The 110,905-nt window shown below is 75.0% G+C and carries 117 protein-coding genes (2 of these 117 cut by a window edge); 52 read left to right on the forward strand and 65 right to left on the reverse strand.

Annotated elements, in window-relative coordinates:
- The 6 genes from PH189_RS01095 to PH189_RS01120 form a co-directional block, all read left to right on the forward strand.
- Positions 1 to 213, forward strand: partial view of an STAS domain-containing protein gene (locus tag PH189_RS01095; RefSeq protein ID WP_274186881.1) — the 3' portion only. It extends 594 nt beyond the left edge of the window; 213 of the gene's 807 nt are visible here — the last part of the coding sequence; its start codon lies off the left edge, out of view; the stop codon is at positions 211 to 213.
- Positions 214 to 514: 301 nt separating this feature from the next.
- Positions 515 to 3,118, forward strand: coding sequence for a response regulator (locus tag PH189_RS01100; RefSeq protein ID WP_274186882.1), 2,604 nt, complete (start codon positions 515 to 517; stop codon positions 3,116 to 3,118).
- A gap of 35 nt (positions 3,119 to 3,153) precedes the next feature.
- Positions 3,154 to 5,367, forward strand: coding sequence for a SpoIIE family protein phosphatase (locus PH189_RS01105; RefSeq protein ID WP_274186883.1), 2,214 nt, complete (start codon positions 3,154 to 3,156; stop codon positions 5,365 to 5,367).
- Between the two features lie 393 nt (positions 5,368 to 5,760).
- Entirely contained in the window at positions 5,761 to 6,162 is a 402-nt protein-coding gene (locus PH189_RS01110) for an ANTAR domain-containing protein (RefSeq protein WP_274186884.1), read from the forward strand.
- Complete coding sequence (locus PH189_RS01115) at positions 6,159 to 6,368, forward strand: hypothetical protein (protein WP_274186885.1); 210 nt, start codon at positions 6,159 to 6,161, stop codon at positions 6,366 to 6,368. Before PH189_RS01110 ends, PH189_RS01115 begins: the two co-directional genes overlap by 4 nt.
- A gap of 155 nt (positions 6,369 to 6,523) precedes the next feature.
- Positions 6,524 to 6,883: a pyridoxamine 5'-phosphate oxidase family protein gene (locus tag PH189_RS01120; RefSeq protein ID WP_274186886.1), complete on the forward strand. Its 360-nt coding sequence runs from the start codon at positions 6,524 to 6,526 to the stop codon at positions 6,881 to 6,883.
- Between the two features lie 678 nt (positions 6,884 to 7,561).
- Here the strand turns inward: PH189_RS01120 and PH189_RS01125 are convergent.
- Positions 7,562 to 8,221 (reverse strand): SOUL family heme-binding protein, encoded by a 660-nt coding sequence (locus PH189_RS01125; RefSeq protein ID WP_274186887.1) that lies wholly within the window; start codon positions 8,219 to 8,221, stop codon positions 7,562 to 7,564.
- 445 nt (positions 8,222 to 8,666) lie between these two features.
- On the opposite strand from PH189_RS01125, the gene PH189_RS01130 reads away from it, so the two are divergent.
- Both PH189_RS01130 and PH189_RS01135 read left to right on the forward strand, forming a co-directional pair.
- Positions 8,667 to 9,383, forward strand: a complete 717-nt coding sequence (locus PH189_RS01130) for a DUF1326 domain-containing protein (protein WP_274186888.1) — start codon at positions 8,667 to 8,669, stop codon at positions 9,381 to 9,383.
- 4 nt (positions 9,384 to 9,387) lie between these two features.
- Entirely contained in the window at positions 9,388 to 10,203 is an 816-nt protein-coding gene (locus PH189_RS01135; protein ID WP_274186889.1) for a DUF2182 domain-containing protein, read from the forward strand.
- Positions 10,204 to 10,595: 392 nt separating this feature from the next.
- Here the strand turns inward: PH189_RS01135 and PH189_RS30275 are convergent, their stop codons facing one another.
- On the reverse strand, positions 10,596 to 11,111 hold the full coding sequence (locus tag PH189_RS30275; RefSeq protein ID WP_337994118.1) for an HTH domain-containing protein: 516 nt from the start codon (positions 11,109 to 11,111) through the stop codon (positions 10,596 to 10,598).
- A 109-nt stretch (positions 11,112 to 11,220) separates the two neighbouring features.
- On the opposite strand from PH189_RS30275, the gene PH189_RS01150 reads away from it, so the two are divergent.
- Positions 11,221 to 11,640, forward strand: coding sequence for a DUF6855 family protein (locus PH189_RS01150; RefSeq protein ID WP_274186890.1), 420 nt, complete (start codon positions 11,221 to 11,223; stop codon positions 11,638 to 11,640).
- 55 nt (positions 11,641 to 11,695) lie between these two features.
- On the opposite strand, the gene PH189_RS01155 is transcribed toward PH189_RS01150, so the two are convergent.
- From PH189_RS01155 to PH189_RS01170, 4 genes are all read right to left on the reverse strand, one after another.
- Entirely contained in the window at positions 11,696 to 12,358 is a 663-nt protein-coding gene (locus PH189_RS01155) for a potassium channel family protein (RefSeq protein WP_274186891.1), read from the reverse strand.
- Positions 12,351 to 13,628, reverse strand: coding sequence for a TrkH family potassium uptake protein (locus PH189_RS01160; RefSeq protein WP_274186892.1), 1,278 nt, complete (start codon positions 13,626 to 13,628; stop codon positions 12,351 to 12,353). The genes PH189_RS01155 and PH189_RS01160 overlap by 8 nt, the downstream gene beginning before the upstream one ends.
- A 137-nt stretch (positions 13,629 to 13,765) precedes the next feature.
- On the reverse strand, positions 13,766 to 14,038 hold the full coding sequence (gene gvpO, locus PH189_RS01165; RefSeq protein ID WP_274186893.1) for a gas vesicle protein GvpO: 273 nt from the start codon (positions 14,036 to 14,038) through the stop codon (positions 13,766 to 13,768).
- A 55-nt stretch (positions 14,039 to 14,093) separates the two neighbouring features.
- The gene (locus tag PH189_RS01170; RefSeq protein WP_274186894.1) at positions 14,094 to 14,879 is read right to left on the reverse strand and encodes a DUF6544 family protein; all 786 of its coding nucleotides are present in this window, start codon (positions 14,877 to 14,879) and stop codon (positions 14,094 to 14,096) included.
- A 187-nt stretch (positions 14,880 to 15,066) separates the two neighbouring features.
- Between PH189_RS01170 and PH189_RS01175 the strand changes: the two genes are divergently transcribed.
- Together PH189_RS01175 and PH189_RS01180 are read left to right on the forward strand one after the other, a co-directional pair.
- Entirely contained in the window at positions 15,067 to 15,534 is a 468-nt protein-coding gene (locus PH189_RS01175) for a CBS domain-containing protein (protein ID WP_274186895.1), read from the forward strand.
- 48 nt (positions 15,535 to 15,582) lie between these two features.
- Positions 15,583 to 16,341, forward strand: coding sequence for a SpoIIAA family protein (locus tag PH189_RS01180; protein WP_274186896.1), 759 nt, complete (start codon positions 15,583 to 15,585; stop codon positions 16,339 to 16,341).
- A gap of 2 nt (positions 16,342 to 16,343) precedes the next feature.
- Here the strand turns inward: PH189_RS01180 and PH189_RS01185 are convergent, their stop codons facing one another.
- On the reverse strand, positions 16,344 to 17,372 hold the full coding sequence (locus PH189_RS01185; RefSeq protein WP_274186897.1) for a zinc-binding dehydrogenase: 1,029 nt from the start codon (positions 17,370 to 17,372) through the stop codon (positions 16,344 to 16,346).
- Positions 17,373 to 17,388: 16 nt separating this feature from the next.
- Complete coding sequence (locus tag PH189_RS01190; protein ID WP_274186898.1) at positions 17,389 to 18,048, reverse strand: hypothetical protein; 660 nt, start codon at positions 18,046 to 18,048, stop codon at positions 17,389 to 17,391.
- Between the two features lie 244 nt (positions 18,049 to 18,292).
- On the opposite strand from PH189_RS01190, the gene PH189_RS01195 reads away from it, so the two are divergent.
- Entirely contained in the window at positions 18,293 to 19,198 is a 906-nt protein-coding gene (locus tag PH189_RS01195) for a CBS domain-containing protein (protein WP_274186899.1), read from the forward strand.
- Between the two features lie 70 nt (positions 19,199 to 19,268).
- Here the strand turns inward: PH189_RS01195 and PH189_RS01200 are convergent, their stop codons facing one another.
- Complete coding sequence (locus PH189_RS01200; protein ID WP_274186900.1) at positions 19,269 to 19,802, reverse strand: universal stress protein; 534 nt, start codon at positions 19,800 to 19,802, stop codon at positions 19,269 to 19,271.
- Between the two features lie 164 nt (positions 19,803 to 19,966).
- On the opposite strand from PH189_RS01200, the gene PH189_RS01205 reads away from it, so the two are divergent.
- Entirely contained in the window at positions 19,967 to 20,968 is a 1,002-nt protein-coding gene (locus PH189_RS01205; RefSeq protein ID WP_274186901.1) for an Acg family FMN-binding oxidoreductase, read from the forward strand.
- Here the strand turns inward: PH189_RS01205 and PH189_RS01210 are convergent.
- Entirely contained in the window at positions 20,953 to 22,674 is a 1,722-nt protein-coding gene (locus tag PH189_RS01210; protein ID WP_274186902.1) for a GAF domain-containing sensor histidine kinase, read from the reverse strand. The genes PH189_RS01205 and PH189_RS01210 overlap by 16 nt on opposite strands.
- A gap of 87 nt (positions 22,675 to 22,761) precedes the next feature.
- Entirely contained in the window at positions 22,762 to 23,352 is a 591-nt protein-coding gene (locus PH189_RS01215) for a CBS domain-containing protein (protein ID WP_274186903.1), read from the reverse strand.
- 206 nt (positions 23,353 to 23,558) lie between these two features.
- Between PH189_RS01215 and PH189_RS01220 the strand changes: the two genes are divergently transcribed.
- The 3 genes from PH189_RS01220 to PH189_RS01230 all read left to right on the forward strand — a co-directional run bounded on the left by PH189_RS01220 (position 23,559) and on the right by PH189_RS01230 (position 28,097).
- A complete protein-coding gene (locus tag PH189_RS01220; RefSeq protein WP_274186904.1) occupies positions 23,559 to 26,273 on the forward strand; it encodes a bifunctional acetate--CoA ligase family protein/GNAT family N-acetyltransferase in 2,715 nt (904 codons plus the stop codon).
- Entirely contained in the window at positions 26,270 to 26,668 is a 399-nt protein-coding gene (locus PH189_RS01225) for a CBS domain-containing protein (protein WP_274186905.1), read from the forward strand. The genes PH189_RS01220 and PH189_RS01225 overlap by 4 nt, the downstream gene beginning before the upstream one ends.
- Positions 26,669 to 26,816: 148 nt before the next feature.
- Entirely contained in the window at positions 26,817 to 28,097 is a 1,281-nt protein-coding gene (locus PH189_RS01230) for a GAF domain-containing protein (protein ID WP_274186906.1), read from the forward strand.
- A 14-nt stretch (positions 28,098 to 28,111) separates the two neighbouring features.
- On the opposite strand, the gene PH189_RS01235 is transcribed toward PH189_RS01230, so the two are convergent.
- Positions 28,112 to 28,711: an Rv1733c family protein gene (locus PH189_RS01235; protein WP_274186907.1), complete on the reverse strand. Its 600-nt coding sequence runs from the start codon at positions 28,709 to 28,711 to the stop codon at positions 28,112 to 28,114.
- 216 nt (positions 28,712 to 28,927) lie between these two features.
- Between PH189_RS01235 and PH189_RS01240 the strand changes: the two genes are divergently transcribed.
- Genes PH189_RS01240 through cydD form a run of 3 tightly spaced genes read left to right on the forward strand, consistent with a single transcriptional unit; the run spans position 28,928 to position 34,915 of the window.
- Positions 28,928 to 30,328, forward strand: a complete 1,401-nt coding sequence (locus tag PH189_RS01240) for a cytochrome ubiquinol oxidase subunit I (RefSeq protein WP_274186908.1) — start codon at positions 28,928 to 28,930, stop codon at positions 30,326 to 30,328.
- Between the two features lie 31 nt (positions 30,329 to 30,359).
- Entirely contained in the window at positions 30,360 to 31,481 is a 1,122-nt protein-coding gene (gene cydB, locus PH189_RS01245) for a cytochrome d ubiquinol oxidase subunit II (protein ID WP_274186909.1), read from the forward strand.
- A complete protein-coding gene (gene cydD / locus PH189_RS01250; protein WP_274186910.1) occupies positions 31,478 to 34,915 on the forward strand; it encodes a thiol reductant ABC exporter subunit CydD in 3,438 nt (1,145 codons plus the stop codon). The genes cydB and cydD overlap by 4 nt, the downstream gene beginning before the upstream one ends.
- 177 nt (positions 34,916 to 35,092) lie before the next feature.
- Here cydD and PH189_RS01255 read toward each other — a convergent pair whose 3' ends face one another.
- Both PH189_RS01255 and PH189_RS01260 read right to left on the reverse strand, forming a co-directional pair.
- Positions 35,093 to 35,866: a universal stress protein gene (locus PH189_RS01255; RefSeq protein WP_274186911.1), complete on the reverse strand. Its 774-nt coding sequence runs from the start codon at positions 35,864 to 35,866 to the stop codon at positions 35,093 to 35,095.
- Positions 35,863 to 36,390, reverse strand: a complete 528-nt coding sequence (locus tag PH189_RS01260) for a flavodoxin family protein (protein ID WP_274186912.1) — start codon at positions 36,388 to 36,390, stop codon at positions 35,863 to 35,865. Before PH189_RS01260 ends, PH189_RS01255 begins: the two co-directional genes overlap by 4 nt.
- A 207-nt stretch (positions 36,391 to 36,597) precedes the next feature.
- Between PH189_RS01260 and PH189_RS01265 the strand changes: the two genes are divergently transcribed.
- The 4 genes from PH189_RS01265 to PH189_RS01280 all read left to right on the forward strand — a co-directional run bounded on the left by PH189_RS01265 (position 36,598) and on the right by PH189_RS01280 (position 41,174).
- Positions 36,598 to 36,888, forward strand: coding sequence for a hypothetical protein (locus PH189_RS01265; RefSeq protein ID WP_274186913.1), 291 nt, complete (start codon positions 36,598 to 36,600; stop codon positions 36,886 to 36,888).
- Entirely contained in the window at positions 36,885 to 37,898 is a 1,014-nt protein-coding gene (locus PH189_RS01270; protein WP_274186914.1) for an Acg family FMN-binding oxidoreductase, read from the forward strand. The genes PH189_RS01265 and PH189_RS01270 overlap by 4 nt, the downstream gene beginning before the upstream one ends.
- Positions 37,899 to 37,968: 70 nt before the next feature.
- A complete protein-coding gene (locus tag PH189_RS01275; protein ID WP_274186915.1) occupies positions 37,969 to 40,737 on the forward strand; it encodes a cation-translocating P-type ATPase in 2,769 nt (922 codons plus the stop codon).
- Positions 40,734 to 41,174, forward strand: coding sequence for a pyridoxamine 5'-phosphate oxidase family protein (locus PH189_RS01280; RefSeq protein ID WP_274186916.1), 441 nt, complete (start codon positions 40,734 to 40,736; stop codon positions 41,172 to 41,174). Before PH189_RS01275 ends, PH189_RS01280 begins: the two co-directional genes overlap by 4 nt.
- A 25-nt stretch (positions 41,175 to 41,199) precedes the next feature.
- On the opposite strand, the gene PH189_RS01285 is transcribed toward PH189_RS01280, so the two are convergent.
- The 5 genes from PH189_RS01285 to PH189_RS01305 all read right to left on the reverse strand — a co-directional run bounded on the left by PH189_RS01285 (position 41,200) and on the right by PH189_RS01305 (position 44,496).
- Complete coding sequence (locus PH189_RS01285) at positions 41,200 to 42,141, reverse strand: universal stress protein (RefSeq protein WP_274186917.1); 942 nt, start codon at positions 42,139 to 42,141, stop codon at positions 41,200 to 41,202.
- Positions 42,138 to 42,584: an acetate and sugar kinases/Hsc70/actin family protein gene (locus tag PH189_RS01290; protein ID WP_274186918.1), complete on the reverse strand. Its 447-nt coding sequence runs from the start codon at positions 42,582 to 42,584 to the stop codon at positions 42,138 to 42,140. Before PH189_RS01290 ends, PH189_RS01285 begins: the two co-directional genes overlap by 4 nt.
- A gap of 10 nt (positions 42,585 to 42,594) precedes the next feature.
- On the reverse strand, positions 42,595 to 43,077 hold the full coding sequence (locus PH189_RS01295) for a universal stress protein (protein ID WP_274186919.1): 483 nt from the start codon (positions 43,075 to 43,077) through the stop codon (positions 42,595 to 42,597).
- A gap of 130 nt (positions 43,078 to 43,207) precedes the next feature.
- Entirely contained in the window at positions 43,208 to 44,023 is an 816-nt protein-coding gene (locus PH189_RS01300; RefSeq protein WP_274186920.1) for a universal stress protein, read from the reverse strand.
- Between the two features lie 50 nt (positions 44,024 to 44,073).
- Positions 44,074 to 44,496 carry a CBS domain-containing protein gene (locus PH189_RS01305; RefSeq protein WP_274186921.1) on the reverse strand — a complete coding sequence of 141 codons (423 nt, stop codon included), beginning with the start codon at positions 44,494 to 44,496 and terminating at the stop codon, positions 44,074 to 44,076.
- Between the two features lie 158 nt (positions 44,497 to 44,654).
- Between PH189_RS01305 and PH189_RS01310 the strand changes: the two genes are divergently transcribed.
- Positions 44,655 to 44,945 carry a hypothetical protein gene (locus PH189_RS01310; protein WP_274186922.1) on the forward strand — a complete coding sequence of 97 codons (291 nt, stop codon included), beginning with the start codon at positions 44,655 to 44,657 and terminating at the stop codon, positions 44,943 to 44,945.
- A gap of 51 nt (positions 44,946 to 44,996) precedes the next feature.
- Here the strand turns inward: PH189_RS01310 and PH189_RS01315 are convergent, their stop codons facing one another.
- The 3 genes from PH189_RS01315 to PH189_RS01325 form a co-directional block, all read right to left on the reverse strand.
- Positions 44,997 to 45,878, reverse strand: a complete 882-nt coding sequence (locus PH189_RS01315; RefSeq protein WP_274186923.1) for an alpha/beta fold hydrolase — start codon at positions 45,876 to 45,878, stop codon at positions 44,997 to 44,999.
- Positions 45,875 to 46,432, reverse strand: a complete 558-nt coding sequence (locus PH189_RS01320; RefSeq protein ID WP_274186924.1) for a universal stress protein — start codon at positions 46,430 to 46,432, stop codon at positions 45,875 to 45,877. The genes PH189_RS01315 and PH189_RS01320 overlap by 4 nt, the downstream gene beginning before the upstream one ends.
- A 131-nt stretch (positions 46,433 to 46,563) precedes the next feature.
- Entirely contained in the window at positions 46,564 to 47,562 is a 999-nt protein-coding gene (locus tag PH189_RS01325; protein WP_274186925.1) for a zinc-binding alcohol dehydrogenase family protein, read from the reverse strand.
- Positions 47,563 to 47,659: 97 nt separating this feature from the next.
- On the opposite strand from PH189_RS01325, the gene PH189_RS01330 reads away from it, so the two are divergent.
- A complete protein-coding gene (locus PH189_RS01330) occupies positions 47,660 to 48,016 on the forward strand; it encodes an SHOCT domain-containing protein (RefSeq protein WP_274186926.1) in 357 nt (118 codons plus the stop codon).
- A gap of 57 nt (positions 48,017 to 48,073) precedes the next feature.
- On the opposite strand, the gene PH189_RS01335 is transcribed toward PH189_RS01330, so the two are convergent.
- From PH189_RS01335 to PH189_RS01345, 3 genes are read right to left on the reverse strand one after another with little or no spacing between them, the layout of a single operon-like run.
- Positions 48,074 to 49,600 carry a bifunctional aminoglycoside phosphotransferase/ATP-binding protein gene (locus tag PH189_RS01335; protein ID WP_274186927.1) on the reverse strand — a complete coding sequence of 509 codons (1,527 nt, stop codon included), beginning with the start codon at positions 49,598 to 49,600 and terminating at the stop codon, positions 48,074 to 48,076.
- A complete protein-coding gene (locus tag PH189_RS01340; RefSeq protein ID WP_274186928.1) occupies positions 49,597 to 50,517 on the reverse strand; it encodes a universal stress protein in 921 nt (306 codons plus the stop codon). Before PH189_RS01340 ends, PH189_RS01335 begins: the two co-directional genes overlap by 4 nt.
- Complete coding sequence (locus PH189_RS01345; protein WP_274186929.1) at positions 50,517 to 51,404, reverse strand: universal stress protein; 888 nt, start codon at positions 51,402 to 51,404, stop codon at positions 50,517 to 50,519. Before PH189_RS01345 ends, PH189_RS01340 begins: the two co-directional genes overlap by 1 nt.
- A 263-nt stretch (positions 51,405 to 51,667) precedes the next feature.
- On the opposite strand from PH189_RS01345, the gene PH189_RS01350 reads away from it, so the two are divergent.
- The 3 genes from PH189_RS01350 to PH189_RS01360 all read left to right on the forward strand — a co-directional run bounded on the left by PH189_RS01350 (position 51,668) and on the right by PH189_RS01360 (position 52,761).
- Entirely contained in the window at positions 51,668 to 52,117 is a 450-nt protein-coding gene (locus PH189_RS01350; protein ID WP_274186930.1) for a CBS domain-containing protein, read from the forward strand.
- A 181-nt stretch (positions 52,118 to 52,298) separates the two neighbouring features.
- Positions 52,299 to 52,430: a hypothetical protein gene (locus PH189_RS01355; RefSeq protein WP_274186931.1), complete on the forward strand. Its 132-nt coding sequence runs from the start codon at positions 52,299 to 52,301 to the stop codon at positions 52,428 to 52,430.
- A gap of 121 nt (positions 52,431 to 52,551) precedes the next feature.
- Positions 52,552 to 52,761, forward strand: coding sequence for a hypothetical protein (locus tag PH189_RS01360; RefSeq protein WP_274186932.1), 210 nt, complete (start codon positions 52,552 to 52,554; stop codon positions 52,759 to 52,761).
- 67 nt (positions 52,762 to 52,828) lie between these two features.
- Here PH189_RS01360 and PH189_RS01365 read toward each other — a convergent pair whose 3' ends face one another.
- The 4 genes from PH189_RS01365 to PH189_RS01380 form a co-directional block, all read right to left on the reverse strand.
- Positions 52,829 to 53,797: a universal stress protein gene (locus PH189_RS01365; RefSeq protein ID WP_274186933.1), complete on the reverse strand. Its 969-nt coding sequence runs from the start codon at positions 53,795 to 53,797 to the stop codon at positions 52,829 to 52,831.
- 112 nt (positions 53,798 to 53,909) lie between these two features.
- The gene (locus PH189_RS01370) at positions 53,910 to 54,512 is read right to left on the reverse strand and encodes an Rv1733c family protein (RefSeq protein ID WP_274186934.1); all 603 of its coding nucleotides are present in this window, start codon (positions 54,510 to 54,512) and stop codon (positions 53,910 to 53,912) included.
- Positions 54,513 to 54,931: 419 nt separating this feature from the next.
- Complete coding sequence (locus PH189_RS01375; protein WP_274186935.1) at positions 54,932 to 55,270, reverse strand: hypothetical protein; 339 nt, start codon at positions 55,268 to 55,270, stop codon at positions 54,932 to 54,934.
- Positions 55,267 to 56,100 carry an HPF/RaiA family ribosome-associated protein gene (locus PH189_RS01380; RefSeq protein ID WP_274186936.1) on the reverse strand — a complete coding sequence of 278 codons (834 nt, stop codon included), beginning with the start codon at positions 56,098 to 56,100 and terminating at the stop codon, positions 55,267 to 55,269. Before PH189_RS01380 ends, PH189_RS01375 begins: the two co-directional genes overlap by 4 nt.
- A gap of 206 nt (positions 56,101 to 56,306) precedes the next feature.
- Between PH189_RS01380 and PH189_RS01385 the strand changes: the two genes are divergently transcribed.
- Positions 56,307 to 56,612 carry a 2TM domain-containing protein gene (locus PH189_RS01385; protein WP_274186937.1) on the forward strand — a complete coding sequence of 102 codons (306 nt, stop codon included), beginning with the start codon at positions 56,307 to 56,309 and terminating at the stop codon, positions 56,610 to 56,612.
- Between the two features lie 6 nt (positions 56,613 to 56,618).
- On the opposite strand, the gene PH189_RS01390 is transcribed toward PH189_RS01385, so the two are convergent.
- Positions 56,619 to 56,813 (reverse strand): hypothetical protein, encoded by a 195-nt coding sequence (locus tag PH189_RS01390; RefSeq protein WP_274186938.1) that lies wholly within the window; start codon positions 56,811 to 56,813, stop codon positions 56,619 to 56,621.
- 498 nt (positions 56,814 to 57,311) lie between these two features.
- On the opposite strand from PH189_RS01390, the gene PH189_RS01395 reads away from it, so the two are divergent.
- Positions 57,312 to 57,830, forward strand: a complete 519-nt coding sequence (locus PH189_RS01395) for a MarR family transcriptional regulator (protein WP_274186939.1) — start codon at positions 57,312 to 57,314, stop codon at positions 57,828 to 57,830.
- A gap of 14 nt (positions 57,831 to 57,844) precedes the next feature.
- Here PH189_RS01395 and PH189_RS01400 read toward each other — a convergent pair whose 3' ends face one another.
- Both PH189_RS01400 and PH189_RS01405 read right to left on the reverse strand, forming a co-directional pair.
- A complete protein-coding gene (locus PH189_RS01400; RefSeq protein ID WP_274186940.1) occupies positions 57,845 to 58,492 on the reverse strand; it encodes a phosphoribosyltransferase in 648 nt (215 codons plus the stop codon).
- On the reverse strand, positions 58,479 to 58,883 hold the full coding sequence (locus PH189_RS01405) for an avidin/streptavidin family protein (RefSeq protein WP_274186941.1): 405 nt from the start codon (positions 58,881 to 58,883) through the stop codon (positions 58,479 to 58,481). Before PH189_RS01405 ends, PH189_RS01400 begins: the two co-directional genes overlap by 14 nt.
- Before the next feature lie 232 nt (positions 58,884 to 59,115).
- Between PH189_RS01405 and PH189_RS01410 the strand changes: the two genes are divergently transcribed.
- Positions 59,116 to 59,889, forward strand: a complete 774-nt coding sequence (locus tag PH189_RS01410) for a slipin family protein (RefSeq protein WP_274186942.1) — start codon at positions 59,116 to 59,118, stop codon at positions 59,887 to 59,889.
- 9 nt (positions 59,890 to 59,898) lie between these two features.
- On the opposite strand, the gene PH189_RS01415 is transcribed toward PH189_RS01410, so the two are convergent.
- Entirely contained in the window at positions 59,899 to 60,780 is an 882-nt protein-coding gene (locus PH189_RS01415) for an esterase/lipase family protein (RefSeq protein ID WP_274186943.1), read from the reverse strand.
- Between the two features lie 121 nt (positions 60,781 to 60,901).
- Here PH189_RS01415 and PH189_RS01420 point away from each other — a divergent pair, with 121 nt between their 5' ends.
- The 3 genes from PH189_RS01420 to PH189_RS01430 are packed head-to-tail and all read left to right on the forward strand — an operon-like array spanning position 60,902 to position 65,171.
- The gene (locus PH189_RS01420; protein ID WP_274186944.1) at positions 60,902 to 62,290 is read left to right on the forward strand and encodes a wax ester/triacylglycerol synthase domain-containing protein; all 1,389 of its coding nucleotides are present in this window, start codon (positions 60,902 to 60,904) and stop codon (positions 62,288 to 62,290) included.
- The gene (locus PH189_RS01425) at positions 62,287 to 63,789 is read left to right on the forward strand and encodes a long-chain-fatty-acid--CoA ligase (RefSeq protein ID WP_274186945.1); all 1,503 of its coding nucleotides are present in this window, start codon (positions 62,287 to 62,289) and stop codon (positions 63,787 to 63,789) included. The genes PH189_RS01420 and PH189_RS01425 overlap by 4 nt, the downstream gene beginning before the upstream one ends.
- 11 nt (positions 63,790 to 63,800) lie before the next feature.
- Positions 63,801 to 65,171, forward strand: a complete 1,371-nt coding sequence (locus PH189_RS01430) for a wax ester/triacylglycerol synthase family O-acyltransferase (protein WP_274186946.1) — start codon at positions 63,801 to 63,803, stop codon at positions 65,169 to 65,171.
- A 33-nt stretch (positions 65,172 to 65,204) separates the two neighbouring features.
- Here PH189_RS01430 and PH189_RS01435 read toward each other — a convergent pair whose 3' ends face one another.
- Genes PH189_RS01435 through PH189_RS01450 form a run of 4 tightly spaced genes read right to left on the reverse strand, consistent with a single transcriptional unit; the run spans position 65,205 to position 67,139 of the window.
- Complete coding sequence (locus PH189_RS01435; protein WP_274186947.1) at positions 65,205 to 65,732, reverse strand: flavodoxin domain-containing protein; 528 nt, start codon at positions 65,730 to 65,732, stop codon at positions 65,205 to 65,207.
- Complete coding sequence (locus PH189_RS01440; RefSeq protein WP_274186948.1) at positions 65,729 to 66,154, reverse strand: DUF302 domain-containing protein; 426 nt, start codon at positions 66,152 to 66,154, stop codon at positions 65,729 to 65,731. The genes PH189_RS01435 and PH189_RS01440 overlap by 4 nt, the downstream gene beginning before the upstream one ends.
- Positions 66,155 to 66,168: 14 nt before the next feature.
- On the reverse strand, positions 66,169 to 67,005 hold the full coding sequence (locus PH189_RS01445) for a universal stress protein (protein ID WP_274186949.1): 837 nt from the start codon (positions 67,003 to 67,005) through the stop codon (positions 66,169 to 66,171).
- Positions 67,002 to 67,139 (reverse strand): hypothetical protein, encoded by a 138-nt coding sequence (locus PH189_RS01450; RefSeq protein ID WP_274186950.1) that lies wholly within the window; start codon positions 67,137 to 67,139, stop codon positions 67,002 to 67,004. The genes PH189_RS01445 and PH189_RS01450 overlap by 4 nt, the downstream gene beginning before the upstream one ends.
- A 168-nt stretch (positions 67,140 to 67,307) precedes the next feature.
- Between PH189_RS01450 and PH189_RS01455 the strand changes: the two genes are divergently transcribed.
- From PH189_RS01455 to PH189_RS01470, 4 genes are all read left to right on the forward strand, one after another.
- Positions 67,308 to 67,835: a hypothetical protein gene (locus PH189_RS01455; RefSeq protein ID WP_274186951.1), complete on the forward strand. Its 528-nt coding sequence runs from the start codon at positions 67,308 to 67,310 to the stop codon at positions 67,833 to 67,835.
- A gap of 1 nt (position 67,836) precedes the next feature.
- Complete coding sequence (locus tag PH189_RS01460; protein ID WP_274186952.1) at positions 67,837 to 69,402, forward strand: FAD-dependent monooxygenase; 1,566 nt, start codon at positions 67,837 to 67,839, stop codon at positions 69,400 to 69,402.
- Positions 69,356 to 70,282, forward strand: a complete 927-nt coding sequence (locus tag PH189_RS01465) for a nitroreductase family deazaflavin-dependent oxidoreductase (RefSeq protein ID WP_274186953.1) — start codon at positions 69,356 to 69,358, stop codon at positions 70,280 to 70,282. Before PH189_RS01460 ends, PH189_RS01465 begins: the two co-directional genes overlap by 47 nt.
- Positions 70,283 to 70,423: 141 nt before the next feature.
- On the forward strand, positions 70,424 to 70,873 hold the full coding sequence (locus PH189_RS01470) for a CBS domain-containing protein (RefSeq protein WP_274186930.1): 450 nt from the start codon (positions 70,424 to 70,426) through the stop codon (positions 70,871 to 70,873).
- 40 nt (positions 70,874 to 70,913) lie between these two features.
- Here the strand turns inward: PH189_RS01470 and PH189_RS01475 are convergent, their stop codons facing one another.
- A complete protein-coding gene (locus tag PH189_RS01475; protein WP_274186954.1) occupies positions 70,914 to 71,162 on the reverse strand; it encodes a DUF1918 domain-containing protein in 249 nt (82 codons plus the stop codon).
- Positions 71,163 to 71,355: 193 nt separating this feature from the next.
- On the opposite strand from PH189_RS01475, the gene PH189_RS01480 reads away from it, so the two are divergent.
- The 4 genes from PH189_RS01480 to PH189_RS01495 all read left to right on the forward strand — a co-directional run bounded on the left by PH189_RS01480 (position 71,356) and on the right by PH189_RS01495 (position 74,863).
- Positions 71,356 to 71,721 (forward strand): VOC family protein, encoded by a 366-nt coding sequence (locus PH189_RS01480; protein WP_274186955.1) that lies wholly within the window; start codon positions 71,356 to 71,358, stop codon positions 71,719 to 71,721.
- On the forward strand, positions 71,718 to 72,728 hold the full coding sequence (locus PH189_RS01485) for a carbohydrate kinase family protein (protein ID WP_274186956.1): 1,011 nt from the start codon (positions 71,718 to 71,720) through the stop codon (positions 72,726 to 72,728). Before PH189_RS01480 ends, PH189_RS01485 begins: the two co-directional genes overlap by 4 nt.
- Positions 72,729 to 72,837: 109 nt before the next feature.
- Entirely contained in the window at positions 72,838 to 74,133 is a 1,296-nt protein-coding gene (locus tag PH189_RS01490; RefSeq protein WP_274186957.1) for a site-2 protease family protein, read from the forward strand.
- 142 nt (positions 74,134 to 74,275) lie between these two features.
- Positions 74,276 to 74,863 carry a proteasome activator gene (locus PH189_RS01495; RefSeq protein ID WP_274186958.1) on the forward strand — a complete coding sequence of 196 codons (588 nt, stop codon included), beginning with the start codon at positions 74,276 to 74,278 and terminating at the stop codon, positions 74,861 to 74,863.
- Positions 74,864 to 74,897: 34 nt separating this feature from the next.
- Here PH189_RS01495 and PH189_RS01500 read toward each other — a convergent pair whose 3' ends face one another.
- The 11 genes from PH189_RS01500 to PH189_RS01550 form a co-directional block, all read right to left on the reverse strand.
- A complete protein-coding gene (locus PH189_RS01500) occupies positions 74,898 to 75,158 on the reverse strand; it encodes a phosphopantetheine-binding protein (protein ID WP_274186959.1) in 261 nt (86 codons plus the stop codon).
- On the reverse strand, positions 75,155 to 76,537 hold the full coding sequence (locus tag PH189_RS01505) for a dihydrolipoamide acetyltransferase family protein (protein ID WP_274186960.1): 1,383 nt from the start codon (positions 76,535 to 76,537) through the stop codon (positions 75,155 to 75,157). The genes PH189_RS01500 and PH189_RS01505 overlap by 4 nt, the downstream gene beginning before the upstream one ends.
- Positions 76,538 to 76,555: 18 nt before the next feature.
- Entirely contained in the window at positions 76,556 to 77,530 is a 975-nt protein-coding gene (locus tag PH189_RS01510) for an alpha-ketoacid dehydrogenase subunit beta (RefSeq protein ID WP_274186961.1), read from the reverse strand.
- Positions 77,527 to 78,453 (reverse strand): pyruvate dehydrogenase (acetyl-transferring) E1 component subunit alpha, encoded by a 927-nt coding sequence (pdhA, locus tag PH189_RS01515; RefSeq protein WP_378015018.1) that lies wholly within the window; start codon positions 78,451 to 78,453, stop codon positions 77,527 to 77,529. The genes PH189_RS01510 and pdhA overlap by 4 nt, the downstream gene beginning before the upstream one ends.
- Before the next feature lie 83 nt (positions 78,454 to 78,536).
- On the reverse strand, positions 78,537 to 80,327 hold the full coding sequence (gene acsA, locus PH189_RS01520; protein ID WP_274186963.1) for an acetate--CoA ligase: 1,791 nt from the start codon (positions 80,325 to 80,327) through the stop codon (positions 78,537 to 78,539).
- Complete coding sequence (locus PH189_RS01525) at positions 80,324 to 81,109, reverse strand: phosphoribosyltransferase (RefSeq protein WP_274186964.1); 786 nt, start codon at positions 81,107 to 81,109, stop codon at positions 80,324 to 80,326. The genes acsA and PH189_RS01525 overlap by 4 nt, the downstream gene beginning before the upstream one ends.
- A gap of 153 nt (positions 81,110 to 81,262) precedes the next feature.
- Positions 81,263 to 81,670 carry a DUF7144 family membrane protein gene (locus tag PH189_RS01530; protein WP_274186965.1) on the reverse strand — a complete coding sequence of 136 codons (408 nt, stop codon included), beginning with the start codon at positions 81,668 to 81,670 and terminating at the stop codon, positions 81,263 to 81,265.
- 305 nt (positions 81,671 to 81,975) lie between these two features.
- Positions 81,976 to 82,356 carry a hypothetical protein gene (locus PH189_RS01535; protein ID WP_274186966.1) on the reverse strand — a complete coding sequence of 127 codons (381 nt, stop codon included), beginning with the start codon at positions 82,354 to 82,356 and terminating at the stop codon, positions 81,976 to 81,978.
- A gap of 214 nt (positions 82,357 to 82,570) precedes the next feature.
- Positions 82,571 to 83,509, reverse strand: a complete 939-nt coding sequence (locus tag PH189_RS01540; RefSeq protein WP_274186967.1) for a universal stress protein — start codon at positions 83,507 to 83,509, stop codon at positions 82,571 to 82,573.
- A complete protein-coding gene (locus PH189_RS01545; protein ID WP_274186968.1) occupies positions 83,509 to 83,703 on the reverse strand; it encodes a hypothetical protein in 195 nt (64 codons plus the stop codon). The genes PH189_RS01540 and PH189_RS01545 overlap by 1 nt, the downstream gene beginning before the upstream one ends.
- A gap of 175 nt (positions 83,704 to 83,878) precedes the next feature.
- The gene (locus PH189_RS01550) at positions 83,879 to 84,349 is read right to left on the reverse strand and encodes an Hsp20/alpha crystallin family protein (RefSeq protein WP_274186969.1); all 471 of its coding nucleotides are present in this window, start codon (positions 84,347 to 84,349) and stop codon (positions 83,879 to 83,881) included.
- A gap of 1,213 nt (positions 84,350 to 85,562) precedes the next feature.
- Here PH189_RS01550 and PH189_RS30395 point away from each other — a divergent pair.
- Together PH189_RS30395 and PH189_RS01560 are read left to right on the forward strand one after the other, a co-directional pair.
- Positions 85,563 to 86,006: a pentapeptide repeat-containing protein gene (locus PH189_RS30395; protein WP_378015016.1), complete on the forward strand. Its 444-nt coding sequence runs from the start codon at positions 85,563 to 85,565 to the stop codon at positions 86,004 to 86,006.
- Positions 85,925 to 86,467 (forward strand): universal stress protein, encoded by a 543-nt coding sequence (locus PH189_RS01560; protein WP_274186971.1) that lies wholly within the window; start codon positions 85,925 to 85,927, stop codon positions 86,465 to 86,467. The genes PH189_RS30395 and PH189_RS01560 overlap by 82 nt, the downstream gene beginning before the upstream one ends.
- On the opposite strand, the gene PH189_RS01565 is transcribed toward PH189_RS01560, so the two are convergent.
- Entirely contained in the window at positions 86,448 to 87,125 is a 678-nt protein-coding gene (locus PH189_RS01565) for a universal stress protein (RefSeq protein ID WP_274186972.1), read from the reverse strand. The two genes, PH189_RS01560 and PH189_RS01565, sit on opposite strands and share 20 nt — an antisense overlap.
- A gap of 197 nt (positions 87,126 to 87,322) precedes the next feature.
- Between PH189_RS01565 and PH189_RS01570 the strand changes: the two genes are divergently transcribed.
- The gene (locus tag PH189_RS01570) at positions 87,323 to 87,889 is read left to right on the forward strand and encodes a universal stress protein (RefSeq protein ID WP_274186973.1); all 567 of its coding nucleotides are present in this window, start codon (positions 87,323 to 87,325) and stop codon (positions 87,887 to 87,889) included.
- A gap of 22 nt (positions 87,890 to 87,911) precedes the next feature.
- On the opposite strand, the gene PH189_RS01575 is transcribed toward PH189_RS01570, so the two are convergent.
- The 4 genes from PH189_RS01575 to PH189_RS01590 all read right to left on the reverse strand — a co-directional run bounded on the left by PH189_RS01575 (position 87,912) and on the right by PH189_RS01590 (position 92,307).
- Complete coding sequence (locus tag PH189_RS01575) at positions 87,912 to 88,232, reverse strand: dsRBD fold-containing protein (protein WP_274186974.1); 321 nt, start codon at positions 88,230 to 88,232, stop codon at positions 87,912 to 87,914.
- 79 nt (positions 88,233 to 88,311) lie between these two features.
- The gene (gene ppsA / locus PH189_RS01580; protein WP_274186975.1) at positions 88,312 to 90,639 is read right to left on the reverse strand and encodes a phosphoenolpyruvate synthase; all 2,328 of its coding nucleotides are present in this window, start codon (positions 90,637 to 90,639) and stop codon (positions 88,312 to 88,314) included.
- Between the two features lie 172 nt (positions 90,640 to 90,811).
- Positions 90,812 to 91,330 carry a MarR family winged helix-turn-helix transcriptional regulator gene (locus PH189_RS01585; protein ID WP_274186976.1) on the reverse strand — a complete coding sequence of 173 codons (519 nt, stop codon included), beginning with the start codon at positions 91,328 to 91,330 and terminating at the stop codon, positions 90,812 to 90,814.
- A gap of 71 nt (positions 91,331 to 91,401) precedes the next feature.
- Positions 91,402 to 92,307, reverse strand: coding sequence for a universal stress protein (locus tag PH189_RS01590; protein ID WP_274186977.1), 906 nt, complete (start codon positions 92,305 to 92,307; stop codon positions 91,402 to 91,404).
- Positions 92,308 to 92,502: 195 nt separating this feature from the next.
- On the opposite strand from PH189_RS01590, the gene PH189_RS01595 reads away from it, so the two are divergent.
- Positions 92,503 to 93,987, forward strand: coding sequence for a DUF4389 domain-containing protein (locus tag PH189_RS01595; RefSeq protein ID WP_274186978.1), 1,485 nt, complete (start codon positions 92,503 to 92,505; stop codon positions 93,985 to 93,987).
- Between the two features lie 12 nt (positions 93,988 to 93,999).
- On the opposite strand, the gene PH189_RS01600 is transcribed toward PH189_RS01595, so the two are convergent.
- From PH189_RS01600 to PH189_RS01625, 6 genes are all read right to left on the reverse strand, one after another.
- Positions 94,000 to 94,503, reverse strand: coding sequence for a universal stress protein (locus PH189_RS01600; protein ID WP_274186979.1), 504 nt, complete (start codon positions 94,501 to 94,503; stop codon positions 94,000 to 94,002).
- Between the two features lie 140 nt (positions 94,504 to 94,643).
- Complete coding sequence (locus tag PH189_RS01605) at positions 94,644 to 95,180, reverse strand: universal stress protein (protein ID WP_274186980.1); 537 nt, start codon at positions 95,178 to 95,180, stop codon at positions 94,644 to 94,646.
- Positions 95,177 to 95,527 (reverse strand): hypothetical protein, encoded by a 351-nt coding sequence (locus PH189_RS01610; protein WP_274186981.1) that lies wholly within the window; start codon positions 95,525 to 95,527, stop codon positions 95,177 to 95,179. The genes PH189_RS01605 and PH189_RS01610 overlap by 4 nt, the downstream gene beginning before the upstream one ends.
- A gap of 76 nt (positions 95,528 to 95,603) precedes the next feature.
- A complete protein-coding gene (locus PH189_RS01615) occupies positions 95,604 to 96,242 on the reverse strand; it encodes a response regulator transcription factor (protein ID WP_274186982.1) in 639 nt (212 codons plus the stop codon).
- A 130-nt stretch (positions 96,243 to 96,372) separates the two neighbouring features.
- Complete coding sequence (locus PH189_RS01620; protein ID WP_274186983.1) at positions 96,373 to 96,882, reverse strand: universal stress protein; 510 nt, start codon at positions 96,880 to 96,882, stop codon at positions 96,373 to 96,375.
- Positions 96,879 to 97,607, reverse strand: a complete 729-nt coding sequence (locus tag PH189_RS01625) for a hypothetical protein (RefSeq protein WP_274186984.1) — start codon at positions 97,605 to 97,607, stop codon at positions 96,879 to 96,881. Before PH189_RS01625 ends, PH189_RS01620 begins: the two co-directional genes overlap by 4 nt.
- 200 nt (positions 97,608 to 97,807) lie before the next feature.
- On the opposite strand from PH189_RS01625, the gene PH189_RS01630 reads away from it, so the two are divergent.
- The 4 genes from PH189_RS01630 (at position 97,808) to PH189_RS01645 (ending at position 103,534) form a co-directional block, all read left to right on the forward strand.
- On the forward strand, positions 97,808 to 100,297 hold the full coding sequence (locus PH189_RS01630) for a cation-translocating P-type ATPase (RefSeq protein ID WP_274186985.1): 2,490 nt from the start codon (positions 97,808 to 97,810) through the stop codon (positions 100,295 to 100,297).
- Positions 100,298 to 100,363: 66 nt separating this feature from the next.
- Positions 100,364 to 101,254, forward strand: coding sequence for a magnesium transporter MgtE N-terminal domain-containing protein (locus tag PH189_RS01635; protein WP_274186986.1), 891 nt, complete (start codon positions 100,364 to 100,366; stop codon positions 101,252 to 101,254).
- Entirely contained in the window at positions 101,238 to 102,503 is a 1,266-nt protein-coding gene (locus PH189_RS01640) for an NRAMP family divalent metal transporter (protein WP_274186987.1), read from the forward strand. Before PH189_RS01635 ends, PH189_RS01640 begins: the two co-directional genes overlap by 17 nt.
- A 362-nt stretch (positions 102,504 to 102,865) precedes the next feature.
- Positions 102,866 to 103,534, forward strand: coding sequence for a DUF305 domain-containing protein (locus PH189_RS01645; RefSeq protein WP_274186988.1), 669 nt, complete (start codon positions 102,866 to 102,868; stop codon positions 103,532 to 103,534).
- A gap of 18 nt (positions 103,535 to 103,552) precedes the next feature.
- On the opposite strand, the gene PH189_RS01650 is transcribed toward PH189_RS01645, so the two are convergent.
- The 3 genes from PH189_RS01650 to PH189_RS01660 form a co-directional block, all read right to left on the reverse strand.
- The gene (locus PH189_RS01650) at positions 103,553 to 105,994 is read right to left on the reverse strand and encodes a glycoside hydrolase family 65 protein (RefSeq protein ID WP_274186989.1); all 2,442 of its coding nucleotides are present in this window, start codon (positions 105,992 to 105,994) and stop codon (positions 103,553 to 103,555) included.
- Between the two features lie 39 nt (positions 105,995 to 106,033).
- Positions 106,034 to 106,759 (reverse strand): hypothetical protein, encoded by a 726-nt coding sequence (locus PH189_RS01655; RefSeq protein WP_274186990.1) that lies wholly within the window; start codon positions 106,757 to 106,759, stop codon positions 106,034 to 106,036.
- Positions 106,760 to 106,865: 106 nt separating this feature from the next.
- Entirely contained in the window at positions 106,866 to 107,876 is a 1,011-nt protein-coding gene (locus PH189_RS01660; RefSeq protein ID WP_274186991.1) for an NADP-dependent oxidoreductase, read from the reverse strand.
- 93 nt (positions 107,877 to 107,969) lie between these two features.
- Between PH189_RS01660 and PH189_RS01665 the strand changes: the two genes are divergently transcribed.
- Complete coding sequence (locus tag PH189_RS01665) at positions 107,970 to 108,515, forward strand: TetR/AcrR family transcriptional regulator (protein ID WP_274186992.1); 546 nt, start codon at positions 107,970 to 107,972, stop codon at positions 108,513 to 108,515.
- Positions 108,516 to 108,591: 76 nt separating this feature from the next.
- Here the strand turns inward: PH189_RS01665 and trxA are convergent, their stop codons facing one another.
- Positions 108,592 to 109,035 (reverse strand): thioredoxin, encoded by a 444-nt coding sequence (gene trxA, locus PH189_RS01670; protein WP_274186993.1) that lies wholly within the window; start codon positions 109,033 to 109,035, stop codon positions 108,592 to 108,594.
- 174 nt (positions 109,036 to 109,209) lie between these two features.
- Positions 109,210 to 110,574 (reverse strand): M23 family metallopeptidase, encoded by a 1,365-nt coding sequence (locus tag PH189_RS01675; protein WP_274186994.1) that lies wholly within the window; start codon positions 110,572 to 110,574, stop codon positions 109,210 to 109,212.
- A 286-nt stretch (positions 110,575 to 110,860) separates the two neighbouring features.
- Between PH189_RS01675 and PH189_RS01680 the strand changes: the two genes are divergently transcribed.
- Positions 110,861 to 110,905: the start of a hypothetical protein gene (locus tag PH189_RS01680; RefSeq protein ID WP_274186995.1), read on the forward strand. Its footprint extends 387 nt past the window's final position; 45 of the gene's 432 nt are visible here — the first part of the coding sequence; it begins with the start codon at positions 110,861 to 110,863; its stop codon lies beyond the right edge, outside the window.

Consider the following 110,905-nt stretch of genomic DNA (forward strand, 5'->3'; position numbering starts at 1 on the left):
CGGTTGCTCGTCGAGTTCCAGCACGGCCACCCCGGCGGCGGTGTCCGGCTGCACGCCCCACCGCAGAGCCCCGCCGGCCGGGCCTTGGCCCTTGCCGGGCTCCCCGCATCGGCACCCGGCGACCAGCACCGGATCACCGGTCGCGCAGAGGAACGCCCGCAGGAGGAGAGGCCACCTCAGGGACGGAGCCCGTACCCACCGTTCGGCGAGTGAGCCGATGTGAGCTCCACGCCGGGCAGCACGACCGGCGAGGGCGCCCACCCGGACGGCACCGGGGAGATCGGGTCGGCATTGACGCTGGGTCCCGGGCGGCGGAAGCTTCTCCGGCAGGTCGTGGGGGGGTGCCCCCGTGGTTCTCCGGAAGGTTCGATCGTGTGCGCGGCCGGTGCGACGGCCGCGCCGATAGGACGGGTCGCCGACCCGGCGGGACGGCGACCGCGCCGACGCTCCCGTGGGGCGATCAGGTCCGAGGCAGGGGGCGCGCGCCGTGCGACGGAGCCCATCGATCGACTTCGTGGCTCCGGGCACCCCGATCGATCGCAGCAATTGCGAGCGCGAGCCGATCCACACGCCCGGGGCGATCCAGCCCGGCGGCGCGCTGCTGGCGGCGGAGGCGCAGGACGGCACGATCGTTCAGGTGTCGGCCAATGCCGGCGCCCTGCTCGGACGTGAGACCGACCGGACGCTGGGCGCCTCGCTGAGCGAGGTGCTCGGCGAGGAGCTGGTCGGCGAGCTGCGACGTCGCTCCACCCTGCTCACCCCGAACCTACGGCCGGTGCGGGCGACGATCGCGGGTGGCGAGTTCGACGCTTTCGCCTACCGCCCCGACGAGCAGCTCCTCGTCGTGGAGCTGGAGCTGGCCGCGGAGGCCGGCCGGCCCGGGACGGCGGACCTCCAGGAGCGGTTGGCGCAGTCGGTGGCGGCGTTGCAGGACACCTCGTCGGTGGAGGAGCTGCTGGTCCGGGCGGCGCGGGTCGTGCGTGAGCTGACCGGCTTCGATCGGGTGTGGGCCGACCGGTTCGAGCCCGACGACCACGGCGTGATCGTCGCTGAGGACAAGCTCGAGCCGCTGCCCGCGTTCCTGGGGCTGCACTATCCGGCCAGCGACATCCCGGCCCAGGCACGCGCGCTCTACCTGCAGAACCGGCTGCGCCTCATCCCCGACGCGCAGGCCGAGCCGGTGCCGCTCGTGCCGCTCGTGAACCCCCTGACCGGCGCGTGGCTGGACGTCTCGGCGGGAGTGCTGCGGGCCGTGTCGCCGATGCACATCGAGTACCTGCGCAACATGGGCGCGACGGCGTCGATGTCGATCGCGCTGTCGGTCGGGAACCGGCTGTGGGGGCTGATCTCGGCGCATCACTACGCGGGTCCGCGGCAGGTGGGGCACGAGGTCCGCGCGACCTGTGAGCTGATCGGACTCGTCTGTTCGATGCAGCTCCAGGCGCTCGAAGCGCTCGAGACCAGCGAGCGGCGCGTCACACTCAGCGAGCACCGTACGGCCGTGCTCGAGCAGGTGGCCGCCGCGGAGACCATCCCCGAGGGCCTGGCGGACGCCGACGCGGCGCTCCTGGGCGTGTGCGACGCCGACGGCGCAGCCGTACGCCTCGGATCGGAGCTGCGGTTGGTCGGACGCACCCCGGACGAGGCGGCGGTGCGGTCCCTGCTGGACGAGTTGGCGGCGCGCGACACCGCTGACGTCTTCCAGGCCGCGTCGCTGGCGGCCGCCCTGCCCGGCCACGCGGGGCTGACCGACACGGCGAGCGGCCTCCTCGCCGTGCCGCTGGGGCACGCGCGCGGCAACTACCTGGTGTGGTTCCGTCCGGAGTGGGTGCACACGGTCACCTGGGGTGGCGCGCGCGCCGCGACCGATCGAGGTGCCGCGCAGGCGCCGCTGGGCCCGCACGGTTCGTTCGCGCAGTGGGCGGAGTCGGTACGGGCCACCAGCCGCCCGTGGCGTGAGGTCGAGGTGGAATCGGTGCTCGAGCTCCGCGGCGGGCTGGGGACCTTCCTCCTGACCCGCGCCGAACAGCTGGCTGCTCTCAACGCCGAGCTCGCCCGCTCGAACGCCGATCTCGACGCGTTCGCCTACATCGCCGCACACGACCTCAAGGAGCCCCTGCGCGGCATCAACAACTTCGCCACGTTCCTGGTCGAGGACTATCACGACACCCTCGGCGCCGAGGGCCGCGAGCAGCTGGCGACGATCATGCGGTTGGCCCGGGGCATGGGAGGCCTCCTGGACTCGCTGCTGGAGTACTCACGTATCGGCCGCGCCACGCTCGAGCCGGCGGACTTCGCCGTGTCCGAGCTGGTCGACGATGCGCGCGAACTGCTCGCCGGGCGCCTGACGGTCTCCCACGCCGCGCTGCTGGTGACCTCCGGCGAGCAGCGGCTGTACGGCGACCGCAGCCGGGTGCGGCAGGTGCTGGTCAACCTCGTCGCCAACGCGATCAAGTACAACGAGCACGCGCAGCCTCAGGTCGAGATCTCCGCCTGCCGGCTGTCCGAGACCCGCCGGGGTATCGAGCTGGCCGGACCGGACCGCCGGGTTGACGATCGCGCGACGCATCGTCGAGCGGCACGGCGGCATACTCTGGGTCGACGACTCGGCGCTCGGGCTCGGGTCCGTCCTGTGTTTCACGCTGGAGGCGCCATGAGCAGCGCTGAGCTCGAATCGCTGGCGGTCGTCGAGGACAACGACGAGGACTTCACCGCGCTCTGCCGCGCGCTGCGCGGGACCACGATCGGTGAGCACATCGTGCGCTTCCGCAGTGGTGAGGAGGCACTCGAGCGCCTGATCGGAGATCGCGCGACCCCCGACCCGTGGCCGATGCTGGTGCTGCTCGACCTGAACCTCCCCGGCCGACGCGGGCTGGACGTGCTCAGCGATCTCAAGGACGACCCGTTCGCCCGGGTGATGCCGGTCGTCGTCGTGTCGGGCTCCACGCGTCAGGAGGACATCGACGCCGCCTACCGACGAGGCGCCAACGCCTACCTGATCAAAGCGCTGGAGTTCGGCGAGCTGCAGAGGGGGCTGCGCGCGCTCCAGGAATTCTGGTTCCTCGTCGCCCACCCGACGCCGCCCCGCCGTGGCCGGACCGGAGCAGGGGTGCCATGACCTCCTCGGAAGCGAGCGGCACCACCCCAGCCGACGTGGGAACCGTCCTCGTCATCGACGACAGCCCCGAGAACCGCTACGCGGTGCGGCGCGCGTTCGTGCGCGAGGGCTTCACGGTGCAGGAGGCCGACACCGGCGCCCTCGCTCTCGTCCGTGCCGCCGAGGACCCCGACCTCGTCGTGCTCGACGTCAACCTGCCCGACATGAGCGGCTTCGAGGTGTGCCGCCGGCTCAAGGCCGCCCCGCGAACCGCGCACGTGCCCGTGCTGCACCTGTCCCAGACGCGCGTCGACGATGCCGCGCGCGTCCACGGGCTCGACGGCGGCGCCGACGCCTACCTCACCGAGCCGGTCGACCCGGCCGTCCTCGTGGCCACCGCCCGCGCGCTGCTGCGCATGCGCCGCGCCGAGGCCCGTCTGCGCCGCGAGCTCACCCAGGCGAAGATGTTGCAGGAACTGGCCGGAACGCTGGCCGCGGCCCACACCGCGGACGAGATGGCCGCGGAGATCGTCGCGAACGCCCACCGGGTGGTCAACGCCCATCACACCCAGCTGGGACTGCTCGACCGGGAGGCTGCGGTGGTGGCGCTCCGCCACGGTCCCGGGCCGGGCCCCCGCTCCGGCGACGGCTGGGAGCAGGTCCCGCTGGCCACGCCGACCCCGATGACGGCGGTGATCGAGTCGGGCCGTCCGCAGGTCTTCGGCAGCCGCGAGGCGCCGCTGGCGTCCTTCCCGCAGGCGGCGACGAACGGATCGGGCTGCCGGACGATGGCGGTGGTGCCGATCGCGCTCCCCAACGGTCAGGTGGTGGGCGCGTTGGCCGCGGCGTGGACAGAGGAGAACGCGGCGGACGAGCTCACGATGACGGTGCTCGCCGATCTCGCACTCCGCTGCGGAGCGGTCCTGCTCCGCGGGCAGCTGCAGAGCCGCCGTGCCCTCAAGCTGGAACGCTCGGAACTGACCGCTCGCGTGCTCGGCGAGCTGGAGACCGCCGGTTCGGCGGCCGCGCGCTGCCGACGGCTCATCGACCTGGTGGTGCCGGCCCTGGCCGACTATGCCGTCGTCGAGCAGCCGGGCCCGCCGCGTCGTGTCCTCGCGCTCGCTCATCGGGATCCGCACCTGCGCGAGACGCTGCGCATGCTGCGGGAGCATCACGCGCTGCCACCCCGGGCGGCCCACTCCACGCATCGGGCTGCCGCCGGGGAGTCTCACCTGATCGAGCGCATCACCCCGGAGCGGGTCGCCGAGTACGCCCTGGACCCGCCGACCGCAGCGCTGCTGGAGGAGCTCGGGCCACGCTCGCACATCTCCGTGCCGCTCATCGGCGGGGACACCGTCATGATGCTGGGCATCAGCCACCCGGACCGGCCGGACTACACCCCGGCTGATCTCGCCTACGTACAGGAACTCGCTGCGCGCGCCGGATCGAGCATCGCCACCGCCCGGTTGCTCGAGCACGACCACACGACCGCTGAGCGGCTGCAACATGCGCTGCTCCCCGCCACACCGCTCACCCATCCCCGCCTGCAGACGGCCTCCCGCTACCTGCCGGGGGACGGATCGCTGCACGTCGGCGGCGACTGGCACGAGAGCATCCTGCTGCCCGACGGGCGGGCGGTCGTCGCCGTGGGCGACATCGTCGGGCACGGGTTGGAGGCCGCCGCCACCATGGGCCAGGTGCGCACGGCATTCGCCGTGCTCGCGCCACGCAGCAGCGGCCCCGCCGATCTGATCAACGAGATCAGCGCCTTCGCCGCGACCCTGCCCTCGGCCCGCTACTCCACGATCGCCTGCGCGGTGATCGACCCCCACCGGGCCGACGTCACCTACGCCTGCGCGGGCCACCCCCCGCCCATCCTTGTCACTCCCGAGGGCCGGGCCGATCTCCTCACCGCCGGTCGCTCCCCGCTGCTGGCGTTCCCGGTAGCCGAGCACCGCGAGGAGGCAGCCGTCGCGCTACCGATCGGGTCGACCCTGCTGCTCTACTCCGACGGGCTCGTCGAACGCCGCGGAGAGATCATCGACATCGGGCTGGAACGGCTGCGCTCCACCGCGCAACGCACCGCCACCCTGCCCGTCGGCTCCCAGTGCGACGCCATCCTGACCACCCTCACCCGTCTCCAGCCCCGCTACGACGACATCGTCCTGCTCGCCGCGCGACTCACCCCCGCCGCCGACGAGCAGCCGCAGCCACAGCTCCAGCACTCGCCACGGTCGAGCCCGCCGGCCACACCTGCCCTCCGGAGCTGAACGGCCGCCGTTCTGCCCGGGCGGGACCTGCCCGTCGCACCTCCTCCTGCAGTCCGCCCGGCAGGTCGTTGTCGACACCGGTCCGAGCGTGGTCGACCGTCAACGGTGCCCGCCGGCCTCGTGAGGCGAGAGGATTCGACGAGCGAAACGTCCGCTCGGCGAAACTTCTCCCGGTCGGACTCCTCGGCGAAGATGCGCCCGACGGCGCCTGCCGCGGCACGGGGCAGGGTCCTAGCGTCGACGGTGCTCCGAGGAGCACGGAACGCCCCGATCCGGGCCGCGGAGAGAGGGCCGCCGGCGTCCCTGCCCCGGACGCCGGCGGTCCACCCGCACGCCACGCCAGGACCGGGACGGTGTATGCCCAGATCGCGCGGTGCCGGGCGAGATGTCTGCGTGACTCCTGACGTCGTGCGGAAGAGCGCGCCCTGCACCACCGACGTGTTCGGTTCCGCGGAGGACCGACGTCGCTCCACCGAGGACGTGACGGACCTCCACGAGCGCATCGAGCGCGCGGAACGCAGGGCCGAGAAGGCCGAACAGCGGCGCGACGACCACGAGCGCGCCGTCGTCACCCGAGCCCGTATCGATCAGGTCGAGGGCATCCTGATGTCCGGCTTCGGCCTGGAGCCGGACGACGCGTTCGACGTGCTCGTCTGGCTCTCGCAGCAGACCAACACCGAGCTCGTCCATGTCTGCGACGACATCCTCCGTGCCGTGCGCACCGTCGACGTCCCCGACGCCTGCCGCGACGAGATCACCGCGGTGCTCGATCGCCTTCTCCGGCGGACCGCGTGAGTCCGGGCGAGGAGGCCGAGATCGAGCTCGCCGCGATCATCGACGACGTGCGAGCCGGACACCTGCCGTTCGGCACCGTCGCCGCCGAGTTCGCCGAGGAAGAGGCGAGCGCGCGTGACCCTCGGCGCATCGACGTCCTCCGGCGAGCCCTCGAACGGCTTCAGGACCGACAGCGACCACGTGCCGCGGGGGCCGACCTTCCCTGAGTCGCTCCCCCGGGTCGATCGACTCGCACCGGCGGAGCAGGCCACCCTCCCCGCTGCTGACAGCAATTCACGAGCGGCCGACGCGCCATCCCCTGCTACCTCGTCGTCGCGTTCCTCGTCGGTGGCTGGTTCGGGCAGCGGCTCGCTGCCGCCCCGTGCCGATCAGCTACGCCTACGGCGACGGGTGCGTGTACGGGCACTGCGCGGGCGGGAAGAAGCTCGACCTCATGCGCGCACGCCCGGAGGTCTGTGTGGAGGTGGAGGACGTGCGGGGGCTGACCGACTGGCGCTCGGTGATCGCGCAGGGCCGGTTCGAGGAGCTCTCCGGGGACCAGGCGGACGAGGCGATGCAGCTGCTGATGCGCCGGTTCCGGCGCGAACGACCGAGTCGGACGGCCCTGCCCGACGACGGGCACGGCACGACCGACCACGGCCACGGAGCCGGCACGGGCGCGCCGGTGCTCTACCGCATCCGCCTGCACAGCCGCACCGGCCGCGGTGAGACCCCGAGGTGAGGCCGGGATCCACCGATCCGTGTGGAGGCTGACGAGACGCCGCGGGCGAGCTGCACCGTCGTGGTGGTCGCGCGCAATGCGCGAGGAGGCCGGGCGCCGACCCCGGCCGCCCCGGGGAGGGACAGACGTTCGAGGTCAGCGCCCGGCCGACCCGGAGCCGAGGGCGACCAGCGTGCAGGACACCGTTCGAGCGGGTCTCGGCGCCACGCACCGCCAGTCGGCACGTGCACGCAGACCCACGGCGCCGACCTTCCGCGGTCGCGAGCTCCGCGTGGGCGTCCGGGCTCCGGGTAGGCCCGCGCGCGAGGGGGGCCGGCGTTTCTCCTCCACCCCGACCGTGGCCCCGCGCCGGGCCTGTCCACGACAGTGCGATCGCCGACCACCGTCGGGCAGGACCGAAGGTCCCGGGCTCGACCCCCCCCACCGGTCCGAGTTCGGCGGCGCCAGGGACGGTGCCGGGCAGGCGTCGAGCGGGGTTCCCGGGCGTGCGCACCAGCCGGTCGCCGAGAGCGCCGGCGCCCCCGTGCTCGAGCAGCGCGGGCACGACAAGCTCGTCGACACCACGTTCGTCATGGGTGCGGGAGAGGCCGGCGGACCTCGTCGAGCTCGTCGACGTGCGGCGCTTCGGGCCGGGCGAACGAGTCGTGCCCCAGCCCTGCACCCGGTCGCCGGGGACCATCACGTCGAGACCCAGGTCCGGTCGTCCCGCGGGGTGCTTCCCACCGGCACGACGATCTCGTTGCGGCGTCGGAACGGCAGCGTCCAGGGTGGGTCGTAGAACCACGCGGCCGCGTCCCCGATGGTGTCGATGCCGCGGTCGCTCAGAGTCTGCAACAGCTCGTCGGTCCGGGCGGCGACGGCTCGTGCGCCACGGTCGCCACTGAAGCGCAACACCGCGACGGTCTCTCCGGGCACCGTCACCAGCCTGACCCCGTCATCGTCAGGTACGGGCAGGGTCTCCAGCGTCCACTTCGCCGGCATGAAGAACCGGATCCTCCACCCACCGTCGTCCTGACGGGACTGGGCGACGGGGGCGGTCATGGCGATCTCGTCGCCACCGGCCGGCTGCTGCGCCACCGGCGCCGTCATCGCGATCTCGTCGCTGCGGTGGTTGGCCCCGAAGATGTAGCGTGCCAGGCGCCGGAACCCGAGGTTCCGGGCCTGGTCCTCGTCGCCCGCGACCACCGTCTCCGCCGCGATCCGCGGTCCGTACCGCCGTAGCTCGACGCTCTCCGTCAACGGCCGACGAAGATGGTGCGGTTCCTCCGTGCCGACCCGGATCCCGCCGACCGACAACACGGACTCGACCACCTGCACGGCGAGCTTGCGGACGTCCACGTGACCCTCCTCCAGAGGGGCGGTCTACCGGAGAACTCTACGCTCGGCACGGCGGCGACCGGCGCGGTCGATCGCGACGGTGCCGGTCACTCGCACCACGTTCGACGTCACGGCATCGGCACAGAGGTCGGTGCACGGCTTCTGACCGGGATGAGCGCGGCGGGATGCGACCTGCGACCGACGGCTGGCAAGAACGCACGACGAGGCTCAGGAGCCGCTTCCGATCGTGGACAGTCGAAGGCCACCGTCGAGAACTGGGCCGAACGAGAATCCGGGAACGCGCCGCGTGCGCAATCGACGACAACCGGTCGCATAGCCGAAAGTAGTGGGGTGCCTGAGCAGACAGGCGTCGTCCGTCGACAAGATTGCCGAGCGCACTGCCCTCGCGTCGCCTGTCCGAATCAGCCTCGAGCAACTCTCTGTTTGCGATCTGTAGCTCCTCGTCATGGAGGTCGACGCAACGAAGATCGGCGGGTCGGAGGCCACGCAGCGCCTTGACACGAAGAGTGGTGCGCAGGACAGTCGATCCCCCATTAGTCGCATGATGTCGGGAGCGACCATGTCGTGGAACCTGCGGGGCCGCTACGTAGAGACCTGCTCCTGCGAGTTGATGTGCCCGTGCAACCTGTCACTGGATCACGGCGCCACCTACGATTTCTGCCGAGCCAGTCTGGCTTTCGACATCCGACAAGGATCGATCGGCGGCACCGACGTATCGGACCGCAAGATCGTCATGATCATCGACACGCCGAAGATCATGACCGAAGGGAACTGGCGGGTCGGGGTGTTCGTCGACGACCAGGCGAGCGACGCCCAGTTCGAGCAGCTGGCCCAGGTCTTCAGTGGTCAGCTCGGGGGACCGATGGCCGGTCTCGCCCCACTGGTCGGGGAGGTCCTGGGACCGGAGCGGGCCACGATCGAGATCGACCACGACGGCCTGCGGCACTCGGTGCGCGTATCCGGAGGGATCGACTTCGAGATCCAGGACATCGTGCCGTTCGGCAAGGAGCCCGCGGAGCCGGTGAAGTTCTCGGGCATGTTCCACCCGGTGGCCTCCGACCTCACGATGGCCGAGGCCACTCGATCACACATCGACGCCTTCGGTATCCGGTACGAGGGCAAGACGGGGGTCTCGCACTCGGACTTCTCCTGGGCAGCTTGACGACATGACCCTGGGGAACCGCAGCGAGCGAGCCGCCGATGAAGGCCCCCGTCCGGCGCTGGCGGCTGCCGGCGCGCGGCTCGGTCTCGTCGTCGCACTCCTGGTCGTTGCGGCGGTGGCCTGGTGGTGGTCCGCCGAGCAGATGCGGGGAATGGACTCCGGCCCGTGGACCGCTCTCGGCGGTCTCGGCTGGTTCGTCCTTCTCTGGGTCGTGATGATGGCGGCGATGATGTTTCCGTCGGTCGCGCCGACCGTTGCGTTGTACACACGGATGACGAAGACGCGGACCCCTGTCGCACCCTCTGCCTTCACCGGCGGGTACCTCCTGACGTGGACCGTTGCCGGTGCGATCGCCTGGGGGGTCGGAGCGGCCTCGAGCCGGGTGGGTGGCGATGCTCTCGCGTGGGACAGCGGCGGTCGTGCTCTCGCGGGTGCCGCGCTCATCTTCGCGGGCATCTACGAACTGACCCCGTTGAAGAGCGTCTGCCTGACCAGATGCCGGAGCCCGCTGGGTTTCCTGCTCGGCTCCTGGCGCGATGGCTCGCTCGGCGGCCTGCGGATGGGCGTCAGACTCGGCGCCTGGTGTCTCGGGTGCTGCTGGGCGCTCATGCTCGCCCTGTTCGCCCTCGGCGTCATGAGCATCGTGTGGATGGCGTTCGTCGCCGTCCTCATCGCCATCGAGAAGCTCGCACCGTGGCGCTCCCTGGTCACCTACGGGACGGCGGCACTCCTCGTCGTCCTCGGAATCGTCGTTCTCGTCGCCCCGACCGCCGTTCCCGGGCTCACGATCCCCGGAATGCGCGACATGGTGATGATGTGATGCTCCTCCGATGGGGGTGCCGAACAAGCGGGCGGTGACCCGGTCGCTCGCCCTCCGCGTCAGGGAGCTCGGCCGAATGTTCCGCCGCGAAGGCACCGGGGGACGACCGGCCGAACACCTCCGAGGAACGGAACACGAATTGTGCCTTCAGCCGTCGGCGCGAGGTGTCACCGTGTCCGCCATGGAAGTGACCGACACGGACGTGGCAGCCATTCCGCCGCGCAACGTTCCCGACACGGTCGGGGCCCACTGTGCTGCGGTCACCGCTCGGAGCGTCGCGGAGCGCTGCCGCAACCCCAGCGCGCTCGCGTCCGCCGCCTCGACGCGTGGGCCCGGTGCGAGCCGCGACGGACTCCGGGTTGTCGTGACCGCGCGGTCGGGCACGACCTCGATCAGGTCGCGCCGGGTTCGTAGAGAGCGTGGGTCCGGCCGGCGAGATCGGCGACGCGGTCGCGCAGTTCCGGTGGATGCGTGATCTCGATCAGAGGGCCCAGGGAGAGCACGTCGGCGGCGGTGTGCTCGAGGGAGTGCCATCGAAAGCTCACCTCGCCCCACCCACGGGGATCGGCGACGGCGTCCGGTCGCGGCCGCAGTGGTGGGAGGCGGCCGAGGACCGCCGCGAGGGTCGCGCCCTGCGGCGCGATCCGGGCTCGCGCTCGCCGGGGCTGCCGCCGCGGGGCCCGCCACCCGAGACCCACGGCGGGTAGCGATGCCTGCTGGTCGAGCAGGGCGAACCCTCCGCCGGGTCCGTGTACCGAGTAGATCGGCACGCCCGCCCCGATGAGGGCCTCGATGTCGCGCAGCACCGTCCGTCGACTGACTTCCAGGCGCGCGGCGAGGTCGGCCCCGGTGAGCCGCCCCTGACTCTGCAGAAGCGACGCCAGGGCCACCAGCCGGCCGGCGCGCATGCCGCCAGCCTGCCGACCTCCGGAGCGAGTGACAAGAGATGTCACTTTCCGGGTCTAGCGTGCCCGAGCGGAAGGCACGGTCCCCGCGTGGAGAAGGCGAGACGAGACGATGACCGCCATCGAGGTCGAAGGATCGGGGACACCGTCAGATCCCTGGGTCCTGGCCACACCACCAGGCACGTCGCAGTTCGAGAGCTACCGCGACCCCGACGCCGATCCCCCCGCACTGGTGGTGCAGGTCGGGACCACGGAGCTGCGCTATCACCTGCGCTGCATCGACGACCTGCACCAGATGCTGGTCGCTCATGGGGACTGGATGCCTCTGGGCAACGCCGATGAGCAGAAGCCGGCGAAACCGGACACGGTCGAGGCGTGGGGGCGAGCGGCCGACAACCCGGTCGGCGGGTGGTACGGCCTGAAGAAGGGGCTCCGCGGCCGTTTCGGGAACTACGTACCCCCCGTCCTCGAAGCCCTCGGCCTCGCCGAGCTCGAGCACCACAGCCGCAACAACCGCGTCCGGGCCCGCTGACCCGGGAGACCTCGGTGCTCCGCCACTGCCCTCGACCCCGGAGCGCTGCCCCTGCTCAGTCGCCGTCGACGAGGTGTTCGATGTCGTCGTTGTGGCCGACGGCGAGGATGACGTCGTCGCGGGACACGACGGTCTCGTTCGTGGCGTAGGTGAACGACCCCTCGCCCTTCTTGACCGCGACGACGGTGACGCCGTGCTTGCTGCGGATCTCCGACTCGCTCAGCGGCACACCCAGGATCTCCCGCGGTGGGCGGAGCTTGGCGAGGGCGAAGTCGGCGTCGATCTTGAGGTAGTCGAGCACATTGCCGGAGACGAGGTGGGCGACGCGCTCGCCCATGTCCTGCTCGGGGAACACCACGTGGTGCGCGCCGATGCGCTCGAGGATGCGGCCGTGGTGGGCGCTGGTGGCCTTGGCCCAGATGTCGGGTATCTCGAGGTCGACGAGCAGCGAGGTGACCAGGATGCTGTCCTCCAGGTGGTCCCCGATCGCGACCACGGCCCGGTGGAAGTCGCCGACGCCCAGCTGCCGGAGCGCCTCGATGTCGGTGCAATCGGCGGTCACCGCGTGAGTGAGCTGGGACGACAGGTTCTGCACCGTGCGGTTGACGCTGTCGATCGCGAGCACTTCGGTGCCCTGCCGCTCGAGCTCGAGGGCGATCGCGGTGCCGAAGCGACCCAGTCCGATCACCACCACGGGCGCGTGGGTCGTGTCAGCCAATGATCGTCCTCTCCTCGGGCCGCTGGTAGTGCCGAGGGCGCTCGCGCAGGGCCAGCGCCGAGGCCAGCGCCAGCGGCCCGAGGCGGCCCACGAACATCAGCACGACCAGGACCACCTGGCCGACGGCCGGCAGCTCGGCGGTGATCCCCGTCGAGAGCCCGACGGTACCGAGAGCGGAGAGAGCCTCGAACAGCACGCGGTCCAGGTCCTCGTCGCTGGCGCCGAGCAGGACGAAGGTCGAGGCCATCGCCAGGCCGACGCCGAGCAGCGCCACCGCGAGGGCCTGGCGCTGGTTGGCCACCGGGATGCGGCGGCGACCGACGTCGACGTCCGGCTCCCCGCTCATCTCGGCCCACAGGACCGCGGCCAGCAGACCGAAGGTGGTGACCTTGATACCCCCGGCGGTGCTGGCGCTGCCCCCGCCGATGAACATCAGGACGTCCGTGGCCAACCAGCTCTCGGGGGTCATCGCCCCGATCTCGACGACGTTGAACCCGCCGCTGCGCGGCATCACGGCCGAGAAGAAGCCGGCGAGGGCCTTGCCGCCGACACCCATCGGTCCCAGCGTCGCCGGGTTGCCGTACTCCAGTGCGGTCAACAGCGCCGTGCCGACGAGCAGCAGCACGCCCGAGGTGACGATGGTGATCCTGGTCGTCACCGACCACGTCCGCGGTCGCCACGACGCGACCAGTTCGAAGATCACCGGGAAGCCGAGGCCTCCGACGATCACGGCGAGGGCCACCGGGAGCAGCATCCACGGATCGCCGGCGAACCCGGTCATCCCGTCGGACCACAGCACGAACCCGGCGTTGTTGAACGCCGAGACCGCGTGGAACACGCCCTCCCACACGGCGGCGCCCGGCGCCACCCCGTAACCCGCGACGAGGCGCCCGCCCAGCGCCAGCGCGGTCAGGGCCTCCCCGACCAGGCTGAACAGCACGACGTTGCGCAGGACCCGGCGGACATCACTGAGGTCCAGACTGCCGGACTGGGCCTGGGCCACCAGGCGGGCCCGCAGACCCAGACGCCGGGACACCAGCACCACCAGCAGGGACGCCACGGTCATGATCCCCAGCCCCCCGACCTGCATCAGCCCGAGGATCACCAGGTGCCCGAACGTCGACCACGACGTCCCGGTGTCCACCGTGACCAGGCCGGTGACGCACACCGCCGACGTCGCGGTGAACACCGCGTCGAGAACGCTCGCGCCCTCCTCGCCGGCAGCGGACGCCGGCAACAGCAGCAACCCGGTGCCGATCGCGATGCCCACGGCGAACGCCCCGGCGATGATCTGTCCCGGTTCGGCCGCACGGGGTCTGCCGTGAGCACGTGGGCGTCGACGGGACATCACCGTCGCCAGCTACCCCGTCCGGGCCCCGGCATCCCACCTCGGACGCCGCCGGCTCCTCAGTCCTCGTCGCCGACCCACCCACGGACGTAGCGGCGGACACGGTGGAGGTCCAGGACCTCGCCGGCGTCGTCGAGGCGAACACGGTAGGTCGCCATGAAGTCGGTGGTGCCGGGGATGCGACGCAGTTCGACGACGTCGACGTCGAGCACCCAGTCCGCGCCCTCGCGGCGCAGCGCGACGATCTGCTCGGTGTCCTTGCCGGTCAGCTGGGCGACCTCGGCCAGCGCGGCCCGGGAGACGGCGCGCACACGGTCACGAGACAGGGTCATCGCTCCATGGTGCTCTCCGACCGAGGGTCGGGGTGCCGCTGACACCACAGCGCGCTCAGGGCTCCCCGTCCGCCGAGTCCTCCGAGAGGTGCGGCGGGTCGGCGAGCTCGCTCGGCAACGGCGCAGCGCCCGGCACGGGCTCGAGGGCGGTGAGCTGGAAGCGCACGACCTCCCGGCCGGGGCCCGGACCGTCGAGGCGCCACCCGAGCACGCCGGTGCTCGGGACGGTGAGACCGCCGAAGGTGCGGTGCTCGAGGATCTCCGCTCCGAAGGGCACCTCGCGGAAGCGGCCGGAGCCCTCGGGATCGCCCCAGCGCATCGTGCTGATCCGACGGGGCAGGCCGCCCCGATGCAGGGTGAGTCGCAGCGACACCGGGGCCCCGGCCACGACGAGAGCCACCGACGCGCTGTCCCGGTCCTCGGCGGTCCAGCGCACGGTGTCCGAGGGCAGGAGCACCGGCGGAACCCACATCGCGCTGAGCGCGGCGTGGGCGACGTCGGTGCGGGCGAGGTCCGGTCCGACGAGAGCGGGGTGGAGGCACCGTCCCAGCAGGGTCGTGCTCCGTCTCGCCTCTCCGTCCACCCAGGAGTCGACGACCCGGAGGCCGCCGGCCATGCGGATCTCGCGGAAGTACCCGTGCGTCGGAAGCGTCACCTCGTGGCTACGGAACGGCCACCACAGGCCACCGATGCGGATGAGCCCGCGGCTCCGGATGCGCGCTCCCACCACGTCGCCGACCGTGGACGCCACCGAACAGGCCGCGTACCGCGCCGCAGGCGTCGGCGGTGCCGCCGTCACGTCCCCGAGAACCGGCTCCGCTCCCCCGACCGTCTCCCTCATGTCCGTCGCCACCACTGCGGTCCCTCCCCGTTCCCATCCATCCGGGCGCCTCGCCCGTCGCCACCGTGGCTCGCGGGCGGGACGCGACGGCAGGGTCTCCGGCATCCCGTCGCCGCGACCCGCGGCCCGGTGCGTCCGGGCCCTCCGGCCCTGCCGAGGCGGGGTGGACGGCATCGACGGTCACGGCATGAGCACGACCCCCGTGACCACACCTCCGCGTGGACTCGCCGCACCCCCGGAGGCTCTCGACGACGACCCGCCGGCCCGGGTCCTGATGAGCCCGATCGGACCGAGCGAGGTGTCCCCCACCACGCGGGTGGTCACCGCCCTGCAGATCGCGCGCGAGCGCGGGAGCGATCATCTCGTCGTCCGCGGTGACGGCGAGATCCGCGCCGTCGCCGAGGTCGACCTGCAGCGCCATCTCCTCGAGGCCGGGGTACGACCGTCACGGATGCTCGACCCGGTCTCGGCCGTCGCGACCCGGGTGCACGGTGTCGGGCCCGAGACACGCCGTTCCCGGGCTGCCGAGCTGATGCTCGCTCAGGACCGTCCGGTGCTGGTCGTCGTGGAGAACGGCGAACCGTGCGGGCTGCTCGACGCGCGCAGCGTGCTGCGCAGTCTCGCCGGCGGGCGGGACCACCGACCCACCCCATGAGGCCTTCCGGCCGGTGACGGCCCCACGGCGCGGGGCTGGACTGTCGGCATGATCGAAAGAGACTCCGACGTCCCGGCAGGCATCGACGCCGTCCGTGCCGTCGGCACCGTGACCCGTCACGACTACGAAACGGTCGTCGTCCCCATGCTCGACGCCGCCGTCCGCGAGGGGCGCCGCCTGCGCTTCCTCTGTGTGGTCGACGAGGACTTCCACGGCCTCACCCCCGACGGGGCGTGGGCCGACGTCAAGCTCGGTCTCACCGCCATGCGCCGCCTCGAGGGCTGCGCGGTGGTCAGCGACCTGCCCTGGGTGCGGGACACGACGAAGCTCGCGTCCTTCTTCCTGCCCGGCCACGTGCGTGTGTTCGACGCGATCCAACGCGAGGAGGCGCTGCGCTGGCTCGAGAGCCTGCCGGGGCGGCTCGCGACCACGCGGATCGACCCCGCGGCCGGGGTGGTGGTCGCCGACGTCGGCCAGCCGCTGCGTCGCGAGGACGTCGAGGTCATCGCGACCGCGGTGGACAGCTGGCTCGCCGACCACACCGACCTGCCCGGACTCGTCCTGCACGCCTCGTCGTTCCCCGGCTGGGAGAACCTCGGCGCCCTCGTGGAGCACCTGCGCTTCGTGGGCGGCCACCAGCGCCGGATCGGCCGGGTCGCCCTGGCCGTCGACGGTCAGCCGGTGGGGGTCGCCGCGCGGGTGGCCGGCGCCCTGCTCCACCCGGAGGTCCGCCACTTCGCCACGGGCGAGATCGACGCGGCGATCGCCTGGGCGGGTGCGGGCGCCCGACCGGCGGCCTCGGCCTGACCTCAGGGTCTCGGCAGCAGGACGATCTTGCCGACCTGCTCGCGGCGTTCGAACCGGGTGTGCGCGGCGTGGATCTCGGTCAGCGGGTACGTCGCCGCCACGACGGGCCGGACGTCGCCGCGACGGGCGGCCTCGACGAGCAGCGCGAACTGCGCGGGGGTGTGCATCGTGGAGCCCAGCAGCGCGAGGGAGCGCAGATAGAGGGTCCGCAGGTCGAGCTCGATCACCGGGCCCGCGAGCGATCCCGCCACCACCCATCGACCCCCCGCCCGAACCTGCGGCAGGAGGCCGGTGAGGACGCCACCGCCGACGACATCGGCCACGACGTCGACCCCGGCGGGGACGAGTTCGGAGAGCCGTCGGCCGACGTCACCGGCCCGGCGGTCGAGCACCTCGTCCGCGCCGGCCGCCCGGACGGCGTCCGCCTTGTCCGCCGAGCTCAGCGCGATCACCCGGGCACCCCGTCCCGCGGCCAGCGACACCAGACCGAGACCGACGCCGCCCGACGCACCGGTGACCAACACGGTCTGCCCCGCATGCACGGCGGCCCGATCGAGCATCCCGATCGCCGTGCCCGAGGAGATCGGCAGACACGCCAGCTCGACATCGGTCAGGGGGGAGCCGGTCACGTCATGGGCCCGGTCGGCCTGCACCAGCACATGTTCGGCGTACGCGCCGTCGGCCTCGCTGCCGAGCACCTCGGCCACCAGGGGCTCGGGTCCGTCGCTGTAGCGCAGCACGGGGTCCACCAGCACCCGCTGGCCCCGCCGTGCAGGATCGACGCCCTCGCCGGTCGCCGCGACGTAGCCGCAGACGTCGGCGCCCTGGATGCGGGGGAAGTCCACGGGCCCGAGCCACCCCGAGGGCTCGCTGCGGCCGTAGGCGCCCTGGCGGGTCCACACGTCGGTGTTGTTCACCCCCGCCGCGGCGACGTCGACGAGGACCTCACCGGGCCCGGGGCTCGGCGTCGCGACCTCGCGCACCTCGAGAGCGTCGACGCCGCCGAAACGGGTGAGCACCGCTGCGAGCACGAGAACCTCCGGGCTGTCAGGGCCGGAGGCGGAGCACCGCGTGCCCGACGCCGGTCTCGCGCGGGTCGGCGAGCAGGACGGCTGCTCGGACCGACTCGTCGTCGAAGGCGTCCACGTACACATCCGCGTGCAGGCCGCGCAGAGCGGCCTCCACGGTCGCCGACTCGACCACGATACCGGCCACGACGGCCTCACGGGCGCTGTCGGTGTGGGTGCACACCGCCATGACGGGGTCGCGGCGCCACGGCAGATCGAGCGTCAGGGTGTCCGCGGGCACCGAGCCCGGACTGTGCCAGGCGGGGTTCCCGTCACGGGTCGGACCGTTGAGCAGGTGCAGCCAGGCGCCGCGTGACCCCGCCGCGTGGGCGACGTCGACGACGCGCGCCTGGTCGGCGGGTGCGGCGTACCGCGGGGACGCCCCGGTCCCCTGGTACCGGTTGACGCGACGGCGTGCGAGGTCCATCGGTGCCGCGGGCCGTCGGCGGGTGCCTGCGACCACGGCGAGGGGCCGCGCTTCCGGGGTTCCGGCGATGACGGTGCGGGGCGCCCACCCGAGCGCGCGCAGGGTGTTCTCGACCGCCCCGACGAGGCGCCCGGCCTGCACGAGGGCTTGGTGCCGGGGGCTCCCTGCCGACGGGTCGAGCGCGAGCTCGATGCGCCGGTCGTGGACGGACACCGAGCACGCGGGTGCCGCCGGCCCCCCGAGAGGTTCGAGAGCCTGCAGGAGAGCCGAGATCTCGGCCGGAGACCACCTGCCGGCCGAGGTCGCGGGTGCACGGGTCGCGCTCATGGGAAGCAGCGTGGGCCGCGGCCGGCCGCGCCCCCAGGGCCGGACGTCACCACTCCGAGGCCCTCCGACCCGGCCGGACCCGGTCCGGCGGCCCTGCTCCACCGCTGCGGGCCACCCCACGCTCGACGCCATGAACCACGACCAGGGCCCGCGGCGGGCCCGCGACCTGATGACGAGCCCGGTGCTCACCGTGCCCCCCGACGCACCGCGTGCCGCCGCCGCGGCGCTGCTGGTATCCCACGGCATCGCCTCGGCTCCGGTCGTCGACGCCCGGGGCCGACTGCTCGGCATGGTGGACGAGCGCGGCCTCGTCGGCGGGGACGATGCGGCACCCGCGGCCGAGCTGATGACGCGGGCGACCGCCGTCGCCGGGCCGGACACCCCGATCGACGAGCTCGTCGACCGCCTGCTCGCGAGCGGGACCCGCGCCGTCCCGGTGGTCCGTGAGGACATCCCCATCGGCATCGTCAGCCGGAGGGACGTTCTCCGGCGCGTCGCTCGGGGCGAGCTGCTCGGCGAGGGATCGCGCGCTCCCGACGACCGCGTCCCCGCCGACCCCGACGTCCCGCCGGACGGCCCCGTGGTGGTGGGGATCGACGGGTCGGAGGGCTCGGTGCGCGCCCTGCGATGGGCCGCGCGGGCCGCGGCGAGCACCGGGGCACCCCTCGTCGCCGTCATCGCCTGCGAGACGCCGGACCTGTACGGCACTCCCGCCCAGGTCGTCGCGGAAGCGGGGCTGCGGCTCGCGACGACGGTGCGGCGGGCGCTCGGCGCGGACGAGGCGGCCCGGAGGGCGTTGACGGAGAATGTGCGCGAAGGTCGCCCGATGCGCGTGCTGGTCGAGGCGAGCGAGGGCGCGCGCCTGCTCGTGGTGGGGAGCCGCCACGTCGACGGTCCCGGCGGCCCCCCGGGCGGCTCGTTGACGGCGCGGCTGGTCAGCCGGGCCCGGTGTCCGGTCGTCGCGGTGGTCCCCGCACCCGCGGAGAGCCCCGGAGCCCCGGTCGCGGAGGCCGGTTCGGCGGTTCCGGTGACCTGAGGCGGACACCGCCCCGGTACCCGAGATCGGATACCGGGGCGGGAGGCGGGGCGACGCGGTGTGGTGGGACTCAGGCGATCGGTCCCACGGGCAGGGGTCCGGCGAGCGCCGACGCGTCCTCCGGCGCCGTCTCCTCGGTGGCCCGCGCCGACGGGACGACCGTCACCGGGCACGGGGCGCGCAGGACCGCGGCCAGGCCGACCGAGCCCAGCAGCCGGCTGCGCAGGCCGCCCCGGCCGCGGTGGCCCACGACCAACAGGGGGGCGTTCTCGGCCTCCCGCATCAGCACGTGCGCCGGGGACCCCGAGAGGGCCACGACCTCGACGGGCACGGCCTGCTCCTCGGCATCCATCCCGCCTCGGATCTCCTCGACCCGGGCGCGCGCGCTGTCCTCCACCGCCCGGCGGAGGCTGCCGTCGTCCGCCAGCAGCGGCATCCCGTAGTCGGCCATCCAGGCGTCGGGCGGCTCGTGCGCGACCACGGCACGCACACCGAGACCACGACGGGCGGCCTCGTCCACGGCGTACCGCAGCGCCTCCTCGGCGTGGGCCGAGCCGTCGAACCCCACCACGATCGTTGCGGGGCCGTTCTCCGTTCCGTCCATCGTGCACTCCCGTCGTCCGACCAGCGGCTTGTTCCCGGGACAGAGTGCCGACGGGCAGGGTCCCGGCGCCCGAGGCGGACGGCCCTGCCTCGGGGGTCCTTCGGTCCCTGGTGACCCGCCGGAGCGGCACGGAAGGTGTGATCCGAGGACGAGGGAGGTGCCCCGTGCACCAGGAAACGCCGAGCGCGCCGATCCGCGGAAGCGGACCGCCGACCGGGACCGAGGTCGAGGAACTGCTGCACGCCGCGGCGCTCGCCCCGTCGAGCCACAACAGCCAGCCGTGGCGGCTGCGCTGGCACGACGGCGCCGTCGAGGTGCACGGTGACCCGGAGCGGATGCTCCCCGCCTCGGATCCCGAGGGACGGGAGTTGCGGATGGCGTGCGGAGCGGCCCTGGTCAACGTCCGGCTGAAGGCCCGCACCCAGGGACGTCGGGTGCACGCACAGCTGATGCCGGACCCCGACGACCCCTGGTTCCTCGGTCGCGTGCGGCCCGGAGCACCGCTGATCCCGACGGACTGGGAGGTCGAGCTCGCGGCGGCGGTCCCCCGCCGGCACACCGACCGGCACCCGTTCACCGGGCCGCCGCTGTCGGTCACCCTGCGCGGACAGCTCGAACGGGCCGCCTGGCGGGAGCGCTGCCGGCTCATCGTCGTGGCGGACCCGCGGGAGCGACGCCGGCTGCGCGAGATCACCGTCGAGGCACACCGGCAGCAGCAGAGCGATCCCGCCTTCCTCGCGGAGTGGGAGCGGTGGGTCGGGAACCCCGACCGGGTCGACGACGGCCTCCCGCCGACCCACGCCCGGCGCGCACCGCGCCCGGACGGGGCGTGGCGTCCGCGTGACTTCGCCGGGGCGGTCCCCGACGCCGACCGCGCGACCGCGTCCCCCGAGCCGGGCCAGGACGAGCCGACGATCGCCGTGCTCATGTCCTACGACGACACCGCGCTCGCCCACGTCCGGGCCGGACAGGCCATGCAGCAGGTGCTGCTCACCGCGACCGCGCGGGGTGTGGGCGCCTCCTTCATCGCGCCCCCGATGGAGCTCCCGGACGTCCGGACCGAGGTCCGTTCCCTGCTCGGCGGCGTGATGTGGCCCCAGGTCGTGCTCCGGCTGGGGCGGGGCCGCCCGGTGTACCCGACGCCGCGGCGTCAGTCGGGACACTGAGGGTCGAGCGGCACCCACCACGAGAGCCGCGTCCCGGACCCGGTGGGCGAGCGGCTCACGTCGGCGTCCCCCCCGAGAGCCCGGGCCCGGGCCACGAGGTTGGACAGACCGCTGCGCGCGACGTTCTCGGGGATACCCGCCCCGTCGTCGGTCACGTCCACCGCGAGGATGTCGTCCACCGAGACGGTGACGACCACGGACTGCGGGGCGCCGTGCCGGACGGCGTTGGACACGCCCTCCCGCACGACGGCCTCGACCTGTACGACGAGCTCCTCGGGCACGGTGTCGACCGCCCCCGAGAGACGCACCACCGGCTCGAGGGCGACGTGGGCGGACATCTCGGCCACCGCGCCGCGCAGACGCCCACCGAGACCGGTGCCGCCCCCTCCGACGACGTGCAGGTCGAAGATGCTCGTGCGGATGTCCCGGACGATGCCGTCGATCTGGTCGACCGCCTCGTTGACCCTGCGCGCCGCCTCGGGAAGCGCGGCGAGACGGGCCTGGGTGGCCTGCAGCCCGAGGCCGACCGCGAAGAGCCGCTGCAGCACGTGGTCGTGCAGGTCGGCGGCGATCCGCTCGCGGTCGGAAGCGACGTCGAGCTGGCGGCGCGCCTGCTGTGACTCCGCGAGACGCAGGACGAGGGCGGCCTGGTCGGCGAAGGAGGCCACGACGGACAGGCCTTCGGCGTCGAGCTCCTCCGAGCCGGCACGGCGCACGACGACGAGCACCCCGGTGATCGCCGTGGTGCCGTCGAGCGGCACCAGCAGGGCCGGCCCGAAGCGACGGTCCTGCCCGTCCACGGTCAGCACGAGGTCCTCCGCCACGCGGGGCGCGTGGGTGCGCGCCACCGAGGCCAATGCGGAGCCGTCGAGCCCGAGCCGGGCCCCCACCGGCAGGCGGTCCTCGAGACCGACGCTCACCGTCACCCGCACCGGAGGCGCGACGTCGCCCTCCGCCACGACCGACGGTGGCGTCGTGATGATCGCGCCGGACCCGTCGGCGAGCTCCGACGCGCGCTCGGCCGCGAGCACGAGCGCCTCGCCCGGGTCCGCGCCGGCCAGGACCTGTGTGGTGATCTCCCCGGAGGCCTCCAGCCAGCGCCCCCGGCGCTGGCCCTCGACCACCAGCCGCTCCGTGGCCTGGTGCAGGCGCGCGTTCTCGACGGCGACGCCGGCCGCGGCCGCCAGGGCGACCGTCACCTCCTCGTCGTCGGAGGTGAAGTCACCGTGACGCTTCTCGGCGAGGTACAGGTTCCCGAACACGGCGCCCCGCACCCGGATCGGCACCCCGAGGAAGCTCGCCATCGGGGGATGGTGGGCCGGGAAGCCGACCGAGGACGGGTGCGCGTGGAGATCACCGAGCCGGAGGGGTTCGGGGTGGCGGATCAGCTCGCCGAGCAGGCCGAGGCCCCGGGGCAGGTCCCCGATGCGCGCCCGGGTGTCGTCGTCGAGCCCCGTGGTGACGAACCGGGCCAGACCCGTGCCGGCCTCGTCCAGGACCCCGAGTGCGCCGTAGCGGGCGTCGACCAGGTCGGTCGCCGCCTCGACCACCCGACGCAACGTCGCGTCCAGGTCGAGGCCCTCGGCGACGGCGATCATCGAGGAGTACAGGGCCCCGACGTGCTCCGTGCTCCCGGTGCCGGCGGCGAGGCCGTCGGGCTCGTTCGCCGCCGTTCGACACGGCGCGGCACCAACGTGCTCGCCCACGGTTCCTCTCTCCTGCCCTCGAAGCGTCCGACCACCCATGGTGTCCCCGGTTTCGCTCTGTGGCTAGGAGAACGGGCTCGACGACTCTCACGCGGCGACCGGGGGATGGTGCGGGCAGGCGGTCCGGTGGTGGGTGTCGACGTGCACGGTGCCGGGGACGGCAGCGGCGATGACCGTGGCGAGGTGCTGCTCCACCGGATCGTCGAACTCGTCGCAGAGCGCGACCTCGCCCTCCCTCGCGTGGACCGTCCACCGGCTCCATCCGGCGTAGGCGTCCAGCTTGCGCTCCACCGCGGCACGCAGGTCGGCGTCGCTGCGGGCGAGGACCCGGGTGATGTCGAGCCGGGTCACGATGCCCACGAGCTCGTCGTCGGTGACGACGGGCAGGCTGCGCAGGCCGCGGTCCACCATGAACACGGCGACGTCGGCGATGTCGGTGTCGGGGGGCACGGCGCACGCGGTCCGGGTCATCACCTCGCCGATCCGGGCCGGCGGCCCCACCTCGTCGTCGCGGGCTCGCAGGATGTCGGACACGGTCACCACTCCCACCAGCGCCCCGCCGGCGACGACCGGCAGCAGGGCGAACCCGTACCGGCACAGGAGCCGGGCGGCGACGTGCACCGAGGTCTCCGACGACACGGTGAGCGGTGCCCGTGTCATCACGTCACGGATGAGCACCCTGCGCCTCCTACCGGAGATACGGACGCCGGCGGTCGTCGGCTCGAGTGATCGTCCGACACCGGGCCGGTACGCCGTCAGGGTCGTTGGTCCCCTCCCCCGCCGCCCGCGGCGTCCGACGCCCCGACCCTCGCCGGACCGGAGGTCCCGGGTCCCGCGGCCCGACGACCCTGACGATCGAGGACGCCGCCGCGTGGGATGAGGGCATGAGCGTCCTCGACGGTTCCCGCGCGTCCCTCGACCAGCGGATCCTTCTCGCGGACGGCACCCCTGTCGATGTCCGGTCGCTCGGCCCCGACGACGCCGAGGCGCTCGTGCGCCTGCACCGGGAGCTGCCCGAGCGTGACCGCTGGCTGCGCTTCGCCACCGTGTCCTCCCACGGTCTCGCGCCCTACGCCACCGCGGCGGCGATCTCCGGTCAGGTGTGGGGAGCCTTCCTGGGTGCCGAGCTGGTCGGGGCGATGCACCTCGCGCGCGACACCGCCACCTCCGCAGAGGCCGAGGTGGCCGTGACCGTCGGTCACCGGATGCAGGCCCACGGCGTGGGCACCGCCCTGCTCGAGCGGGCGGTGCTCGAGTCCCGCCGCCAGGGCATCCGGCGCTGGAGCGCGGAGGTGCTGGCCGAGAACACCGCGATGGTGCGGGTGTTCGCCGATCTCGGCCTCCCGACCACCCGGCAGCAGGACGGCCCGTCGATGCACGTCGTCGTGACGCTGCCCGACGACGACGATCCCGAGGGCACCGCCCGGTACTCGGCTGCCGCACTCACCCGGTCGTCCCGAGCTGCCCGCGCCGGCCTGGAACCGGCACTGCGGCCCCGTTCGGTCGCGGTGGTGGGCGCCGGCCGGAAGCGCGGGTCGGTGGGTCGTGCCGTGCTGGACACGCTGGTCGCCGGTGGCTTCGCCGGGCGGGTCCACGTCGTCCACCCCGAGGCGCCGACGATCGGGACGATCCCCGCGGTGGCGTCGGTCGAGCTCCTCCCGGAGGCCCCCGACCTGGTCATCCTCGCGACCCCTCCCGACGCCCTCCCGGCGCTGGCGGAGGCGTGCGGGCGGCGCGGAGCCCGCGCGCTGCTGATCGTCACGTCCGGCCTGGCCGCCGCCGGGGTGGACGGGGCGGTGCTCGCCGCGGTGCACCGGCACGGGATGCGGCTGATCGGGCCCAACTGCCTGGGTCTGGTCGACACCGACCCCGAGGTACACCTCGACGCCACGTTCGCGCCCGCCGCGGCGCCGTCCGGCACGGTCGGTGTGGTCACCCAGTCCGGCGGGGTGGCGATCGCCGTCCTCGAGGCCCTGCGCGGCCTCGGGCTCGGCGTCTCCACCCTCGTCTCGGTCGGCGACCGGTACGACGTCAGCAGCAACGACCTGCTCGCCTGGTGGTCCGGGGACGCCGCCACCAGCGTCGCGGTGCTGCACGTCGAGTCCTTTGGCAACCCGCGGGCGTTCTCCCGCCTCGCCCGCCGCGTCTCCGCACGGATCCCCGTGCTCGCGGTCCGCGCCGCCAGCAGCGACGTCGGAGCCCGGGCGGCGGCGTCGCACACCGCCGCCTCGGCCACCCCCGCCGTGCGACGCGACGCGCTCTACCGACAGGCCGGGGTGCAGCCGGTCGACGACCTCGGCGAGCTGTCCGGCGCGCTGGCCGCCCTGTGCTGGAGTCCGCCGTCGCCCGGCGACCGGGTGGCCGTGCTCGGCAACGCCGGCGGCACCAACGTGCTCGCCGCGGACGCGTGCGTCGCGGCCGGGCTCCGGGTCCCCCCGCTCGCCACCGCCACCCGGGAGCGGCTCGACGCCCTGCTCCCCGCCACCGCGGCCACCGCGGGACCGGTGGACACCACCGCCGCCGTCGACGCGGCGACCTTCGCCGCCTGTCTGGAGGTCCTGCGCGACGCCGAGGAGATCGACGCGATCGTCGCCGTCGTGTGCCCCACCGCGCTGGGCGACCCGGGTACTGCGCTCGGGCGGGAGCTCGCCCGGCCGGGCCGGCGTCCCGTGCCCGTCCTGACGGTCGCCCTCGACCAGCGGGTCCGGGTCGCCGCGGTGACCGCCCCGGACGGGCGCCCGGTGGCGGCGTCGTTCGCCGACCCGGCCGACGCCGTCCACGCCCTCGCCCACCTCGTGCGGCGCGGAGCCGACCTCGCCCGCGACCCCGGGCGCCCCCTGCCCGCCGAGGAGCACCCGGTGGACCTCGCGACGGCACGCGCCGTCGTCGCCGGGGTGCTCGCCCGCGCCCCCGGGGGAGGGTGGCTGGAGCCCGACGAGTGCGCAGCCCTGGTGCGTGCGGCCGGCCTCGACCTCCTGCCCGGTCGGACCACCCGCACGGTGGACGAGGCGGTCGCGGCGGCGCGGGAGTACGGCGGACCGGTGGCGCTCAAGGCCGTGGCCGAGGGTGTGGTGCACAAGTCCGAGCGCGGCGGGGTGGCCCTTGCGGTGGAGGGCGACGACGCCGTGCGCGCGGCGGTCACGGGGTTCGCCGAGCGCTTCGGGGCTGCGTGGCACGGCACCGTCGTGCAGCCGATGGCCCCGCCCGGGGCGGAGATGCTGGTGGGGGTGGCGGGCGACCCCGACTTCGGCGCGCTCGTGACCGCCGGCGTCGGCGGCACCGGCACCGACGTCGCCGACCGGCGCTGGCACCGCCTCGTCCCGATGACGACGACGGACCTGGCCGAGCTGCTCGACGAGCTCCCCCTGCACCGGGGCATCGCGGCCCGGCTCGTCGACCGCGACCGACTCGCCGTGGTGATCGCCAGGGTCGCCCGGCTGGCCGAGCTCCTGCCGCAGATCGCCGAGATGGACCTCAACCCCGTGGTCTGCACGCCGGACGCGTGCCGACTGGTCGACGCCCGGGTCCGGGTCGCCCCCGTCACGGGCCCTCCCCCGCCCGGGCCGCGGGCCGACGTCACGACAGGAGAGAAACGATGACCACCACCTCCGGGCCACCCTCGGAACCGCGGCACATCGTCCCGAGCCGCCCGGTCCGCGTGGTCGACGAGCGGACCTCGGTCGCCGAGGCCCTGCAGGTCATGCGCGTCGCGGGAGTGCGCCACCTGCCGGTCGTCACCGGCGGGCGGTGCGTCGGTTTGCTCGTCGACCGCGACGTCGTGGCCGCCGCCGTCGAGGGCGTCACGGGTCCGGTCGCCCCGTGGGCTCGCTCCCCCGTCCCCACGGTGGCTCCCGGGGACCCACCCCCGGTCGTCGCTCGCGCGGTGCTCGACGGCGGGCTCGACGCGGCCCTCGTGGTGGACGACGGCGTCGTGGTCGGGATCGTCACCGCCACGGACGCGCTGGCGGCCCTGGCCGGCGAGCCGACGACCTGACCTCGCGCCCCGGGCGGGCGCTTGACTCCGCGCGGTGGCGGTCCAGGATGGGATCGGTACGCCGCGCGCGATGCCGTCCGAGAGAGGGTGGGCAGTGCCCGACCGCCCTGACCCCGCGGTCCCGTCGGAAGGACTCTCCTTCCCCTCGGTGGCCCGCCTCGAGCTCGACGAGCTGCTCGACCAGCTCATCGCCCGCGCCACCGAGGTCAAGCTCACCCAGGGTCGCCTGCGTGGGCTGCTCGACGCGAGCCACCACATCACGGCCGGCCTCGAGCTCGACGATCTCGTCCAGCGGATCGTCGAGAGTGCCCGGGCCCTCGTGGGCGCCCACTACGCCGCGCTCGGTGTGGTGCGCGACGGCCGCCTCATCCGTTTCGTCCACGTCGGCATGGATGCCGCGACCGTCGAGCGCATCGGCGAGCTCCCCCAGGGCAAGGGCGTGCTGGGATGCCTCATCGACGACCCGAGGCCCCTGCGCCTGACGGACCTGAGCACCCACGAAGCGGCGGTCGGCTTCCCCGAGGAGCACCCGCCGATGCACTCCTTCCTCGGGGTGCCTCTCCGCGCCGGCGGCACCGTCTACGGCAACCTCTACGTCACCGAGAGCGAGCGAGGCGACGCCTTCTCGGCGGAGGACGAGCAGCTCCTCACCGCCCTGGCCGGCGCGGCCGGGATCGCCGTGGAGAACGCGCTGCTCCTCGACACCGCCCGGCGCCGGGAGGCGTGGCAGGCAGCCTCGGCGCGCCTCGCCAGCGACCTCCTCGCCGGCGAGCTCCCGCCCGAGGCGGAGCTCCAGCATCTGCTCGAGGCCGCGGTCGACGTGGCCGGCGCCCACGGAGCCGCCATCACCGAGGTCGCCGACGCCGATCCCGGACGCGCGACGGTCTCCGCCGCGGCCGGCCAGCTGCACGACTGGGCCGGCCGGACCGCCGCCACTGCGGGCTCGATCACGCAGGCCGCCCTCGACGCGGGAGGTCCGGTGCTCATCGTCGACGCCGCGTCGGACGCGCGCACGACCGGAGTGGTCGACCGGGCCCCCGAAGTGGGGTCGGTCCTCGCGGTGCCCCTGTCCTCCTCACGCGGCGGGCCCGGGACGCGCTCGGTGCTCGTCCTGACGCGCGCCGCCGGCGAAGACGTCTTCGGCGCGGTGGAGGCCGAGATGCTGCTCGGGTTCGCCGTCCACGCCACCACGGCCGTCGAGCTGGCGCGGGGCCGGCGCGACCGCGAGACGGTCCGCGCTCTCGAGGACCGGGAGCGGCTGGTGCTCTCGCTGTCCGAGCAGGTCCTCCAGCGGGTCCAGCGGGTCGGGCTCGCCCTGACCAGTACGGCGTCGGGCGCCGATCCCGCGCTGCGCGACCACCTGCTCGCCCAGGTCGCCGAGCTCGACGACGTGGCACGCGCTGTGCGCGACACGGTCTTCCCGCGCTGAGGGGACGGGCCGGGTCAGCGCAGGCTCTCGGTGTCGGGGCCGGTGAAGCGGCGCCAGGCCGCCTCCCACGCCCGCAGTCGCATCCGGTCCAGGACCCAGCGCAGACCGATGAGCAGGGCCAGGGAGATCAGCAGGTCCCCGAGCAGGATCGCGATCGTGACCAGGAGTCCCTGGGCGGCCGGGTAGGAGGCCGTGATCGGCGGCGGGGTGGGCCGGTCCGCCCGGTCGACCCACAGCACCCGCGGGTCGCCGGGCCGCGCCGAGAGTCCCACGTGGACCTCGGCCTCCCGCATGGTCCCGTCGGCCGCCCTCCAGCCCACGGCCGCCCGCCGATCCTGGTCGGTGACGTCGCTCCGGGCCGAGTTGTGGTTCACGGGCCTCTCCAGCACGGTCGCGGTCACCTGGTGCCGCTCCGCCCACTGCTCCTCGACCTGGGGGGCGAGCGCCGCGGTGACCTCGCTGCCGATCGTCAGCGCCACCGGAACGATGATCAGACCCACGAGGAGCAGCACCCAGCGTGCCGTGAGCTCGATCCCGTCGCTGCGCCGCCGGAGCGATGAGCGCTTCGGTAGGAACAGGCCGATCGCCCGGTACACCGCTCCCGTCGCACCCATGGTCGTCGCCTCCCCGGTCGTCTCGCCGTCCCGTCCAGCGTGGACAGCGGAGAGCGGCACCGGCACGGGCCGCGGGCCCGCGCCCGACGGCCCTGCGGCCCGGACCCGGAGGGACCACCGGCGGGACCTTGGGCCCTGATCAACCACCGGCCGTGGGGCGCATCGTCGCCGCCGAACCCTGCTGCGGAGCGGGGGCCGACGCGGGAGGGCACCGAGATGGCGCTGGATCTGGCGCGCTGGCAGTTCGGCGTGATCACCGTCTACCACTTCCTCTTCGTCCCGCTGACCATCGGCCTGTCGCTGCTGGTCGCGATGATGCAGACCGCGTGGGTGCGCACCGGTGACGAGCGCTGGCTGCGCATGACGAAGTTCTGGGGCAAGCTCTTCCTGATCAACTTCGCCATGGGCGTGGTCACCGGGATCGTGCAGGAGTTCCAGTTCGGGATGAACTGGAGCGACTACAGCCGCTTCGTCGGCGACATCTTCGGGGCCCCGCTGGCGATCGAGGGCCTGCTGGCGTTCTTCCTCGAGTCGACGTTCCTGGGGCTCTGGATCTTCGGGTGGGGCCGGCTGTCGAAGAGGGTCCACCTGGCCACGATCTGGCTGGCCGCGATCGGCACCATGCTCTCGGCGTACTTCATCCTCGCCGCGAACTCCTGGATGCAGCACCCGGTCGGGTCGACGGTCAACCCGGTCTCCGGGCGCGCCGAGCTCACCGACTTCGGCGCCGTGCTCACCAACTCCACGGCCGTCGGCGCCTTCACACACACGATCACCGCGGCGTTCCTCTCCGCGGGCATGTTCATGCTCGGCATCTCGGCGTGGCACCTGGCACGGAAGAACGAGACGCGGGTCTTCCGGTCGTCGATGCGCATGGCTCTGGTGACCGTGCTGGTCGCCGGCGTCGGGGTCGTCGTGACCGGCGACCTGCAGGCCAAGCTCATGACCGAGCAGCAGCCGATGAAGATGGCCGCCGCCGAGGCACTCTGGAACACCAGCTCGCCGGCCTCGTTCTCCCTGTTCACCATCGGCAGCCTCGACGGCACCCAGGAGGTCTGGAGCGTCCGGGTGCCGAAGGTCCTGTCGTTCATGGCCACCGGCGACCCCGACGGGACGGTCGAGGGCATCAACGACGTGCAACGGGCCTCCGAGGCCCAGTTCGGGCCCGGGGACTACACGCCCAACGTCCCGATCGCCTACTGGACCTTCCGCGTCATGGTCGGCTTCGGTGGGCTGGCCCTGCTCCTCGCCCTGGCCGGCGCCTGGCTGCAGCGCGGGGGGCGCGTGCCGACGAACCGGTGGTTCACCTACGCCGCCCTCGCCGGCATCGGGTTCCCGGTGGTGGCCAACTCGGTGGGCTGGATCTTCACGGAGATGGGCCGCCAGCCGTGGGTCGTCTACGGGACCATGCGCACCGCCGACGGGGTGAGCCCCTCGGTCGGCCCGGCCTCCGTGGCCACCTCGATGATCGTGTTCACGGTGCTCTACGGCGTGCTCGCCGTCGTCGAGGTGACCCTGCTCGTCCGCTACGCCCGCAAGGGCCCGGACCCGCTGCCGCCGCCCGACGAGGCAGCCCCGAGCGAGGACGCGCCGCGCCCGCTCGCCGTCGCCTACTGACCCCGCCCGACCCACGGAGATCGAGGACATCATGTTCGGGCTCGCCCTGACCGACATCTGGTTCCTGCTCATCGCCCTGCTCTGGACGGGCTACTTCGTCCTGGAGGGGTTCGACTTCGGCGTCGGTGCGCTGCTCGGCGTGCTGGGCCGCGACGAGACCGACCGCCGCCGGGTCGTCAACACCATCGGCCCGCTCTGGGACGGCAACGAGGTCTGGCTGCTGGTCGCCGGCGGTGCCACGTTCGCGGCGTTCCCCGAGTGGTACGCGAGCCTGTTCTCGGGCTTCTACCTCGCGCTCCTGGTCGTGCTGGTCGCGCTGATCGGGCGCGGCGTCGCCTTCGAGTACCGCGGCAAGGTGGACGACGACCGCTGGCGCCGGCGGTGGGACGCCGTGATCATCGGATGCTCCGCGGTGCCCGCCCTGCTCTGGGGCGTCGCGTTCGCCAACATCGTGGCGGGCGTGCCGCTGGACGCCGACCACGAGTACACCGGCACCTTCTTCACGCTGCTCAACCCGTACGCCCTGCTCGGCGGGCTCACCACCCTGCTGGTGTTCCTGATGCACGGCGCCGTGTTCGTCAGCCTCAAGACCGACGGGGACCTGAGGGTGCGAGCCCACCGCCTCGCGCTGCGCCTCGGCGTGGTCGCGGTGCCGGTCGCCGCCGCCTTCCTCGTCTGGACCCAGCTCGCCCACGGCAAGGGCTGGACGCTGATCAGCGTCGCGCTGGCCGCCGGCGCGCTCGTCGGTGCCGTCCTGCTCGTCGGCCGCGGCCGCGAGGGCTGGGCGTTCACCCTGACCGCCGCCACCATCGTCGCCACCACGGTGACGCTCTTCGGCTCGCTCTACCCGAACGTGTTGCCGTCCAGCACCGACCCCGCCGGCACGCTGACCACGACGAACGCCGCGTCCACGCCCTACACGCTGCAGATCATGACCTGGGTGGCGCTCGCGGTGACCCCGGTCGTCCTGGCCTACCAGGCCTGGAGCTACTGGGTGTTCCGTCGCCGTCTCACGCGGGACGACATCCCCGCGCCCACCGGCCTGCCGCCCCGCAACACCCGTGCCGGGGCCCGGCCCGAGATCCCCGGGACCGCTCAGGAGCAGAGGGCCGGGGACGAGGTCGCCGAGGAGCGGCCCGAGGTGCGGCGGTGAAGCCGCTGGACCCCCGCCTGCTGCGCCACGTCCGCCCCGCCCGCACCTTCGTGGTGCTCACCGCCGCGGCGGGCGTGGCCACGGCCGGCCTCGTCGTCGCCCAGGCCGACCTGCTCTCACAGGTCGTCGCCCGGGCCTTCCTCGACCGCGCACCGCTCGCCGCCCTCACCGCGCTCCTCGTCGGCCTGGGCATCGTCGTCGCCGGACGCGCGCTGCTGGCCTGGGCCACCGAGGCCGCCGCGGTCCGCGCCAGCGCCCGGGTCACCGGGCGGCTGCGCGCCGACCTCGTCGACCACGCCCTGCGCCTGGGACCGCGGGATCCCCGCCTGCCGTCGGTCGGGGAGCTCGGCACCCTCGCCACGCGGGGGGTGGACGCGCTCGACGGCTACCTGCGCCGCTACCTGCCCACCCTCCTGCTCGCCACGACCGTCCCGCTGCTGGTCGGGGTGCGTCTGCTGACCGCCGACTGGCTCGCGGCCGTGATCGTCGCCGTGACCGTGCCCCTGATCCCCCTGTTCATGGTGCTCGTCGGCCTGCGCACCCGCGACGACACCGCCCGCCGCTGGCGGACCATGGCGGTGCTCGGCCACCACTTCCTCGACCTCGTCGCCGGGCTCGACGTCCTGGTCGCCTTCGGCCGGGCCGGCGCGCAGAACGGACGCCTGCGCGCGGTCGCCGAGGAGTACCGGCGGACCACGATGCGGACCCTGCGGGTGGCGTTCCTGTCGGCGCTGGTGCTCGAGGTGCTGGCCACCCTCTCCGTCGCGCTCGTGGCGGTCTCGGTGGGGCTGCGCCTGGCCGGAGGCCGTCTCGACCTCGCCACCGGGCTGCTGGTGATCATGCTGGCGCCCGAGATCTACCTGCCGCTGCGCGCGGTGGGCGCCCGCTTCCACGACAGCATGGAGGGCCTGGCCGCGGCGGACGACGTCTTCGCGGTGCTCGAGACCCCGACGGCGGACGGCTCGGGGGCCCGCCGCCCGGCGCCGGACCCCTCGCGGGTCCCGCTGCGCCTCGACGGGATCGGCGTCGACGGTCGCGGCGGGCCCGTCCTCGACGACCTGGACCTCACCGTGGGCCCCGGCGAGACCCTCGGGCTGCGCGGACCGAGCGGTGCGGGCAAGTCCACCCTGCTCGACCTCGTCACCGGACTGCGCCGGCCCGATCGTGGACGCGTGTCGGTCGGCGGCGTCGGGCTCGACGACCTCGACACCGAGGCGTGGCGGGCGCGGATCGCGTGGGTGCCCCAGCGGCCCGTGCTCGTCGTCGGCAGCGTCGCGGACAACATCCGGTTGGGGGCGCCGGACGCCACCGACGTCGCCGTGGCCCGTGCCGCCCGCACGGCCGGCGTGGACATGGCCCTCGACACCGAGGTCGGCGAGCAGGGCGCCGGGCTGTCCACCGGCCAGCAGCGCCGCGTCGCGCTGGCCCGGGCGCTCGTCACCGACCGACCCCTCCTGCTGCTCGACGAGCCGACCGAAGGGGTCGACGCGGACACCCAGGCGGCGCTGCTGGCCGCCCTGCCCGAGGCACTCGCCGGGCGGAGCGCCGTCGTCGTCAGCCACCGCCCGGAGGTCCTGGCCGCCTGCGACCGGGTCGTCGCCCTGCCCCACCGCCGTACGTCGGCCGCGACGAGCAGCGCCACCCCCGGAGATGCGCCCGCGCCGGCGGGGCCGAGCACACCGGCGCCCGTCCCCCCTGCCCTGCCCGAGCGCGCCCTGCCCGAGGGAACGCGACGCGCGCGCGGTGGGCTGCGGTGGCTCGCCGCCGCCGTCCGTCCCCGCGCGGCCCGCCTCGCCGGCGCGGTCCTGCTCGGCGCGGGCGCGCTGGGCAGTGGGGTGGCGCTCGCGGCCACCTCGGCCTGGCTGATCTCCGCGCCGGCGCTGCAGCCCCCGCTGCTCACCCTGATGGTCGCGATCGTCGCGGTCCGCGCGTTCGGCCTCTCCAAGGGCGTCCTGCGCTACCTCGAGCGGCTCGCGTCCCACGACGCCGCGCTGCGCCTCGGCGCGGACCTGCGGGTACGGGTGTGGCAGGCCCTCGTCCGGCGGGGCCCGGCGGCCACGGCCACGCAGCGCCGGGGCGATCTGCTCGCCCGGCTGACCGGCGACGTCGACGCCCAGCAGGACGTCCTCGTCCGTGGGCTCGTGCCCGCCGGCTCGGCGCTGCTCGTCGGTGCGGGCCTCGTCGGCCTCTTCGCGGTCCTGCTGCCCGAGGCCGCCCTCGTCCTCGCGCTCGGTCTGGTCCTCGCCGGTGTCGTGGCCCCGCTGCTCGGCGTGCTCGCCGGCCGCCGGGCCGCACGCACGACGGCTGCCGCCCGTGCCGCGGTGGCCACCGGCACCCTGGAGCTGCTCGAGGGGGCCGCGGACCTGCTCGTCCTCGGTGCGGCCGCCCGGCGCCGCCGGCGGCTCGCCGACCACGACGCCGATCTCGCGGCGCGCACCGTGGCCCAGGCCGGTGGCGCCGGCGTCGGCGCGGGGCTCGGGGTTCTCGGTATCGGCCTGGCCATGATCGGGGCCACCGTCGCGGGCGTCCTCGCCCTCGCCGACGGGCGGCTCGCGCCGACGGCGCTGGCCGTGCTCGCCCTGACACCGCTCGCCGCCGCCGAGCTCGTCGCCGGGCTCCCCGACGCGGCCGCCCGCCTCGCCGAGGCCGGGCCCGCCGCCCGGCGGCTGGCCGAGCTCGAATCCCGGCCGGCACCGGTGGCCGATCCCGTCCGGGCCGAAACCGTGCCCGCCGACCCGGCCGTCACCGCCGAGGCCCTGGCCGTGCGCTGGCCGGACGCGACGTCCGAGGCGGTCAGCGGCGTGACCTTCGTGCTCCCGCCCGGCGGGCGCATGGTGCTCGCCGGCCCGTCCGGTGCCGGCAAGAGCACCGTCCTCGCCGCGCTCCTGCGCGCCCTGCCCGCCGCCCGCGGTGCCGTCACGCTCGACGGGCACGACACCGCGACGATGGCCGGGGAGGACGTCCGTGCCCGGTTCGGCTGGTGCGGCCCCGCCGCGCACCTGTTCGACAGCACGCTGCGCGAGAACCTGCGCCTGGCCCGCCCCGGTGCGACCGACGACGATCTGGTCGACGCGCTGCACCGTGCGCGCCTCGGCGCCTGGTTCGCGTCGCTGCCCGACGGGCTCGACACGGCCCTCGGCGACCACGGCGGGGCGGTGTCCGGCGGTGAACGTCAGCGCCTCGCGGTGGCCCGGGTCCTGATCGCCGACCGCCCGATCCTCGCTCTCGACGAACCCACCGCCCATCTCGACGCCCCGACCGCCGCGGCGCTCGCCGGCGAGATCAGCGAGCTCAGTCGCGGTCGGACCGCGATCGTCGTGTCCCACCGCCCGAAGGAGTTCCCGGATCTTCCGGTGGTCGCGATCGGCTCCGCGCCGGGCGTGCCCGGTCCGCGGCCGGAATCCACGGGGCGCGCGGTCACGCGGCCGGCCTGACCCCCTCCCCCTCGCGCACGCGCCGTGGAGGAGGGAGCCCGCGGGCCCTCAGGCCGTGATCGGCGGGCGGGAGGCGTCGAGGGGCACCAGGATCTCCGGGGGCGCGTCGCGACACCGACCAATGGGCCCCGGTCGATGCCGAAGGCCCCGACGGCCCGGAGAGAGCCGTCCCGCCGATCACCCGGCGGACGGCGACGCGGTGGTGACGGGCGGTCCCTCGGCGGGGTCACGGTGGACGGGCAGCGGTGGGACGACGACGACGGGGCAGGCGCTGCTCCGCACCACGCCGGGCGTCGTGTGGTGGTGGTGGAACCACGCGTCGGCGACACCGAGCACGAGGACCTCGGCACCGCGGGCGCGGTCCAGCAGCGCCCGGTCGACGTGGTCCGAGGCGACCCGTACCGCGACCAGGGGCGCACCGCGTCGCTGCGCGCGGTCGGCGGCGAAGCGCCAGGCGCCCTCGCAGCCGGGCGTGCCGTCGTCCCCGACGAGCACCGGCGCGTGGTCGCCGCGCGGCGCGGAGGGGTCGTACCCGACGGGGACGACCACGAGGGGGACGTCGACGTGCCCGGCGAGTCCGCGGACCACGCCGCCGAGCAGGAGATCGCCGACCCGGCCGAGGCCGTCACTGCCGACGACCACCAGCGCGGCGTGGGCGGCCTCCTCGCGGAGGACCTGCGCCGCTCCGCCCCCGATCACGGCGGTCTCGACCTCGAGCTCCGGCACGACCTCCCGAGCGGTCGCCGCGGCGGCGTCGAGCTCGTCCGGGGCGACCCGCCGCCGGCGGCGCGGGTCCGCCGCGGCCGTCCAGCCGGGACGGCGACCGACCGGGGGAATCAGTGCGTGAACCAGTCGCAGACGGAGTCCCAGGTCGCGGGCCTCCACCGCCGCCCACCGCACCGTGCGGTCGTCGTGCTGCCCGCCGACACCGACGACCACCGGCGCACTCACCGTGCACCCCGGAGAGCCACGGCGAGCGCGATCCCCAGCTCGTCGCCCCAGGCCTCGGCGCGCGCCGCCTCGCCGTCGGCGAGCGGACCGTCCATCCCGACGACGCGGAAGCTCTGCGGGGACCCCATCGGGATCATGCCGAGGCCGCGCAGGCGCCGGTGCACGCCCCGGGCGGCCGACCCGGGGAGACCGGACGCTCCCATCCGCGTCCCGAAGGCCGCGGCCCGACGGCCGGTGGCGCCCTGGAGCAGGGCCAGCCACTCGCGGACACCGATCCCCGAGGAGACGGGTGGGTGCTCCCGTCGCCCGGCCGCGTCCTGGCGGGTGCTGGGCCGGCTGAGGCCGAACGCGTGGGTCGGCCCCCCGACCACCACGAGGTCCACGTCCTCGGCGAGCCGCGCAGGCGCGGCACCGACCTCCACGACCTCGGTCGGGACGTGGTCGTCGAGGCCGCGGGCCACCGCCCGGGCCACCTCCGCCGTGTTGCCGAACATGGACTCGAAGACCACCAGGGCACGGGACATCCGGCCCACCTCCTCCTGCGCTGCGGACGGTCCCGACGCTGCCGGGGCGAGGTCGACGGCGGCAGTGACACAGGGCCCGGATACCGGGGGGCGTGCGTCGGGGCACCCCCCGTGGTCTCGGGACCTGAGTCTCTCCAGGAGGTGACCTCCGGACCTCGACCGCGAGGAACCCCCCGCGGTGGGCTGGTGCGGAGGAGAGGAGCCGTCATGGAGACCACACCGCACCGCCGGATCACCGAGGCCTGGGAGCTCGTCGCCCACGCCGTGGATCTGCGTCGGCGCGGCGTGCCGCACGTGACGCTGCTCGCGGCCCTCGACCAGGCCCGGAGGTCCCTGCACCACGAGCCGTGCCGGGACGCCCGCCGCACGCTCATCTGGGTCGCCGGCGCCCTCGAGCACGGCGACGCCGGCCCCGACACCGACGCCCGCGTCGACGCCGCTCTGCGGGTCGCCGCCCATGATCTGGCCCGGTCCTCGTCGGGAGGTGACGCGCGATGACCACCCCGACCACGGACACCGTCCGGGCGGCGCTGCGCGACGCCGTCGCCACGTCACTGCGGGCCCCCTCGGAGCACAACGCGCAGCCGTGGCGATGGGTGCTCGCTTCCGACCACCTCGACCTCCACATCGACCGGGGACGTCGCCTGCCCTTCACCGACGAGCGGGGCCACGGCGTGCTCCTGGGCTGTGGGTGCGCCCTGCACCACCTGCGGGTGGCGCTCGCCGATCGCGGCTGGCACGCCCGGGTGCGCCACCAGCCCGAGAACCCCGACGAGCCCGAGGGACGCCCGCTGGCCCGGGTGCGGATCCGCCCCGCGGAGGGCGGCGTCGACAAGGACGTCCACCAGCAGGCCGCGGCCATCGACCGGCGGCACACGGACCGCCGCCGGTTCTCGAGCCGGTCGGTGCCCCCGGACGTCCTCGGTGCCCTCGGCGACGCGGCGCGGCCCTTCGGCGGGGTCCTGCACGTGGCGTTCGGCGCACACCGCGCCCTGTTCGCCGAGGCCATGCGCGAGGCCGCCGAGCGCCAGCCCGAGCAGGAGGGTTACGCCGCCGAGCTGTACCGGTGGACGCACCGCTACGCCGGGGCCCGGGACGGCATCCCGGCCGCAGCCCGGCTCGAGGGGCCACCGCCGTCCTACCGCGACCTGGTGCTGCGGTGGTTCCCCCGGGGGACGCTCCGCCAACCGCACGGGGGGATGGATCACGAGGACGCGTCGATGCTGGCGATCCTCACCGCGGTCGACGAGGAGCCCGTCTCCGTCCTGCGTGCCGGGGAGTCCCTCAGCGCGGTGCTGCTCGAGGCGACCGCGCTCGGCCTGGCCACGACGCCGATCACCCAGGTGCTCGAGGTGGCGGAGACCCGCGAGCGCCTCCGGCACCTGGTCGTCGGCGCCCATCGCGCGCCCGTCGTGGCGTTGCGGATCGGCTGGCCCTCCGAGCGTGGCGACCCCCTGCACCCGACTCCGCGGCGGCCTCTCGATCACGTGCTGACCGAGGTGGACTGACCACCACGCCCGGAGGTCGAGCGTCCGGGCCGCCGCTGCGTGACGTCGACGATCTTCGAGGGGAGGGCGGGTGACCCCGACGCGCACCCGGCGGCACCGCCGGCACCCTCCCGTCGGGGAGGACGAGCCGGGGCCCGCTCCACCGGCCGCGGGCGTCGACGCCCCCCTCGAGCGGCTCTGGCACGAGCTCCGTTCCGGGCCCGAGGGCCTCGACGAGCGGGACGCCGCGCGGCGCCTGCAGGTGCAGGGCCCGAACGCCCTGCCCGTCAGGGGCGGGCCGTCGTGGCCCCGTGCCCTGGCCCATCAGCTCGTGCACCCGCTCGCCCTGCTGCTCTGGGCCGCCGCGGGCCTGGCGCTCGTGGCCGGCACGCCGGTCCTCGCCGCGGCCGTCGTGATCGTGATCGCGCTCAACGCCGCGCTCGCGTTCTGGCAGGAGCAGCACGCCGAGCGTGCCGTCGCCGCCCTCGAGGCCTACCTGCCGGCCGGCGCACGGGTGCTGCGCGGCGGCGTCGCGCGCGAGGTCCCGGCGTCCGAGATCGTGACCGGCGACGTCGTCCTGCTCGCCGAGGGCGCGGCCGTGCCCGCCGACGGTCGTCTGGTGGCCGGCACCGTCGAGCTCGACATGAGTGCGCTCACCGGCGAGTCGATCCCCGCGCCGCGCCGCGCCGGCCCCCACCCGCCGGGACCCGTGCTCGAGGCACCGGACCTCGTCTTCCGGGGGACGACCTGCACCTCCGGCTCGGCCCGCGCGGTGGTCACCGGCACCGGCGCGCACACCGAGATCGGTCGCATCGCCGCCCTCACCGGGCACGTCGGTCACCACGAGAGCCCTCTCGAGCAGCAGGTACGTCGGGTGGCCTGGCTCATCACCGCCGTGGCGGTCGGGGTCGGCGCGGCGTTCCTCCCGATCGGGCTGGCCGCGGGGCTGTCGTTCTCCGCCGCGCTGGTGTTCGCGATCGGCCTCCTGGTGGCGAACGTGCCCGAGGGGCTCCTGCCCACCATCACGTTGGCGCTCGCGGCGGGCGTGCGCTCGCTGGCCCGCCACGGTGCCGTGGTCCGCCGGCTCTCGGCGGTGGAGACCCTCGGCTCCACCACGGTCATCTGCACCGACAAGACCGGGACGCTGACCGAGAACCGGATGTCCCCGCAGGCGTTCTGGGCGCCGGCCACCGGTCGCGGGGATCCCACGCGCGACGCTGGCGCCGCGCCGGCGTTGGCCCGGGTGGCCCAGCGCTGCAGCGACGCCGACCTGCCCGACCCGGCGCGCGGGCGCGGGTCCGGCGACCCGACGGAGCTCGCGCTGCTCGCCCTCGCCGCCGCCGCCGGCCTCGACACCCGCGCCGAGGCCCGGAGCCGGCGACGCGTCGCCCTGCACGCCTTCGATCCCGTCCTCCGGCTCATGTCCACCGTCGACGAGACCCCCGACGGACCGGCGGTGCACACCAAGGGCGCCGTCGAGGCCGTTCTCGCCCGGTGCACGCGTCTGCGCCGGGCGGCAGGTGCGGTCCCGCTCGGCGCGGACGAGCGGGACGAGGTCCTCGCGGTCGCCGAGGGCCTCGCGGCCGAGGGCCTGCGCGTCCTGGCCCTCGCCACCCGCCCCGCGACCGCCGCCGACGCCCGTGCCCCGCGGGCCGACGTCGAGGCCGGCCTCGTGCTCGAGGGCCTCGTCGGGCTGTTCGACCGGCCCCGCGACTCGGTCGCCCCCGCGATCACCCGCTGCCACGCCGCCGGCATCTCCGTGCACGTCGTCACCGGTGACCATCCCGCGACCGCCGGGGCGGTGGCCCGGGCGGTCGGCATCGGGGCCGACGGTCTGCGCGTCGTGACCGGCGTCGAGCTCGCGGCGCTGCGGGACGACGACCTGGATGCCCTGCTCGGCGCGGGCGACGAGATCGTGTTCGCGCGCGTGGCGCCCGAGGACAAGCTGCGCATCGTCGAGGCCCTCGAGCACCTCGGTGAGGTCGTGGCGGTCACCGGGGACGGGGTCAACGACGCCCCCGCGCTGCGCCGCGCCGACATCGGCATCGCCATGGGGGCCTCCGGGACCGACGTCGCCCGCGAGGCGGCGACGATGGTGCTCACCGACGACGACTTCGCCACGATCGAGCGCGCCGTGGCGGCCGGGCGCCGGGTGTACGACGACGTCCGGAAGTTCGTGGTCTACATCTTCGCCCACGCGGTGCCGGAGGTCGTGCCCTTCCTGCTCTTCGCGCTCTCCGGCGGGTCGATCCCGCTCGGGCTCACCGTGCTCCAGATCCTCGCGATCGACCTCGGCACCGAGACCCTGCCGGCCCTCGCGCTCGGCCGCGAACCCGCCGAGCCCGGGTTGATGGACCGGCCGCCGCGTCCCCGCTCCGAGGGCCTCGTCCGCCCGCGCATGCTGTGGCGGGCCTGGGGGCTGCTCGGCATCACGTCGGCCGTCCTCACGACCGGCGCCTTCCTCCTGGTGCTGCTGCGCGCCGGATGGACCCCGGGCGCGCCCACCGGACCGGGAAGCGCCCTCCACCCGGCGTACCTCGAGGCCACCACCGCCACCTTCGTCGGCATCGTCGCCTGCCAGATCGGGACCGCCTTCGCCGCGCGCACGGAGCACGCCTCGCTGCGCAGCGTGGGTCTGGGCACCAACCCGCTCCTGTGGTGGGGCATCGCCTTCGAGGTGCTCGTGACCGCTGCCGTCGTCTATCTCCCGGTCGGTCAGCAGGTCGTCGGGACCGCCCCCCTCGACGCCCCGACCGTGGCCCTGCTGCTGTGCTGCGCCCCTCTCGTCTGGGGCGTCGACGAGCTCGACCGGTGGCGCCGCCGCCGGTCGCCGACCACCCCGGACAGGAGAACGACATGACGGTGACCCCGATGGACCCGGCCCGCCTCGAACTCATCGACACCGCCGGGAGCCGGGCGCTGCTCATGACCGCCGAGCTCGGGCGGCTGGCCTTCACCGACGCCCACGGACCCACGGTCGAGCCGTTCGCCTTCGCCCTCGCGGGCGACGCCATCGTGATCGGCGCGGGCGCGCACAGCGGGGCTCGCGCGGCCGTCGGTCAGACGGTCGCCTTCGAGGTCGACGAGATCGACCCGGTCCACAGGACCGGGTGGACCGTGGTGGCGGTCGGGACCCTCCACCGTGCGCCCGCGGCGGTGGTCGACCGTCCCGAGTGCTGGCCCGACGACGAGCCCGACGACGAGGAGCGCATCCTCCTCGTGCTCCCGGTCCAGCGCCTGTCCGGGCGGCGGCTACGTCGCGACGCACGACGTCGGAGGCCCGGAGCCGGCCGGTGAGCGGCCGTCCCGGGGCACCTGTTCGTCAGGGTCCGTCCTCGTGCGGATGCTCCGGGACGACGACCACGGGGCAGGGGGCCCGCACCACGGCCCCGTGGGCGACCGACCCCAGCAGCCACCGGGCGAACGCGCCGTGGCCGGTGCGCCCGACCACCACGAGCGGCGCCCCGCGCTGCTCGGCGACGTCCACCAGAGCCGCCGTCGGGTCCTCCCCCCGGACGACGACGTCCACCTGCGGGGCGGAGTGACCCCGCCGGTCGGAGTCCACGACCTCGTTCACGACCTCGTCCACGACCTCGGCCACGAACTGCTCGACCCGTGGCTGCAGGGCGTGGCTCACCTCGCTCAGCGTCGCGGCACCCATCGGGCGGAAGCCGACCATCACCGGAGGTGGCGCCGTCCCGGTGACCGCGACCAGCCCGACGCCCCGCCGCGTCGCGTCCCGCAGGGCGTAGCGCAGGGCGGCCGCCGAGCCCATCGACCTGTCGATCCCGACGACCACAGGACCGTCCGCCGCCGTCTCCCGGGGCCGGTCCACCAGCACCGGACAGGCCGCGAGCGAGAGAACACGCAGTGCGGTCGAGCCGAGGACCGCGCCGCCCACCATCCCGCGACCGCGGTGGCCGACGACCAGCAGCGCGGCGGTACGGGCGGCCTCGGCGAGGAGCGGGGCAGGGGATCCGGCCCGGACCGAGAGCTCGAGCGCGACCTCGCGCAGTGGCGCGGGCAGGGGCATCGTCGCCTCGTCGACGAACCGTCGCGCCTCCTCGAGCACGGCGGTCGCCAGCCGGTCCGGCTCGTCGGCACCGGCGTGCCCCGTCGCGCCCCACGATCCCGGCGCGGGGTAGGCGAGGACGGCCGTCACGGTCTCCCCGCGTCGGGCGGCCTCCTCGAGGGCCGTCATGAGCGCGGCGGCCGACCGGGGCGAACCGTCGATCCCGACGACGACGCCGGCAGCTCCGGTCATGCCGGGAGTTCTCCACCGAGGACCGTGCTCAGCACCGCGGTGGTGGTCACCAGCCGCAGGGGCCCGCCTCGGGGGGAACGCACGGGCAGCGCGGGCAGGGCCGTGGCGAGCAGACGGTGGCCGGCGTGCCGCACCGTGTCGTTCTCGTCGAGGACCTCGACACCGCAGGGGCGGTCGAGCAGCTCGTGGACCGTCCGCCGGTGCTGGACGAGAGGGCCCCCGGCGGGCCAGCTCTCGGCGAGACCGCCGGCGGTCACGACCGCGATGGGCAGGCCGTCGCGGACGACGACGCCGCACCGGACGGGATCCTCGTGCAGCCGGGTCCAGGCCTCGGGAAGCGGCGTGGTCTCCGCGAGAACGGTCGCGGGACGGGCGACCGTGTGCACCGGAGCGTCGAGGTCGACCGGGGGCCCGGTGGCGGACAGGGACGGTGCGGTGGACACGGCCGGGTCCTCAGGCTGCGACGGGCTCGGGGACGACGGTCACGGGGCAGGACGCGTGGAGCACGCAACCCAGGCCGACCGAGCCGAGCACGACGCTTCCGAAGGCTCCGCGGCCGCGGTGCCCGACGACGAGCTCGTCGGCGTCCCCGGCGAGCTCGACCAGCACCTCGGCCGGTCGGCCGGCTCGCGCCTCGACCTCGATGTCGGGCAGCGTCAGCTCGTCCTGCATGTCCGCGCGGACCTCGTCGACCATCGTGCGTGCGGCGTTCAGCTCGTCCTCGCGCAGCGCGTCCGGGTCGGGCAGGGCCATGCCGGACGCCGGCCCGTAGCCCCAGGCCGCCCACATCTCGGGCGGCTCGTAGACCGCCACCGCCCGGACCCGGTCGCCACGTCGGGCCGCGGTCCGTATCGCCTCCTCCAGGGCGCGACGCGACCCGCTCGAGCCGTCGATCCCGCAGACGATCACGCCGCCCCGGGCGTTGTTGTCGGTCATGGTGCTCCCTCTCTCGGTGCGGCCTCGTGCCGAGCTCCCACCATGGCTCACAGGGCTCGTCGCCGGTCAGTGCCGGAAGGTCCCCGCCTCGTCCCGGGCGCCGGGGCCGAAGGTCCCGAGCGGGACGGGGTCAGGCTCGGGGCCACCAGGAGCGCCGGGGTGGCCCGGGCGGGGGGACGACGAGGACGGGGCACCGGGCGCTCCGCACCGTCCGGGCGACCGGTGAGGGCGCCACCGCGCCGAGGACCCGGCCCCGCGCGGAGCGTCCGACCACCAGGAGCCGGGCGTCGCACGTCGATCCGATGAGCTCGACCGTCGGGTCGCCGTCGCCGACCCGTACCTCGAGCGGCACCGAGGGGTGGGTGACGCGCCAGGCGGACAGCCGGTCCGCGCAGTCCCGGCGTTCCTCGTCCACGCGGCCGTCCTCGTCCTCGGTGCCGACGCGGGTCCACCGGTCGGGGTCACGGATGCGCAGGACGTGGACCGGGACGCCCCGCCGCTCGGCCGCGTCGAAGGCCGCCTCGATCGTCTCGTCGGTCGTGCGGTGCGCGAGCGCCAGCACGACGGCTCCCTGCGGGTGCGGAGGATCGGTGGGGACGACCGTCACCGGTTCGTACGCGGTGTCCACGAGGACGTCGACCTCGGGCAGCGACTGGGGCACGACGAGCATCCGTGCCCCCGCCGACGCGCGCCCCAAGCGCTCGGCCAGCGACGGCGGCGCCCCGAACAGCGCCCACACGTGCTCGAGCAGGCCGCCGACCAGAGCGATCGGACCGGCGCGGGTCCCGGTGGCCCGGGCGGGCGGAGCCTCGGGGTCGAGGTCCGGGTCGACCAGGACCTCGATCCGCGCGCCGGTCCGCCGCGCGTGCCGGCGCGCCCAGGCGACGACGGCGTGCCGCCCCGTTCCGGGCGGGGCGAAGGCCCGGACGACCCCGGGGTCGGGCATCGGGCTCCCACCCTCGGTCGGGACGGCTGACTCGACCATTCGGACGGTGGTCACGTGCGGTCGGCGAGCAGGGGCTCGACGACGTCACGGATCGACACCATGCCGGAGAGCCGGCCACCCTCCGCCGCGTCCTCGCGCACGAGGACGTGCCGGACGCCGGACTCGATCATCAACCGGGCGACGTCCGCGACGGTGGTGGTGCCGGAGGTCGTCACGAGGTCGACGGTCATCATGTCGGCGGCCTGCGTGTCGGCCGACCAGCCGCCGGCGATCACGGCGACGAGATCGCGCTCGGAGACGAGGCCGACGGGGTCGCTCCCGTGCGCCACGACCACGACCCCGATCTCGTCGAGGGCCAGCTCCTCGGCGACCTCCCGCAGGGTCGCCTCGGCCCCGACGGTGGCCAGGTTCCAGGTCGCGAGATCGCGGACGGGGGTCGTCGCACTGTGCGGTGCCGCGTGGGTGGTGCTCATCTGTCCTCCGAGTGGCTCGACCCGGACGACGCTGCCGCCTCGGCAGGCCGGGCGGCAGGGGCGACCGGCCCGGGCGCCCGGCCGCTCATCCCGTGACCTTCGGTCCTGCCCCTGTCCCGGGCGACGTGGGCCACTGGTGAGGAGGTGAGGAGGCTGTGATGGCCGAGGACCGCGTCCGTCACCCGCGCGAGGCGCTCGACCTGACCGTGCGGGCCGTCGCCCTGCGGCGAGGTCGAGCCGAGGCCGTGGCCGTCCTGGCCGCCATCGATCAGGCCGAGGCCTCGCTGCACGTCGAACCGGACACGGCCGTCACCCGCTCGTTGACGTGGGTGTGCCGGGCGATCTCGCCGACGAACGCCGACGCCGACGCCGACGAGGTCGTCGTCAACGCCGCGCTGCGGGTCGCGGTCCGCAGCCTCGCCCGCTCCCCGTCCGACGGCGGGGTCTGACCACCCTTCACGACGGGGGTCTCACGACGGGGCCCTCACGACAGGGCGCCCTCACGATGGGACGGTGTCGTCGGCGGTGGGTGGCTCCCCGTCCGGGATCGGGCCGTCGATCAGGGGGCCCCGGGCCAGGACGTTGGTGAGGATCTCGGTGAAGGCCGACGGATCGGTCATCAGCCAGCTGTGGCTGCCCTCGACGGTGCGGACGTCGACGTCCCCGAGCGCGAGACGGAGCGCGGCGAGGGACGCCTGGGGGATGACGCGGTCCTGTCGGCCCCAGAGCACGACCACCGGGAGCCCGCGCCGTCGCAGCTCCTCGAGCTCGGCCCGCAGGTCGGCCGTGCGGGCGATCTCGGCCACCTTCCACACCGCCAGCGGGTTGCGCAGGGCGTTGGTCGCCGCATCGGAGACGATCACGGGCAGGACGCGGCCGGGCGCGCGACCCGGGTCGAGGTCGGCCCGCAGGTGCAGCCCCCAGTCCCACCACGGTCGTTCCGCCATGAGGCGGGGACCGTCGGGCCCCGCGGCCCACACCGCACCACCGATGCTGTTGACCAGGACGAGACGGGCGACGGCCTGCGGGGCGTCGTGGGCGAGCCGCACCGCGACCCCGCCCCCGAAGGAGTGCCCGACGACGGTCACCGGCATCGATTCGTCACGCATCTCCAGGAAGCGCGCGACCCACCGCGCATACCCTTCGAGCGTGGTCTCGGCGGCGGGCAGCTCGTCCGAGCCGCCGAACCCCGGCAGTGCCGGCGCGACCACCCGCGCCCCGCGCTCGGCGACCTGCTCGAGGGCCTGGCGGTAGGACGCCGGGCTCAGGGCCCAGCCGTGCAGGAACAGGACCATCGGCCCCTCCCCCGCACTCCACCAGACCACGCGACGCCCGTCGATCCGGTCCTGGTGACGGCGACCGACCGGGCCTCGCGGGCTCACGGCACATCTCGCGCGCCACCCGAGAGGGCCGCGGTCCGGTCGCCCCGCACGCCGGGCCGGGTGTGAGGCCGGCCCGGCGGAGGAACGACGGTGAGCGGGCAGGAGGCGTGACGCAGGCACCACCAGGCCACCGAGCCCAGCACCGTGGTCGCCAGGCCGCCCCGGCCACGGTGACCGACGACCAGCAGCTGCGCCCCGGCGGCCGCGTCGGTCAGCGCCGGCCCGGGATCGCCCGCGACCGCGCGCACCGCGACCGGCGGCGCGGCGGCGCCGGGGTGCTCGACGCGGTCTCCGGCGAGGACCTCGTCCACCTCGGACCGGGCGGCCGCCTCGGCCGCCGCAGCGACCGCTTCGCGCTCGGTGACGATCGGAAGGCGGTTCACGACCGCGAGCCGCTCGGGGGAGATGAACGCCGCGACGACCTCGAGCTGCGCGCCCCGTCGACGTGCCTCGTCCAGTCCGTGTCTCAGGGCAGCCCGGGACCCCGCCGAGCCGTCGATCCCGACGACCACCCGAGGTTGCCCCGCCCCACCCGTGCCCGCTCCACCGCTCATCACGCGCCTCCTCGCTCCGTGTGACGGCCACGGTGCGGCAGGACGGCGCCGGCCGGCAGGGCCCCACGGTCCCGATCTCGACGGTCCGAGGGCCCTCGTGCCGGTCGTGTCGCCGCCCGGCGGCGCCGGCCTCAGGGCACCAGGACCGCGGCGCCGGTGATCCGGTCGCCGGCAAGGTCGGCCAGGGCGTCACCGGCGCGCTCGAGGGGGTAGGGAACCGTCGTGACCTCGAGGTGGTGCTCCCCGGCGAGGCCCAGGAACTCCCGCGCGTCGGACCGAGTGTTCGAGGTGACGCTACGCAGCGTGCGCTCCTGGAACAGGTGGCGCTGGTAGTCGAGCGGCGGGACCTCGCTGAGGTGGATACCGGCGACGGCCAGCGTCCCGCCGCGGTCGAGGGCCTCGAGCGCCGGCGGCACCAGCTCCCCGGCCGGCGCGAAGAGGATCGCGGCGTCGAGGGGCTCCGGGGGCGGGTCGGCCGCGCCCTGCGCCGACGCGACACCGAGGCGCAGGGCCAGCTCCCGGGCGGCCGGGCTGCGCGTCATGACGTGCACCGTGGCCCCCTCGGCGAGCGCGACCTGCGTGGCCAGGTGGGCACTGCCCCCGAAGCCGTAGACCCCGAGGCGCCCACCGGCCGGGAGCTCGGCGCGCCGCAGCGCGTGGTGGCCGATGATGCCGGCGCACAGCAGCGGCGCGAGCTCGGCGTCGGTGTAGCCCTCGGGCAGCCGGTGCGCGAAGTCCGCCGGCACGGTCGTGAGGTCGGCGTAGCCTCCGTCGGCGTCCCACCCGGTGTAGAGCGACCGCGGGCAGAGGTTCTCGGCACCGCGACGGCAGAAGCGGCACTCCCCGCAGGTGCGGCGCAGCCAGGCCACGCCCACGCGCTCGCCCTCGGCGAACCCACTGACCCGCGCCCCGACCCCCACCACCCGTCCGACCACCTCGTGCCCGGGGACGACGCCTCGTCGGTGGACCGGGAGGTCGCCCTCCGCCACGTGCAGGTCGGTCCGGCAGACCCCGCAGGCGAGCACCCGGACGAGGAGCTCGTCGGGCGCGGGCTCGGGAGCCGCCACCTCGACCCGCTCGAGCGGGCCTTCGGCGGCCGGTCTCGGGCGCTGTACCCGGAAAGCTCTCACGCGGTCCTCCTCGGCGCGGAACGATCGGCGCCTCGGCGTCACGATGCCCGCCCGCGGGCACGGCGTGCAGGGCCCGGCGTCCCCCTCGGGAGCGCCGGTGGTCGCTCCGGAAGGGGCCCAGCGACGCTGCCGGTCACCGGCCCGCAGCGCCGGCGTGGGCCAGGGACCGACCCGCCGGGACGACCGGCAGGCGCCCGAGCGCAGGAGGCGCGCCATGATGTGGGACGGCGGCTGGACGCTGGGATGGATGGTCCCGCTGATGGGCGTGAGCGCCGTCCTGTGGTGGGTGCTGGTGATCGCGGTCGTGCTCGCCGTCCTGCGGTGGTGGCGCACGACCCCGGGCGCCGGCGCCACTCTACGGCAGGACGCCCGCCAGGTCCTGGACGTCCGCTTCGCCCGCGGGGAGATCGACGCCGACGAGTACGCCGCCCGTCGACGGGCCATGGCCGAGTGAGACCGGCTGGATGAGACCGGGGCGGGCCGCCCCGAGGGGACGGCCCGAGCCCCGTGCTCACACCTCGACCACGGTCCAGGACCCGTGTCGCCGCGGGGCGCGCACGGCCGTCACCGCGTTCGCCACGGAGTCCTCCGCAGGTCCCGACGTGTCGATCGTGGTCGCCTCCGGCCAGGGGTCCGCGTCGGCCGACATCACCGCGGCCACGAGCGGGGTGGCGTCGGAGGGCGACCCGCGGCGTGCGCGGATGCGCGCGTCCGCCAGGTCCCGGGGGGCCTCGCAGCGCAGGCCGACCAGGTCCGACGAGGTCCGTGCGGCGAGCGCCGCGGCCTGGTCCCGGCGCCGGGCGTCGGTCCACGAGGCGTCGAGCACCACCGTCTCGCCCCGGCCGAGCAGGTCCTCGGCGCGGTGGAGCAGCGCCGCGTAGGTGGCGTCGGTGTGCTCGGGCCGGTAGAGACCGCCGCGGTACCCCGCGGCCGCGGGGTCGGTGGGGTTGAGCCCGGCCAGCTCCTTGCGCACCCGGTCGCTGGAGACGAGCACGGCCCCCATCCGGTCGGCGACACCGCCGGCGACGGTCGTCTTCCCCGTCCCGGGGAGGCCGCCGACGAGCACGAGGCGGACCCGGGCCTCCTGCAGGTGGCGGTCGGCGAGGTCGAGCAGGGTGCGGGCCTCGGCGGCATCCGCGCCGCCCTGGTCGACGCGGATGCAGGTCACCGCCGCGCGGACGGCCGCCCGGTAGGCCACGAGGTGGTGGCTCAGTGCCACCGGGGCCGGATCGGCGGCGAACTCGGCGTAGAGCTCCAGGAACCGGGCGGCGGGTTCCGGCCCGCCGAGACGTTCGAGGTCCATGGCGAGGAACGCCGCGTCGTCGAGCCCGTCGACGTACCGCAGACGGTCGTCGAACTCGAGGCAGTCGAGCAGCGCCGGCCCCTCGGGCAGGCAGAACACGTCGTCGGCCAGCAGGTCCCCGTGGCCGTCGACGACGCGGTCCTCGGCACGTCGTGCCGCGAAGAGGGCCGCGCGGCCGTCGAGGAACGCGGTCGCCTCGCGGGCGACCCGGTCGACGACGTCGGGGGGCAGCAGCGCGCCCGCGTGACGGCGCAGGCCGTCGAGGACCCCCTCCCACCGGGCCCGCGCCGCCTCGCGCGAGCCCTCCCGGGCGATCTCCGGTCCCCGCGCCGCGACGCTGTGGAACCCCGCGAGCCGTCGGGCGACCGCCCGCAGGTGGTCCTCGACGGGCGCGCCCGCGCGCACGAGGGCTGCGAGGCTGCGGTCGGCCGGCATGCGGCGCATGGCCACCAGGTACTCCGCGGCCTCGCCGGACGGCCCCAGGACGGTCTCGAGCCCGAGGTAGGCCTCGGGGCTGAGACGCCGGTTGAGCGCGATCTCCCGCCGGCAGGCCTCCCGGCGGAGCTCGACGGTGGTGAAGTCGCAGAAGCCGAGGTCGACGGGCTTCTTCATCTTGTGCACGCGGTCGCCGAGGAACCACAGCACCGCGGTATGGGTCTCGCGCACACCGACGGCGAGCCCGTCGGCGTCGGGCGCGCGGCCACCGCGGGCGGCCGCGCCGAGCGGGTCGGTCATCGGACCACGCCCGCCCGGGTGCCGGGACCGTCGGCCCCGGCGCCGGCCAGGGGACCGAGGACGAGCACCGGGCACGGAGCGGCCAGGAGCAGCGACCGGGTCGTCGAGCCGAGGCCGACGAGGTCCTCGGCGTCGCGGCACCGGTGCGCGACGACCACCAGGTCCGCCCCGAGGGCCCGCTCCAGCAGCAGCCGGGCCGGTCGGTCCTCGGCGACCACGACGCTCGTCGGGACGTCCGGGAACCGGTCCTTCATCGCGCTGACGAGGTCCTCGATCCGGGCACGCGCGTCCGTCTCCTCGTCACCGGCGTCGGTGTCGCGGCGGCGGGCGATCCGCCCGGCGTCGTAGGTGACCTCGTCGACCGCGTGGACCACCTCGACCGGCTCCGCCGACATCTGCGCGATCCGCAGGGCATGCTCGAGCACGACCGTGGCGCCCGGGCCCTCGTCGAGCCCGACGACGATCACCGCCCGCGGGGGCACGTGGACCGCGGAGGGCGCGCGGTCCTCGCCGAGCACCAGGACGGGACACGGCGCGATCGCGATCAGCTCCTCGGTGGTCCGGCCGGCCTCGCTGCCCAGGCGGCGGTGTCGGTCGCCGACGACCAGCAGAGACGAGGCTCCGCAGGCGGCCGCGAGCGCCGCCGCGGGGTCGCCGGTGGCGCAGGTCCGGCGGACCTCGACGTCAGGGGCGGTCCGGCTCAGGTAGCTCTCGGCCCGCTCGCCGGCGTCGCCGTACCACGGGGTGTCGGGAGTGGCCGGACCGTCGACGTGCACGACGCGGAGGGTGCGATCCCGCCGGTGGGCCTCGGCCACGGCGCGGTCGAGCACCCGGGTCCGCAACAGGCCGTCGCCGACGCCGACGACCACGGAGGGGAGGCGCGGGGCCACCGTCGCCCCCATCGACGTCACGGTCATCAGGCCCCCTCACCGGCGTAGGTGCGCTCGGGGCGCGCCCACGTCGCGGCGGCCCGCGGAGGCAGCACCGCGACCGGGCAGGGCGCGAAGCGGACGACCTGCTGGCTCGTCGAGCCGAGCAGCGCACCCCCGACGGCCCCCCGCCCCCGCGAGCCGAGCGCCACCAGGCTCACACCGGACCGGGCCACGTCGAGGAGCGCCTCGCTGGGCGCACCCCGCCGGAGCACCTCCTGGACGACCAGGTCCGGGTGTGTCGTGGCGATGCCGGCCCCGGCCTCGGCGAGGTACCGGCGCCGGGTCTCCTCGTCGGGACCGTCGAGGCGCGGCGTGACGCTCACGGTGACGAGCGTGCTGCGGGACCGGTCCGCGACGTCGGCACCGAACGCGATCGCGCCCACCGCCTCGGCCGAGCCGTCGACGCCCACGAGCACCCCTCGCGAGGCCTCGTCCTCGGCAGGCTCCCAGTCCGGGGGCACCACGATCACGGGGCAGGGGGCGTGGCCCATCACATGGGCGATGGTGCGACCGACGCCCATGTCGGCGAGCCCGGTCCCGGGGCGGGCGCCGATCACCAGGAGGCGCGCGCGGGAGGCCGTCGCGACGAGCGACGGCCCGGCGACGCCGTCCACCACCGAGAGTCGCACGGGCACCTCCGGCGCCGTGGCGACGGCGACCTGGTGGGCCTGCTCGAGCAGCGCGTGGGCGCGCCCGGACGGGCTGCGGAGCTCGTCGTGCGGACGCTCCGAGGGCGGCAGCACCTGGACCAGGTCGAGTGGCAGGTGACGACGCGCGGCCTCGCGCGCCGCCCACCGGACAGCGCCTGCGGTCGCGGGGCTGCCGTCCACGCCGACGAGCACGCCGGCCGGTGGCGTCGAGTGGTCGATCATGCGGGCCTCCTCGGGAGGGAACGGCGCCGCGGTCGCGGCCCGCGCACCACGCTCCCGCCGCATGCCCGTCCCGCGTCAGGGCCCGACGGCGCGACCGGGCGGGACCTCCGGCAGGTCCGTCGGTCCCGGCGCACGCCTCGGGGCGGTCTGGGCCCTCCGGGGTGGCCGGGCGCGACCAACGGCCCTGGGCGACCCACCACACCCGACCTCTACTCGACCTGCGCCCCGCGCGGGACGCACCACACCAGACCCAGGAGGTCGCTGTGAAGGTACGAGACATCATGAGCCACCCGGTGATCCGGATCGGACCCGACACCCCGGTCACCGACGCCGCAGCCCTGCTCGTCGAGCACGGCATCTCAGCACTGCCCGTCGTCGACGACACCCAGCGCCTCATCGGCATCCTCAGCGAAGCCGACCTCGTCGCCGGCCGCATCCCCGCCCACGGCGACCAGCAACCCCCACCCACCACCTCCCGGGCGGGCCAACTCATGACCGACTCACCCATCACCCGCGAGCCCGACAGCGACGTCGCCGACGTCGTCCACACCATGCTCGACCACCGGCTCCGCGCCATCCCGATCGTCGACCACGGCACCCTGGTCGGCATCATCTCCCGCCGCGACGTCCTACGCTGCGTCGCCCAGGGCGAACTCACCTCCGCCGACGTCTGGCGCCACCGATTCGGCCTCGTCGACCAGGACCGCGGCTAAGGACCCCGAACCGCTCAGGACCCCGAACAGCTCAGGACCCCGAACCGACCCCGGCGCTCAGGGGGCCGCCCGGACCGGCATAGGCACGGCGTCGGCGCGGCCACCGACGGGGAGCCCAGCGGGTTGTGGCTGGCCCTCGTCGGCGGGTTCCTCGCCACCGCGGCCGGGCCGCACGGCGGGGGTGCTCCTGACCGACGCCGAGGGCCGCCTGCCGGCCACCTGCCGTGCGGTCGACGGGCTCACCACCCACCTCGGTCCGGAGCTGCGCCGGGAGCTGCGGGCTCTCGACGTGCCGCGGATGGCGCAGGCCTAGCTGTCGGGTGGATCGAGGGGCTCTTCCAGGGCGCGCAGATGGCCTTCGCGGCCGAGCAGGCGGCGGCCGAGGTCGCAGCTCGAGCGGCGGCAGTACCTCCGACAGGACGAGAGGATGAGACATGGAGGAGCACGGGACGCAGGCGGTTCTCGAGCGCCTAGACGAACTGGTGGCGCTGATGCGCCGCATCGACACCCGGTTGCAGCAGCTGACACAGGGTCTCGAGCGCCGGGAGCCGTTCCCCGACGATCCCGACCTCGAGCGGCCCCGCCGCCTGACGCTGGCCGACCCCGCCCGCACGGAGCTCGTCGGCCGGGCCGGCGCCACCTGACGGGGCCATGCGTCGGGACAGGCCGCGGGACCCGACGACGGAGGGGTCGTCTCCCGCCGTGTCACAGTCAGGTGGACGCGGCGTGCGCGTCCACCCCCGGCAGCGGATGCCGCGGACCCCCAGGTGGGGGCACGACCGCCACGGGGCACGGCGCGCGGTGCACCATCGCGCGGCTCACCGAGCCGAGCAGGAGTCCGGCGAACCCGCCGCGACCGCGGGAGCCGACCACCAGCAGCCGCGCCCCGACCGCGTGCCGGAGCATCACCTTCGAGGGGTGCGAGCGCTCGACCACGGTCGAGACCTTCACGTCCGGGTACGCCGCGGACCGACCCGCGAGCTGCTCGGCGAGCACGCGGTGCTCGTCGTTCTCGATCGCCCCCCAGTCCAGGAGGGGCTCCAGCTCCGGACCGACGAGGGCGTCCCACCAGGTGTGCACCGCTACCAGCGGACACCCGGCCGCGTCCGCGGCCGCCACCGCGAAGTCGATGGCGGCGGTGCTGGCCGGGGAGCCGTCGACGCCGACGACCACGGGCGCGGCGGGGTCGGAGGGCTCATCGCCCCGGACAACGACCACCGGTCCCGCGGCGTGGACGACCACGGTGGAGGCGACCGACCCCGCGAAGGGTTCGCCGAGCCCGCCCGCACCCCGCCCGCCCACCACCAGCAACCCGTCCCCGGCCCGATCGAGCAGTGCCGGCGCCGCCGGGCCGTCCACCAGCTCCTCGGTGATCGTCAGGTCGGGCGCCGCCCGGCGGGCCTCCGTCACCGCGCGGTCGGCCTCGCGGCGCGCCCGGTCGAGGACGTCCTGCTGATAGCGGCGCCAGATCGCCGCGTCGGCCACCAGCGAGGGGTCGACGCCGCCGTAGGCCAGCACGATCCGCAGGGCACGGCCCCTGGCCGCGGCCTCGCGTGAGGCCCAGCGGACGGCGCGCAGTGCCGTGTCCGAGCCGTCGACACCCACGACGACCGACGCCGGACCGGCAGGCCGGCCGCTCCGGGCCGACGGATCGTCGTCGGTCGTGGTCGTGCTCGTCATCGCGCTCTCCTGTCCCTCGGGCGGGCCCCTGCCGGGGGCAGCGTCGAGCACCGGAGGAGGTACGCGCCCGGGCCGACCGGGCCGATCGAGCGGGCCGACGGTCCCGCGGTCGTCAGTGCATGCTCTCGTGGTCCGGGGGGGTGAACCGGCGCCACGCCGTCTCCCAGGTCCGCAGGCGCCAGCGATCGAGGACCCATCGCAGCGCCGCGAGGAGGAGCAGCGAGACGACGAGATCGGAGACCACGAGGAAGAACGCGGTGAGGAATCCCTGCGCCGCCGGGTGGCTGGGCGTCATGGGCGCGGACGTGAGCCGGTCCTCGCGGTCGACCCAGACGACCCGCGGGTCGCCGGGGAGCGCGCTGGGCGGCACACGGACCTCGGCGATACGGGCGGTGCCGTCGGCGGCGGTCCACCGCACGGGCGCGCGCCACTCGCTGTCCCCCTCCCCGCCGAGGGCCAGCTGTGCATCGGTGGGCGCGAACAGCACCTCCGCGGTCACCTGGTGGCGCTCGGCCTGCTGCAGGGCGACCTGCGGGGCCAGCCCCGCGGTCACCTCGCTGCCGATCGCGAGGGATACGGGCAGGAACAGCAGGCCTGTGAGCAGCAGCAGCCAGCGTGCGCCGACCTCGATCCGGTCGCTGCGGCGCCGCAGCGCCGATCGCCTCGGAACGAACGCGCCGACGATCCGGCGCGTCGGTCCCGTCATGTCGCTCATCTCGAGCCGCCTCCCTCGCCGCTCCGGGCGGTGTCCCGACGAGCGTCGGCGCCCGCGCGACGGTGCGGCACCGGCGCCCGGCCCCCCGCCGAGGCCCGGGCGGCCCGGTTCCGGCGGGACGACCGGCAGGTCCGGCGGCGTCCCGGGCCGGGTGACCCACGGGCCTCGGCGAACGGCCCGGGGCCGAGAACGGGCCTGTCGGGTCACGGGCGCCCGAAGGGGGTCGACCGTCCCGGGCCGGCTGACGTGGCGAGGACGGCGGCGAGGACCCGGGAGCCGGTCGACGGGATCGTGCTCGACCTCGATGCCCCGCTCGACCGGCTCTGGCACTCCGGGCCGGAGGGACTGGACGACCGCCGGCGCCCGCGGACCGGGAGCTGGGGGACCGGGGCGGGCTGCCCGACGCCGCGCCCGACCGGTCACCGGCGCCCCGTCGTGGCGTGGCGCAGGATGGCGACCGCCCACAGCGCGGTGATCACCACGACCAGGGCGATGAGCGCCTCGGCGCTCCCGGACACGAGGGCCAGTACCGCCGCACCCGCGGCGACGACCCCGAGAGCCGCCGGCGCGCGCACGGTCGCCGGCGTCACCCACTCGCCCCAGGCGCCGCCCACGACCGCCGCCGTGAGGCCGAGCGCGATCACGAGCATGGTCGCGGCGCGCACGCCGTCCGGCGACCCGGTCGCCGCGGGTCCCAGCACACCGATCGCCACCGCGAGGGTGACCAGCAGCCCGGCCATGAGGTCGCGTCGACTCATGGCCCGGACCCCTCCCGCCCGGGGCCCACCTCCACGTCCACCAGGACGGCGCGACCGCGCCGGTCGGGGTGCACGACCCGCGCGCGCCCGTCCTCCGGATCGACGAAGAACAGGAACGGCAGCCCCGCCAGGCGCAGGTGCTCGACCGCGCTCTCCGGGCTCAGGACCGGGGCCGGCCGGCTGCTGCGGGTGATGTGGGCCGGGCGCGTCGGGCTCGGCGCGGACCCGTCGTCGAGCGCGATGCGGAAGCCGGTCGGGCCCCCGCGGTACGCCACGGCGCGGCGCCCCGTGGCGCGCTCGACGAAGAGATGGAAGGCCTCGTCACGGGCCTCCATGATGGCGACGGCGTCGGACGCGCAGGTGGGCACCGCCTGCACCACGTCGTGGCGCTCGATCAGGGCCTCGGTGTCCTGCGCCTGAGATGGGTCCGCGAGGTGCCTCGGCCGCCGGCGGGCGTGCTCGTCGCCGACCTGCCGGCGCAGCCGGTCGACGAGCAGGTCGACCGCCTCACGGGCGTCGGCGGCGACGACGTGGGCGTGGAGACGACGGCCGGCGAGGTCGACGTGCGCGCTCGCGACCACCGGCCGCTCGCGGGCCGGGTCGCCGTGGCGCACGACCCGGATCCGGGCGGGGCCGAGCGGGTCGACGCCGTGGTCGAGGGTCTGGACGACCTTCTCGCGGACGTACCCGACGAGATCCGTCGCGATGGCTCCGCGGAGCTCGACGACGGGCGGAGGGACGCGGGGCGCGGCGGTCGAGCCGGTCGTGGAGGTCGAGCCGGTCGTGGAGGTCGTGGAGGTCGTGGAGGTCGTGGGGAGACTCGAGGTCATGGTGTCGACGCTGGTCCGAGCTCCCCGGGCGCGGCAGGGTCGTTCGTCCCGGCGCGGGGCGCCTCCCGTCACCGCGCCCGCGGGGTGGGAGGGCCGATGGTCCCGTGTCGCAGCGGCGGTCGGGTCCACGTCGGGCCCCACCCGGCCCTCCCCCGAGGCCCCGCCCGCGGCGACGGTGTGACGACGACGACCGAGAGGAGGCCCCCGTGACCACGGACGACCAGCACATTGAGGAGCTCGAGACGCAGGCGACGGCCGAGGACGAACTGCGGCGCAAGGCGATCACACGGCTTCGCAAGCGTGCCGACTTCCGCACCCACGTGTTCATCTACGTGCTCGTGAACAGCCTGCTCGTGGTGGTGTGGGCCGTCACGGGCGCGCCGTTCTTCTGGCCGATCTTCCCGATCCTCGGGTGGGGTGTGGGGCTCGCCGCCAACGCCTGGGACGTGTACCGCCCCGACCCCGTGACCGAGGAGCGGGTCCAGCGGGAGATGGGACGTCTGCGGCCCTGAGGGGGCCTACGCGGCGTCCTCGCCGGATGCCGGGTCCTGCGGCGTACAACTCCGTTCGGCGTGCTCGAACCCGACCATCTCGGTGTCGTCGCCCGCCGACGTCACGAGCCGTCGCACCGGCTCGCCGGGCGGGACCGGGAACCAGCAGCGCTCACACAGCGGCGGCGTCGTCTCCGGATCGTCGCCCGCGCCGCCGGTCACGCCGGTACCGCCCGCGGAGCGGTGCCGGGGTTGGGCAGCGTGTGCTGCAGACGTCGCGCCGGTGGCGCCGGCGGCGCGTCGTCGGGGGCTCCGAGGGCCGGCGCCGGGCAGGCGCACGGCCACATCCGGTCGCCGACCCAGGCCCACACGTCCCTACCGCAGAACGCGCATCCGATCCCGTACATCTCCACGAACATCTGCGGTTCCGTCCATCCCGTGGGGGAGCCGCCGGTGGTCTCGGGGGGGCGACCACCGGCGGCCGGTCCCGTGAACCCGTCGCCGGGGCGCGACCATCGGGACGTCCTCGACGTTAGGCACCGGGGCCGAGACCCGACAGGAGCCGTCGGGCGCATCTTCACCGACAGGTACGGCCGTCACATGGTGCGGGGACCTGATGGTCCGGCGAACACATCGTGCGCTCGTCGAACAATCTCGTGGCCGAAGACGGTTCCGGCTATCCTTCGATCGCCGAACGGTACAACCGTCGAGAGAGTAGGGATGCACGAGCTGGCGCGTGTGGTCCGCGAACTGATCGTCGCGTCCGACAGCTATCGCCGGACCATGGCGGGCGGCATCGATCTGAGCACCACCGAGGCCGCCGTGCTCGGCCACCTCCTGCACGACGGTCCGCAGACACCCTCGGTGATCGCTGCGCGCGCCGGGCTCACCCCGGCCGCGGGCACCTCACTGCTCGACCGGCTCGCGCGGTACGGGCTCGTCGAGCGCCGGCCCCACCCACGGGACCGTCGGAGCCTGCTCGTCCATCTCACGCGCCGGGGGCACGCCGCCATCACCGCGATGTCCGCCATGTTCTCCGAGGACCTCCTTCAGGCCCTCGAGCGCTCCGATCCCCGTCTGGTCGAGGACCCCGAGCTCCGTCGCGCGGTCACGCACCTGGTCGGCGCGATGGCCGCCTCCCTGCGCGCGCGGGCCGGGGACGCCGCGGGGGTCCGCGCCGCGATCCTGGGCGAGATGTCGGCCTCGCACGAGACCGCCGACGGCGAGCACGGCCGCTGAGGCCCGGGACCGGGTCACACCGGCTCGTCGTGCACCGCGCGGCGCAGCAGCTCGACCATCTCCTCGTCCGGGAGCTGGCGGAAGTCGGCGTAGGATCCACCGACGCCGAAGAACTCCTCCGGGGTCTCGAGGCACACCAGTTCGTCGACCTCGTCGCGCACGCGGGGCGCGGCGTCCGGCGCGCACACCGGCGCGGCGAGCACGACCCGCGCCGCGCCCAGTTCCCGGGCCACCCGGCACGCGGCGCGGGCGGTCGCGCCGGTCGCGATCCCGTCGTCGACCAGCAGCGCCGTGCGCCCCACCAGGGACAGGCGGTCCCGCCCGGGACGGAATCGGCGGGCACGACGATCGATCTCGTCGCGCGCCCCCCGCTCGATCTCGGCGAGCTCGGCCTTGCCCACCTTCGCCCGGCGCACGAGCGACCGGTTCAGCACCAGGACGCCGCCCTCCCCGACCGCACCCATCGCGAGTTCGGGCTGGAGCGGCATCCCGAGCTTGCGCACGAGGATCACGTCGAGGGGGGCGTCGAGCGCCGCGGCGACCTCTGCCGCCACCGGGAACCCGCCGCGTGGCAGCGCGAGGACCACGAGGTCCTCCCCCCGCAGGTGCTGCAGCCGGCGGGCGAGCTGCCGGCCGGCTTCGGCACGATCACTGAAAGGCACGGGTCCGCCCCCCGTCGGGCGTCGCGGCGACCGGCGCGGCGACGCGGGAGAAGACGTCCTGCCCCATCCGGGTGGAGCACCACCCCGTGTGCTCGGGCCCCTCGGCGGTCAGCAGCCATGTGGCGTGCAGGAGGTCGGCCTCGGGGTCGTAGCGACCGCACCAGGTCGTGACCGAGTGCTGGTTGCCCGAGGCGTTGTTCCACACCACCACCCAGCCCACCGCGGCGTGCGCGTCCGCGGGCGGTGTCGCGTCGAAGCGGCCCGCGAGGGCGTAGCGCCCGGTGACGTGCCCGACGTTCGACTCGTAGTCGCCGTTCAACAGCCCGTCCGGCGTGGCGGCCAGGGTCATCGTGGACCCGAGCTCGTTGCGCCAGGTGCCTTCCGGTCCCATGTGCTCCTCCTCGGTGGCCGACGGCGGTGTACGGGGCCGCGTACGGCCGCGTACGGCGGTCTCCGACGGCGACCGTGGACGGCCTCGCGGGCCGGCCCCAGGTGCGATCGGCACCGGACGGGCGGGCCTTCCGGCCCGTCGAGGTGGTCGTCGAGGCCCTGTACGTCCCGGGCGCGGCACGCGCCCACTGGGCCCGGGCGGGTCCGCGCGGGCCCCGACGGGAGGTGCAGTGATGAGCTTTCTCGGCGTCGCCGTGGTCCGGCAGTACGAGCGCGGGGTGGTGTTCCGCTTCGGACGCCTGCGCGCGACCAGGGAACCGGGCCTCCGATTCATGATCCCGCTCGTGGACCGCATGCGGAAGGTGTCGCTGCGGACGGTGACCATGCCGATCCCGTCCCAGCAGGTGATCACCCGCGACAACGTGTCGATCAACGTGGCCGCGGTCGCCTACTTCCGCCGGGTCGACCCGGTGGCCTGCATCATCGCGATCGAGAACGTGCAGACCGCCATCGGCCAGATCGCCCAGACCACGGTGCGCAACGTCGTCGGACGGTCCTCGCTGGACGACGTGCTGTCGGACACCGAGACCCTCAACGAGTCGATCAAGGAGATCCTGGACCGGACCACCGAGCGCTGGGGCGTGCTCGTCGAGCTCGTCGAGCTCAAGGACATCGAGCTGCCCCAGTCGATGCAGCGGGCCATGGCCCGCGAGGCCGAGGCGGAGCGGGAGAAGCGCGGCAAGGTCATCGCCGCCGAAGGGGAGGCGCTCAGCGCCGGCAAGCTCGCCGAGGCCGCCGACGTCCTCGCCGCGCACCCGATCTCCCTGCAGCTGCGCAACCTGCAGGTCCTCGGTGAGATCGCCATCGAGCGCAACTCCACCATCGTCTTCCCCGCCCAGTTCCTCGACAGCGTCCGGGACCTGAGCGCGTTCGTGGCGCGCGAGGGGGGCCCCAGCGCCGACGCGCCCGCCGTCAACGGCCGGACGGCGGCGGGGGCGATGTCCTGAGCCGGGCCGCTACGACGCCCGGTCCGGACGGGTCTCCTCGACCGGACCGGGGGCGTCCGCCCCACCCTCGCTGTAGAGCCACCGCAGGGCCCCCGGTGGGGCGAAGGGGCGCCACCGGCCCTCCGGCTGCGCGAGGCGGTCGGCCACCGCCCACAGCACCGCCGGGTGCATGCCGAGCCCGAAGTGGCTGCCGAGCACCCCGATCGACTCGGCCTGCTCGCCGGGCGGCTCGACACAGGCCCGCCAGGAGACGATGCCGTCCCAGGGCGAGAACACCGAGGTGCACGGAACCGGGAGCGCCGGCCGGTCGACCTCCGGCGGGGGCATCGCCGCGGGCGCGACGTGTCGGGACGACACCGCCCGGTAGAGGCCCATCGCCCGGGTCTGCGCGGGGTGGGTCAGCCGGACCGGGCTGCCCAGGGTGATGACGGACCGGACCCACCCGGGCGCGCGTCGGGCCGCGTCGCGCGCGTAGAGACCACCGAGGCTCCAGCCGACGATGCTGACCCGGCGGGCGTACCGCTCGTGCAGCTCGGCGAGCCGCGCCGGCACGCCCTCCACCACCTCGGCGGTCGGACCGAGGTTGCGACCCAGGTGCCAGCCGTGCGCGCGGTAGCCCCGGTGGCGCAGGACGCGGCGCAGGACGCGGGTCGACGCGTCACCGGCGCCCAGGCCCGGCAGCACGAGGACGGGATGACCGTCGCCCAGGGGCGCGGCGCGCAGGACCGACCGGCCGAGCGCGGTGACCCCGGAGGCGCCGAGGGCGCGGCCGAGATCGGTGGCGAACAACGGCCACGACGGGGGCCTCTCGTGCGACCCCGGGGCACGGAACCCCGCGTCCAGCCCGGGGCGCCAGGGGGTCGGACCCTCGTCGTCGAGCAGTGCGGACATCGACCACCTCCGTCGCGTGGCCCCCCGCGAGCGGATCGTAATCAGGGCCGGGTCCCCCGGGGTAGACGGACCGGGCCGTTGGGACCTGTCCACGGGGCCCGATCCCGCCGACGGTGCGGACATGGACGACATCCCGATGGCGGCCGAGGACGGCCTGTGGCTGCGGATCGACCGCGCGACGAACGTGCTCGGCATCGTCTCGGTCCTGTGGACCGCCACCCCCGTCGAGCCCGTCGCCCTGCGCCGGGTCCTCTCCGAGCGCGTCGTCGACCCACACCCGGTCTTCCGGCACCGCCCCGTGCTCGACGGCGGGTGGTTGCCCGCGGGCACGTGGGAGGAGGACCCCGACTTCGACCTCGACCGCCACCTGCGTGTGGAGTCGCTGCCCCCCGGCCGGCCGGACGCGGCCCTGCAGGAGCGGGTCGGGCAGCTGCGCAGCACCCCGCTCGACCTCTCCCGGCCGCCCTGGTCGGTCCACCTCCTGCAGGGGCACGGCGAGGGCAGCGCCGTCGTGGTGCGCGCCCACCACGCCCTCGCCGACGGCGTGCGCATGATCCGGCTGCTGCTCGCCCTGCTCGATCCCCTGCCCGGTGCGTCCGCGGACGCGCGTCCCGTGGCCACCCACGGCATGGACGACGTCGTGGCGGACCTGCTCGACGGCCTGCGGCACCCCTGGCGCTCCCTGGGCGCGGGCCTGCGACTGACGGTGTCGGCGCTCAACACGGCCCTCGACACGGTCGAGATCCTCGGCTGGGTCAACCCACGCACGGCGTGGACGGGGCCGCCCGGTCGGGACAAGACGGCGGCCTGGAGCGAGGAGATCCCGCTCGACCTGCTCGCCGGACTGGCCCACGAGGACGGCGCGACCGTCAACGACGTGTGCCTGGCGCTGCTCGGCGGCGCCGTCGCCCGCGCCCACGAGTCCGAGCTCAACGGCCCGACCCCGTCGAACCTGGCCTGGATGGTGCCGGTGAACCTCGACCCCCTCGAGGCCGGGCCACCGGAGCGGCTGGGCAACCACTTCGCGCTCGTCCTCGTGGTCCTGCCGCTGCGGGGTCCGTTCCGTGCCCGCCTGGCCGAGGTGCACGCCCGCGTCGAGCGCATCCGGCACAGCTGGGAGCCGGCCCTCACCCACGGGCTCCAGCAGCTCATCGGCCGGGCTCCCGACCCGGTCGCGGGCGCGGTGAGCGACCACCTCGCGAACAAGGCGATCGGTGTCGTGACCAACGTGCCCGGGCCCCGCACGCGGATGGCGCTGGCCGGCGCGGAGGTCACCGGCATCGTCGGCTGGGCACCGTGCAGCGCCGACCAGGTGCTCACCGCCTGCATCGTCAGCTACGCCGGCGGGGTCCGGATCGGCTTCGGCGTCGACCGCTGCCGCGTCGGCGACGCCCGCGTCCTGGTGAGCGCTCTCCGCGAGGAGCTGGCCGCCGTCGTCCGCGACCACCGCCCGACCCACCGGAGCCCGGCCACGGGCTCCGCCACCACCCCTGCGAGGAGCACCCGATGAGCCTCAACCTGGCCGTCGTGCTGCGCGAGTCCGCGCGGCGCCACCCCCACCGGACCGCGATCATCGCCGACGAGCACCGGATGAGCTGGAGCGAGCTCGACGCCGCCGCGGACCGCCTGGCCGAGGGCCTGCGCCGGCAGGGCCTGCGGACCGGCGACGCGGTGGCGCTCCAGCTGCCGAACGTGCCGCAGTTCGCGGTCGCCTGGTTCGGCATCCTCAAGGCCGGCCTCGTCGCCGTGCCGATGAACGTGCTGTTCAAGGAGAGCGAGGTCGCCTACATCCTCGCCGATTCCGCCGCCCGGGCGCTGCTGACCTGGCAGGGCTGCGCGGAGGCCGCGGCCAAGGGCGCCGCGGAGGCCGGCGTCGACTCCGTGTTCGTGCTCGGTGAAGGACCGGGCCACCCGTTCGGCGAGCTCCTGGCCCACGCGCCCGACGACCCCGACGGCGTGCTCGCGCCCTGCGACCCCGGTGACGTGGCCGCCGTGGTCTACACCGCGGGGACGACCGGACGGCCCAAGGGCGCCGAGCTGACGCACTTCCAGCTGTTCATGAACGCCGACACGCCGGGACGCGTGTTCGGCATCCGGTCCGACGACGTGGTCCTCGTGGCGCTGCCGCTCTTCCACGTCTTCGCGCTCTCCAGCCAGCTCGACGTCTGCACGCGCTTCGGGGCCACGATGACGCTGGTCCCCCGGTTCGAGCCGGGCCGGGTCCTCGAGGTGATGGAGCGCGACCAGGTCACGGTGTTCGAGGGCGTCCCGACGATGTACGTCGCGCTGCTCGAGCACCCGGACCGCACCACCCGCGACCTGCGGGCGCTGCGCGTCGGCGTCTCGGGGGGCGCCCCTCTGCCCGCCGAGGTGCTGGACTCCGTCGAGCGCGCCCTCGGTCTCGTCGTGCTCGAGGGCTACGGGCTCTCCGAGACCGCGTCGACGACGACGTTCAACATCAGCGCCGAGGAACGGCGCGTCTACAGCGTCGGCAAGCCCATCTACGGGGTGGACCTGCAGATCCGCGATCCCGAAGGACACCGGCTCCCGCGCGGCCGCGACCACGTCGGCGAGATCGTCGTCCGCGGGGTCAACGTCATGCGGGGCTACCGCGGCCGGCCGGAGGCGACCGCCGAGGCGCTCGTCGACGGCTGGTTCCACACCGGCGACCTGGGCTACCTGGACGAGGACGGGTTCCTGTTCGTCGTCGGCCGGACCTCCGACCTCATCATCCGCGGCGGCTACAACGTCTATCCCCGCGAGGTCGAGGACGTCCTCTACACCCACCCCGCCGTCCGCGACGCCGCCGTGATCGGGGTCCCGGACCGGCGGCTCGGGCAGGAGGTCCACGCGGTCGTCGCGCTGCGCCCCGGCAGCACGGCCGACGAGCACGAGCTGATCTCCTACGTCCGGGAGCGGGTGGCGTCCTACAAGTACCCCCGGTCCGTCGAGTTCCGCGAGGAGCTGCCCGTCGGCGCCAGCGGCAAGATCCTCAAGCGGGCGCTGTGAACGCCGTCGCGATGAGCCCGCTCGACGCGGCCTTCCTCGAGCTCGAGGACGCCGAGCCGGAGGTCTCCATGGCGATCGCCTCGATCGCGGTCTTCGCCGGCCCGGTGCCGGGCTCCGACGAGTTCGCCGCGCACCTCGCCGGGCGGCTCCCGCTCATCCCCCGCTACCGGCAGAAGGTCCGGCGGGTGCCGCTCGACCTGGGCCCACCGGTGTGGGTCGACGATCCGCACTTCGTCCTCGAGCACCACCTGGTCCGGGTCGCCCTGCCCGCACCCGGCGGTGACGCCCAGCTGTGCGCGCTGATGGGGCGGGTCATGGCCACGCGCCTCGACCGTGACCGCCCGCTGTGGCGGTACTGGATCGTCGAGGGTCTGGCCGGGGACCGGTGGGCGCTGATCTCCCAGGTCCACCACTGCATGGTCGACGGGGTGTCGGGCACCGATCTCTACCGGGACGTCCTCGACCCCGGGCCGGTCCCCCGGCCCCCGGCCCCACCGGCGGCGGCCCCCGAACGGGAGCCGTCGAGGGCCGAGCTCATGCTGCTCGGCGCGCGGGGACTGCTCGCGCTCCCGGTGTCGGCGGTGCGCGGCGCCGGCGCGCTGCTGGCCCGTCCCCGCGAGGGCGGGCAGCGGCTCGCCGCGCTGGTCCGGGGTGGTACCGCCCTGCTCGGGAGCCTGCGGGCCGGGGCCCCGTCGTCGCTGACCGGGTCGCGCCACCGGCCCCGCCACTACGCCGTCGCCCGCGGCCGGGTCGCCGACGTCCGGGCGATCCGGCACCGGCACGGCGGGACCTTCAACGACGTGGTGCTCGCCGCGGTCACCGCGGGCTTCCGCGCGCTGCTGCTCGCCCGTGGTGAGGAGCCGACGCCCGATCTGGTGCGCACCCTGGTCCCGGTCTCGGTGCGGGCGCGGGGGGACGAGGGCGAGCGGGGCAACCAGGTCTCGCTGCTGCTACCGCGCCTGCCCGTGCACGTCGCCGACCCCCGCGAACGCCTCGCGCGGACCGTCGCGGAGCTGGAGTCGTGCAAGGCGGCGCACGAGGCCGAGGCGGGTGCGCTGCTGACCGAGCTCGCGCGCCTGGAGCCCTATCCGCTCGTCGCCCGGGGCGTGCGGTGGGCCTCCCGGTCGGACCAGCGCGCCGTCGTCACCGTGACCACCGACGTGCCGGGCCCGCGCGAGACGCTCTACGGACTCGGCCGCGAGCTCCTCGAGATCATCCCCTACGTCCCGATCGGCAGCACGGCCCAGATCGGGGTGTCGATCATGAGCTATCGCGACGGCCTGGCCATCGGGCTCACCGGGGACGAGTCCGTGGAGGACCTCGACGTGCTCGCCCGCGGGATCGAGTCGGAACTGGCACTGCTCTCGGGCGACCACGCCTGAGGGGGCGCGCGGGTCAGCGGGTCTTCTCGGACGTCACCCGGCCGGCCGGGCCGGCAGCGCGGTCAGTACCCGGGCCACGCCGTCGCCCCACGCGTCGATGCGGTCCCAGTCGCGGTAGTCCCCCGCGCCGTGGCTGGTGGCGAACATGAGCAGACGGCCGAGCAGCGACAGGTGCTCGTCGCGGACCACCCCGCTCACGACGAGGTGGTCGCGGAAGGACAGGCGGTCGGTGAACTCGGCGACGAGGGCCGCCGGCTGCAGGCCGGCCAGCAGGGTCAGCGGGAAACGCAGCGCGGCCGGCATCCCGACGCTGAACAGCCACACCGGCTTGGCCGCGAGCTCGGGCGCGTGCTCGGCGACGAAGGCGCGCGCCTCGGGGAGCCAGCGCTGGTCGTGCACCGCGCTGCCGAGGACGTAGGCGTCGTACCGCCCCGGATCGACGACGCGGGCGAGCTCCGACACGTCGGTGTCGAGCCCGTGTCCCCCCAGCCGCGCACCCAGGTGCTCGGCGATCTCGCGGGTGGAACCGTGGGCACTGGAGTACCCGACCAGGACCTTCACGACCGTGCCCCCTCGTCCTGGAGCGACCGCGGGGCGGGCACCTGGTCGCGGGCGAGAGCGTCCCGGACGCGCGCGAGGCGGGCGCCCGCCTCGTCGGCGATCGGGGCCAGCGCCTCGACGCCGCTCATCGCCACCATCGCCTGCGGATCGAGGATCTCCACGACGCTCTCCGCGCCGTCGGTGCGCACCGTCACCGTGCACGGCAGCAGGAGGCCGACGGAGCGGTCGATCTCGAGCGCCCGGTGGGCCAGGGCCGGGTTGCAGGCGCCGAGGATGACGTAGTCCTCGAACTCGACACCGAGCTTCGCAGCCATGGTCGCCCGCACGTCGATCTCGGTGAGCACGCCGAAGCCCTCGGCCGCCAGCGCCTCCCGCACGCGGGCGACGGTGTCGGCGTAGGGCAGTCCGAGCCGGATCTCCATGGTCGTTCCTCTCCTCACGACGCGGGTGGCGGGACGACCGCCACCGGACACTGCGCCCGCCGCAGCACCGACTGGCCGACGGACCCGAGGACCCGCTCGAGGCCCTGGCGCCGGTGGGAGCCGACCACGACCAGCCGGGCGTCGTCGGAGCGCGCGACGAGCGTCGGGACCGGCCGGCCCTCCGGCAGGACGCGGAGGACCTCCACGTCGGGGAACTTGCTGCTCCAGCCCGCAAGCCGCTCGCCGAGGAGCTCGGCCTCCGGGAGGTCGGGCATCCCCTCCGCCGCGGACGGCGAGACGTCGTCGTCCAGCATCGATCCCCACTCGGGGTCCTGGAGGTCCTGCCACACGTGGACGGCGACCAGGGGCACGCCCTCGCGGTCGGCGGCCGCGAAGGCGTAGCCGACCGCCGCCTCTCCGGACGGGGTGCCGTCGATGCCGACGACGACCGGATCGTCGGGCGAGGGAACGCGGGTGCCCCGCACGACCACGGTGGGGCACGTCGCACGGGCTGCCACCGCCGCGGAGACGGTGCCGAGGACCAGGCTTCCGATCGTGCCGCGGCCGCGGCTCCCGACGACGAGGAGCTCGGCATCGCGGCCCGCGTCCAGGAGGGCCTCGACGGGGTCGCCGCGCCGCACGTCGGCGGACACCACGAGCTCGGGGACGGCGCGCCGGGCCTCCTCGGCGGCGTCGCTCGCCAGGAACACCGACGACACGCCGTGCGCGGGCAGCACCGCCAGGACCTGCAACGGTCGCCGGCGCCGCGCGGCTTCCACGGTGGCCCAGGCGACGGCGCGGGCGGCTCCCGGCGATCCGTCGACGCCGACCACGACCGGTCGCCCGGTCACCGAGGCCCCCCGGTGGAGGCCGCGTGCCCGGCGAGGTCGTGGCGCCGGGCGCCGCGCGGGCTCCCGGCGGCGTCCCGCGGGACGAGGTCGGCCTGCGCGCACGCCGGAGGACAGGTCACCCGATCGTCGGTCACGCTCTCGATGCTGGTCCGACCCGGTGCGGAGCCCAGGGCCGTTCGGCTCCGGAGCGCCGGGCCCGAGGTCCCGGGGCGGACGGCGTCGCCGCCGAGGACGTCCGCCTCTGAGCCGTCCCGGGCGTGCGGTGCTGTGGTCGGCGGGTGATCGCGAACCAACAGGCACCCGTGCGCCCGAGGCAGGCGGCCCGTGCCGTGGGGTGGTGCGCCCTCGAGGTGGTGCGGCTCCTCATCGCGGGCCGCCTGCGCCTCCCCCGACGGTGGGTGGGAGCGAGCGTGCGCTTCGCCGACGGCAGCTCCTCGTGGATCTACCGGGAGACCGTGGTGGACGGCCGGGAGGCACGCGAACCGTGCACGCTGGTGGTCCGGTTCAGGCTGCGTGGCGTCCGGGGGATCGGTCACGCCCTGTTCCGGGCGGAGAGCCTGCTGAACACCCCGATGTTCGCGGGCTTCCCCGGTTTCGTGGCGAAGTGGTGGCTGGCGGCCGACGAGCACGGCGTCTACCGCGGCCTCTACGAGTGGGACGGTGCCGAGCGGGCCGAGCAGTACGCGCGCGCCCTCTGGTGGATCCTCGCCATGGTCAGCGTGCCCGGCTCGATCGGCTACACCGTGCTCGAGGGCCGCCACCGCGACGACCTGGTCTCGCCGGCGCCGCCGGCCGGCGGACCGTGGTGGCAGCCCGTCGCGGTGGCCTGACATGCCCGCCGACGTCCTGGTGGTCGGGGCCGGTCCCACCGGACTGGCGCTCGCCCTGCAGGCCCACGACCACGGCGCCCCGGTGCGCGTCGTCGAGCGCCGGGTCGGGCCGCGCCCGTCGCGCGCCCTCGTCGTGCACCCGAGGACCCTCGAAGGCCTGCGCCCCCTCGGCGTCGTGGCGGAGCTCGCCGCCCGCGCCGACCGCGATCCCCGGGCCCGGCTCCACCTGGGTTCGCACGAGATACCGGTCCGTCTCGGGGAGCTCGCGCTCGACGAGACCGAGTTCGGCCACCCGTGGCTGCTGCGCCAGCAGGACGTCGAGGACGTCCTCGCCGCCGCCGCCGCGGCGCGCGGGATCCGGGTCGAGCACGGCACCGAGCTGGTCGGGCTGGACCCGGGCGACGACGGGGCACGCGTGGCACTGGAGGGACCGGGAGGGCGGGAGGACACCACGGTCCACCGGGTGATCGGGTGCGACGGAGCCGGGGGCCCGGTCCGCGGATGGGCCGGCATCGGGAGCCGGGAGAGGCCCTACCGGCAGGAGATCGTCCTCGCCGACGTCGAGCTCGAGACCGACCTCGCGGCCGGTGTGTCCCACGTGTCCGCCGGATGGGCCGGGGTCGTGTTCGTGTTCGCCCTCGGGGAGCGGGCGAGCTGGCGCATCCTCGCCACCCGGGCAGCCGTCGAGGGCGGCGACGTCCCCGGACCCGAGGACCTCCAGCGGCTCCTCGCCGCCGCCGGGCTCACGGGACGGGTCACCGAGGTGGCCTGGTGCACCCGGCTCCGGCTGACGCGGCGGGTGGCCACGACGTATCGCCGCGGTCCGGTCCTCCTCGTCGGCGACGCCGCGCACACCCACTCCCCCGCCGCCGCCCAGGGCATGAACCTCGGCCTGCATGACGCTCTCAACCTCGGGTGGAAGCTGGGCCTCGCCCCCTCGAGCACCGACCCGGAGCGCCTCCTCGACTCCTACGACGAGGAGCGGCGTCCGGTCGCGACGATCTCCGCGGACCTCACCGACCTCGTCTTCTGGGCCGAGTCGTCCCCGACCGTGCTCGCAGGTCTCCTGCGCGGCGTGCTGGCGCCCCTGGGCGCCCCGCTCGTCCCCGCCCTCCTGCGATCGGGCCTCACGCGGCCCGGGATGCGGCTGCTGTCCGGTCTCAGCCTGGGTCTCCGACGCAGCTCCCTGTCCTGCGCGGAGGGCCGCGGGGGCCGCCTTCGTCCCGGCGACCGGTTGCCCGACCGGACCGTGGTCCACGACGGCGCCCGGGTCCGGCTCCACCACCTCGTCGCCCGGCCGGGCGTGCACGTCCTGCTCGGCCGGGACGCCCCCTGTCTCCCGCCCGACCTGGCCGGGGACCTGCTGACGGTCCAACGTCTCGACGACCGGCCGGGCTCCACCGTCCTCGCCGTGCGCCCCGATGGCTACGTCGGCTACAGCGGCCCGGGGACCGACCCCGCCCACCTCGGCCTCCGGGCCTGGGTCGACCGCATCGGCGCACATCCACGAGGAGATCACCGTGACGACCACGCCGGACACCGTTCCGAAGCCCATCACCCCCGGTGAGGAGATGGCGGCGCTGCGGCGCTTCCACCGCGACACCACCTGGACCGGCACGATCGCCGAAGGAGGCATGGGCCCGGGGACCCCGGCCATGACGGCCACCGGCTCGGGCACCCACCGTCTGATCCAGGACGGCCGGTGGGTGGTCGGCGACTACCGCCAGGACCAGTACCTGCTCGACGGCACCCCCGTGCTGAGCTGGGAGCTGCACTGGGTCGCGGGATGGGACCCCGCCCGCCACGAGTACCGCGCCACGCTCGCCGACTGCTACGGCCACGCCGAGGTCATGGCAGGACACATCGACGGCGACCGTCTCGTCTTCGAGTCCACCGGCGACCCCGTGGTCCGGATCCGGCTCACGTGGGTCCTGCAGGAGCCGGACGCGATCCTCTGGCGCAACGAGACCAGCGTCGGCGGCGGCGCGTGGTCGCTCGTGGAGGAGTACCGCTGCACTCCGCTACCCGGACCGGGCGGACACTCGGGCGCCAACCAGGCCGTCCGCACCTTCAACAAGCACGTGCTCAATCCCCTGATGCTCCGGCTGGCCGGCCGTCGGCACTGGTACGCGGCGCGGGTCGAGCACGTCGGACGCCGAACGCAGCGGGCCTACGCCACTCCGGTGGCCGCCCGTCCCGTGCCCGGCGGCTTCGCCCTCCCGCTGCCCTACGGCCGCGACACCGACTGGTGCCGCAACCTGCTGGCCGCGGGAGGCGGGGTCGTCACCTTCGACGGCGCCCGCCACGACGTCACCGCGCCGCGCATCGTGCCGGCCGACGAGGTCCGCGGGAGCTTCACCCCGTACTGGCAGCGGATGCTCGCCGGAGTCCCCGAGTTCGTGCTGGCGACGACGGTCCCCGCCCCGCGGGGAGCCGCCGGCGGGTGACGTCGCTGAGCAGCAGCACCCGGTTCTGGGCCCTCCGGGGTGGCCGGGCGCGACCAACGGCCCTGGGCGACCCACCACACCCGACCTCTACTCGACCTGCGCCCCGCGCGGGACGCACCACACCAGACCCAGGAGGTCGCTGTGAAGGTACGAGACATCATGAGCCACCCGGTGATCCGGATCGGACCCGACACCCCGGTCACCGACGCCGCAGCCCTGCTCGTCGAGCACGGCATCTCAGCACTGCCCGTCGTCGACGACACCCAGCGCCTCATCGGCATCCTCAGCGAAGCCGACCTCGTCGCCGGCCGCATCCCCGCCCACGGCGACCAGCAACCCCCACCCACCACCTCCCGGGCGGGCCAACTCATGACCGACTCACCCATCACCCGCGAGCCCGACAGCGACGTCGCCGACGTCGTCCACACCATGCTCGACCACCGGCTCCGCGCCATCCCGATCGTCGACCACGGCACCCTGGTCGGCATCATCTCCCGCCGCGACGTCCTACGCTGCGTCGCCCAGGGCGAACTCACCTCCGCCGACGTCTGGCGCCACCGATTCGGCCTCGTCGACCAGGACCGCGGCTAAGGACCCCGAACCGCTCAGGACCCCGAACCGACCCCCGCGCTCAGGGGGCCGCCCGGAGCGGCGTCGGCGCGGCCACCGACGGGGAGCCCAGCGGCTGGTGCACCGGGTGCGGCTCGACCCGTGCGTCGGGGCCGGGGAACACCAGGCTGCGATGGTCGTCGTCGAGCCACCGGACCCAGAACGGCGGCGTGCCGTCGGCGTGGGTGACCGCCACGATCTCCCCCTGACGGCGGGCCGACGCATCGGTCAGCCCCTCCACGATCAACCAGTTCCCGACCTGCGCCCTCATCTCGAGCCTCCTCGCCACGTGACCGTGTGGTCGTCCGAGGTCCCCACGCCGGCGGAGTGCGGACCAGGGCCGTCCGCACCGACCGGCCCGGGACCTCCGGCCGGAGCCGGGAGGACGAGCGGCACATGCCGGTCGTTCCGGCCGGTGGGCACGGTCGGCCGCGACAGGACCACAGCGCGAGGAGGAGAGCGGCATGGGCGACGCCGTCGTGCACTTCGAGATCGGGGGCGCCGACGGCGCTCGCTCCCGGGCGTTCTACACGGAGCTCTTCGGATGGTCGGTGGCGCCCGAGGCCCACGGCTACGGCGTCGTGTCCACCGGATCGTCGGACGGTATCGGCGGCGGCATCATGCAGACCCCGCCGGGTGTGTCGCCGTGGGTCACCGTGTACGTCGAGGTCGACGACCTGGAGAAGTCCCTGACCCGGGCCGAGGAGCTCGGAGGGCGGCGGGTGATGGGCCCCGCGCCGATCGGGGAGCTCGGCGACGTCGCGATGTTCACCGACCTCGACGGGAACGTCATCGGTCTCTTCGCCGGGGCGGAGAGGCGGGCACCGTGACCCCGACACGGCCGTGGGACGTCCTGTGTGTCGGCGACGTCGTCACCGACACCGCGATCGAGCTGATCCAGGACGCCAACACGATCACCTACGAGGGCGCCGACGGCCCGTGGCTCGCGATGCGCTCCGGCGCGAAGCTCCCGTTCGCCGGCCACCAGACCTTCGACGCTGCAGGGAACGCCTCCAACGCCGCGGTGGCGTGTACGCGCCTGGGCCTGCGGGCGGCCCTCGCCACCGACGTCGGCAAGGACGACACCGGCCGGCGCATCACCGAGCGCCTGCGCGAGCACGGCGTGGACACCGACCTCGTGCACGTCCACCCCGAGCAGCAGACCAACCACCACTTCGTGCTGCGCCACGGCGCGGAGCGCACGATCCTCGTGCGGCACCACGACTTCGCCTACCGGTGGACGGCCCCGTCGGCGTCAGGGGCGCCGCGCTGGGTCTACTTCAGCTCGCTGAGCGAGCACGCGGCCGCCTACCAGGACGAGATCGCCGACTGGCTCGGCGCCCATCCCGAGGTGCGGCTCGTCTTCCAGCCCGGCACGTTGCAGGTCCGGTCGGGGGTCGGTCCGCTCCGCGCCGTCTACCGACGGAGCGAGGTCGTGGTGATGAACCGTGAGGAGGCCGTGACCGTCACCGGCGGGGACCACGCCGACGTGCACGACCTCCTGGCCCGGCTCCACGCCGTCGGGCCGGCGAAGGTGGTCATCACCGACGGGCCGGACGGCGCGTACGCCTCCGACGGCGACGAGCACCTCTGGATGCCGACCTACCCCGACCCGGCGCCACCCGTCGAACGCACCGGCGCCGGCGACGCGTTCGCCGCGACGCTGGCCGCGGCGCTCATCCGCGGCGAGAGCTGGCGCGACGCCCTGCGATGGGCGCCGGTGAACAGCATGAACGTCGTCCAGCACGTCGGTGGCCAAGCGGGCCTGCTGCCCCTCGCCGAGCTCGAGGCGCGTCTGGCGCGCGCACCGGACTCGTACGAGCCCGTCCCCTTCTGACCCGGGGTGAGCCGGTCCGTACCGGCCCTCCCCCGTGCGACCTTCGGCCCTTCCGGCTTCCCGTCCCGGGTGCGGCACTGACGTCCTGCACGGTCACCGGGAGGCACGGATGGCGCGGGACGACACACGGACGGACAGGCGCGGGGTGCCGCTCGGCCGGATCGCCGGCATCCCCGTCGCCGCGCACTGGAGCGTGCTCGGGATCGTCGCCCTGATCGCGGTCGTCGTGGCGCGCAGCGAGATGCCGATGCTCGCGCCCGGGCACGGCCCGATCGCCTACGGGGCGGCGGGGCTGACGGTCGCGCTGCTCCTCATGGTCTCGTTGCTGGCGCACGAGGTGGCTCATGCGCTGGTCTCCCGGGCCCAGGGCCTCGAGGTCGAGAGCATCACGCTGTGGCTGCTCGGGGGCACGACCCGCCTGCGGGGGGACCCGGACCGACCGGGACCCGAGTTCCGGATGGCGGTGGTCGGGCCGCTGACCAGCGGCGCGCTCGCCGGCCTGTTCGCCCTCGGGGCCGGCCTCACGGCGGGCGGTCTGGTCGACGCGGTGCTCGTCGAGCTCGCGCTCGTCAACCTCGTCCTCGCGGTGTTCAACCTGCTGCCCGCGGCCCCGCTCGACGGAGGCCGGGTGCTGCAGGCGCTCCTGTGGGCGGCACGCGGGGACCGGTGGGGTGCCGGGATCGCCTCCGCCCGGGTCGGGCTGGGGCTCGGCGCCGTGCTCGTGGGTCTCGGGGTGGCGACCGGCCTCCTCGTGGACCTCAGCGGGTTGTGGCTGGCCCTCGTCGGGTGGTTCGTCGCCGCGGCCGCCGGGGACGAGGAGCGACGGGCGCGGCTCGGCAGGGCGCTGGACGGCATTCCCGTCGCGGCCGCCGCCACGCCGCCGCCCGTGCTGCTCGCGGCGGACGCCTCGCCCGGCGAGATCACCGCCGCCCTGGCCTCCCCGGCCGGGCGCACCGCGGGCGTGCTGTTGACCGGGGACGAGGGCGACCTCGTCGGCTACCTCCCGCCGGAGCCGGCACCGTCGCCACGGTCGGGCGACCCGCACGTCCTGCGCCGGCGCACCGTCCCGCCCTCGCGGCTGACGCGGGTGGGGCCGGACGACCGGCTCGCGCCGCTCCTCGGGCGCCTCGCCGAGCCGGGGAGCCGCCTGGTGGTGCTCAGCGGAGGGACGCCGGTCGGCACGGTGTCCGCAGCCGAGGTCGCGCAGGTCGCCGGCCGCGGCTCCGACCGCGTGGCACGACCGGTCGGCACGCCACGCCCGGGGACGCCGGGCGCCGCCCGGCCCGTTGCGGACGACGACGCCCCGCCTCCCCCGGGGTGGTGGTGGCACGGCGGTCCCCTCCCCGGCCGGGCGCCCGACCCCTCCGCGACGCCGCCGGGGCGCCCCGCCGCACCGTCCGTGTGACACCGGGGAGAGACGGCGGGGAGAGACGGCGGGGACGACGGAGACCGGAGGGCCCGACACGAGCGGCCCCCTGGCCCCTGGTCCGCGCTCGCCGGTGGGCCGACCCTCCGGACCATCGAGCCTCGATGTGCCTGGAGGAGACATGCCCGCCTGGAGCCCGGACTCCGACTCCGAGGAACCCGCCGCGACCACGGCTGCCGCGTCCGGCACGACCGTGGGGCCCGTGGTCCACGACGCGCGGAAGTGGTCCCGCGTCGGTGGACCGGCCGTGTCGGTCCCCTCGCCACGTCCCGAGGCCGCACCCGCGACGGAGCCTCCGGGCGACGTCGAGGAGGGCACCGACCCCGGGGCGATCCTGCGCATCGGCACGATGATCCGGCGTGTCCTGGAGGAGGTCCGCGACGCCCCGATGGACGATCCGGCCCGCGAACAGCTCCGGGAGATCCGGCGTCGCGCCGTCGACGAGCTCACCGCCCACCTCGGCCCGGAGCTGCGCCAGGAGCTGGAGGCCCTCGTCGTCCCGCTCCCGGCGGACGAGGTGCTCGGCGACGTGCAGCTGCGAATGGCCCAGGCCCAGCTGGTCGGCTGGATCGAGGGGCTGTTCCAGGGCGCGCAGATGGCGTTCGCCGCGGAGCAGGTGGCGGCGAGGTCGCAGCTGGAGCGACTGCGCCACGAGGCCACACAGGGCCGGCGGGACACGCCCCCCGGTTCGGCGGGGCAGTATCTCTGACCCGTCCGGATCTCCGGCCCGTCCGGCAGGACGCTCAGGACGGGCCGGCGGCAGCGAGGAACACGGCGGCACTCGCGACCGTGCGCAGACGGGGATAGTCGTCCTCGTCGATGCGGATCCCCGTCGATCGGGCGAGGTGCTCGACGAAGGCGAGGAAGTCCAGGGAGTCCAGTTCCAGGCGGTCGCGGACGTCGTCGGTGTCGGCGAGGGCGTCGAGCTCCGGGCCCGGTGCGATGCGGGCCAGGCTCGCCCGCACCACGGTGCGGGCGTGCTCGTCGGTGGTGGGGGCGGTCATGGCCACTCCTCGGGGTCGTGGAGAACGGTGTCGATGACGTGCAGGAACCGGCCGCCGACGATGCCGTCGGTGGCTCGGTGGTCGCCGGTGAGCGTGGCGACGACGGTCGGGCGCGTGCCCAGGAGATCGCCGTCGGCCCAGGGACGGCGGACGACGGCGCCGAACCCGACCAGGGCCACCTCTGGCGGGAAGATCAGGCCGTGGACCGAGTGCGCACCCGTCTCGCCGAGGTCCGTCACCGTGATGCTGGCCGGGGCCGTGTCGGACGAACGGAGTCGGCCGCTGCGGGCGCGCCCGGCGACCCCCCGCAACGACGCCATCAGCTCGGGCAACGGGAGCTCGTCCGCGGCCGGGATCGTGGGGACCAGCAGACCTCCCCCACGCAGCGACACCACCACGCCCAGGGCCACGGACGTGGCCGGCACGAAGGCGCCGTCCACCCAGTGGCCGTTCAGCTCGGGGACCTGGCGGGCGGCCCGTGCCGCGGCGTGCAGCAGCAGCACCGCGGGCACCATGCGGTCCGGGACCGGGGCGCGCCGATTCACCTCGCGCAACCGTTCCAGCACTGCGCCGATCTCCAGCACGGCGTCGACGTGATAGTGCGGGATCTCCCGCATCGATCGGGTCATCCGGGCCGCGATCGCCGCCCGCATCCGCTCGGAAGCACCCGCTCCGGCCGTCGCACCGGTCGGGGCCGTCGCCGGCGGCGGCTCCGGGGGCGACTCCGGGGGCGACTCCGGGGGCGGCGCGGCGGCGGGAGTCGGCTCGGGCGCAGGCGGGATGTCGCGGGCGCGGATCACCCCGTCGCCTCCGGGGGTCAGGCACTGCGGAGACGCCCCCCGCTCGACCGCCAGCCGGCGGGCGTACGGCGTGATCCGCAGGCGCGCCGGGCTCGGCGACGGCGGGGACGGGAGAGGGCGCGGGGGCGCCACCGCCGCCCGGACGTCGGCCCGGGTGACCGCTCCGCCGGGCCCGCTGCCGGGGACGGCCGCGAGGTCGAGCCCGAGTCGCTCCGCGAGCCTGCGCACGAGTGGCGTGGCCCGGGGCGAGGGCGCGGCGGGGGTCGGCGGGGCGTGCGCGACCTCCGGCGGCGGCGGGGCCGGGGTCGCCGCCGCCGGGGTCTCCGGGGGGACGGCCTCCGGCGACGGGCCGCCGGTCCCGTCGGGCGTGATCAGGGCGAGCGGCGCGCCCACCGGGACCGTCGTCCCCACCGGCACCAGCAGCCGCTCGACGACACCGTCCTCGAAGCACTCCACGTCGATGACCGATTTCTCGGTCTCCACGGCGGCCACGAGGTCACCGCGGTGGACCCGGTCCCCGGGCGACACCGTCCACTCGACGAGCGTCCCGGACTCCATGTCGGCCCCGAGGGAGGGCATGCGGAACTCACCCACGGCTCATCCCGTCGTCCGGTGGGCTGCGGCGACGACGTCCTCGACGGCCGGCCGCGCCGCGCGCTCCAGGTGCGCCGCGTAGGGCACCGGCGCCTCCGCGGAACACACCCGCTCGGGCGGGGCGTCCAGGTCGTAGAAGGCCTGCTCCGCGACGCGGGCCGCGACCTCGGCGGAGAGGCTCCCGCTGCGCCACCCCTCGTCGACGACCACGAGACGGTGGGTCCGGCGCACCGAACCGAGCACGGTGTCCGCGTCGAGCGGACGGAGGGACCGCAGGTCGACGACCTCGGCGCTGATCCCCTCGGTGTCGAGTCGTTCGGCCGCGGCCGCGGTCGTCGGCAGCATGCCCCCGTAGGTCACGAGCGAGACGTCGGTGCCGGGCCGACGCACGACGGCGCCGTCGAGCCCGACCGCGGCACCGTTGGTCTCCCCCTCGCTCGCGTACAGCCCGGCGTGCTCGAACAGCAGCACCGGATCGGGGCTCGCCAGGGCCGGGGCGAGCATGCCGCGGGCGTCGGCCACGGTGGCCGGGGCCACCACGCGCAGGCCCGGGATGTGGGCGTACCAGCCCTCGAGGCTGTGGGAGTGCTGGGCCGCGAGCTGACGACCGGCGCCCGTCGTCATCCGGATCACCAGGGGCACGGCGAGCTGCCCTCCCGACATGTGCGAGAGGGTCGCGGCGTTGTTGAGGATCTGGTCGAGCGCCAACAGGCTGAAGTTCACCGTCATGATCTCGACGATCGGGCGGAGTCCCCCGAGCGCCGCGCCGATCCCGGCGCCGACGAACGCCGACTCGGACAGCGGGGTGTCACGGACGCGGTCGGGCCCGAACTCCTCGAGCAGACCCAGGCTCACCGCGAAGCATCCGCCGTAGCGGCCGACGTCCTCCCCCATGAGGAACACCCGGTCGTCGGACCGCAGCGCCTCGGCCAGCGCCTCCCGCAGCGCCTCGCGGTAGGTCTGGCGCCGGAGGCTCACGACGGCTCCGAGTAGACGAACCGCTCCAGGTCCTCGACCGGTTCGATCGGAGCCGCCTCGGCGGCAAGCACGGCGTCCTCGATCTCCTCGTCCACCTGCGCGACGAGCCGGGTCCAGCGCTCGTCGTCCAGGCGCCCCTCGGCCACCAGGCGCTCCCGCAGCAGGTCCACCGGGTCGCGCTCCTTCCACCGCGTCACCTCGGCGCGCTCCCGGTAGCGATCGGAGTCGTACATCGAGTGGGCGCGGAAGCGGTACGTCCGCAGCTCGAGGAAGCACGGTCCGGCGCCGGCCCGGACGATCGCCGCGGCCCGCTCCGCGGCGAGGGCCACGGCCTCGACGTCCATGCCGTCCACCGGCCAGGCGGGCATCCCGTAGGCGGCAGCACGGAGGGCGAGATCGGTCTGCGCGTGCTCGCGCTCGAGCGCGGTGCCCATGGCGTACCGGTTGTTCTCGCAGCAGAAGATCACCGGCAGGTGCCACAGCGCCGCCAGGTTCAGGCACTCGTGGAACTCGCCCTCGGCGACGGCCCCGTCTCCGAACAGGCAGGCGGTGACGGCGGATCGCCCACGCATCGCGTCGGCGAGGGCGAGGCCGACCGCCACCGGCAGCCCGCCGCCGACGATGGCGTTGCCGCCGTAGAAGCGCCGACCGGCGTCGAACAGGTGCATCGAGCCGCCGCGACCCCGGCTGCAGCCGGTGACGCGGCCGAACATCTCGGCCAGCACCGAGGTCATCGGCAGGCCGCGGGCGAGGGCGTGCCCGTGCTCGCGGTACGTGGAGACCACGGCGTCCTCGTCGGCGAGCGCGCCCATCAGCCCGACGGCCACGGCCTCCTCGCCGATGCACAGGTGCATGAACCCCCGTATCCGCTCGGCGCTGTAGAGCTCGACGCAGCGCTCCTCGAAGCGGCGGATGCGCGCCATCGCGCGCAGCGGGCCCACCCGGGCGTCCTCGGGGAGCTCCTCGGCGTCCGGGAGCGGGTCGGGCGTGGTCTCCGGGGCGGTCGTCACGGCGTCTCCACGGTGGACAGGTCGCCCTCGGGCAGCCCGAGCTCGCGGGCCCTGAGCAGCCGCCGAAGGATCTTCCCGCTGCGGGTGTGGGGCAGGTCCGGGGCGACGGTGATCTCGCGCGGGGCGACGCTCCCGAGTCGGCGGCGCCCGAAGGCGAGCAGCTCGTCGTGCAGGGCGTCGTCGGGGGTCCATCCGGGGCGAAGGGTCACGAAGGCCTTGACCAGCTCGCCCGCCACGGGGTCGGGCGTGCCGATGACGGCCGCCTCGGCCACCGCGGGATGGGCCATCAGGGCGCTCTCCACCTCGAACGGGCCCACCAGGTGACCGGCGGTCTTGATGACGTCGTCGGCGCGACCTGCGAACCAGAACCACCCGTCCGCGTCCCGCCGGACGACGTCGCCGGTGAGGTACCAGCCGTCGGCGAACGACGCCGCGTAGCGCTCGTCCTCGTGCAGGTAGCCCCGGAACATCGAGGGCCAGCCGGCGCGCAGCGCCAGCTCGCCCTCGATGTCGGGTGCGGTCACCTCGCTGACGCCGGCGGGTCCGCGGAGAGCACGGCCGTCGGGGCCGCGCTCGAGCACGCCGGCCTCGATCCCGGGCATCGGGCGCCCCATCGAGCCGGGACGGACCTCCTCGGCGGCGTAGTTGCTGATCATGATCGCGCCGGTCTCGGTCTGCCACCAGTTGTCGTGCGCCGGGGTCCCGAGAACCTCGTACGACCAGCGGACGACCTCGGCGTTCAGGGGCTCGCCGACGCTCGCGACGTGCCGCAGCGCCGAGAGGTCGTGGCGCGCCACGGCCGCGGCACCGTGGCGGGCGAGCAGGCGCAGGGCGGTCGGCGCGGTGTACCAGACGGAGATGCGCTGTTCGGCGAGAGTCCGGTACCAGCGTTCGGCGTCGAAGTCGCGTTCGTCGACGAGCAGCGTCGCTCCGTGGGTGAGCGGCGCGATGGTCCCGTAGGACGTCCCGGTCACCCAGCCGGGGTCGGCCGTGCACCAGAAGACGTCGTCGGCGCCGAGGTCCAGGGCGTGGGCCGCCGTCGCGTGGTGGGCGACCACGGCCTCGTGCACGTGCACCGCGCCCTTGGGAGTGCCCGTGGTGCCGCTGGTGAAATGCAGCAACGCCACGTCCTCGGGGTCGGTGGGCGGGATGACGAACTCCTCGTCGGCACCCGCCAGCGCCGCCGCCAGCGAGGATGCGTCCGACTCCCCCGGCACGCCGTCGCCGGAGAGCAGCACGTGCTGCAGGGCCGGCAGCCCGTCGCGCACGGGCCGGACCCGCCGGTCGTGCAACCGGGGTGTGGTGACGAGGACGCGGCCCTCGCCGAGCCGGAGCCGTTGGGCGACCGGCTCCGGGCCGAAGGCGGAGAACAGCGGGGAGAGCACACAGCCGGCCTTGAGCGTCCCGAGTGCGACCACGTAGAGATCGAGGGTGCGCGGAAGGAGCGTGAAGACCCGGTCGCCGCGGCACATCCCGAGGCCCCGCAGGACGTCGGCGAAGCGGTTCGTCCGGCGGCGCAGCTCGGAGTAGGTGACCTCGACGGTCGCCCCGTTCCCGTCGACCACCCGGAGCGCCACCGCGTCCGGCCGGGTGGCGGCGTGCCGGTCCACCGCCTCGTGGGCGATGTTGAGGCCGCGGCCGTCGGGCAGACCGCTCATCTGCGCGCGTGCACCGGACCACGAGAACGTCCGGCGGGCCCGGGCGTAGTCGGGCATGCGCGCAGCCCGCCGTACCGCCTCGGACTTGGGAATCGCGCCGCGGTCCCCGCCGACCCGCGCGGCGGTCACGGCGCGCCCTCGGCCGACGCGTCGGTCTGCGGGCCGCGATCCACGGGGTCGCCGGTGGACCCCGCAGCGGGCTGGTGGGTCAACGCGGCGACGACCTCGGCCTCGCTCACGGGCGTGAAGTCGTCGTAGCTGTCCGCCACCGACCTGTGGCGGGGGGACCGCTCGAGCACGATCAGCTCGTCCGCCTCGGGACGCAGGGCGTCCACCGCCGACCGGGCGCAGGTCGGCACCGCAACGACCACTCGGAGCGCACCCCGGGCGCGGGCGACCCGGCACGCGACCCGGGCCGTGGACCCGGTGGCCACGCCGTCGTCGACGATCACCACCGTGCGCCCGGCGACCGGCTCGAGGTCCCGCACCGCCCGGTAGCGCCGGGTGGCCCGTTCCAGGAGTGGCCGCTCGCGACGCTCCAGCCCCTCGATCACGTCCACCCCGGCGTGCACGGCGCGGGCGACCCGCTCGTCGAGCACGAGGGCACCGCCCTCACCGATGGCCCCCAGCGCGAGCTCCGGCCGGAAGGGGACGCCGAGCTTCCGGACGACGAGGACGTCCAGCGGCGCATCGAGCGACGCGGCGACGGGTGCCGCGACGGGCACTCCGCCGCGCGGGAGACCGAGGACCACGACGTCCTGCCCGGCGAGATGGCCCAGCCGGCGGGCCAGGCGCCTCCCGGCGTCCGCACGGTCGGCGAACCTCACGGCCGCCCCCTCGTCCCACGCTCCGGTTCCCTCCGGGCCGGCGTGGCCGCCGGCGGAGTCTCCGCGCGTCGTCTGCTCGATCATGGTCTCTCCCGCCTCGCGATGCCGGCGGCGGCCGTCGCCGGTCGAACACTCCCGCCGCCCACTCGCTCCCGGCAGGACCACGGACCGAGCTGCGGCGTACCGCCCGGCACACACGCTCCGTCCGGCCGGCCCGGGGGCCGACCGGACGCGGCGTCAGCGCCCCGTACGCAGAGGCTCGTCCCAGGTCGTGATCAGGGCGTAGAGGACGATCACGTCGAGGGCGATCACGAGGATCGACCACACCGGCGCGGCGGCGACGAACGTCAGGTGCAGGATCGCGGAGAGCGCCACGAGGCCGACCGCCGTCCCGCGGGCCCAGCTCGGCGCGTCGCCCAGCAGGCTCGCTCCGACGATCGCGACGAGCGCGCCGAGTGCCAGGTGCACCCATCCCCATCCCGCCAGCGACAGCACGAACACTGCGCCGCCGACGGTGATGTAGTACGACGGGCTCAGCACGGCGACCAGGCCCTCGATCACGCCGAAGACACCGACGATCACCATCACGACGGCGCCGAAGCGCACCCATCCGGCCGCCCCACTCCATCCGGGTCCGGTCCGCATCGGAGCCGGACCCGTACCGGTACCCGGTGCCCCTCGGTTCTCCCTCGGATCGGTCTTCTGGTCGGTCATGACTTCTCCACCTCCCGGCGAGACGACGGAACTCGTCGAGTGGACCGTCCCGCCACCCCCCGGGGCCGGGCAGGGACCAACGGCCCCTCCGGGCGCGCCCACGGTCCCGGCTCGGCTCGACCCCGACGGGGACCGGTGGCGAGACGCCCGGCGGGTCGCTCGCGGGCCGCCCTCGCCGCAGAGATCCTTGGCCGCAGTTGCGACCCTCGGGTGATCGTCGGCGAGGGAGGGCCGACCTAGAGTTCCTCCGTCGCCGACGGCCCCGTGCTCCGGCGGCCGCCGGCCCGTCGGCTGCGCTCGCCTCCCCCCGTGAGAGCGGCCGGCGGTCCCGGTCGGCTCGCACCGCGCGGCGGGAGCCTCCCGGGGGCGCTGTCCTGCAGCCGCTGCCGGGCCAGCCTCTCGAGCAGTTCCGGCAGCGCTCCGGGTGGCGCCCCGTCGAGGTCGCGCCGGCACTGATCCACCGTGCGGGACACGACCGCGGCGCACTGGGCCGGGAACTCCGCGGAGAGGCGCGCCACGGCGGCGGCGGTGGCGCGGGCGGTGTCGTGGTGGCCGCCGTGCGCGGCGGTGCGGAGGGGTGCGCCCGGCGCGGGGCCGGGCGGGCGTCGAGAGGTCATCACGTCCTGTCGTGGTCCTTCCCGGGACGGCGCCGGTCGGTGGCGCCGTGGCGACCTCGTCACCGTGGACGGGCGCGAACCCGGGTCGGCAGGGTCGAACGTCCCGGGTGCGGGGAGGTGCGCCCCGGGCCGCGGCGGGCGTGCCGTGCGGCGGCGCGTGCGGACCGGGCCGGCCCCGACCCGGGTCCCGGCGCGGGCCGGGACCCGGCTCGGATCACCGTGCGGCGACCTCGGCACGCGCCTCGGCCCGTCGCACGGACCCGCCGCCGGGCGGGGGGACGATCGCGACGGGGCAGGGTGCCCGGTGCACCATCGCACGGCCCACCGAACCGAGAAGGAGTCCGGCGAACCCCCCGCGGCCACGCGACCCGACGACCAGGAGGCGCGCTCCGCGGGCGCGGTCGAGCAACGTCCGGGAGGGGTGGGAGCGCTCCACCACGGTGGACACCACGAGATCGGGGTGCGTCGCCGAGCGGCCGGCGAGCTGCTCGGCGAGCACCCGCCTCTCGTCGTCGACGATCGCGTCCCAGCCCAGCAGCGGCTCCGTCACCGGGTCGAAGAGCGGGTCCCACCACGTGTGGACCGCGACCAGCGAGCAGCTCGCGAGGTCCGCGGCCGCGACGGCGAAATCGATCGCGGCGTCGCTGGCCGGCGAGCCGTCGACCCCGACGACCACGGGTGCGCTGGGCTCGGTGGGCTCGTCGCCGCGGACCACGACGACCGGGCCCACGGCGTGGGCCGCCACCGACGAGGCGACCGACCCGACGAGCGTGCCGCCGAGTCCGCTGGAGCCCTGCTCACCCACCACGAGCAGGGCATCGTCCGCCCGCTCGAGCAGGGCCGCTGCGGCCGGGCCGTCCACGACCTCCTTCGTGACGGTCACCGACGGGGCCGCCTCGTGCGCCACCGCCACGGCCCGTGCGGCGATCTCGCGGGCGTGCTCGAGGAGATCCTGCTCGTAGCGGCGCCACAGCGAGGCGTCGGCGACGAGGGAGGCGTCGACCGCGCCGTAGGCGTGCACGACGTGCAGGTCCCGGCCTCGGGACGCGGCCGTGCGGGCGGCCCATCGGACGGCGCGCAGCGCCGACTCGGAGCCGTCGGCACCCACCACCACGGGCCGGCCCGTCCCGGCGTCGCCCGACATGTCAGCCATCAGGCGGCCGCGGCGTGGCGGGGAGCCCGCGTGCCGACGACGGCCCCGATGTGCACGTGGGCGAAGTCCTCGACGACACCGTCGTCGATCACCCGCCCGACGTGCACCCCTTCGAAGTCCCGGACGTCACCGGCGGCGTCCGCCCGACCGAACACCACTCCGCCGTGATCGGCCACCCTGCGTTCCGCGTCCATCGTGCTCTCCTGTCCTCGGCGGGCCTTCCTCGTCCGAGGCGAGGGTGGGTGGTGACGCCCGCCGGCGCCCGGGTCCTCCGGGCCCCGTCGGGCGGGCCGATGGTCGCTGCGTCCGCGCCACCTCCCGCACGCCCGGGCCGGGCCGCCGTCGGCGGCCCGGCCCGGGTGGCGGGACTCAGCCCTTCTCGATGGCGATGGTCGTGGGTTCCTCGCCCGCGGCCGGCTCGGGCATCGGGACACGGACCGTGAGGATCCCGTCCTTGTAGGACGCGGCCACCGCCGAGGGGTCCACACCGTCGGGCAGGGGCAGGCGGCGGGCGAAGGTGCCGTAGCGCAGCTCGTGCCGGTGGTAGCCCTTGTCCTCGGTGTCCTCCGCGACCCTGCGTTCGGCGCGGAGGTCGAGGATCCCGTCGGCGACGGTCAGGCTGAGGTCCTTGTCCGGGTCGATACCCGGCATCTCGGCCTTGATCATTAGGTCACCGTTCTCCCGGTACTCGTCGACCTTGATCACCTCCTCGGGGGCCCGCATCGCGGGCGGCTCCCACGCCCGCAGGGGAAGGGCGCGCATCCAGTCGTCGAACATCCGGTCGAACTGTCGGAAGACGTCGGCCGAGCTCGTGGGTGTCTGGCGTCGGATCAATGACATGTTCTCCACCTCCGGGCCCGACGTTCCGACCCGGCCCGATCCACCCCCAGGGTCGAAGGACCCGCGACCGGCGTCGTCCGGCCCTCCGGGCGCGGGGCGTGCGGCCGTGCCCTGCTGCCCGCGGCGCTCCGAGACTCGTGACCAGGACGAGCGGGGAGGACGCGGTGGACGAGGTCGACACCCGGGTCGTCGGGGACGCCGAGGGCACGCTGATCGCGGGGCGCTATCGGCTCGGCGGGCTCCGGGACGCCGACGGACGCCGACGCGTCCACCACGGGTGGGACACCCGGCTCCGCCGGGCCGTCGCCGTGCTCCTCGTCGACCGTGACACCTCCCACAGTGCTGCCGGTCCCGCGGCGACCGAACCGACGCTGCCCGTGACCCCGGCACACCTGCACCGACCGGGACTCGTCGAGCTCTACGACGGCGGGGTGCACGGCCGCGAGGTCTTCCTGGTGTGCCAGCTGGTGCCGGGACCGACACTCGCCACGCGCCTGGAGGAGCGACTCGATCCGACCGAGCTCGCCGGCCTCGTGAGCCGGGCGGCCGAGGCGCTCGGGCCCGTCCATCGGCACGGCGCGGCGCACGGCGCGCTGACCCCCGACCGGGTCCTCCTCGGCGGCGCCCGTCCCATGATCGCCGAGTGCGGGCTCGCCGAGCTGGTCGAGCGGTGGTCCGGCCTCCCCGGCGACGCCGCCTACCGGGCACCGGAGCAGGACGGCGGGCCGGCGCGGCCCTCCTCCGACGTGTACGCCCTCGGTCGGATGCTGCTCGAGGCCCGTCTGCGTTCCCCGTGGGGCCGCGAGGCGCGCGCGGTGCGCGCGATGGCGCGCGGGATGACGGCGCACGACCCGCGGGTCCGTCCGACGATCGACGAGGTGGCGGTGGGGCTCGCGTCCTGTCGTGACGGGGTCCGCCCGACGCCGCACGGCGCCGCGACGACCGCCCGCCTCGTGCGCGGAGCGGCGATCGCCGTGGCCGCGGGCGCGGTGGTGCTCGGCGCGACGACGGCGGCGGCGTTCGACCACGCTCCGGCCGACGGCGCGTCGGCCACCCTGGCTCCCCGCGAGCAGGATCCCCCCGCTGCGGCGGCCCCCTCGCCGGGTCGTCCCACGGGGCGCGAGCCGACCGTCCTCACCGGCGGGGTGTCCCCCGTCGCCTCCGCCGCGACGCACCGGGACCACGACCCCGGACGTCCTCCGGCGACCACCGCGTGGACGCCCGGACCGGACACGACGGAGCACACCACGGAGCACACCACGGAGCGCACGACGCCGACGAGCGCGCCGACCTCCACGCCGCCTACCGCGTCGCGCACACCGACGCCGACGCGGGCATCGTCGACCTCTCCCGAGCCGACCTCGTCCGAGCCGACCTCGTCCGAGCCGACCTCGTCCGAGCCGATCTCGTCCGAGCCGACCTCGTCCGAGCCGACCTCGTCGGAGACCACGGTGCCGGACTCCGGGACCACCGGGCCCGGCGACGGCACCGACGTGGTCACCGGGACGCGAGGATCGCGGTGAGCACACCGACACCGCTCGTCGCCCCGGCGCCGGGAACGGGAGGACGGGCGAGGTGTCCGCGGGGACCGGCCCGGAACGGCCGGGGCTTCCGGGGACGGGGGGCGACGCGGTGTGGTCCGACGGCGCGGGCGTGATCGTGGGCGTGGCCCCGGGAACCGGGCCACACCCCGAGATCGTGGAGGGCTACCGGGAGGCGCGACGCCGCGGTGTCGGGCTGCTCGCCCTCACCGCGTACGAGCCGCCCGACTTCTGGGCCGTCGTGCCCGGCTCGCCGCCACCGCCACCGCCACCGCCACCCACGGCGGCCACGCTGCGCGAGAGCGCCCTGGAGGCGCTGGTGGACACCGTGACGCGCGCGCTCACCGGGGCCGAGCCCGGGGACGTGGACAGGCGCGTGACGTGCGAGGTGGCCCCCGGAACCGCCCGGGGCGTCCTGGCGGAGGCGTCGACACGGGCGGAGCTGTTGGTGATCGGCACGGCGCGGCGGGCCGAGGCGCGGTACGCCGGGGCGCTCTCGGTGGCCGCGGACTGTCTGCGGCACGCGCGCTGCACCGTCCGCATCGTGCCGGTCGGCGTCACACCGGGCCGAGCGTGACGATCGTCCCGCGCCCGTCCGACCCCGCATCGCCGACGCGGGAGCCCTCCGGAGGAGCGGCGAGCAGGACCGGGACCGTCGCGTGCCGGCCGAGCCGGGTGGCCACGTCACCGAGCACGTGCCGGGTCAGGCCCGCCCCACGACGTCCCAGCACGATCATGGACGCGCCCTTCGCCTCGGCCACGGCCTCGAGGGCCCGGGCGGGCTGACCCGCGACCACCTCGATCGTCACGTGGCCTGCGGGTGCCGCGGGCCGGAACCACGCGGCGCGCTCGACGAGCGTCGCCCTGGCACGCACCCGGCGCGGGTCGTCCTGCGGACCGTCGGCCGCGTCGGGATCCACGACGCTCACCAGGACGACGCGCACCCGCGCGGTGTCGAACAACGTCGCGGCGAGGCGTACCGCCTGGTCCGCGCCGGCCGATCCGTCGACGCCGACCACGATCGACGTCCCGCTGCCGGGGGCCTGCTCGCTGGACTCGACGACCGCCACGGAGCGGTTCGCCCGCTCGGCGGCGATCGGGATGAACAGCGGGCCGAACACGGCGCCGAGGACGTACCAGCGCCAGTCGCGGTAGCCCTGCCGGCCCAGGAGGACGAGCGCCGCCAGCACCCCCGCGACGATCCACACGATGGCGCCGACGGTGAAGGTGGACATGCTGGCTCCTCAGAACGGGCGACGTGCGACCCCGGCCCCGCACCCTCGCGCCCACCCGCGCGGGGCGTCAGAGGCTCCGGTCCCGACCCTGGAGGGCCGTCCTTCCCCTCCCTGCGGCCCGGGCAGGGCTACGAGACCCGGGCGACACCGGTCGAACGCCTCTGCTGTCCTCCGGCGTGGGCGGACATCCTGGCCCGATGAACGAGGAGCCGTCGGGCCGCGCCGCACCCGCCGCCGCGAGCGGGCACACGGCCCGGGCCGAGGAGATCGCCCTGGTCGTCGCCGGCTACGACGGCTCGGAGGAGTCCGTCGAGGCCGTGCGCTGGGCCGCCTCGCTGGCCCGACCGACCGGGAGCGCCCTCCGGGTCGTGTGGGCCTGGAAGATCCGCGACGTCTGGGACACGGCGGTGGCCGCCGACGACCAGCCCACCGGCCCTCACCTGGCCGAGCTCGAGGGGGTCGCTCGGCTCCACCTCACCGGGGTCCTCACCGGTCTCCTGGGCCAGGACGCCGCGCACGTCGACGTCCACCTGCGCCAGGGGCCCGACTCGGCGGGCATCCTCCTCCACGCGGCCGCCGACGCGGACCTCCTCGTCGTGGGGTCCCGCGGACGCGGACGCGCCGCCTCGGCCGTCCTCGGTTCCGTGAGCGCCCGCTGCGTGCGCGAGTCGCCGGTCCCGGTGCTCGTGATCCCGCACCGCATGGTGCGGTCGGCGGCCGCGGGCCCCGAGCCGGTCGCCGTGGGCCGGCGACAGGAGCCGTGACCGGACGGCCGCCCGGTTCCCGTCAGGACCCTGACGCCGCGACCGGCCCCAGGGCCGGACGTCCGTAGGCGTTCGCGAAGGCGTCGTCGACGGCGCGGTCGCCGAGGCGGTGACCCAGCTCCACGAGCGCCCGCGCCGCGGCCATCTGCCGCCCGATGAGCGTGACCGAGGGATGGTGCGGCCACCGCACGGCCCGGCCCTCGACCGCCAGCACCTCCCCCGGGCCGAGGACGTCGTCGGGTGCGCTGTCGAGCACGGCACGGGCCCAGGTGGCGCTGCCGTTCTCGTCCTCGTGCTCGTCCTCGAAGGTCAGGGTGACCGTCCACGTCCTGGTCGTCGTCATGCAGTGACCCTCCTGCGGTCCGCCCGGAGAGGCACGGGGCCGCCGGACCGGGATCGGGGGGCCGGAGGTCCCGCCGGGCTCAGGGTCGCTCGCGGGCGGCGTCGAGCAGCACCCGGCGCTCGGCCCGCCCGACGGCCGCCCGCACACCGTCGACGGCGTGGGGGTCGACCGAGATCGCCGTGATACCGGCGCGCACCAGGATCTCGGCGAACTCCGGGCGACGGGTCGGCGCCTGGCCGCACAGGGAGGACGGAGCGCCGAGGCGGCGCGCCGTGGCGATGATCCGCTCGATGGCGTCGACGACGGCGGCGTCGCCCTCGTCGTAGACCTCGGCGCACCGGTCGCTGTCGCGGTCGACCCCGAGCACGAGCTGGGTGAGGTCGTTGCTGCCGATCGAGACCCCGTCGATGCCGCACCCGAGGTACTCGGGGAGCCGGAAGACGACCGAGGGCACCTCGGCGGTCAGCCACCGCTGCAGGCCGCGCTGCCGTCCGAGGGGACTCGCGTCGATCAGCTCGAGGCAGCCCTCGAGCTCCCATCGCGTGCGGACGAACGGCAGCATCACGTGCAGGCTCGGGTGCTGCTCGCGGACGCGGGCGAGAGCCCGCAGCTCCAGGGCGAACACCTCGGGCTCGCGCAGGTAGCGGTAGGCCCCGCGGAAGCCCAGCATCGGGTTGTTCTCGGACGGCTCGTGGCGCTCTCCCCCGGCCAGCCCGCGGAACTCGTTGCTGCGCAGGTCGGTGGTCCGGTACACGACGGGACGCGGCGCGAACGCAGCGGCGATGGTGCCCACCGACTCGGCCACGCGGTTGACGAAGCGCTCCTGCTCCCCGCGGGCCACTACCTCACGCGGATGCACGCCGTCGAGCGCGGCGGTCAGCAGGAACTCCGCGCGGAGCAGACCGACGCCGTCCACGTCCGGTCGGGCCGCGACTCGCGCGGCCGCCTCGGGCAGGGCGAGGTTCACGTGGATCTCGGTGCCGAGCGGCGTGGGAGCGCCCGCCGGCCCGGCTACGGGGGCGGAGGCCACGCCCGGCCGCACCGCGACCGCAGCGGAGGGCGTCGTCGCGACGGTGCCGCGGGACGTGCGATCGCCGTCGGTGATCTCCCCGGTGGCGCCGTCGACGGTGACGATCCGCCCGTCGGCGAGGATGTCCGTCGCCCGGCGGGTCCCGACGACGCACGGCAGGCCGAGCTCGCGCGCGGCGATCGCCGCGTGGCACGTCGCACCCCCGGTGTCGGTCACCACGCCCGCGGCGCGGCGCAGCGTCGGCAGCCAGTCCGGGTTGGTCAGCGGTGCGACGAGCAGCTCCCCCTGCTGCAGCGCCCCGCCCTCGTCGGGCGACCGCAGGACACGGACCGGGCCGGACACGCGACCCGGAGCAGCGGGGAGGCCGCGCAGCAGGACCTCGCCCGGGTCTCCGGCGGCCCGGTGACCCTCGAGCCCCGTGGTGATCGGGCGGGCCTGGAGCAGCCGGAGCCGGTCGCCCGCGTAGGCCCACTCGACGTCCTGCGGTCGTCCGTAGTGCTCCTCGACGCGGCGGGCGAGCGCGGCGACGTCCATGATCTCGGCGAGGGCGAGCACCGGGGCACCGCCGCGGTCCGGCTCCAGGGCGACGGTGAGGTCGGCCCCGTCGGGTCCGCGCACGACCGCATGGGTCTGCATCCCGACGCGCATCGAGCGCAGCCGCAGCCCGTCGGCCACGACCTCGTAGGTGTCCGGCTCGACGGCCCCGCTCACCACGACCTCGCCCTGGCCGAGAGCCGCCTCGATGAGCACGAGGTCGCGCTCGCCCGTGCGCGGATCGGCCGTGAACGCCACCCCGGCCCGGTCGGCGGCGACCATGGTCTGCACGACCACCGCGATCGCGGGCTCCGCGGTGAGGCCCCGCGCGGCCCGGTACGCCACCACGCGGGCACCGAACAGGGAGGCCCAGCAGTCGACGATGCGGGTCACCAGCTCGTCCGCGTCGCGGACGTTGGTGAAGGTGGAGTTCATCCCGGCGAAGGACGCCTCCGCGCCGTCCTCGCCCACGGCCGACGAGCGGACGGCGACGACGGGGGCGCCCAGGCGATCCCACGCGGCGCGGACGTGGTCGGCGAGCGCCGGGGGCATCCCCGCCCCGCGCACCTTCTCCGCCAGCGCGGTGCACAGCTCCGGCAGGCGCTCGGGCCCGGCGGTCAGCGCCTCCTCGTGACCGGTCGCGAGGGCGGCGCGGATGCCGGCGGCATCCATCGCCGACCGGTAGGACTCCGCCGGCAGGACGAACCCGTCGGGTACGGGGAACCCCGCGGCGATCAGCTCACCGAGGTGGGCGGCCTTGCCACCGACGTCCCCCGCGTCGCGGGCGCGCACCTCGGCGAGGGGCCGCACGGCGGTGGTCGGACGCTCGGTGGTGGTGGTCATGGGGCCTCCCGACCGGGTGGACGTGCACGGCGACGTCGGCCGACCGTCACCCGTCGTGCCCGCCTGCGCCCAGGGGCGGGCGGCCCCCCACCGCCGGGCGGAAGGTCCCGCCCGGTGAGCTGTCCGGTGGCCCTCACCCGGCGGTCGAGGGCGTCGAGCAGGAGCGTGACGATCACGCGGGTGCGCCCTCGTCCGAGTCGGGCACGCCGGGATCGGCGGTGTCCTCGCGCAGGAGCCGACGACGCAGGTGGTTGACGTCGCCGGCTCGGAGGCGGAGGGCTGCGGCGAGCTGATCGAGCATCTCGGCCAGCTCGTCGAGGTGGTCGATCGGCACGTCCTCGAGGGCCGTGTGGACGTCCTCCCGGAAGAGACGCCCCATGATCTCGGCGACGCGACGACCGCGCGGGGTCAGGTCGACGAGCGTGCTGCGTCGATCGGTCGGATGGGGACGCCGCGCCGCCAGGCCCCGCGTCTGCATCCGGTCGACGAGCGCCGTGCCTGCCGGCGCGCTCACTCCCAGTCGGGCGGCGAGCAGCGACACCGGAACGGGGCCCTGCCGGCCGAGATCCGCCAGCGTGAGCACCTCGCCGACCCCGAGCCCGAGCACGTCCGCGAAGGCCCGGCGGTAGGCGTCGACGGCCAGCACCAGGTCACGCATCCGGTCGGGCATGTCCGTCCGACTGGTGTCCACGGCACCTCCCACTCTCGACATCGGGCGGGCGGTCGGCGGGGCGACACGGGGAGCCGGGGCCGGAGCCGGAGCTACCGTGAGGCCCCGGAGCGCCCGCCCGGACCCGGGGGCACGATCGCCACCGGGCACGTCGCCCTCCGCACGAGGCCGGGGCGCGTCCGCGGGCGGCGATGCCGCAGCCGGCCGTGCTCCCCCACCCCGAGGACCACGAGCTCCGCGTCGCGGGCCTGGTCGGCCAGCACCCGGTCCGCGCGCTCCTCGGCGAGGACGACACGGACTCCGACCGGACGCTCCGAGCCCAGCTCGGGGACGTCCTCGTCGAGCAGCCGCACGTCCTTGCCCGCCCGCACCACCACCAGGGGAGCCCCGCGGGACACGGCCCGGACAGCGGCGAACCGCAGAGCGGCCCGACAGCCCTCCGTGCCGTCGTCCCCGACCACGACGGGGGCGTGACCCTCCGCCCTCTCGCGCGCCTGCGCGTCGCAGTGGTGGGGCACGAGGACGACCGGAATGGCGACCTCACCGGCGAGGCCCCGGGTGGTCCTGCCCAGGGCGAGCTCGCCGAGCCTGCCGAACCCGTCGCTGCCGAGGACGAGCAGGGAGGCGACGCGCGCCTGGGCCCGCAGCACCGCGACAGGATCGCTCTCGACGAGGTCCTCGACGATCGGGACGTCCGGGGCGACGTCGCGGGCGACGAGCCGCATGTCGCGCAGTTCCTGCCGGGCCAGGGAGAAGAGGCCCCGCTCGGCGTCGACGCCGACGAACGAGCGCCCCGGATAGCCCCCGCGGGGGACCACCAGCCCGTGCACCAGCCGGAGCGCGACGCCGCGGTCCCGGGCCTCGGCGGCGGCCCAGTGGACCGCGGCTCGGGCCCGTCCCCCGAGGGGCACGCCCACCACGACGTCGGCACCCGCCCGGGGCGTCGGTGCTGCTGGTGCGGGGGCGCCCACCGGCGCGGAGACCCTCGGATCCGACACGGCCCACCTCCTCGTCCTCACCGCAATGGTCACGACCCCCGGCGAGCGAGGGCCAGGGTCGGAAGGCCTGGTGACCCGGGTCGGCCGGCCGTCGTGCGCACCCGGAGGAGCGCGACGCCCGGGCCGTTCGGCCCTGACGAGATCCGCGCACCGCGCACAGCCTGCCGGTGTCCGTGCGATCCGAGGGAGACCACCATGACCACGACGAAGGACGCACTGCAGGCCTCTCCCCCGTCGGGGCCCGTGGCCTATCCGGTCCGGGTGCGTGGCGACCTGGACCCCGGGCTCTCGCGCTGGCTGTGGCTGCTCAAGTGGATCCTCGCCATCCCGCACTGGATCGTCCTGGCGTTCCTCTGGGTGGCGTTCGCCATGGTCACGGTGGTCGCGTTCGTCGCGATCCTCGTCACCGCCCGCTACCCGCGGGTGCTCTTCGACTTCGCGGTCGGGGTGCTGCGATGGTCCTGGCGCGTGGCGTTCTACACCAACGCCGCCTTCGGCACCGACCGCTACCCGCCCTTCTCCCTCCGGCCCGACCCCACCTACCCGGCGGACCTCGAGGTCGATGTCCCGGAGCACCTGTCGCGCGGCCTCGTGCTGGTCAAGTGGTGGCTGCTGGCGCTCCCCCACTACGTCGTGGTCGGGCTCCTGATCTCGAGTCCCTGGTGGATCTGGGAGGACCAGAACTACCAGTGGACGGTCGGGGCCGGCGGCCTGGTGGGGCTGCTGGCCCTCATCGGGATCGTCGTGCACGCCGTCAGCGGCACCTACCCGCGCGCCCTGTTCGACATGATCATCGGCTTCGACCGGTGGGTGCTGCGGGTGGCCGGCTACGTCACCCTCATGACCGACCGCTACCCGCCGTTCCAGCTCGACATGGGTCCGCGTGAGCCCGCCGACCGGCCCGTCGAGCGGCCCGTCGACCCCGACACGGCGCCGGCGCCCTCACCGGCGCCCGAACGGTCGGGATGGAGCGCGGGCCCGGTGGTCGCGCTCGCGCTCGGCGCCCTGCTGTGCCTGGGTGCCGTACCCCCGCTCGTCGGCGGGACGACCGGCCTCGCGGCCGACTCGACCGCGCGCGACGCCGCGGGCCTGCTGACGACGCCGCCGACGCGGCTGACCGACGCGGGGTACGCGCTGCGCTCCCCGGGGATGCTCCTCGAGGCGGCCGGCCCGGCGATGTACTCCCCGTACGCCGCTCTCGGCACGGTCCGGGTGCGGGCCACCGCCCTCGACCCCGGGCGTCCGGTGTTCGTGGGCGTCGCCCCCCGCGCGGACGTGGACCGCTACCTGGCCGGCGTGGCGTCGGGCACGGTCGTGGGTGACCGCGACGGCACCGGCACGGAGGACGGCCCGGTCGTCCTCGCCCAGCCCGGCGGCGCGCCGCCGGTGCCGCCCCAGGAGGCGGGCATCTGGACCACGTCGGTCTCCGGGCCGGGCGTGCAGTCGGTCGCGTGGCGTCCGGCGCCGGGCGACTGGACCCTCGTGGTCCTCCAGCCCGACGGGCGACCGGGCGTCGACGTGGCCGTCGACGTGGGCGCCACGGTGCCGGGTCTGCGGACGCTCGCCGTCGGGCTGCTGGTGGTCGGCGGGGTGCTCCTCGCCCTCGGCGCCACGATGGTGACGGCCGCGGTGTCCACGGCCCACCGCCGCCGCAGGACGGCCACCGGCGCGACCGCCTGAGGCGGACCCGGGTCACGCTCGCGCGGTCCGGGCCGTCGCCCCGCCGGCCGTCGCCGCGGCCGGCGGGGTGGTCGGGACGGGTACGACCAGCACCGGGCAGGGAGCGTGCAGCACGCAGCCCAGACCGACCGAACCCAGCGCGACGCTGCGGAACGCCCCGCGGCCCCGGTGTCCCACGACGAGGAGGTCCGCGTCGCGCGCGGCCTCGAGGAGCACCTCGGTCGGGTGGCCGGCGTGCGCCCGGACCTGCACGTCCACCCCGTGGTCGGGCTCGGTGGCCATCACCCGGTCGACCTGCGCGCGGGCCCGCCGGTCGAGCTCCGCCTGGAGCTCGCCCTCCTCGCCCAACGGCAGGTCGAGGTACTCCGCGAGCGTCAGACCGCGACGTTCCCAGGCCGAGACGACCTCGAGCCGCCCTCCGAGCCGGGCGGCTTCCCGGAGCGCTGTCCGCAGGGCCGCGTCCCCGTGCTCGGAGCCGTCGACCCCGACGACCACCAGCGGCATCTGCTCCGACATCCCGATCACCCTTCCGAGCTCCCGGCACGGCGGCGCCGGTCGGCCGGGAGATCCGACGGACCCGGCGACCCCAGCGTCGTCCGTGACGACGCCGTCGATCAGGGGCGAAGGCCCGCCCGACGGTCCCGCGACCCGGGGACCTAGGGCCCCCGACGCGACCTCGTGCTCGACGGAGCGGGGAGACTCGTGAGGACTCCCGGGACGACGATCACCGGGCAGTGGGCCCGGCGCAGACACCCGGCGGCCACCGACGTCATGGTGCGCGCGCCCTCGCCGTGGCCCACGACGAGGGCGGCGGCCTCGGCGGACTCCCGGACGAGCACGTCGACGGGACGGCCGGGCACGGCCCGGGTCTCGATCGCCATCGGGCCCTCCGCGACGAGCGGCGCGAGTGCGGGGTCGGACAGCACGTCGTCGACGAAGGCCCGCAGCGTCGCCTCCTCGGCCGCCCGGACCGCGGCCCGGTCGGGCACCGGGAGCAGGTCGCCTCCGGGCAACGCGGCGAGGGCCCCCCAGAAGTAGCCCACGGCGTCGTACGCCGTGACGACCGTCAGCCGGCCGCCGCACGCCGACGCTCGGCGTACGGCTTCGGCGAGGGCTCGTCGTGAGCTGGTCGAGCCGTTGACCCCGCACAGGACCTGCGGGGGATGGTCGGGGCGGCCGCGAGACACGGTCACGCCAGGACCGGCGCCGGCACCGGGTGCGGGACGCCGTGCGGCTGGGGCTCCCACCGCCGGAACGCGGCGTAGCCGCACCCGGCCGCCACGGCGACGGGCCAGCTCACCACACCCGTGACGGCGAGGGCGGCCACACCGAGGTAGATCGGCACGGGGTTCGCCGGAAGTCGCGCCCGGAGCCGGTCGATCACGACCGCGGAGCGGTACACGACACCGTCGAGGACGTCGCCGACCCGCTCGGGACCGGGACGGGGCTGCTCCGTCGTCTCCGTCGTCTCCGTCGTCTCCGTCGTCTCCGTCGTCTCCGCCGCGCTGCCGTCCGGGGCGAGGAGCTGGTGTGCCGTCATGACCACGAGCCTGGCCGCCCCGGCGAGGGCCCGTGAGGGTCGAAGGTCCCGAAGAGGTCCCGGCGATCGGGCCCGGTCAGTACTCCTCGGGCTTGACCTTGTTCGCGAGGACGGCGGCCTGCACCCGGCGTTGCATCCCCAGCTTCGCCAACAACGCCGACACGTAGTTCTTCACCGTCTTCTCCGCCAGGTACATCCGCTGGCCGATCTCCCGATTCGTCAGCCCCTCCCCGATGAAGCCCAGGACCTCCCGCTCCTTGACCGTCAGCTCCGCCAACGGATCCGGAGCCTCACTGCGCGACCGCAACCGACCCATGAGGGCACTCGCCGCCCGTCCGTCGAGCAAGGACCCTCCTGCCCCCACCTCTCGCACCGCGTTCACGATGTCGTTGCCCCGGACGTCCTTGATCACATAACCCGCGGCCCCCGCCAGGACCGCGTCGAACATCGCCTGCTCATCGGTGTACGAGGTCAACATCAGACAGGACAACTCCGGCATCCGGGACCGCAGCTCCCGGCACAGCTCGATCCCCGTGCCGTCCGGCAGACGCACGTCGAGCACCGCCACCTGTGGTCGCAACGCCGGGATCCGGCTGAGGGCCTCGGCCACCGACCCCGCCTCACCGACCACCTCGAGATCGTCGTGTCCGTCCAGCAGGTCTGCCACCCCCCGCCGGACCACCTCATGATCATCCACCAGGAACACCGTGGTCACGACACGCTCCTTCTCCTGCAGCTCGTCGGGTTCGGGGGGACGGACCGGGGCCGGCGTGAACGCGACGACATCCGTGATCGCGAGCATCGTCCCTCGCCGAGGCGACGGGCAGGGTCGAAGGTCCCGACGATCAGGAGTCGGCCGGCGGCGAGGACCCGGGCACGACCCGCACGGGACAGGGCGCGTGGAGCAGGCAGCCCAGCCCGACCGATCCGAGCAGCGCGCTGGCCACCGCCCCGCGGCCGCGGTGGCCCACGACCAGCTCGTCGGCACCCTCGGCCGCGTCGACCAGGACCTCGGCGGCCTGGCCGGGAAGCGCGAGGACATCGACCTCGGGACGCCGCAGGTGCTCCCCGCCGAGTTCGTAGGCGACGTCGGTGACCATCCCACGGACCGCGGCGAGCAACTCGGTCTCGATCTCGGCGCGGCTCGGGAGGGGCATGCCGGGAGTCGGGCCCAGCCGCCACTCGGGGGGCTCGTAGACCGCGACCACGTGCAGGCGGGCGCCTCGACGGGACGCGGAGCGCATCGCGTCGACCAGCGCCGCGCGCGAACCCGGCGACCCGTCGACCCCCACGACGACGGTCGGGCGGCCTCCCTCACGCGCGGGCACCCGAGCGCCGTCCTCCCGAACCTTCATGATCGCTCCCCGCGTCGCACCGGTATCGCTCCGGACGATCCGCCCTCGGCGCCCCCGACCCCAGGGCCGAACGTCTCTCCGGAGGTCCCGCGACCCGTGGCCCGTCCGCGCGAGCGCCTGAGGAGGACGACCAGCCCCGCTCCGGTGACCGCCGCCATCACGAGCGCCATGAGGGCGCCGGCGACGAGACCGACCAGAACGGCCACCGGGACCGACTGCCCGGGATGCCAGAGCGGCATCGCGACGGCGAGGAAGATCCCGAGGCCGAGCAGCCACGCGACGGCGGTGATGCCGATCCACGCCGCGGCGGGGTCCACGTGGCGGCGGAGCTCCGACCACTGGGCGACGCCGATCGTCAGGAGGACCAGGAGGCCCAGGGCGATCGCCGACACGATCAGCACGGGAACGGGCCAGGCGGCCGTGACCGTCGCCGTCGTCGACGGCAGGAGCGCGAGGAGATAGGCCAGGGCCGCGGCTCCCGCGGTCGCGAGGACCCAGCGGGTCACCGAGATCGCGGGGAGGGCGCTCCGGAGGACCAGGGCCTGCCCCGTGCCGAGCAGCGCTCCCTCCACCGCCCCGGCCGCGACCAGCAACGGGAGGGAGAGGACCACGGGGGATCCGACGGTCAGCACCCCGACGACCGCCGGCACCGCGAACCCGAGGATCTCCGCCAGGGCGACGACAGGGATCCACCGCCGCAGCAGAGCCCGTTCCCGGTGTTCCACGGGTCCTCCCGACGATCTCCCACGGGTCGTACCGCACGTCCCGCTCAGCCGGAACGTTGCCCGGGCCGGGCATCTCCGGCCCAGAGACCAAGGTCCGGTCCCCCGGGGTCCTCGGACCGGGACCGGCGGGCTCTCGGCGACCTCCCCCGTGACCTCCGGCCCTGGTGCGGGGAGCCCGGTCGCCGACAACGTCGCGCTCCATGTCGAGGACCGCGCCACCCGGGGAGGGGCTCGACGAGGTCGAGGCAGCCGCGCTCCTCGTGCGGGAGGGACCGAACGAGCTGCCGCGCCCCCGTCGACGCTCGGTCGTGAGGCGGGTGGGCGCGCAGCTGGTCGATCCTCTGGTCCTCGTGCTCGTCGGGGTCGCGGTGGTCACGATCGCGATCGGCGACCACACCGACGCGGCGGTCGTGCTGCTCGTCATCGTCGGCAACACGGCCGTCGGGGTGGTGCAGGAGATCCGGGCCGACCGCGCCGTCGAGGCCCTGGACCGACTCGGGGCCGCGAGGGCACGGGTCCGGCGCAGCGGGGTCGTGCGCACCGTCCCCGCCCGCGACGTCGTGCCCGGGGACGTGCTCGTGGTGGCGGCCGGCGACGTCCTCGCCGCGGACGGCACCGTGGTGTGGGGTGAGTCGTTGCAGCTCGACGAGGCCGCGATCACCGGCGAGTCGATGCCCGTGGAGTCGCACCGCCCCGGTACGGAGGTCCTCTCGGGCAGCGTCGTCATCCGGGGACGGGGCGAGATCGTCGTCGGGGCGACCGGACCGGCCTCCGCGATGGGTCGGATCGCCGAGGGCCTGGTGCGCACCCGGTCGCGCCGCACCCCGCTGCAGCGCCAGCTCGCCGTCCTGGGCCGTCGGCTGGCGCTCGTCATCGCGGTCGCGTGCGTCGTCGTGTTCGTCCTCGGGCTCGCCCGCGGCGAGCCCCCGGTGCTGATGCTCGTGGCCGCGCTGAGCCTCGCGGTGGCGGCCGTGCCCGAGTCGTTGCCGGTCGTGGTCACCCTCGGGCTCGCCCTCGGGGCCCGGCGCATGGCCGCGCGGCACGCGGTCGCCCGCAGCCTGCCGGCGGTCGAGACGCTCGGGGCGGTGACCCTGCTCGCGACGGACAAGACCGGGACGCTCACCGAGGGCAGGCTCCGGGTCGCCGAGACCTGGACCGACCCCGAGCAGGACGCCGACGACGAGCTCGCCCGGATGGCGGTGCTGGCCAACGACGCACCCGAGAACGGCCCGGACGGAGCCGACGTGTCCGGGCCGGGCGCGGATCCCATCGACGTCGCGCTCGTCGAGTGGGCCCGCGACCGCGGGATCGACGTGGCGGCCGTCCGGGCCCGCCACCCTCGCCTGGGTGCGCTGCCCTTCGACGCCGTCCGCCGGCGGATGACGACCTGGCACGGCGGCGGTGCGGAGTCGTTCCTGGTCGTCGGCAAGGGCGCGCCCGAGGCCGTGCTCCCCCCGCCCGGGATCTCGAGCCGGGCCGACCGGGCGCGCGACTGGGCGGAGGACGCGGCCGCGCGTGGGCTGCGGGTGCTCGTGGTGGCCGCCGCCGGTCGTAGGGCACTGCCCGAAGCCGCCGAGGTGGAGCAGGGTCTGGACGTCGTGGGCGTCGTGGCACTGCAGGACCTCCCCCGAGCCGCGGCTCGTGACGCCCTCGAAGGCTGTCACCGGGCGGGTATCCGGACCGTGGTGCTGACCGGCGACCACCCCGCCACGGCCGCCATCGTCGCGGGTCAGGTCGGGCTCACCGGCCGGGGCGGACGGCCCGCCCGGGTCGCCACGCCCGACGACGAGGCCGACCAACAGGCCGACGGGTCGTCCGACGACCGGGAGCGCGCGCTGCTCGACGCCGACGTCGTCGCGCGATGCCGACCCGAGCGCAAGCTCGACCTCATCGTCGGCTGGCAGGCCCGGGGCGAGGTCGTGGCGATGACCGGCGACGGGGTGAACGACGGACCCGCGCTCCGGCGGGCCGACGTCGGGGTGGCGATGGGCCGGCGCGGCACCGAGGTCGCGCGTCAGGCCGCCGACCTCGTGCTCGCCGACGACGACCTGGGCACCGTGGTGACGGCCGTCGACGAGGGGCGGCGCATCCACGCCAACGTGCGCCGCTTCCTCGCCTACGCCCTCGCGGGAGGGCTGGCCGAGGTCCTCGTGATGCTCGTGGGCCCGATGATCGGTGTGGCACTGCCGCTGCTCCCGGGGCAGATCCTCTGGATCAACCTCCTCACGCACGGCCTGCCCGGGGTCGCGTTCGGCACCGAGCCGTCCGAACCGGGTGTCATGGCGGCCGAGCCGCGACGGCCCGGCGCCTCCGTGCTCGCGGGCGGTCTCTGGCTCGCGGTGCTGGTGGTGGGGGCGTCGGTGGCCGCGCTGACCCTGGGCGCCATGCTCCTCGTCGGTGGGGACGACCCCCGCAGCGTCGCCTTCCTGGTGCTGGGCCTCGGCCAGCTCGGTGCGGCTGTCGGGCTGCGGGCCCGACGACCGCGGGGCGCGCGGCGGCACGGGCGGGACTGGTTGTCGATCGCCGTGGCCGCGGCCGTCCTCGCTCAGATCGCGGCGGTGACGGTGCCCCCGCTGATGACGCTGCTGCGTACGACGACACCCGCGTCCGCCAGCCTCGCCGTGGCCCTCGGCGGGGCTGTCATCGCGGGTCTCGTCGCCCGCCTGGTCGGCAGGCCCCGGGTGACGTAGAGCGTCCCTCGGGGCCCGCGCGTGACGGTCGCCCCGCGGCATCGCCGGCTCGCCTAGGCTCCGACCGTGCTGGTCCTGAGCCGAGAGACCGGTCAGGGCGTCCGGTCGGCCGACGGGAGCGTCGTCGGGCACCTGCGGGACCTCACCGCCCGGTTGGGAGCCGATCACCCGGTCGTCGCCCGGCTGGCGGTGGGCTCCCGACGACGGATCACCCACCTGGTGCCGTGGAGCGCAGTCGCCTCCTTCGAGCGTTCCGAGGTCCAGCTGCGCGATATCGGGCCGTGGGAGCGGTTCGTGATCGGGCACGGCGAGGACCCGCTGGAGGAGGACGAGCTCCTGCTCGTGCGTGACGTGCTGGACACCCAGATCGTCGACCTGGCCGGCCACCGGCTCTCGCGTGTGTCGGACGTACTGATGACCCGGCTACCCGACGGTCGGCTCGAGGTCGCCGCCGTCGAGGTCGGCAGCGGTGCGGTCGTCCGCCGCCTCGGGCTGCGGAGGCTCGGCGAGCGGCTGCCCCTGCGGGCCGTCGACTGGCGCGACCTGCATCTGACCTCCGCACGGGGTCACGACATCCACCTCGCGACGACGACGGCCGCCGTGCACCAGCTCGATGCGCACGGCCTCGCCGAACTGCTCACCCGGCTCGACGTCACGAGTGCCGCCGAGGTCGTCCAGGCGGTCGGACCCCGTCGGGCCGCCGGCGCGGTCGCCCGCGCCGACCCGGCCGTCGGCCGGCGCATCATGCTGGCGCTCGAACCGGCCGACGCCGCGAGCGTGATCGACGAGCTCCCCGCCGACGCCCATCAGCAGTACCGGACCGCGGTGAGCGCGCGGTCCCCGCTGCGCAGGCGCCGGTTCCGGCGGCTGCGGGGGTGGCGGCGGCACGGGCTGCCGACCGCCCGCGCCGCGCACCACCGTCCCGACCCGGAGGACGGCCGTGGCCGCGACCGGTGACCAGGCACCGGCCGGCGCCGTGCGCGCCGGCCGCCGAACCCGGCTCCTGGCGCTGGTCGCCGTCCTGGGACCCGGCCTGCTCGCCGGGCTGTCCGACGACGACCCGGCCGGCATCACCACCTACTCGGTCCTCGGCGCCCAGTACGGCTACCAGCTGCTCTGGGTGCTCCTGCTCTCCACGCTCGCCCTGATCGTGTTCCACAGCCTCGGCGCGCGGATGGGGGTGGTCACGGGTCAGGGGCTGATCGGGCTCATCCGCCAGCGCTACGGCGTCCGCGCCGGCGGGATCGCGCTCGTCGTTCTCGTCGTGGCCAACGTCGGCACCACCTGCGCCGAGTTCGCCGGCATCGCCGGAGGCTTCGAGCTGTTCGGCGTCAGCCGCTACGTCGCCGTGCCCGTCGCCGCCGTGGCGGTGACGGTGCTCATGAACCGCGGCAACTTCCACCGCGTCGAGCACATCCTGATCGGGCTGTCCGCCGTGTTCGTCGCCTACGTCGCTGCCGGGATCCTCGCCGGCCCCGACTGGGGACAGGCCTTCTACGGCCTGGTGGTCCCCACCATGCCCCTCACCCGCGACGCCGTGCTCATCGCCACCGCCACCGTGGGAACCACGCTGGCGCCGTGGGGGCTGAGCTTCATCCAGTCCTATGCGGTGGACAAGAAGCTCACCGTCGCCGACCTGCGCTACGAACGGATCGACGTCGCGACCGGCGCGGTGCTCACGGGAGTCATCGGCTTCTTCGTGGTGGTGGCCTGCGCCGCGACCCTGCACGTCCAGGGGGTCGCGATCAACGACGCCGCCGACGCCGCGGGCGCGCTCGAGCCCCTCGCGGGGAGCCTCGCGAGTGCCCTGTTCGCGATCGGGCTCATCGGGGCGGCCCTGCTCGCCGCGGCCGTCCTCCCGCTGTCCACGGCCTACTCGATCTGCGAGTACACCGGTTCCGAGGCCGCTCTCGACGACAGGTTCGCGGACGCCAAGCCGTTCTACCTCTCCTACGTCGTCGTGATCGGGGTGTCGGCGCTGATCGTGCTCCTCCCCGACGCGCCGTTGATCCCGATCCTCGTGCTCTCCCAGGTCCTCAACGCGGTCCTGCTGCTGCCCCTCCTGGTGTTCATGTACGGGATCGCCCGGGACCGCGACCTGATGGGCGACCACACCGCGAGCCGGCCCGCGGCCGCGCTCTACCTCGCCACCATCGCCTTCATCGCCCTGTGCGTCGGAGCGCTGTTCGTCCTCAACGTGGCGTAGCGGTGGGGCCAGCGAGGTGATCTGGAGGTTCCTGCGGTCGGACTCGAGGACCGTGGACGTGGCGAGGAGCCGTCGGGTCCTCCGCCGGGCGTGGACGCGCAGGACGCCCCCTGGTTCCCCTGGCCGTTCCGACTCTCGATCCTCAGGTGCAGCCCGTCGCGGATCAGCTCGCGCAGGAGATGATCGAGTCGGGGACCGAGGTCCTCCTGGAGGAGCACGAGACGATCCGAGGGACTCGCCCTCATGGCACGGGGTGGAGCTGCGTGGTCCATCGGTCGCTCCGGGACCGGGAGTCCGACCGGACCGCGAGCTCGGGCCCTTCGGCCCTGAGGTTCTGCCGACCTCGTGACGACCGTGTGGTCATGGTGCAGTGGAAGCGGGGTCGCCGGCCCGTGCTCGGCGTGCTGATCATCGTGATCACGGCGTTCGCCACCACGGCCTGCGGCGCGCCCGCCCCACCGACGACCTCGGCCGCGCCGACGGCAGGCGGCCTCGGCGTACCGATGCCGATGATGGGAGGGCCGCGCGTCGACGAGGCGAGCTACCTCGCCGAGATGATCCCCCACCACGAGGAAGCCGTCGCGGCCGCGACACAGCTCGCGCGATCCCCACGTCCCGAGATGCGCGCACTGGGGCAGCGGATCGTCGACACCCAGAGCGTCGAGATCCAGCAGATGACCGGATGGCTGGCGACGTGGTACCCCCGGCAGCCGCGACCCGAGTACCACCCGATGATGCGCGATCTCTCCGCGTTGTCCGGCGACGACCTCGACCGGGCGTTCCTCACCGACATGATCCCCCACCACATGAGCGCGGTGATGATGTCCCAACGTGTCCTGATCGCCGGCGGCCCCCTCCACCCCGAGATCGTCGGGTTCGCCAGCACGGTGCGCGACACACAGCGCAGCGAGATCGTCCTGATGCGCGGTTACCTGGCCAGCTGGTTCCCGACCTCGACCGGCCCCGGCGGAATGGGCCCCGGCGGGATGGGCCCCGGCGGGATGGGCCCCGGCGGTGGGTGGCCGCGGTAGCGGCCGGTCGGCGACGTCTCAGCCCTCTGCGGCGGCGTCCTCGAGCACCCCGACCGCGGTGAAGCGGACCGACTCACCGGAGTGCAGCGTCAGCACGCGGTCACCACACCCGACCCGGACGGGCCCGTAGGGTCCCGGCACCGCCGACACCTGCACCTCGCGCCCGGACACCACGACGTCCATCGGTCGGCCGCGGTACTGGAGGGAGAACTCCAGCCGGCCGAATCGGCGGGGCCAGTGGGGGTTGAACCAGAGCGCGTCGTGCCTGGTCTCGAGCCCGGCGAAGCACCGCTGCAGCAGATCGACACATCCGGCCATCGCGCCGAGGTGCACACCCTCCGCGGTCGTTCCGCCCTGCACGTCGGCGATGTCGCTCTGCAGCGCCTGCTCGAAGTGCTCGAGTGCCTGCGCCCGGTGCGCCCGGGCGAGGACCCACGAGTGCACGAGGGCGCTGAGGGTGGAGCCGTGCGCCGTGCGGGCGGCGTAGTACTCGATCGTGCGCGGGATGACCTCGGGCGGGAGCGCGTAGCCGAGGCCGGTGAGCAGCGAGCGGAGCTCGTCGGCGGAGAAGACGAAGAACAGCATGAGCACGTCCGCCTGCTTGGAGGCCTGGAACTCGTCCACCGAGCGGCCCTCCGCCTCCAGGATGCGATCCAGTCGTCGGATGTCGCCGTAGCGGGTCCGGTAGTCGTCCCAGTCCAGCTCCGGCAGATCCCGGTATCCCTCGAACTGGCTGATGATCCCGTCCGGCGCGATGGGGACGTACATGCGGCGTTCGACATCGCTCCAGCGCAGGAGCTCGGCCCGGGTGATGCCGAGGCGCTCGACGAGCTCGGTGCGTCGCGTGGTCGGCAGCACGGCGAGCACGTCGCGGGCCCGTCCCAGCAGCCAGACGGTCATGACGTTGGTGTAGGCGTTGTCGTCCAGCCCGGGGGTCTCGGAACCCGGGTAGCGGGTGCTGAACTCGTCCGGACCCATGACCCCGCGGATGCGGAAGCGGTCGCGAGCCGCGTCGTAGGTCGCGAGGCCCGCGAAGAAGCGGGCGATCTCGAGCATCGTCTCCGCCCCGTGGTCGGCGAGGAACTCGAGGTCGGCGGTGGCCTGGTAGTACTGCCAGAGGTTGTAGGCGACGGCCAGCCCGACGTGGCGTTGGAGGAAGCTGGTGTCCGGCATCCACCTCCCGGAGCGCGGGTTGAGGTGGACGCGCTGGCTCTCCTCCCGACCGTCGCTGCCGGACTGCCACGGGTACATCGCCCCGGCGTGGCCGGCAGCGCGGGCGGCCCGTCGCGCCGCGTCCAGCCGGCGGGTGCGGTAGCGCAGCAGCGCCCGGGCGAGCCCGGGCAGACGCAGGGTCAGCACCGGGAACACGAAGAGCTCGTCCCAGAACACGTGTCCGCGATAGGCCTCCCCGTGCAGGCCACGCGCCGGGATGCCCGCGTCGAGGTCGAGGTTGTGCTCCGTCAGGGTCTGCAGGACGTGGAAGAGGTTCAGGCGCAGGCTGCACAGCGTCTCGTCCGTCGTGGCCTCCTCGCCGTCGGTGAGGTCGAGTCGGAAGCGCTGCCACAACTGGTGCCACGCCAGCTCGTGGGTCTCCAGGAGCTCGTCGAAGGTCGGCGCCTCCGCCAGCGCGCCGACGGCGGCGGCGGTCGGCTCGGCCACCGCGGGGTCCCGCGAGGTCACCAGGGACACGATCTTCTCCACCGCGAGGGGCACGCCCCGGCGCAGCTCCGGTGCGAACTCGAGGCACACCGAGTCCGAGGCCTCACGCACGTCGGGGGCCGGGCTCCCGGCGCCGCTCCCGGGCACGACCGTGACCCGGGCGGCCTCGGCGACCAGCACCTGCGACCGGAGGGTCCGCGCCGCCAGGAAAACCGTGCCGGGCGCGGGGTGCCCGGTGCCGATCGTCTCGAGATGCCGGCCCGCCAGGTCGCGGTAGCGCTCCACCCCGGAGTTCGTCACGCAGCCGTCGAGCCCGGAGGCGATCCGGAGCCTGCCGTCCCAGTTCTCGGCCGTGAACACCGTGTGCAGTCCGGCCAGGTAGGGCTGCGCCATGTGCACGAAGCGTCGCTGCCGCATCGTCGTGCGACGACCCCTCGGATCGTCGAACCGCACCACGCGGATCAGCAGGCCGCGCCGCAGATCCAGCGCCACCCGGTGCTCCACGACATTCTGGGCGGACAGCTGGATCCACTCACCGTCCTCGATCGCGAACCGCAGGTCCGCCCAGTGGGGCAGGTTGACCAGGCTCTCGTTCTCGATGGTGACGCCGGCGATCTCGTCGCCGAGCCGGTTGTAGCAGCCGGCTGCGTAGGTGCCCGGGTAGTGCACACCGTCGGCCACCGACTCCGGGGCCGCCCCCCGCGTGGCGAAACGCCCGTTCCCGAGCGTGCCGAGCGCCTCGCGTCGGCCCTCGTCCGCGAGATCGATGCCGTGCCACTCCACGGTCCACGCGTCCGCCACCTCGCCGCCCCTCCCCCTCCGGCCCGTCGGTCCGTGCGATCAGCCCGAGAGGTCGGACACGACCTGCTCCGTCCGTTCCCGGAACATCCGCCAGCGGCGTTCGTTGTCGTGGACCAGCTCGGCGGACTGGCAGCACAGATCGGCGGCGCGGGCGATCACCTCGGCCGCCGACCTCATCCGGGCCGGGCTGACGCGGTCGGCGGCCAGGTCGGCTCTCAGCGCCTCCGGAGCGAGATCGACGTGGTCGAGCATCTCGGCGGCGCGCAGGAGGAGCGCGGCGATCACCGACTGCATGTGGGCGGCGAGCCAGTCGTTGGTGATGATTCGGTGCCGCTCCCCCATCACGTCGGACAGGGCATCGACCTCGAGCAGGGAGGCCGCGACCTCCCAGCTGCTCCGCATCGCGGCGGCCAGCCACTCCCCGCCCCGGGCGAAGCCCTCGGCATCGGTCCGGAGCTCCGCGATCATGGCTGTGATCTCGACGGGTCGGCCTCCGCCCTCCATGAACAACGCGCCGTCCAGGGCGATGGCGGCCTCGCTGTTGAGGTCGTCGGCCCCCTCGTACGGGTTCGCCGCGGATCGGGGCGTGGGTACGACGGTCGACCAGCGGTCGGCGAGCGCGTGCAGCATGCGCCCGTGACGCTGCAGACGCAGCGCCGTCTCGAGGGGCGAGGACGAGTAGAACCGCTCGTGCTGCCCGTGGGCGCGGGCGAGGTTGAGAATCGCCTCGAGGAGGGGCGAGGTCTCTCTCGAGGGCGTGGTCATCGCGACGGCTCGTTCCTGACGGGTGGCACGGACACCCCGATGGTGGGGGCGGCGCCGGCGGGTCGGGAGAGTCTTCCGGCCCGCGCCGAGGAGGTCGATCGGCGGCTCAGACCGTCAGCACGATCTTGCCCTGGATGTGCCCGCGCGCGGCACGTTCGTGGGCCTTCGCGGCGTCGGCGAGCGGGAAGGTGCTGTCGACGGCGACGCGGAGGGTCCCGTCGTCGAGGGAGCCCGCGAGTTCGGCCAGCTGGGCGCCGTTCGCGCGCACCTGGGTGGCCGAGGTCGTGACGCCGAGCGCGGCGACCTCGTCGGGGTCGTACTCGGCGGGGTAGAGCGGGAACAACGCGCCGCCGCGCTTGAGCGTGCGCAGGAACCGCCCGCTGTCGGGACCGCCGACGCAGTCGAGCACGAGATCGAGGTCGTGCGCGACGTCCTCGGGGCGGCGCGTGGTGTAGTCGATGAACTCGTCCGCACCGAGGTCCACCAGGAACGACTCGTGCGCGGCCGAGGCGACCGCGACGACGTGCGCGCCCCGGCTCTTCGCGAGCTGCACCGCGAGGTGCCCGACACCGCCTGCGGCGCCGTTGATCAGCACGGTCGTCGTGGAGTCCAGCGTCCTCGGTCGGTGCTGCGCGGCCTGGAAGGGCGAGGGGTGATCGTGGCCGAGCTCGATCAGGAACTGCCACGCGGTGAGGCCGGCCATCGGCGCTCCTGCAGCGTGCACGTGGTCCAGGCGCGCCGGCTTGCGCGCCAGATCCGCGGCCGGTGCGGCGACGTACTCGGCGTACGCCTTGCCGCCCTCCGGGGCGGGGAAGCGCAGGAGGCCGAAGACCTCGTCGCCGACGGCGACGTCGTCGACGTCGTCCGCAGTGGCCTCCACGACGCCCGACACGTCCGTCTTCGGGATCAGGGGCAGGTTCAGCGTCGGCCGCAGCTCGGCCGGCACGTCGGGCATGCCCTCGCGCAGGTACCAGTCGGGAGGGTTCACCCCCACGGCGTGGACGCGGACGAGCACCTCACCGGGTCCCGGCTCCGGAACGGGCACCTCGTCGGGGCCCAGCACCTCCGGGCCGCCGAACTCGTGGAGCCGGACCGCCGTCATCGTGGTCGTCGGCATCGCCACCTCTTCCCCGTCGGAGTACGACTATCGTGAGCGGAGCAGTGCCCCGAATATAAATGGGGGCAGTGCTCCGGTTGTCAAGGTGGGTAGATGCGGGCCGACGCCAGGAAGAACTACGACCACCTGCTCGACGTGGCGCGCGTCGTCGTGGCCGAGCAGGGCGCCGACGCGTCGCTGCGCGACGTCGCGCGACGGGCGGGGGTCGGGCTCGGCACGCTCTACCGGCACTTCCCGACCAGGGAAGCCCTGCTCGAGGCCCTGCTGCGCACGAGCTTCGACGAGCTGACGTCGCAGGCCTCCGCCCTCGAGGCCGCGAGCCCGCCACGCGAGGCCCTGCGGTCCTGGCTGCGCGACTGCGTCGCGTTCACCACCGCGTACCGGGGTGTGACCGAGCTGATGGTGGCGGCGATCGAGGATCCCGGCTCCGCGCTCCACTCCTCGTGCGTCGCGCTGCGCGCCGCCGGCACGCGGCTGCTCGTCCGCGCCCAGGCCGACGGCACCGCGCGCACCGAGCTCGACGGGACCGACCTGTTCGCGCTCGTCGCAGCCCTCGCCTGGCTCAGTGACCAACCGGCCCTCGCGCCCCGCGCCGATCACCTCTTCGACGTCGTGGCCCGCGCCGTCCTGACCTCCTGAGGGCGCGCGAGGGGCGTCCGCGGAGCGCCCTCCGGCAGACCGCTCTCGTCGCTCGTCACGTCGTCGGTCGACCGGGTCAGCGGTGCTCCGTGCTCTCGCGGCCCAGCTCCGCACCCACCCACGCGAGGAGCCGATCGCCCGGTGGTGCCCCGACCTGACGACCGACCACGCGCCCGGACCGCAGCAGCAGGAGCGTGGGGATGCTCCGGGCCTCGAAGCGGGCGGCGACGGAGGGCGCGGCGTCGACGTCGACCTTGACCACCTTGAGCTGCCCGGCGTACTCGCGCGCCGCGCGCTCCACGACCGGTGCGACCATGCGACACGGCCCGCACCAGGCGGCCCAGAGGTCCACCAGCACGGGCAGGCGAGCACCCTCGGCGATGTCGGCGAAGTCGCGGTCGTCGGCGTCCACGATCCAGGGCAGCGCGGCGCGGCAGTGACCACACCGTGGGCTGCCGGCTGCGGCCGGAGGGATGCGGTTGGCACGCCCGCACTGGGGGCACGACACGGGCAAGGACATGCTCGGAGCGTCCGTCGCCCCGCGGAGGCTGGGCCAGGGCCGTCCGGGCGTCCCGAGGCGGGCCCTTCGACGCGGGACCGGCCACCCGGGGCCGACGGCGACGGCGCCGAGCTCCCACGACGTCGTTCGAGCCGCCCGCGGCTCCCCTGACGTCCCGGTCCCCACCGGAGATCATCAGGGCGTGCCGACCGCCGGCGCCACCGAATCGCCACGCCGGACGTCGGCGACGGTGGCGTCGACGAAGAGGATCGGCGAGGTGCGGATGTTCCGGTCCTCGACGTCGAAGGACGGCCTGTTCTGCACCTGCAGGTGCAGGTGGGGCTCGCCCGAGTTGCCGGAGTCACCGACCTGGCCGATCACCTGGCCGCGCCGCACCTGCTCGCCGAGCCGGACGCGGACGCTGCCCTGCTGCAGATGTCCGTAGAGGACGTAGTGGCCGCCACCGATGTCGAGGACCAGGTGGTTGCCGGCCATGTCGTGCCGGGTGGCTCCACCGACCGGCAGGTCGGGGAGACCGTCCACGGCCTCGGTGATCCGTCCGTCCGAGACGGCGAGGACCGGTTGGGAGAAGATGGCGAAGTCCTCGAGGCGGCTCCCGTCTCCGCGGTGTGTCCTGTCGTCGACGACGCCGACGAAGTCGATGGCGTCACGCTGCACGGCGAGCGTCCAGTGGTTGTTGACCAACGCGCTCCGCCCCGCCGAGACGGCCTCCCATCGAACGGCCAGCGGAAGGCCGATCGCCACCGGATCGCGGGGCGCGGTCACGGTGCCGACGAGCTGGGCGACGAGGACCACCGAGCCGACCATGGCCAGCAGGTTGCTCATGAGCGATATCCGCTGCAGCGGGAAGGCGACCAGGACCACCGCGACGGCCAGGCCGACCCAGAACGCCGCGGTCACGAACGGCTCGGCACCGGGGAGGTAGGACCGCCAGACGAAGAACGTGCCGGGAAGTCCGGCGGCGGCCAGCACCGCGAGGAAGAGCCAGAGGTTCGCCGCCTGGAGCCCGAAGGGCCGCCGTGTCAGGCAGCCCGGCGGGCACGCGCCGGCACGGACGCGACGAACGACCATGACGACGGGCAGGACGACGGCGAACACGACCATCGCGATCACCGTCTCCCCCGCCTGGTAGGCGCGGGCGCCGGCGACGAGCCCCGTGACCCCGAGGATCAGCTCACGGTGCCCGACGACGGCCGATGTGGGGAACTCCCGCGTCTCGGCCAGGCGCGGGATCGCCACGCACACCGAGGCCAGAGCACTCAGCACGAGGGGTACGAACTCGAAGGACACCCTGCCGACCAGGAGATCCGCGCCCGACGCGACCGGCACGAAGGCGACCGTCGTGAGCGCGGCCAGAACGAGGTTGCGCGGGGTCGCGGCGACGCCGCGGTGCCGGTGACGTGCGTCCGACTCGACCGAGAGCATCACGAGCACGCCCAGGACGACCACGACGACGAAGGCCGGCAGATCGAGCACGCCGAGAGCGGTCACGACGAACCACGTCACCGCCAGCCCGCCCGCAAGCCACCGCGTCGACAAGCCGCACCTCCCTGGTCAGAGACGGGACGCTCCTGTATCGAGAGATCCCGGCGACCGTGTGGTCCGCTGAGGAGCCGCCCGTCCCTGCCTCTCGGAAGCGACCCTGTCGCGCCCGCACCGCCCGCCGCAGCCTGCGAAGGTCCCCTCACTCCGGACCGAAGGACCACAGCCGGACGCTCCGCCCGCTCCTCGCGGGATCGGACCGGAGCGACGGGCCCCACGACCGTCCGAGGCGAGGTCGCACGGCCCTGGGTCGAAGCCTGACCGGCAGGTGACGCTTCCCGTCATGAGATCGTCCACGGTCTACCGTGTCTGGCTCCCGAGTTGGCTG

The sequence above is a fragment of the Actinomycetospora chibensis genome, assembly GCF_028737215.1.
Taxonomy (GTDB): Bacteria; Actinomycetota; Actinomycetes; order Mycobacteriales; family Pseudonocardiaceae; genus Actinomycetospora; species Actinomycetospora chibensis.

What these genes read in the sequence shown, in the direction of transcription:
- PH189_RS01130 (WP_274186888.1), top strand. Translation starts at nt 8,667, where the DNA reads ATGGAGGTCGACGCAACGAAGATCGGCGGGTCGGAGGCCACGCAGCGC.
- PH189_RS01135 (WP_274186889.1), top strand. Translation starts at nt 9,388, where the DNA reads ATGACCCTGGGGAACCGCAGCGAGCGAGCCGCCGATGAAGGCCCCCGT.
- PH189_RS30275 (WP_337994118.1), bottom strand. Translation starts at nt 11,111, where the DNA reads ATGCGCGCCGGCCGGCTGGTGGCCCTGGCGTCGCTTCTGCAGAGTCAG.
- PH189_RS01150 (WP_274186890.1), top strand. Translation starts at nt 11,221, where the DNA reads ATGACCGCCATCGAGGTCGAAGGATCGGGGACACCGTCAGATCCCTGG.
- gvpO (WP_274186893.1), bottom strand. Translation starts at nt 14,038, where the DNA reads ATGACCCTGTCTCGTGACCGTGTGCGCGCCGTCTCCCGGGCCGCGCTG.
- PH189_RS01170 (WP_274186894.1), bottom strand. Translation starts at nt 14,879, where the DNA reads ATGAGGGAGACGGTCGGGGGAGCGGAGCCGGTTCTCGGGGACGTGACG.
- PH189_RS01175 (WP_274186895.1), top strand. Translation starts at nt 15,067, where the DNA reads ATGAGCACGACCCCCGTGACCACACCTCCGCGTGGACTCGCCGCACCC.
- PH189_RS01180 (WP_274186896.1), top strand. Translation starts at nt 15,583, where the DNA reads ATGATCGAAAGAGACTCCGACGTCCCGGCAGGCATCGACGCCGTCCGT.
- PH189_RS01195 (WP_274186899.1), top strand. Translation starts at nt 18,293, where the DNA reads ATGAACCACGACCAGGGCCCGCGGCGGGCCCGCGACCTGATGACGAGC.
- PH189_RS01200 (WP_274186900.1), bottom strand. Translation starts at nt 19,802, where the DNA reads ATGGACGGAACGGAGAACGGCCCCGCAACGATCGTGGTGGGGTTCGAC.
- PH189_RS01220 (WP_274186904.1), top strand. Translation starts at nt 23,559, where the DNA reads ATGAGCGTCCTCGACGGTTCCCGCGCGTCCCTCGACCAGCGGATCCTT.
- PH189_RS01225 (WP_274186905.1), top strand. Translation starts at nt 26,270, where the DNA reads ATGACCACCACCTCCGGGCCACCCTCGGAACCGCGGCACATCGTCCCG.
- PH189_RS01235 (WP_274186907.1), bottom strand. Translation starts at nt 28,711, where the DNA reads ATGGGTGCGACGGGAGCGGTGTACCGGGCGATCGGCCTGTTCCTACCG.
- PH189_RS01240 (WP_274186908.1), top strand. Translation starts at nt 28,928, where the DNA reads ATGGCGCTGGATCTGGCGCGCTGGCAGTTCGGCGTGATCACCGTCTAC.
- cydB (WP_274186909.1), top strand. Translation starts at nt 30,360, where the DNA reads ATGTTCGGGCTCGCCCTGACCGACATCTGGTTCCTGCTCATCGCCCTG.
- PH189_RS01260 (WP_274186912.1), bottom strand. Translation starts at nt 36,390, where the DNA reads ATGTCCCGTGCCCTGGTGGTCTTCGAGTCCATGTTCGGCAACACGGCG.
- PH189_RS01265 (WP_274186913.1), top strand. Translation starts at nt 36,598, where the DNA reads ATGGAGACCACACCGCACCGCCGGATCACCGAGGCCTGGGAGCTCGTC.
- PH189_RS01270 (WP_274186914.1), top strand. Translation starts at nt 36,885, where the DNA reads ATGACCACCCCGACCACGGACACCGTCCGGGCGGCGCTGCGCGACGCC.
- PH189_RS01280 (WP_274186916.1), top strand. Translation starts at nt 40,734, where the DNA reads ATGACGGTGACCCCGATGGACCCGGCCCGCCTCGAACTCATCGACACC.
- PH189_RS01285 (WP_274186917.1), bottom strand. Translation starts at nt 42,141, where the DNA reads ATGACCGGAGCTGCCGGCGTCGTCGTCGGGATCGACGGTTCGCCCCGG.
- PH189_RS01295 (WP_274186919.1), bottom strand. Translation starts at nt 43,077, where the DNA reads ATGACCGACAACAACGCCCGGGGCGGCGTGATCGTCTGCGGGATCGAC.
- PH189_RS01300 (WP_274186920.1), bottom strand. Translation starts at nt 44,023, where the DNA reads ATGCCCGACCCCGGGGTCGTCCGGGCCTTCGCCCCGCCCGGAACGGGG.
- PH189_RS01305 (WP_274186921.1), bottom strand. Translation starts at nt 44,496, where the DNA reads ATGAGCACCACCCACGCGGCACCGCACAGTGCGACGACCCCCGTCCGC.
- PH189_RS01310 (WP_274186922.1), top strand. Translation starts at nt 44,655, where the DNA reads ATGGCCGAGGACCGCGTCCGTCACCCGCGCGAGGCGCTCGACCTGACC.
- PH189_RS01320 (WP_274186924.1), bottom strand. Translation starts at nt 46,432, where the DNA reads ATGAGCGGTGGAGCGGGCACGGGTGGGGCGGGGCAACCTCGGGTGGTC.
- PH189_RS01335 (WP_274186927.1), bottom strand. Translation starts at nt 49,600, where the DNA reads ATGACCGACCCGCTCGGCGCGGCCGCCCGCGGTGGCCGCGCGCCCGAC.
- PH189_RS01340 (WP_274186928.1), bottom strand. Translation starts at nt 50,517, where the DNA reads ATGACCGTGACGTCGATGGGGGCGACGGTGGCCCCGCGCCTCCCCTCC.
- PH189_RS01345 (WP_274186929.1), bottom strand. Translation starts at nt 51,404, where the DNA reads ATGATCGACCACTCGACGCCACCGGCCGGCGTGCTCGTCGGCGTGGAC.
- PH189_RS01360 (WP_274186932.1), top strand. Translation starts at nt 52,552, where the DNA reads ATGGAGGAGCACGGGACGCAGGCGGTTCTCGAGCGCCTAGACGAACTG.
- PH189_RS01365 (WP_274186933.1), bottom strand. Translation starts at nt 53,797, where the DNA reads ATGACGAGCACGACCACGACCGACGACGATCCGTCGGCCCGGAGCGGC.
- PH189_RS01370 (WP_274186934.1), bottom strand. Translation starts at nt 54,512, where the DNA reads ATGAGCGACATGACGGGACCGACGCGCCGGATCGTCGGCGCGTTCGTT.
- PH189_RS01375 (WP_274186935.1), bottom strand. Translation starts at nt 55,270, where the DNA reads ATGAGTCGACGCGACCTCATGGCCGGGCTGCTGGTCACCCTCGCGGTG.
- PH189_RS01380 (WP_274186936.1), bottom strand. Translation starts at nt 56,100, where the DNA reads ATGACCTCGAGTCTCCCCACGACCTCCACGACCTCCACGACCTCCACG.
- PH189_RS01395 (WP_274186939.1), top strand. Translation starts at nt 57,312, where the DNA reads ATGCACGAGCTGGCGCGTGTGGTCCGCGAACTGATCGTCGCGTCCGAC.
- PH189_RS01405 (WP_274186941.1), bottom strand. Translation starts at nt 58,883, where the DNA reads ATGGGACCGGAAGGCACCTGGCGCAACGAGCTCGGGTCCACGATGACC.
- PH189_RS01410 (WP_274186942.1), top strand. Translation starts at nt 59,116, where the DNA reads ATGAGCTTTCTCGGCGTCGCCGTGGTCCGGCAGTACGAGCGCGGGGTG.
- PH189_RS01415 (WP_274186943.1), bottom strand. Translation starts at nt 60,780, where the DNA reads ATGTCCGCACTGCTCGACGACGAGGGTCCGACCCCCTGGCGCCCCGGG.
- PH189_RS01420 (WP_274186944.1), top strand. Translation starts at nt 60,902, where the DNA reads ATGGACGACATCCCGATGGCGGCCGAGGACGGCCTGTGGCTGCGGATC.
- PH189_RS01425 (WP_274186945.1), top strand. Translation starts at nt 62,287, where the DNA reads ATGAGCCTCAACCTGGCCGTCGTGCTGCGCGAGTCCGCGCGGCGCCAC.
- PH189_RS01430 (WP_274186946.1), top strand. Translation starts at nt 63,801, where the DNA reads ATGAGCCCGCTCGACGCGGCCTTCCTCGAGCTCGAGGACGCCGAGCCG.
- PH189_RS01440 (WP_274186948.1), bottom strand. Translation starts at nt 66,154, where the DNA reads ATGGAGATCCGGCTCGGACTGCCCTACGCCGACACCGTCGCCCGCGTG.
- PH189_RS01460 (WP_274186952.1), top strand. Translation starts at nt 67,837, where the DNA reads ATGCCCGCCGACGTCCTGGTGGTCGGGGCCGGTCCCACCGGACTGGCG.
- PH189_RS01475 (WP_274186954.1), bottom strand. Translation starts at nt 71,162, where the DNA reads ATGAGGGCGCAGGTCGGGAACTGGTTGATCGTGGAGGGGCTGACCGAT.
- PH189_RS01480 (WP_274186955.1), top strand. Translation starts at nt 71,356, where the DNA reads ATGGGCGACGCCGTCGTGCACTTCGAGATCGGGGGCGCCGACGGCGCT.
- PH189_RS01490 (WP_274186957.1), top strand. Translation starts at nt 72,838, where the DNA reads ATGGCGCGGGACGACACACGGACGGACAGGCGCGGGGTGCCGCTCGGC.
- PH189_RS01495 (WP_274186958.1), top strand. Translation starts at nt 74,276, where the DNA reads ATGCCCGCCTGGAGCCCGGACTCCGACTCCGAGGAACCCGCCGCGACC.
- PH189_RS01500 (WP_274186959.1), bottom strand. Translation starts at nt 75,158, where the DNA reads ATGACCGCCCCCACCACCGACGAGCACGCCCGCACCGTGGTGCGGGCG.
- PH189_RS01505 (WP_274186960.1), bottom strand. Translation starts at nt 76,537, where the DNA reads ATGCCCTCCCTCGGGGCCGACATGGAGTCCGGGACGCTCGTCGAGTGG.
- pdhA (WP_378015018.1), bottom strand. Translation starts at nt 78,453, where the DNA reads ATGGCGCGCATCCGCCGCTTCGAGGAGCGCTGCGTCGAGCTCTACAGC.
- PH189_RS01525 (WP_274186964.1), bottom strand. Translation starts at nt 81,109, where the DNA reads ATGATCGAGCAGACGACGCGCGGAGACTCCGCCGGCGGCCACGCCGGC.
- PH189_RS01530 (WP_274186965.1), bottom strand. Translation starts at nt 81,670, where the DNA reads ATGCGGACCGGACCCGGATGGAGTGGGGCGGCCGGATGGGTGCGCTTC.
- PH189_RS01535 (WP_274186966.1), bottom strand. Translation starts at nt 82,356, where the DNA reads ATGACCTCTCGACGCCCGCCCGGCCCCGCGCCGGGCGCACCCCTCCGC.
- PH189_RS01540 (WP_274186967.1), bottom strand. Translation starts at nt 83,509, where the DNA reads ATGGCTGACATGTCGGGCGACGCCGGGACGGGCCGGCCCGTGGTGGTG.
- PH189_RS01545 (WP_274186968.1), bottom strand. Translation starts at nt 83,703, where the DNA reads ATGGACGCGGAACGCAGGGTGGCCGATCACGGCGGAGTGGTGTTCGGT.
- PH189_RS01550 (WP_274186969.1), bottom strand. Translation starts at nt 84,349, where the DNA reads ATGTCATTGATCCGACGCCAGACACCCACGAGCTCGGCCGACGTCTTC.
- PH189_RS01565 (WP_274186972.1), bottom strand. Translation starts at nt 87,125, where the DNA reads ATGTCCACCTTCACCGTCGGCGCCATCGTGTGGATCGTCGCGGGGGTG.
- PH189_RS01570 (WP_274186973.1), top strand. Translation starts at nt 87,323, where the DNA reads ATGAACGAGGAGCCGTCGGGCCGCGCCGCACCCGCCGCCGCGAGCGGG.
- PH189_RS01575 (WP_274186974.1), bottom strand. Translation starts at nt 88,232, where the DNA reads ATGACGACGACCAGGACGTGGACGGTCACCCTGACCTTCGAGGACGAG.
- ppsA (WP_274186975.1), bottom strand. Translation starts at nt 90,639, where the DNA reads ATGACCACCACCACCGAGCGTCCGACCACCGCCGTGCGGCCCCTCGCC.
- PH189_RS01595 (WP_274186978.1), top strand. Translation starts at nt 92,503, where the DNA reads ATGACCACGACGAAGGACGCACTGCAGGCCTCTCCCCCGTCGGGGCCC.
- PH189_RS01600 (WP_274186979.1), bottom strand. Translation starts at nt 94,503, where the DNA reads ATGTCGGAGCAGATGCCGCTGGTGGTCGTCGGGGTCGACGGCTCCGAG.
- PH189_RS01610 (WP_274186981.1), bottom strand. Translation starts at nt 95,527, where the DNA reads ATGACGGCACACCAGCTCCTCGCCCCGGACGGCAGCGCGGCGGAGACG.
- PH189_RS01620 (WP_274186983.1), bottom strand. Translation starts at nt 96,882, where the DNA reads ATGAAGGTTCGGGAGGACGGCGCTCGGGTGCCCGCGCGTGAGGGAGGC.
- PH189_RS01630 (WP_274186985.1), top strand. Translation starts at nt 97,808, where the DNA reads ATGTCGAGGACCGCGCCACCCGGGGAGGGGCTCGACGAGGTCGAGGCA.
- PH189_RS01645 (WP_274186988.1), top strand. Translation starts at nt 102,866, where the DNA reads ATGGTGCAGTGGAAGCGGGGTCGCCGGCCCGTGCTCGGCGTGCTGATC.
- PH189_RS01655 (WP_274186990.1), bottom strand. Translation starts at nt 106,759, where the DNA reads ATGACCACGCCCTCGAGAGAGACCTCGCCCCTCCTCGAGGCGATTCTC.
- PH189_RS01660 (WP_274186991.1), bottom strand. Translation starts at nt 107,876, where the DNA reads ATGCCGACGACCACGATGACGGCGGTCCGGCTCCACGAGTTCGGCGGC.
- PH189_RS01665 (WP_274186992.1), top strand. Translation starts at nt 107,970, where the DNA reads ATGCGGGCCGACGCCAGGAAGAACTACGACCACCTGCTCGACGTGGCG.
- trxA (WP_274186993.1), bottom strand. Translation starts at nt 109,035, where the DNA reads ATGTCCTTGCCCGTGTCGTGCCCCCAGTGCGGGCGTGCCAACCGCATC.